The following is a 115,343-nucleotide window of genomic DNA, read 5'->3' as shown; positions in this document are numbered from 1 at the left end:
ACATAAATATTTTAATGATATAGCTTTTGATTTTGGAAATGATTTGAATCTAAAAAATTCATTCTTTGATATTTGCTATATCATGTTTAAAGATACGATTACTCTAAGAGAACATTTCAGATGCATGCCAGAAATAATTGGTTTTTCAAACTTGATTTCATATCGCAATAAGCCGCTTATTCCCTTAAGACAATATCCATCAAATCGATTAGAACCAATTAAATCAGTATATTTGCCACATGGAGTTCGCGAAGGTAGCGGACAAAACTCATTTAATGAGGTAGAGGCGGATACAATTGTAAATGAAATTGTAAAATGTATAGAAAACCCTCAATATGATAACAAAACGTTAGGTGTAATTTCTTTGCTAGGGGCCAATCAAGCAAAACTTATTCAAAATAAGTTGCTTCATAAAATAGGTGCAGAGGTAATGGTTGAACGCAAAATCATATGCGGAGATGCTTATAGTTTTCAAGGCGATGAAAGAGATGTTATTTTCCTCTCGATGGTTGCTGCTAAGGGTGCTACTAGAATAACTGCTTTAGTAGATGAGAAAGCTAGACAAAGATTTAATGTCGCAGTTAGTCGTGCCAAAGATCAATTATGGTTGATGCACTCTGTTTCAGTAAATGATATTAGTAATAAAGACTGCTTACGCTATCAATTATTATCTTATATTTCCAATCCGCTTAAAGAAGAAAATGAATCCAATCGAATGTTGTGTGAAAGCGAGTTTGAAAGAAGAGTATTTGATGAAATGACAAACCGTGGTTACCGAGTGATTCCTCAATATAAAGTGAATAGTTATAGAATTGATTTAGTGGTTATGGGAGATAAAACAAAATTAGCAGTAGAATGTGATGGCGACCATTGGCATACTTCTAAAGAGGATCAGGAAAGGGACTTCCAAAGGGAGAAAATTTTACAAAGGGCTGGCTGGACATTCTGGCGTGTCCTAGGTAGTACTTATTATAATAATCCTGACAATGCATTAGAATCCTTGTGGAGTATATTGGATGATATGGGTATTCAACCGGATTTAGATTGGAAAGATGAGTCTATTTCAGAACATGAAATATTGCGTAAGGAAGTTCTAAATGAAAATATATTAGGACCTTTAGAAGAATCGGGTGTAGAAATTTCGGAAGTCGTACAGCAATCAGACAAACTCTCTATGGTTGAAAAGTTTCTAGATGAACTAATTGATATAAAGGCAACTATGCATACTAACGAAATTATTTTTGAAAAGAATATTAATCCTAAGTATGAAAAAATTAAGAAATTGTTAAGAAATGAAGGTTTTGAGGTACTGCAAGATAGACCGATTTCAAATGTTCTTTATGTATCTGGAACAGAAATATTGAGAAAAGAATTAGAGTATCTATTGCCTACAGGAATATACTTTACGTACCATAAAGATGGACATGAAATTTCAGATGGTCTACCTGTCTGGAGTATATGGGTTGAAGAAAAGAAAGAGAAAATTGAAAGTGTTCAAATTCCGAAAGAAGAAAATAATGAAGACACAGTAAATATTAATGAGACTACAACTAGGACGCCATCCCGATTAATAAAAGAGTTGAAAAATGCGGGTTATAAAATTATTGATAATCGATATATTTCTGAGACGGTTTGGATTATTGGATCAGATGAGTTACTGACAATTATAGAGGATTTTAAACAAATAAACGTTGTATTCCGCTATCTTGAAAAAGGCCATAGTGTCACACATTATCAGCCAGCCTGGTTTGCAAAAGTTAAACCGGATTCCAAAAGGAAAGTTTAGAAGTTAGTAGAAAAGTTTTGAAGGTGGAATTTTTTATTCCACCTTACAGGTTGTCGACAAAAGGCATCGAGAGCTCGTCTCTCGATGCCTTTTGTCATTTCTTTTATCAAATTAGGCTCCGAAGTTCTGTAAAAGGGCTCCTCTTCGAGGGAAGATGCCCTCATCTAAGCTCCTTGCCAAGTCCATGTGGCAAGTTTCTTCAAGTTCATGGCAGCAAAAGTAAGCATCGCCTGCATGGACAATTTTTTAAGGCCTCTTAGCGTTGTCCATCGCATACCATGCTTCTCTTTCGCATCCGCAAAGACACGCTCAACCGTCTCTTTTCGTTTTGCATAAATGGATTTAATTTCATGATGATGACGAAGATGTTCGGCTTCTTCTAGATAATCTGCCCAAATATGTCGCTGAATCATTTTCGTATGATTTTTACTTTCCGTACATTGTGCTAGAAATGGGCAATCTGCACAAACCGCTGGATTCGATTTGTATTGGCGATAGCCTTCTTTCGTCGTCGTTGTATAGCGCAACATCTGGTCATTCGGGCAAATATAGCAATTATAGTGCTCATCATAGACATACTCATGTTTACGGAAGAAGCCATCTTTCGTTTTCGGTCTTGTATAAGGAAGAACAGGCAACATTTGATTTTCTAATAAAAAGTTCGTAATCGCAGGTGTTTTATAAGCCGCATCCGCAGCAACAGCCACAGGCTTTTTCACACGATGAATGACCTTTTCAACAAGCGGTTGCAGCATATGACTATCATGGATATTGCCCGGTGTCACAATCGTACCTAATACAAAGCCACGTTCATCTGTCGCTGCATGAAATGAATAGGCAAATTGTTTTGTCCGTTCGTCCTTCACATAGTAACCACTTTCAGGGTCCGTTGTGCTCTCTTTGATTTCTTTCCATTCTTCCTTTTCAAACTTCTCCGGTGGAAACGGCTTTTTCCCGTTCTTTTCACGGTCTATGTTTAACTCTTCTTGTAGCTTTTCTTCATAAGCACGTGTCTCTTTTCGAACCATCTTCTTATCAAATTTTCGTTTATTCGCACTTGCCTTAACATGCGTAGAATCAATAAAGATATGGTCAGCTGATAATAAACCCGCATCCACAATTTCTTTCAAGATGCGATAGAAAATCTGTTCAAATACATCTGTATCCTCAAAACGCCGTGTATAATTTTTGCCAAACGTTGAGAAGTGAGGCACTTCTGTATGAAAACCGAAGCCTAAAAACCAGCGATACGCTACATTCGTTTCAATTTCCTTAATCGTTTGACGCATCGAACGAATACCAAAAACGTATTGAATCATTGTCATTTTAAATAAGACAACAGGATCAATACTTGGTCTACCGAAAGGTGAATATAAGTTTTCAACTAATGGATATACAAACGAAAAGTCAATGGCTGCCTCTAATTTACGTACGAGATGATTTTCTGGGACAAGTTGTTCAATCGTCAACATTTCTAATTGATTACGTTCATTCATTTGGTTTTTAGTCATCATATCGGGACACCTCTTTGATTTAGATAAACTATATTAGAAAGAATAGATCAAGTTGATTGGAATGGAAGGGGCGACTTCTGCGGGAATAGCGGGACTGCCGATACACCGCAGGAGCGTAGCGACGAGGAGGATTGGCACCCGCCCGCGAAACGCGTCCCCTGGAATGGAAATCAACGGTTTTCATCATTTTAAATTTATTTTAAAACAAAAAAGACTGTAGGCAAACTCGAATTTCTTCGAGTTTGTCTACAGTCTGGAAGGTGGAATTTTTTATTCCACCTTATTTTTTTAATCTAGTTCTGGTAAATTATTTAGTATCTCTTTTAATTTCTGCAATTCAGAAAGAGAAAATGTTAAACCTTTTTTCATTTTCGTGTAATCTGCATTCCAAGGACGAATATCATATTTGGGTTCTCTATCATTCCAGCTTATTAAAGTAAGTTTCTTTTTAAAATTAGTTTCATTTTCAGAAATCACTCCTAGTGTGTCTATAATTTCAAATTTAATTTCAGACATATATATCCTCCAAAATATATTAATAATACTTAATTTAATCATATTCCTAAGCACTACTATAATACATTTTGGTAGTTTTCTGTATTCTTGATATTGTTTGTGTTAATAATTTGTCTTAGTTCTTGAATAGTTATATCACTTTCCCCCCCATGGTAAACCGCTTAAAACTGATAGAGATTATAGTATTTAACTGAATAACGGTTAGGTGGTTTCAAGTATGTAATCTTATATTTTAGAACTCAAACTAAAATACCCAATGTTAACTTTAAATAGCTAGTAAAATAAATCTGCTATATGATGGAAGTATGGATTATTTTTACATTAGAATTTAAATAGTGAGGAGTTAGTTATTATGGATAATCAAAAACATATGGAAACCGCTAATCATAGTATCTCCAATAGAACTAATAATTATTGCAAAGTTGGCTTTTGGTTTGGAGTTGCATCAGTATTTTTGGGGTGGATTGGAATTATTCCTTTAATTGGTATGACTATTTCGATTGTAGGTTTAGTTAAATTTAATAAATCTTCTGAAAAAGGACTATGGATGGGTATAACAGGTTTTATTTTAAATTTATTATATTCAGTAGCTAATGCTTATGCAAATGGGAATATTGGATAGAGGGAGATATTTATAAATGAATATTAATATTGTAGCGCGGATATTAATTATTGCGGTTGTTTACTTAGGGATTTTAAATCAGCCATATATATACTATGAGCTCTCAAGACCATTTGTTTCAGTAGTCTCAATTATTCTAGCAATTCAAGTTTTTAAGAATGGGAATAAGACTGGCTTTGAATATTTATATGGTGCTATTGCTTTTATATATAATCCGATTTTACCTTTTTATGCATCAAAGGAGACTTGGGTAATACTTAATTTACTCACTATAATTATTGTGGGTATTAGTCTCGCTCTAGATAAAGGTGTAAGTAAAGAGAAATTAAATCCGACTACATATCAAAACGAAGATAAAGATATGTCTCGACAAAAAAATTATTTGTCTGGGAGAGGGTGGGTTTATGTTGGTATTATTGCTTTATTAATATTGTTTATCTATTATGAGGCAATACAATCAGATGAGGTTTACCAACCGGATTATTATGATGAAAATTTGTATGAAGACGCTACAGATGCCAATGATAATGTAATCGTACACCCTAGGAATTCAGCGATAATGAGTGAGCAAGAAGCAAAACAAACTGAGGCAATTAATTCTATTATTAACGAGATAGAAGAAAGTACAGATAAAATAGATGACTATTCTGATATAAATAAAATTGAAGATAATTCAATTACAAGTAATGCCAATGAAATAAATATTGAAACAACCAAAGTTGATGGATATTTTACTGTTGGATCGACAAAAAGTGAGGTGAAGGAAATTATGGGTACCCCAACTACTATTAATGATACTTTGAATCAATGGCGTTATGAATACTCATCGGTAGATTTTGATAGTGAAGGAAAAGTTGTTGAATGGGATGATATTTCTAATGTGTTGAAAGTTAACTTCAACAAGACAACTGAAAGTAACTCTTTTACATTAGGTTCAACAAAACAAGAGGTAATTAATGCGATGGGTACCCCAACTACTGTTAATGATATTTTGAATCAATGGCGTTATGAATACTCATCGGTAGATTTTGATAGTGAAGGAAAAGTTGTTGAATGGGATGATATTTCTAATGTGTTGAAAGTTAACTTCAACAAGACAACTGAAAGTAACTCTTTTACATTAGGTTCAACAAAACAAGAGGTAATTAATGCGATGGGTACCCCAACTACTGTTAATGATATTTTGAATCAATGGCGTTATGAATACTCATCGGTAGATTTTGATAGTGAAGGAAAAGTTGTTGGTTGGAATGACATTTCAAAAATATTGTTGGTGGAATAAAGAAAGTATGTAAACAGACTGTTAGTTTAGGGGAAATAAATTCAGTGGTTTTTATTAAAGATTTTATTTAAGCGGGTGCTGCATAATCCAACATGCAGCACCCATTGTATCCTCTATTCACAACTACTCTACTCTATTAAATAATCCCTTCCTCAAATCCACCACGCTTTTCTTTCTTCGCAATCCGAATTTTTTCAAGGTCTTCAAAGGTGACTTCGTGAATAGTGAGAGCAGTATGGATTAGTTCCAAAATATCAGCTAGTTCCTCCAGGGCATCTTGGGCATTTGTTGTCTCTTGATATTCATGTACTTCTTCTTCGATTTTTTTCTTGATCTCTGTTAAATGTTCAGAAGTGTGTACAATACGTGTAGGGAATTTACTACCTGACTTTTCAATGATTTGTGGTATTTGGTCGCGTACGATTTTGTTGTAAACTGGTATTAGACATCCCCCTTTTTTAACTTACTAAAGAGAAAATAGGGTTTATTTAAAAGTACGTATTGGAGGATTTGAATAACTCTTCTGCAAAATCACCTTTGTGTATAAGGTTAATATCGGTCTCAGCAACCGACTCTATGATAATTGTTGAAGTTTTTCTTCACTGTATCAACAGTATACATAGAGAATGCATTTGTTGACTCATTTGATGCACTTAGTTGATTTAGTGGCTACGATGAAAAAGGGTATCTCTGAATCTTGTATCAAGCACCAGCTTTTATAATTACTGACTTTCCCTCAATTGTAAAAACAGATCCGAGAAATGATCCGTTGTTAAAGCATAATATTTATCATAGTTCTCAAAACTTAAAGGGAAATTGATATATGTACGATTCGATTCATCCTTATAAAACTGGATTTCTCTAAAGTAACCATCGTTATCTGTAAAAATTAATGATCCTATAAATGAAGTCGGATGTTCCGGACTTGGATTCTTTTCCGCATGCTGCCTCATCAAACTAGTAGTTAAGGATTTCCGAATATCATGTGTAAAATCGACGGTAATAATATTATCTTCCTCCTCGTCTAAAACTTCTAATATGGAAAACGAGAAATCATCGTTCTCAGCACTAAATCCACCTAATATAGATATTCTTGCCTCCTCAGTACTTTCACCAATTTCTCCATTAAAAAAAACAAACAATCCTATACAAATAATAACGACTAAAGCAATAATGCTAATTTTTTTCATAAGACCCCCCTTTATAAATAGCAGAATATAACAGCACTCCAGCCTGCCGTTATTTACTATAATGCCCCTTTAAAAAATCCAAAAATAAATTAACATGTCTTAGCTTCTCGACATACGGGTTATAAAATAAACTCGTCTCTCTATAAAAAATATCTTCTCCAAAATCGTTTAATGAAATTTTAAATAAATCTTCTCCTTCTATACTGATTCCGGGCAATACAGCAATGCCGAGATTATATTTCACCATCTCTTTGCACGTAGCAGCCTGATCGGTTTCAATACTAGGGCGAATAGGCTGCTGAAAATAAGTGCGCCACCATTTATCAATCATAAGGCTTAACGAAATATCGGTTTTATAAGTGATAAACGGTAAGTTCGGGATATCTTCTTTTTTAAAAGGCGTTTTCGAAACGACATATAATTCTTCTGTGCAAAGAGTATGTTTTTTTGCATTCAATGAATAATCCCCGCGAATAATTGCTAAGTGAATTTCCTCTGCATTCAGTGCTTCTTTAATTTCACTGCTCCAGCCAGTTTTTAGTTGTATATAAATATTCGGATGAAGCTCCTTAAAATCATTCAATATTTTCGGAAGTTGATATAACGAGAACAGACCAGAAGCGCCAATAGAAATCGTGCCCTGTGTATCTACGGTTAAATTCGCTAATTGATCAACTAGCAATCTTTCATTATGTAATATTTGTTTAGCATGCTCATATAAAATCCGGCCTTCCTCCGTAAAGTCGATTCCTTTTGAGCCGCGTACAATTAATTCTATTTTGTACTTTTTCTCGAGTTGTTTAATCCGATAAGTCAGTGCAGGTTGGGATGTATAGAGATTACTAGCCGTATGTGTAATATTTTTTGTTTTATATAAATCTATTAATAATTGGCAGTCATTTATATTCATGAAAATCTCCTTCGTTTTTACTTGAGATAAAAATTTTTTATCGGTAGCGCTCAAAACTATCTATTTTATTTATTTGAATATATCATATATTCTGAAAATGGGGATAGTAAACCGCTTACAAATTAATAAGAACGGGGGAGGTATATGATAGCTAGCTTAGGCTTTATAATGATTATTCTGTTTACCTATCTCATTATGAGCAATCGTTTGTCACCAATAGTAGCCTTAATAACAGTTCCTATTGTATTCGCTATAATTGCAGGATTTGCTTCAACTCTTGGCGATATGATGTTGGATGGGATGAAACAAGTATCATCAACTGCTGCATTATTATTATTCGCCATTTTATATTTTGGGGTAATGATTGATGCGGGATTATTTGATCCATTTATACGAAGGCTTTTAACGATTGTCAAAGGAGATCCAGTAAAAATTGCGATGGGAACAGCTGCATTAGCACTTGCAGTTGCATTAGATGGAGACGGTACAACAACGTACATGATTACAGTTTCTGCTTTACTGCCATTATATTTGAAAATTGGTATGAATCCATTGATATTGGCAACTATCGCTATGCTCTCTTTAAGTGTTATGAGTGCGATGACACCTTGGGGAGGTCCTGCAACAAGAGCCATTGTGGCAACCGGAGTAGACCCCACGGAATTTTTTGTTCCATTGATTCCATTAATGGTTGTTGGGGCAATATGGGTACTTATAGTAGCTTATTTTTTAGGGAAGAAGGAACGTAAACGTGTAGGGGTTCATGTGATTGCGATTGATCACATTATTAATACAGGTGAAGAAAGTGTAGGTAAGCCATCTCGAATTCGTTGGTGGTCGAACCTCGTATTAACAGCTGTAGTCATGGTAATTCTAGTAAAAGGCATATGGCCGCCATCTGTTATTTTCATTTTTGGGTTTGCTATTGCATTAATGATTAACTTCCCAAAAAATACTGTACAAAAAGAAATCATCATGAAGCATGCAGGAAATGCATTGATTGTAACAGCACTAGTTTTTGCTGCAGGCGTTTTTACTGGGGTTCTATCAGGAACAGGTATGGTAACCGCTATGTCAACAGCTCTCATTTCATTAATACCGGAATCTTTAGGTTCACAATTGCCTTTAATAGTAGGTATTACAAGCATAGCTTTCACTTTTATTATGTCTAATGATGCTTATTATTTCGGAGTGCTGCCTGTGTTGGCGGAAACGGCTATATCATTTGGGGTTGAACCGATTGAAATCGCGCGTGCCTCTGTGCTTGGTCAACCAGTACATCTTTTGAGTCCATTAGTGGCTTCGACATTTTTGCTAGTCGGGATGATTTCAAAGGAATTGGGAGAATATCAAAAATATGCATTTCTTTGGTGCTTTTTAACATCTGTTTTCCTCATTGTCGTTGCAGTCATTACAGGAGCGATTAGTGTTTAAGTTTAGGGGGGATTTTATGCGCACAATTTCCCCTATTGTTACAGTGATAATTGTAGCAATAGTTGGGGTCACCATTTTTCACTTAATCAACTTCCCAATGCCCTGGATGTTAGGCTCTTTATTTGGTGTATTGTTCACACAGTTGCTTTGGAAACTTCCGATGAAATGGCCAATCATCATGCGCAATATTGGTTTAGTTATAGTAGGAACTGCGATTGGCCAGCTTTTCACGTTTAATATTTTAGTTGCCATGAAAGATACACTGTTTTTTATGTTAGTTCTTAACATCGCTTTAAGTGTATTTTGCCTTGCGTTAGCATACTCATTGCAAAGGTGGGCAAATATACCATTAGCCACAGCTTTAACAGCGAGCATTCCTGGTGGTTTATCTCAATTAGTTGTTTTTGCAGAAGAACAGGAAGATATCGACGTAGCTGTTGTAACGTTCTTTCATGTCATACGCGTACTTTTTGTAGTCGGTTTAATTCCAATTATTGTTTCATTTACAGGTAAAGTGCCTGAAAAAATTGAAACAGGCTCAGCCAGCTTATTGCAAAGTCTCCTATTAATTTTACTGGGCTTTATGTTGTTACCGGTTGGGAAAAAGTTGAAATTACCCGTACCGCATTTTTTAACGCCTGTCATTATCGGGTTACTTTTAAGTTTAGTCAAAGTAGAAATATCCCCTATAGATGATAATTTATTGCATATCGCACAGCTTTGTATTGGGGCGTATATCGGGTTACTTTTACATCCGCAATCTTTACGTTTACCGATACGTGTATTGATAGGTGGTATAAGCAGCGCAGTTTTATTATTATTCGTAACTTTTTTAATTGCTGAAGGAATGGTGTTCTTATTTGATATGGATTTTGCTACAAGCTATTTAAGTACGGCCCCAGGTGGTATGGATCAAATGGGCCTGATTGCCACAGCCTTACAAGCCGATGCCACACAGGTCACCATTTTTCAATTATTTCGAATGCTATTTATCTATATTCTCATCTTACCGATTTTAAAATGGAAATTACTTAAGTGATAAAAATATTTTATGGTTATTACTAAAAATTAAATATTTCATTTATTTCAACAAGTTTTTTATAGTAAACCTAACAAATGAAAAGGGGATATGTCTGATGTCAAAATATGATGTAGTAGTTGTAGGTACAGGGAATGCGGCATTATGTGCTGCGATTTCTGCAAAGGAGCAGGGAAGCTCGGTGCTCGTACTAGAAAAAGGTCCGTTTGAAAAGCGCGGAGGAAATTCCTTCTTTACAGACGGTGCAATCCGTGTCGCCTATCAGGATTTAGAGTCCATTACAAAAGTAATTGATTTAGATCAGGAAACAATTAATAAAATCAATATGCCGATTTATGCAGCGCAGGATTTTTATGATGATATTATGCGCGTTTCAAAAAATCAAAGTAAACCAGAACTGATTCGTCAATTAGTGGATCAATCGCTCCCAACAATTGAATGGATGAAAAAACATGGTGTAGAGTTTGAATTAAACTATGCGAACCAATCGTTTGAAAAAGAAGGGGAAATTCATTTCTGGGGCGGACTGCCAATTAAAACGGTCGATAAAGGGATTGGCTTAATGAGAAGCTTATTTAAGCGCTGCGAAGAATTAAGCATTGATGTCTGGTATGAAAGCGCAGCAACAAATATTGTAACGGATAATAAAGCAGTTACAGCGATCGAAGTACAAACTAAAGATGGGCTTAAAACAATTGAATGCGAAAGTGTTGTTTTAGCTTGCGGTAGTATTGAAGCAAACAAAAAGAAACGTGCCGAAGCATTAGGCGAAGAGTGGAATGAGGCATTAGTCAGAGGAACTGAATTTAACACGGGCGATGGAATCGATATGGCGGTATCAATCGGTGCGCAAACATTTGGTCAAGTAAATGGCTGTCATGCAATTGGAACAGATGCCAATGCACCACGAGTTGGAGATTTCCAAAAACCAGGCGATATCTTTAAGAAACACTCCTATCCATATAGCGTGATGGTTAACGTAGAAGGAAACCGCTTTGTAGATGAAGGGGCAGATTTCCGGAACTACACATATGCAAAATACGGGAAAGAAATATTAAAACAACCAAATAATATTGCTTATCAAATTTATGATGCAAAAGTTCGTCCGATTTTACGTGCTGAGTATAACCTAGAGGAAGCGACAGTATTTGAAGCAGCTACACTGGAAGAGCTTGCAGATCAATTGGATATTAATAAAGAGCAATTCCTACAAACAATTAATAAGTATAACGAAGCTGTTCAGGAAGGAGAATTTAATCCATCTGACAAAGACGGTAAAAGTACAAAGGGGATTACACCACCGAAATCTAACTGGGCACAAACAATAAGTGAAGGACCTTTCTATGCTTATCCGGTTACATGCGGTATAACATTCTCATTCTGGGGATTAGCAACAACTCCAGAAGGTGAAGTATTAAATACATCAAATGAACCGATTGAAGGCTTATATGCAGCTGGAGAAATGATTGGTGGGATTTTCTATGAAAATTACCCAGGTGGATCAGGGTTAATGTCTGGCGCGGTATTTGGAAAATTAGCTGGTGCAGCAGCATCACACCATGCTCAGAAAGTAAAATAATAATCCGTAATGGGCATGTGCCTTGCAACGAATAATAAGAAGAAAGACTGTGCTTAAAGTCAATTTGACTATTAGCGCAGTCTTTTTATTTTTAATGGTAGTGCAAAGTTCTTACAACGTAGTTCGCAATGTTATCGTGGGGTGATTGCTCCAGTTGTTTCAATACATAAAATGTAGAAGGCATGTATTGTACGGATTCCTGATTTAGTAAAATCGACTTCATGGAAAGAATGAAGCTTAATTTCTCCTGCTCGGTAAGCTCATTCCATAGTTCTGTGTCCATCTGCTGGTTCCCCTCAAAAGGCATTGTATATAAGTTCCAGTCACTATAATGGCTTTCTGCATGCTCTGTATCATATAGTGTCGATAAATAAGCATCAACGTAGAAATCGGCTTTATATAAGTCCCTGTTATAAATAGCGCTGTTTAATTGTACGAGCATAGTCTGAGCATGTTGAAGCAGTTTATAATCCACTCCAGTAGCATTTGTTAAATCCTTCTGCAACTGTTGGATTTTTAACAATTCACTTTTAACATCGTACTCATTTTCATAATCATATATAGCTACATAATCCGATCGTAGGTACTGATTAATGGATTGTATAACGTCATGTTCATTATTTTCGTTCGTTGCTAGTGGTGTTGTATTAAAGCCTAAGAAAATCAGTGCTAATACAAAGGAAAAGGAAAGAACATATTTTGAAATTCGAGTAATATTCATTACTTTTAACTCCTTCTTTTATATATTGGACAACCTGTTGGTTATTAAGTAATATTTCCGGGAGATTTGTTATAGTAATATTTTACTCTCCTAGTAGGAAAAATACAAATTCAAATAATTCATTCCAGTATTATAATGTGGTTTTATGAATTAATGAGAAATTAAGGTACGGTTATATTGATTAATTCTGCGATGCTCCCATGTTAAAATAGTAAAAACACTAATCGAAAGGGGGCTAACCATGGTAACTCGCCTAAGGCAATCGTTAACGGCAAGGCTCATTATTACGATTAGCGGGATCATATTTGCGATTTGTGTGCTGTTTTTATTATTAATCAATCATCATTTAGATGAATCGATAGTCGAGGAGATGGGGGAAAAGGCGTTAACGAGTGCGTATTTAATTGCGGAACGACCGGATATCGTTTCCACATTTTCTAAAGAAGACCCCTCTTCCATTCTTCAGCCAATCGCAGAGGAAATCCGACAGCAAATCGGTGCCAGCTTTGTTGTGATTGGGAATGAACAAGGGATTCGGTATACTCATCCAGATCCCCAAAAGATTGGTCAGTCGATGGTTGGAGGGGACAATGATTCGGCGCTTATTAACAAAGAGCCTATTGTTTCGGTAACAACAGGTTCACTAGGAGAGTCCATCCGCGGGAAGGTACCGGTTATTGTTGACGGCAATGTTGTAGGGATTGTTTCAGTCGGATTTTTAACTAAGGATATTCAAAGAACAATTGATACCGCATTTTCTGGATGGCTTCAAATAACGCTTCTCGTTGCGGTTTTCGGGATAATTTGTGCAGTACTGTTATCGCTTTATGTAAAAGAACAGCTGCTCGGTATGCAGCCGGCACAAATTGCCAAGGTATATTCTGCCTATCATACAATTTTAGAGGAAACGACGGATGGTATTATTTTAACGACACTAAATAATGATGTCGTAATCTCAAATTCACGTGCGAAGGAACTCATTTCACCACTGGAAGAAGGTATCTCGTTACATACACTGCTTCCTGAAAGGCTTTTTCAAGATGAGGTGGTTCGTGCTCTGGAAATTCCTTTGCAGCAGCAGGATATGATTATTTCAAAGATGCCGTTAAAACATGATAAGCAGCTCGGCTATTTATATATTTTGCGTGCAAAGCTTGAGTATGAAACCGTGATTAATGAGTTGACACTTGTGAAGCAGCAAGCGAGGATGCAGCGGGCGAAAACGCATGAATTTGCCAATAAACTGCATGTAATCCTTGGCTTAATAAAGAATGACCATATTGAAGAGGCGATTCAATATATTAGGCAAGAGCAGCAGGATACAACAAAACAGCAGCAAGTACTTGCAGCCCAACCTTCTATCCTTATACAAGCATTATTAGAAGGGAAAATTTCAGAGGCTAAGGAGCGCGGAATTACGATAACTATTGAAACTCAAGACGTTTTAATCGATTATAGTGATGAAGAAGTGGATGCATTATTAACCGCGTTAGGCAATGTTCTTCAAAATGCTATGGATGCGTTACATACTACGAACATAGCCGATAAACAAATTAACCTTTTTATTCACCAATATAGCCATGAACTGATTATTGAGGTGCATGATAACGGACCTGGTATAGAGGAAGAAACAGCAGAGCATATTTTTACACTCGGCTATACGACAAAGGATGGCTACGATCGGGGCTACGGCTTGGCGATCAGTGAGCAGGCACTGCAAAAGGTAGGCGGCTCCTTATTAATAGAAGAAAGTGACCTAGGCGGGGCTTGCTTTTTAATCATTTTACAAAGGGAGTGATGTAATGGATATTTGGCTGCTAGAAGATGATTTTCGCATTGCGGCGATCCATGCCGACTACATAAGAGCGATACAGCCGGAAGCACAAGTAAAGCAATTTTTAAGTGGCGCATCTTTAATAGAATCGCTCACACAGACAGCACCTCCAACCGTTCTTTTAATGGATTTATATATTCCGGATGTCAAAGGCTATGATCTTGTTGCCTATGTACGGGCTCATTATCCGGAAATCAGCATCATCATGGTAACTGCAGCAGCAGAGCGTGAACATGTGGAAGCATTATTTGCATACGGGGTATTTGATTACATTGTGAAGCCGTTCGATGAAGCAAGACTCCAAAAAGCATTTCAGCAGCTTCACGTCACACGATCAGCATTTCAAAAGAAAACACACTTTACACAGCACGATTTGGATATGCTTTTTAACCGGAACAGCAACAGCAGCGCGTCGACCGAAAAAGCATTACCAAAAGGAATTGATACATTTACGCTCGAACAGGTCATTCACTTATTTAAAGAGCAAAAATACACAACGCTAACAGCTACCCAGTTAAGTGAAGTAATCGGGACAAGCCGATCCACTGCCCGACGCTATTTAGAATATTTAGTTGAAATGAATGTCCTTGAAACGAAGCTGCTTTACGGAACAGTCGGTCGTCCGGAACGCAATTATGTCCTTCGTGAAACTTATGAACAAAATTAGTTTTATTGTATTTATTAAATAAATGATCACATTATTCCTCCATGCACATAATTGTCATAAAATTATAAGAATTCTAAGCAATGGGGGTTGTTTAATGTTAAGTATTATTGGAATTATTACGATTTTAGTCATTGTCGCGCTATTAATTAGCGGGCGTGTATCACCAATTGTTGCAATGGTCATTCCGCCAGTAATTGCGATGTTTATTGCAGGCTATTCGTTTGATGATTTAGGAGTGTTTTTCGGGGATGGGATTGACTCCGTAATCAGTGTTGCGATTATGTTTATTTTTGCAATTATCTTTTTCGGGATCATGCAGGATGTCGGGTTATTTGAACCAATCATCAATAAAATGGTAGCGCTGTCAAAAGGAAATGTCGTGCTTGTTGCGATTGTAACGGTAATTGTTGCTGTCATTGCACAGCTAGATGGTTCAGGTGCTTCTACCTTTTTAATTTCAATTACGGCGCTATTGCCACTTTATGTTCGACTTGGCATGAATCCGTACTTACTTTTATTATTAGTCGCTGGTTCTGCCGCCATTATTAATATGATTCCGTGGGGTGGTCCATTAGGGCGTGTAGCTTCCGTTCTCGATACAGATGTAACAGAGCTTTGGCATCCGTTAATCAAGATTCAAGTAATCGGTGTTGTGTTAATGCTACTACTCGCTGTATTTATGGGCTTCCGTGAAAAACGCCTGATTGCAAAACGTGCGCAAACAGGACAAACGTTAAACTTTGATTTAAGTAACAGTATTCTTAACAATGAAGTAGATGAATCATTAAAACGTCCAAAGCTAATTTGGGCAAATGCTATTTTAGCTATTGTGGTCCTTGCTGTATTAATGTCAGGTCTATTACCAGCTGGATTAGCCTTCTTAATCGGTGTTGCAATCGCGTTACCACTAAATTACCGTACACCAAAAGAACAAATGGGACGCATTCAGGCACACGCATCGAACGCGTTGACAATGGCTTCAATCATCATTGCTGCCGGTCTGTTTTTAGGAATTTTAAATGGTACAGGCATGTTAACAGCGATTGCGAATAATGCTGTAAATATCTTGCCAAGCTTTTTAGCTCAATATTTACATATTATTATCGGTGTACTTGGCGTACCATTTGATTTGCTGTTAAGCACAGATGCCTATTACTTTGCCTTGTTCCCAGTCGTAGATCAAATTGGATTAACTTATGGCATCGATTCATTATCAACAGCCTATGCGATGATTATCGGTAACATCGTCGGTACATTCGTTTCTCCACTTGCACCAGCAGTATGGCTAGCACTTGGTCTATCAGGTCTGGAAATGGGCAAACACTTAAAATTCTCATTCTTCTGGATGTGGGGATTAAGTATTTCACTACTATTTATCGCCGTTTTATTAGGTGTGATACAGGTATAAGAATATTGATTATGAAGCTTCTTTTTAAAAGGAGCTTCATTTTTTTGGGCTTTGGAATTGCTCTCAACGAATTGTCAATGCAGGCAAAAACCTGACATGATGCAGAAGGTAATTCGACTCTTTTGTATGAATGATAAAAATTCTTTGCAACAAAATTAGATATATAGAGATTTTTTATAGTGCCAACCAATAATTCAATAAGAATTTTCTTAATTCAATAATTAATAACCAATATAAGGTATTTTAATACAGGAAAATATCTTAAACTATTAAATTTATGACATAACAAAGGAAAAAAGGAGGAAAAGGGTTGTAATGATAGTTTTTAAATAATAAACTTAATTTGGAACAATCGAAATATAAAGAAAAGGGGATAATTCATGAAAAAGAATCTATTAGCAAGTTTCTTACTCGTACCAGCATTGTTATTAGGAGCATGTAACAGCGGGGATGATACAGAAAAATCATCATCAACTGATTCAGACAAAGAGGTTTATAAAGTAGGTATTGATGTTACATACCCACCATTTGAGTTCGAAAAAGATGGTAAATATGTTGGGATTGATGTGGAATTAATCGAAGCAATTGCTGAAGACCAAGGTTTTGAAGTGGAATTAAAAGCAATGGACTTCAAAGGAATTATACCAGCATTACAAGCAGGTCAATTAGACGTAGCTATGGGTGGAATGAGTATCACGGAAGAACGTAAAAATGTCGTTGATTTCTCTGAGCCTTACTTCGATGCAGGTGTGTCTCTTATTGTAAGTGACGAAAATACTGATATTGAATCTGTAGAAGACCTAAAAGGGAAACGTGTAGCAGTTAAAAAAGGAACAGTTGGTGCAAACTATGCAACTTCTATTGCATCAGAGGTCGGCTTTGAAATGGTGCAGTTTGATGATAGCCCATCGATGTTCTTAGATGTACAAAACGGAAATTCTGTAGCACTATTTGAAGATTACCCAGTAATTTCATATGCAATCGCACAACAAAATCTACCTTTAAAAATTGTTGGTGACCGTCTGAATGACGATCAATATGGGATTGGTGTATTAAAAGGTAAAAATCAAGAAATTCTTGATAAAATTAATGAAGGTCTAGAAAACTTGAAAGAAAGCGGAGAGTACCAAGAAATTCTAGACAATTATTTAGCTGAATAAAACTATAAGCACGCATATAGCGTGCTTATTTTTAAGAGGAGGGAAATACATATGGAAGTGGCAATTGCTGCCTTACCTTACTTACTTGAAGGGTTAAAGATGACTCTTTATATTTTTGTTATTGCTATTGTATTAGGATTTGCTATTGGTCTTGTCGTGGCATTGTTCCGTTTAGCACCTTTAACAATTTTAAATATCATTGCAAAAGTCTTCGTTAATATCATCCGTTGTACACCAATCATTGTACAATTATTCTTCATCTACTTCGGTGTAACAAAGTTTATTCCGATGGATAATATTACAGCAGGGATCCTTGCGATTTCATTGAATGCCGGCGCTTATTTTTCTGAAATTATCCGTGCTGGAGTACAATCGATTGATAAAGGACAAACAGAAGCGGCTCGTTCACTTGGCCTTTCAGGATTTCAAACGATGAAAGACATTATTATGCCACAAGCACTTAGAAGAATGCTTCCTACCTTTACGAACCAAGCGATTATTAGTTTGAAAGATACATCGCTATTATCTGTTATTGGTATAGCCGACTTAACTCAAAAAGGGGACATACAGGCTTCAGCTACTTTTGCTGCGTTTGAAATTTGGTTAACTGTTGGAGCAATATACTTTGTGATTTTATATGCGTTAACATTGTTTAGTAATTATCTTGAAAGGAGAATGGCCCTGCGATGAGCATTATTACCGTAAATAACCTAAAAAAATCATTTGGGAAATTAGAAGTTTTGAAAGACATTTCCACAGAAATCCAAGAAAAAGAAGTTGTCTGTGTCATCGGGCCATCGGGTTCAGGAAAAAGTACCTTTTTACGTTGTTTGAATCGCCTTGAAGAAATATCAGGCGGAGAAGTCGTTGTAAATGGTCATGCCATTTCCGACAAAAATGCAAACTTAAATCAAATTAGACAAGAAGTAGGAATGGTTTTCCAACAGTTTAATTTATTTCCGCACAAAACCGTATTACAAAATATCACATATGCTCCGCTAAAATTAAAAGGGTTAACGAAAGACCAGGCTAATGAGCGGGGAATGGAACTGTTGAAAAAAGTTGGTTTAGTAGAGAAAGCAAATGCATATCCTGCTGAATTATCAGGTGGGCAACAACAGCGTGTGGCTATTGCACGTGCACTTGCCATGCAACCGAAAATCATGTTATTTGATGAACCAACGAGTGCACTAGATCCTGAAATGGTTGGGGATGTTCTGGATGTCATGAAAGACTTGGCAAAAGAAGGAATGACAATGATTGTCGTAACACATGAAATGGGCTTTGCGAAAGAAGTAGCGGACCGTGTTATTTTCATGGATGGTGGCTATATCGTTGAAGAAAACAATCCGATCGCGTTGTTTGAAACACCACAAGAAGAAAGAACAAAAGCTTTTTTAGGAAAAGTATTATAGACAGCATGACAGATGCCGGTTCGTACAAAAAGTACGAACCGGTTTTATTTTTGGAGCTTTAAGCGGTAGTACTTGATTAAACAATAATAAAAGTCAGGTCGATAAAATTTACATTATTTGTTAAAAATAGGGTAGAATAGGATGGGTATCTAATAACATAGGGTTAATTTTACGGGGGAATGGTATGTTAGTTATCGGTTTATTATTTTACATAATAATTAGTTTGTCTTTTGTGGCTTTCATTGTTTTTATAGCTTATTTAATACAACCGAAAGGGGCTGTTGGAGAACGGAGGGTTAGCAAATTGCTTGAAAGTTTAGGTGAGGAAGCTATGATATTCAATGACCTATATATACCGAAGAAGGATGGTGAAATGACACAGGTCGATCATGTTTTACTGTCGGCTTACGGTCTGTTTGTAATCGAAACTAAAAATTATAAGGGCTGGATTTTTGGCGGTGAGACCCAAAGGAACTGGACTCAAACAATTTATAAAAAGAGATCACGGTTTTATAATCCGGTGATGCAAAATAACACACATCTAAAAGCGTTACAGCACCATTTAAATATGGATGTGCCGGTACATTCAATTATAGTTTTTTCGGATGCTGCAACATTCAAATTTAAGGAGCCCTTTCAAAAAGCACATGTAATTCAAACAAAACATTTAAAACGGACAATTGAACAATATAAAACACAGGAAATTTCAGCGGAGCAACTGATACGAATTTCGAAGCTCCTAAATGCCCTAATTCCAAAAACGAAGCAGCAAAAGAATGAAATTAAAAAACAACACTTGGAGCATGTGAAGGAGATTGTTAATTCTAAAAAGAAAAAAGTGAATGCGGTGAAAACCGAGCCGATTACTATAGATCGAGTTGTTATGGAGCCAGCTAGTAGTACTTCAGTTGACACTTGTCCAAAATGCGGCAGTAATTTAGTATTGCGAAATGGTAAGTATGGATCATTTTATGGTTGTAATGGCTTTCCGAAGTGCAGGTATACGAGGAACCACGATTTCAACTTAAATAGGAGTCACCTCTAATTCGAGAATCATCAAATAATATACTATAAACAATTCTAGCGAGTGAAAAATAATTCGTCTTTCCGAATTTTTCATTTGCTAGTTTTTTAATGGATTATCAAGCCCCCTTCATAAAGGCATTCCTATATTAACTATCATTTTCTTAACAACTAATTTAATAATTTAACCATTTTCCGTAAATATTTAACAGAATATTAATAATAATATGATAACATATTGATAAGTTAGTTAGCTTTTGCTATTTAACTTAAATTGACATTCTAGGAGGAGAAAAATGGTTAATAATCGAAATGCACGTTCGCTGTTTTCTTGGGTACTTATTATTTTCATTTTAATTACGCCACTTCAATCTACTGTAACAACTGCAGCTACTGGGGACGGGTCATGGTCTTCGCCGTATTCTGTTTCTCAGGCAATTAGCAATCAAAACAGCTCCGCAAAAACAGTTCAAGGGTATGTAGTTGGACAACCAACTTCCCAAACGACAGTGCTTAAAAGTAATTTTCCAAATGACTATGCATTAGCTTTAGCGGATAGTGCAACAGAAACGAACACGGCAAAAATGATTTATGTACAAATCCCTTCATCTTTCCGTTCCTCGTATGGATTAAAAACAAATCCTTCGTTAATGGGGAAAAGTTTGAAAATCACAGGGACAATGTCAGCCTACTTCTCACATCCTGGATTAAAAGACGGTTCTGCCTTTACAGTGCAGGAGGGGGGAACTGCAAACCCTGGACCAACACCAACTCCTCCAACTAATAGCTATTATGATGCGGCTTACGGGAAAACCGGGGAAGCTTTAAAAACAGCTTTACACAATATTATTGATGATCATACAGAGATCTCTTATTCAAATGTTTGGACTGCCCTTCGAGAGACGGATGAAGATCCGAACAACTCGAATAATGTCATCCTCCTTTATACAGGCCGCTCACAAAGCAAACTGACAAATGGTGGAAATGTAAATGACTGGAACCGGGAGCATGTTTGGGCAAAATCGCATGGAGGCTTCGGCACTTCAATGGGAGCAGGGACAGATTTGCATCATTTGCGACCAACCGATGTCAGCGTCAACAGTTCGAGAAGTAATCTTGATTTTGATAACGGGGGCAATGAGCATTCAGAAGCAAGAGGAAATTATTATGACTCTGATTCATGGGAGCCGAGAGATAGCGTAAAGGGAGATGTTGCCCGTATGCTGTTTTATATGGCGGTTCGCTATGAAGGGGACAGCGGAGAACTTGATTTGGAATTAAATAATCGCGTAAACAATGGCTCAGCTCCTTATCATGGCAAACTTTCTGTATTGCTTCAATGGCATAAAGAGGATCCGGTAGATAATTTCGAACGTACAAGAAATGAAATTATCTATACAGACTACCAGCACAACCGCAATCCATTTATCGATCATCCCGAGTGGGCATCAGCAATTTGGGAATAATAAATTTATTATAAAGAATGTACTCTCCTGCTAAGGGGAGTATTTTTATTTAGGAAGACAATTTGTAGATAAGCACTGTCTTTTGCCTTAACAATTTCTACCGATTATAATGAAACGATAGATGGATATTAAAGGAGATTTTCAAATGAACACACGATATAAAATTACACGCCATGATGCAGAAGGCAATCCGACCCTCAAACTAGAGGAGTGCCAAAGCTTCTTTGCAGCAAAATCCGATTTCGAGTACAGAGATTTCTATAGTGTTACTCAGGATGGCGTAAATATGAAGATTAACGGTCACTTTTTCATGTGGCAAATTGAAGGAGTGGAAATACCGTTCCGATTTTTCGAAGGTGAAATTTATGTAGCGATTTCACATCCAGCCGTTATGGAAAAAACAATGGAAGTAGCGCGCGGAATGGAAGCAAATTATATTGAAGGATAATTTATCTAGGAAGTGTGAGATTAGTTTCTCCATTTCCTAGTTTTTTTATGGAATGGGATTCAAGCTAACGTAAGAGAGGATTTAATAAAACAAAAGCGAATTACTTTTAAAACTAAGTTTATCACTAGGAGTGAAGCATAATGGAGAAAGTAATATGGGTTAAAAGTAACATGCGAACAATCGGTGCAAAGGAAGACGATGGGTTGACTGAAGTAAATAAATACTTGGAAGACGGCTGGAAAGTAAAACATATATCTGCAAGCGCTATGGGAGATAGCATAATTTCAGGACAAGCGTATATAGTTATTGAAAAGGATGAATAATAGTCTTTCTAAAACCTTAGCTAAAAGGAAAATCCCGATAGCTAAGGTTAACTAAACCTCGCCGTAATCGTTTTGAAAATACCAATACCCGTAAGTTTCAATATCATTTTTTCATTACGTAAAAGATGCTTTTCAACAAAAATTGCTGAATTGTCTATTTTAAATTCCTTATAGTTATGTAAATCTTTCGGCTTCCCGAAATGAGTCATGCATTCCTGAACAGGGGGAGCACAGCATGCATTCACTTGAATCATTTTTATGGACACAGGCTTACCTTTTAATTGAATCCAGTTTTTCGTATTCTCATCGAGCTCTATGTGCATTATAATCCCTCGCTTTCATCCCTTTTAAAATAAATATACAGCATATTTTAAAATATCGTCATGAAAAAGTTCTAATATGTCCGGTTAAACTTCTAATAAAATCTGAAATGTTCTAATAAAAATTGGGTCTTCTAATAACTTTAACCGATCTTCTAAAATAAGTGCTCGATTTTCGAATATCTGTTTCAGAAGTTCAAATAAAGCATCGCGATGTTCTAAAATAACAATAAAACTTCTAATATCCGCTGGCCCCGCCAATCAAGACCACCCCCGAGAAACACACAAAAAAAACGAACTACACGAATAGTTCGTTACCTAAATCTAGATTTACAATGCCAAAATATTCTCAGCCAAAACTCGTTGAACCGCATAAATATTCGTCGCTTTATTGAACTTCTTTTCAATCGGAACACTATTACCTGAAATCCAAATTTTCAATTCTGCATCCAAATCGAATGTGCCCGCTGTTTCGATAGAAAAGTTAGTAATACTTTTATACGGAATCGATAAATACTCTGTTTTCTTACCAGTCATACCTTGTTTATCAACGAGTATCAATCTTTTATTCGTAAATATAAATGTATCTCTTATTACTTTAAAGGCATGCTTTACCGTTTCTCCACTCGTGATAATTTCATGCATATCCTTTTGAACATCTTCCGTCTTCAATTCACTTGCATTGCCCATCAAACCGTCAAAAATACCCAATATGCTCACCTCATCTTTCTATAGTTCATAATATTTTTCACAAAATTCTTCCAAGCTATACTCGTACATTTATGTAAACAAAAAAGAACACGAAAATCACCCCGTGTTCTCCCAAATAAACTTATTTCTTAGTTGTTGTCGTCTCCCACATATCCTTCAGCCAAGCATCAAATTGTGCACCTTTTTCGCCTTCATATGTGTTGTAAATATCGCTACGCATTTTTTCTAATTTTACCTTGAAATCCTCGTATGTGTGGTCAGCAGGCAAGCTTTTCTTAATACGCTTGAAAATTTTGCGAAGATCTTTAAATAAATCGCCTTTAGGTGTTTCAGCTGCTTCAACCTCTTGTCCCATTTTCTTTAAATGACGAGCTGCTGCATCGCGAACTTTTGTTACTAAATCCGATTTTGCTACATATTTAAGGATCTTAATTGTTTCGTCCGTTTTATATTTCGCTAATTCCTGGACCGCATTTAAACGTTCTTCCCAGTCGGCTGTTCTGTTGACAGCCTTCTTTAGCTCACTGAAATTTTCAGGTAATTGTTGTGCTGATTCTTGTTTTTGTTGATTCATTCTGTTATCTCCTTTATCAATGCCTTACTAGCAATGATCTACTTTACCCATTATAGCATGAAAGTGAAGTATTTACCTGTTGCAATGGATTGCCGGACGAGGTACTCTAATTTGACTTTCAAATAAAGCCTTTAATTGTTCTAATATCATGCGCAATTCTTCTAATAAAAATCCGGTTTTCTAATATAAGTTTTAGTTGTTCAAATAAGTGCCCGAGATGTGCTAATAAAGACGTCAATGTTCAAATATCCTGTGTAACTATTCTAATATCCACTCGAAATGTTCTAATAAAATCCTGTCCCAACAAAAAGAGAATACCTTCATTCACGAAATTCCAACTCATTTCAGTTACACTCTTAATAGAGATTTTCTAAAGGAGGAAAACAAATGTTTGAAAATAAAACAGTCGTTATCACAGGTGCAGCGCAAGGAATCGGACGCTCAATTGCGATTCATTTTGCACAAGCCGGGGCAAATGTCGTTATTGCGGATATTGCGCATGACTTAGGTGTCCAACTAGCAGGAGAACTCCAAAAAGAGGGCTATACTGCTATCTTTATAGAAACGGATGTACGCAGTGAAGAAAATGTTCGTCAAACGATGGAAATGGCAGAAAACCGTTTTGGCGGGCTTCATATTTTAATTAACAATGCCGGGAAAGGGAAATGGGTTTCACCACTCGAATTACCATTAGAAGATTGGGATGATATCATCCAAACAAATTTGCGCAGTGTCTTTTTATGTTCGCGTGAGGCGGCAAGATTAATGAAACGCGGAGGAGCCATTATTAATATGGCGTCAACCCGTGCAGCGATGTCCGAGCCAAATTCTGAAAGTTATGCAGCATCTAAAGGTGGGATTGTTGCACTAACACATGCATTGGCAAGTTCATTCAGTGAATTAAATATAACCGTAAACAGCATTTCTCCAGGGTGGATTGAAACAGGAGACTACGATGCACTCAGACCGTCTGACCATTCACAGCATCTTTCAAACCGCGTCGGCAAACCGGATGACATTGCGCGTGCTTGCCTTTATTTAGCAAACCCAGACAACAATTTTATAACAGGCACTGATTTAACGATTGATGGCGGGATGACGAAGAAAATGATTTATGAAGAATAATAGATAAGACAATTCATTGACAGCAATGCGCTTTCCTTCAAAAGGAACAGCGCATTTTTAGTGAAAGCGTTTCCTATTGGTTCTATTATCGTATTTTGACAGAACTCTCTGTATTTTCTGATTTAGTGGTGGTACATTAACAATGATAAATTTAGGGAGGGTTGCTGATATGAAAATTGTAATCGTACCATCAGGGTTTAAAGAATGTTTGGACGCAGAGGAAGTAGCTTCAGCAATGGAACGTGGGGTCAGGCGTTTCGATTCGACCGCTGATTTGGAAGTGATACCTATGATCGATGGCGGAGAAGGATTTGTGAAGACAATTGTCCGTTTAAAGCATGGGAAACTGATTTATAAAAAAGTAACTGGGCCTCTCGGTAAGAAGATAAAGAGCTATTTTGGTATTTATGAAGAGGATGGAAAACGGACTGCGGTAATTGAGATGGCGGCAGTAGCCGGTTTAAAGCTAGTCCCGCGTAATCAAAGAAACCCATTAAAAACGACTACATACGGTGTAGGGGAACTCATCGTTGCAGCGCTAGATATGGGAATTGACAATATTCTGATTGGCTGTGGGGATTCGGGTACGTCTGATGGGGGTGCAGGAATGGCACAAGCATTAGGAATTCAATTTTTAGATGAAAAACAGCAAATCGTCGAGATTAATGGCGCAGAAGATTTAATGGCTGTGGATACCATTGTGACAAAAAATAAAGATCGACGGTTAAAGGAAGTTTCAATTAACGTAGCATGTAACTGGAAAAATATTCTATGTGGGGAAAAGGGGGTTGCACATATATTTGGACCCCAAAAAGGAGCCACTCCAAAACAGGTGAAAAAGTTATCATACGCGTTGGACCATTATGCATCTTTAATCGAAGAAGCAACAGGGCTGGATGTACGTTCATTACCTGGCAGCGGGGCATCCGGAGGGTTAGGTGCTGGACTAATTGGGTTAGCGGGCGCTACATTACATCCGCGATTCGATATCATTATGAAGTATATCAAGATTGAAGAGAAAATTTCGACAGCGGATATTGTATTAACCGCAGAAGGCACCCTGGATTTCCAAACGCCGAACGGTAAAATTCCAGCGGAGGTTGCACGAATAGCGAAAAAAAATAATATCCCGGTCATTGCCATTACAGGAACAATCGGAAAAGGCGCAAATCTCAACTATCATGCGGGGATTGATGCATATAGTAGTATCATTCAAAAACCAACATCATTGGAAAATGCGATTAAAAAGGCTCCAAAATGGATTGAAGAAAGTATAGAGGCTATATTACGAAAAGTTTCGATTGGCATGGAAATTGCCAATAAAGAGCATAGGAAAGAAAGAGTCTACTAAAATGACAAATCCAATAGAGAAAACAAAGATCCAATTAATGCCGAAAAAGACACTGCTTATTATTGCTATCCACATCCTCATAATGATTGCAGTTATTTCCATTAATGATTTGAACTATAGTGCAAAAGTAGCTCTATTTGCATTCCTATCTGCAATGATCTTATGGGTTACAACCAAATTTTCAGCCGGCTGGGTGGCAATCTCACTTATAACGTTTATTATTTTAATGAATGCAGCAGAGCCGGATTTGTTATATAACTCCTTATCCGAGAAAGTCGTATGGCTGATGATTGGGGCTTTTATTATAGGGGAAGCCGTAAAAAAATCTGGATTAGCCGAGCGATTATCGCTTTTCATCCTAAGCAAGTCGAATCAAAAAGACAATGTCGTTCTTGGGCTAAGTTCTATATTATTCACTTCTGCTTTTTTTATTCCCTCTACATCAGGAAGAGCGGCTTTATCTATGCCGATTATTAAGCAAATTAGTCAGAAGTTTTCGCCAAAGGAGCAAAGTGTGCTGGCGATTATTGCACCTGTCATTATTTTAATGAGTACATCAGCTACATTAATCGGCGCAGGCTCCCATTTAATCGGAATCGGCTTTCTGGAAAGTACGGTGGGTGAATCCATTTCCTATATCCAATGGTTAATATGGGGTGTTCCGTTTGCATTGGTTGTGACGATTATATCCTTACTCGTTATTAAATGGCTGCTGTGGCCGCGTGATGGCGAAAGGAAAATAGAAAATGTCCAACATGAAGAAAAAATCATAACAAGAAAATTTCAAAATGATGAAAAAAAGACGATGATTCTTATTTTCTTTTTAATCATCGGGTGGATGACAGAAAGTCTTCATGGGCTGGATATTGAATTGATTACAGTGATCGGTGCCATTATCTTTATGATGCCGAACTTCGGAATTATTAGCTGGAAGCAAGGTATGAATGCTGTTTCATGGAATTTAGTCGTATTTGTAGCTGCAGCAACCGCGCTCGGCAAAGTATTGGTAGATACGGGGATCGTTAAATGGATGGAAAATGAAATGATTGGTGTGCTGCATTTATTTGTCGGTGCTCCGGATTGGCTGATTGTGCTGATGATCCTAGTTGTTACTGTAACCAGTCATTTGTATATTACTTCACATACGACACGTGCCATTGTTTTTATTCCAGGCTTAATCATATTCAGCGAATTAATCGGAGTGAACTCTTCAACCGTCGTTTTTTTAAGTTTAATCGGGATGAATTATTGTGTCACAGTACCGGTCAGCTCAAAAGCATTGCTGCTGTTTTATGAAGAAGGAGAAATTTCCTATGATGCGCGTAGTCTAGTAAAGCTTAGTGTGATATTAATGCCCCTTTATATACTTGTCATCATGCTATTTTATTTTTCATATTGGCAGTGGACAGGACTGCAATTATAAAACAATGTAGAATGCCATTTCCTTTTAGGGGGAGATGGTGTTTTTTGGTATAACGAGTTACCGGTCGCTTCCAAAGCCTCCATTGTATTAGCCGTAGTATTCTAGGTGCGCTTTCCTTCAAAAAAAGGAACAGCGTCTTTATATTGTTTACATAATGATTAAACCATCACACATCCTAAAAAGAGGAGGTGTGAAAAAATGAAGGAAAATGAAAAACAAAAGACAATACAGCAGATAGAAGAGGTGCTCGGCTTTTCACAACATGACAGTGAAGCATTACTTGTACAAGCAACGGAAGTACAAACAACAGATATCATTCCTATAGATACTGTAAAAGCACATGACGAAGTAGATAGTACACCAACAAGATTAAATAACCAGCATGCAGAAAATACTTCGGCAATTTTAGGGCGAAATGCACCGAGATAATCAGGTATAACGATATTATGCCAGTTCCCAAAGTTGCTAATACACAAATCAAAAAAAGCGACCGTCACAAATATTGTGGCGGTCATTTGACTATAAGAAATATAGAGCATTGATCACTGTGAAAATAAGCATAATCAGTGTAACCCCGCAAAAGATTTCTGCAAAATGGACGAACATGACCTTTTCAGTACTTAGCGCACTTTTCCGGAAACCAAACAGATCGCCATTATGAATAATATAAATAAAAGTACTGATTACCATTAAGGTAGACATTAAAAATGAAATCATTGGAAGTGAAGTAACATAGCGCACATTACCTCCTGTTTCCATATAAAACGGAACGTCCCACGCTTTGCTCCATACAAAGCTTATAATGACAAGGATGTAAATAATAAGTGAAATGTTAAACGGATGCCTACGATAATCAATTAAATCCAACAGTTTCTTTGTTTTCCCTTTAAATTGTAAATTAACTTCTTCAAGTCTATCTTCTTTCAATAAATAAACAAAACCCGCTAGTACGATGCCTAGAAATAAATACAGCTTAAGCAGCCCGAAAAGCAAATCCAAGCTATAAAACGCTGCAATTACTAATGGAATAAGTATTATACCTGTAAACCATTTATTCGATGTACCATTAGCATGAAGCCATTTATTTAAAGTATCCCGGTAATCCTTTTGAAATACCTGTTCACCGTCATGGTAAGTAGATAATTTACTTACTATAAAAGCACAAACGACAAGAGCTAACCCAATCCCGAATGCAATAATGGAAGCTTTCGGATAGATTGATACCTGATCATAATTAAGAATGATCCAATTCCCGCTAAAGGCGACAACTAAAATTCCTAAAAACATAATAAACGAAGATAAATTTCTCAATTTGTCACCTCCATGATCCTTAATACTTTTAATCTACGATAATATTACATAAATTGTTTCACATTATTTTATCACAATGCTTGAAACCCTTAATACATAAGGTTTTCGGGCATTTATATTTTTAGTTTTCGCTATCTGAATAATTTTGCCGGATGTGTAAATTTAAATACTGTAGGAAACAGTTAGCCCGATTCATGTTATTTCCTTTTAATGGTTTTTTGAAAACCCATTGTCCTTATAAATTTTTAAAAAAGGATAAATTTTCTTGTTAAAATTGCCATTAAATTTATTTTTAGGTCTTTACTAGTGAAAATAATAAGGTTCTTGACGGTGTTGGAAGTTATCGCTATCATTGCTAGTATATCAATTGATAATGATTATCATTATTGATTGATGGTTGATAATACAATCAATCATTTTTTACATATAGCTTCAAATGAGAAAGGAAGAGTTATGATTTGAATTTTCAAGAATTGAAAGGAAAAGTTGCACTTGTCACAGGGGGAGCCCAAGGAATTGGTAGAACCCTTGTCGAGAGTTTGGCTACACAAGGTGTAAAAGTGGCAGTTGTAGATTATAACGAGGAACAATTAAATCTCCAAGTTAACCGTTTAAAGGAACAAGGCTTTGACGTATTCGCTTTTCCTGCAAATGTAGGGGAAAGTAAGGCAATCGATGCAATTGTTGAACAAGTAGAAAATGAAATAGGGCCGATTGAAATGCTCGTAAATGTGGCAGGAGTACTGTCTAGCGGTCCTATTCAAACATTTAGTGACCAGGATTGGGCGAGAACATTTTCGATTAATACGACAGGCGTTTTTAATGTTTCAAGAGCGGTAAGTCGTTACATGATTCCAAGGAAAAAAGGGGCTATCGTAACAGTCGGCTCAAATGCTGCCAGTGTGCCGAGAATCTCGATGGCAGCCTATGCGGCATCAAAGGCAGCAACCGTTATGTTTACAAAGTGTCTAGGTTTAGAGCTTGCAGAACATGGCATTCGCTGTAATATTGTCTCTCCAGGCTCAACTGATACGGACATGCAGCGCTCTCTTTGGACGGATGATAATGGAGCTGAAATGATGATTAAAGGTATGCCTGACAGTTTTAAAGTAGGGATTCCGCTGAAAAAGATTGCACAGCCACAAAACATTGTCAGTGCTATTTTATTTTTCCTATCTGATCAATCTAGCCATATCACAATGAGTAATCTAGTCGTAGATGGAGGAGCAACTTTAGGGGCGAGTTAAGACTGCTCTTTGAATTCTGAATAGGTAAACAAAAAGGAGAGGTAATTATGGTAACGAAACAAAAAGCAGTATTGGAACAGGAACTTCTAGATGATTATCGAGTTGGTGACTTTTTTATCGAGACACCGAAACGAACGATTTTAGGCAAAGGCGTATTCCTACAAGTCCCTTCTGAAGAGGACTGTGAAAATCAACTTGTTAGTTTGCCTAAAAAAGTAGCCTCAACACTCAAAAAAGCAAAAGAGCAAGGGCACCCACATCCAATCGTGACGGGAGCAGTTCCGTTTGATTCCTATAAAAAGGCTTGTTTGCATATTCCTAACTCTGTTCATTTTGCACCTTCATATCAACATGAGGAAAGAGGACAGGTTAGTTCCACTCCAATTGCTGTCGATAAGCTAATCTCTGTTCCAGCCCCTGAACAATACATGGAAGGGGTAGCACAAGGGATTAAGAGAATCCGTAGCGGTGAGCTGGACAAAATCGTCATTTCACGTTCATTGGAACTAAGCTTAACGGAGTCTGTTAATATTCCACAGCTTTTACGGAATCTCGCCTATCAAAATAAACGTGGTTATACGTTTGCAACAAATATTGAGTTCGAGGAGCAAGTGAAAACACTAATCGGCGCTAGTCCAGAACTACTCGTTTTAAGACAGGGGATGCAGGCGATTGCGAATCCATTGGCAGGTTCAAGACCAAGAAGTAAAGATCCTATAGAAGATCAAAGACGCGCAGAAGAGTTACTTTCCTCTCCAAAGGACCTGCATGAGCATGCGGTAGTTGTGGAGACTGTAGCGAATGCCTTGCGTCCATTTCTAAAAAATATGGAAGTCCCAGAAAAGCCTTCATTGGTCACTACTGAAACAATGTGGCATCTGTCGACTGTCATTAAAGGAGAACTGCTAGACGCAGAAGTGTCATCGCTTGATTTAGCGGTCGCTCTACAACCGACACCAGCCGTTTGTGGTGCTCCTACAGAAAAGGCGAGACAGGCAATCTCGGAAATTGAACCGTTTGATCGTGGCTTCTTTACTGGTATGGTTGGCTGGTGTGATGCTGATGGAGACGGGGAATGGGTTGTAACAATTCGATGCGCAGAGGCAAATGGGCAGTCATTGCGATTATTTGCAGGTGCAGGCGTTGTCGGCGAGTCGAAGCCTGAAGAGGAATTAGCCGAAACAGGTGCCAAATTCCAAACGATGCTTCGCGCAATGGGTGTTAATACGGAGCAGTTTAAAGATATTTAATTGAACGAATCAACTAAAAACATATAAAAGGAGTGATTCGATGGCTATTCCAGCTATCTCATCATATGAAATGCCGAAAGAAAGTAATTTACCGAAAAACAAAGTACCATGGGAAGCGGATTCGAACAGATCTGTTCTATTAATTCATGACATGCAGCAATACTTTATTGATTACTACAAGCAAGATGCATCATTAATTCGTGAATTAGTCGCCAACATACAGGCAATTAGAAAAAGATGCGATGAGCTGGGCATTCCCGTTGTATATACGGCTCAATCTGGCAATCAAAAAGCCGAGGACCGTGCATTGCTGACGGACTTCTGGGGACCAGGCCTTAAAGACGACCCGAATATTACAAAAGTGATTGATGACTTAGCACCGACAGCAGATGATATCGTATTGAAAAAATGGCGCTACAGTGCATTTAAGAAAACGAATTTATTAGAGTTTATGAATGAACAAGGACGCGACCAGTTAATTATATGCGGTGTTTATGCTCATATTGGGTGTCTTATGACAGCTGGAGAGGCTTTCATGACAGACATACAGCCATTTTTCATTGCAGATGCGGTCGCTGATTTCACATTAGAGGAGCATGAAATGGCAATTAAATACGTAGCACAACGCTGTGGCGCGGTCTTTTCTACAGCTCAGATTATTGAGCAATTAAACAGTGAACCGTCTTCCAAAGAGGAGCTCGTACAAGTATCAAACAACTCCGCTTTGTAAGCTGAGGCGAATAGCCAGGTGGTGAAAAACAATTTGTTTTTCACTGCCTGGTTTTTAATTTCTAAACTTATTGGAAGAGGAGGTAAACGTTTATTTTATGAACGGAACGTTTTAATTAAAGGTAAGTTTTTTAAAAGAATAAATAGGGAAATGGTTATCAACAATGTTATTTATAGAAAAAGGAGATGAATGATATGACAAATTCAGTACCTAAGGAAGAGGGAATCGACCATAGCCTCAGTCTTCTAAGAGAAGGTTATTTGTATATATTGAATAGACGCCAAAGCTTCCATTCAGACGTTTTTGAAACACGATTACTCGGAAAAAAAGCAATCTGTATGGGCGGAAAGGAAGCAGCGGACGTTTTTTATGACAATAGCAAATTCAAAAGAGAAGGCGTTGCACCAAACCGTGTAGCAGAAACATTATTCGGTAAAGATGGTGTACAGTCACTGGACGGGGATGCTCATAAACACCGCAAAGAAATGTTTATGTCGATTATGTCCCGTGAGCGGCTTGAAATATTGAATAAAATTACCGCTAAACAGTGGGAAATGGCCTTGGAAAAGTGGCAGCAGATGGACGAGATTGTCCTTTATGAAGAGTCACTGGAAATCATGTGCCGTACTGCCTGTGAATGGGCAGGTGTACCAGTGGAAGAAAATGAAATGAAAAAGCTAGCTAACGATTTAAGAGCAATGTTCGAATCAGCAACGGCAATCGGTCCTGCGCACTGGGCAGGTAGACATGCACGTAATCAAGTTGAAAAATGGATGGGTGAAATTATTGATCAAGTACGCGGCGGCAAACTGCATCCAGAAGAAGGCACCGCATTATATACATTTGCCTGGCACCGCGATTTAGAAGGGAAACTGCTTGATACAAAAATTGCTTCAGTAGAAGTAATCAATATTTTACGACCGATTGTAGCGATTTCGGTCTATATTAACTTTTCGGCGTTGGCCGTCCACCATTATCCCGAAGAGAGTGAGAAGTTGAAAACAGGTGATGGGCAGATTGCACAAATGTTTGTTCAGGAAGTGCGCCGCTTTTATCCATTCTTCCCCTTTGCCGCTGCAGAAGTAAAAGAAGATTTTACTTGGAAAGATTATACGTTTGAAAAAGGGACATTAACCTTATTGGATCTTTATGGCACGAATCATGATATTAATATTTGGGGAAATCCTGAAGAGTTTCAACCGAGCCGTTTTGAAAACTGGGATGGCAGTCCGTTCAGCTTTATTCCACAAGGTGGCGGCGATTACAATTTGGGGCACCGCTGTGCAGGAGAATGGGTGACAATAGAAGTGATGAAAGTGAGTCTCGACTTTTTAGTCAATCATATGACGTATGATATTCCGGAGCAGGATTTAAGCTACAGTAAAGTAAGCATTCCAAGTCTCCCTAAAAGTAACTTCATCATTAAAAATGTCCAACGACTGTAAAATGAATAACAATAGCCTGTAACCGTTTAAAAATGGTTACAGGCTTATTTAATGAAACACTAAGCACTATTATTTAAAAAATGCTTCAATCTGTCCCCACTTATACGGCGTAACAGCGTCCAAGGAATCCTCGGTACACAGCGTAGCACTGTAATTAGGAGCAATAAAGAAAGGAATGACATGGGCCTGTTCGATTCCTAGGGGAAGGTGAATCAACCCATCTCGTTGAATGGTCGCTTCAGTCAATGAAGTGTGAAGACCAAACCCTTTGTACTTCCCGTAACTTTCCTTTGCAGTCCACAGCCCATAGAAAGCTTCCTGTTCATGAAGCGGATAAAGCTGTTTTTCTTCCTCGCTCCATAAAGACTGAAAGAGCGAAAAATCTCTTTTTACGTGTTGTTCAATATCTATGCCGACGGGAAAAGCACTAAAGGCACATGCAACATAATCCCCTGAATGCGAAATGTTGAAGTGAAAGTCTTGTCCTGTCTGGTATTTACCATTCGAATCTTTATATATGCAAAGTTCTTTTTGAAAGGTTGTTGTAAACTCCATTTTCGTCAGCAAATGGGCACAAACTGTTCTCAACTGATCTTCCACTTTCCTCATTCGCTCAACACGCTGAACCACTTCCGCTTCTAAAAAAGGAAGATAATATTGCCACTCAGCGGGCATATCGTCAATTTTACAATAGGCAATAGTTGTCATGCTTTCTCACCTTTTAGAATGGTTTCGTTTTCTTTGGTAAATAAAGAACATACTAAACCTGCCAAAAGCAGTCCAACCGTAGCGATAAGTGCATATTGATAAGAAAGCATTTCTGATAAGTAACGACCAGTCACTGTTAATGTAGTTGCGACAAGCGCAATTCCTGCAGCTGCGCCAACTCGATTGAGCATATTGTACAGTGTAGTTGCTTTACTCATCTGGCTTTTCGCTACATGATGAAATGCGGAAATTTGAGAGCCAATTACGCTATGCCCTAAACATACACCCATTGCGAACATCAAGCCGCGCAATAGCCAAGGGTTTGCTGAAGGACCAATGATGGCAATACAGCAGAAAATAATAACAGTACCAATCAGACCAAGACGTACTGTGAAAAGCATGCCAAAACGCTTAGCCATTCCAGGCAGTAATTTTGACGCTACCATCAATCCGAGTGCTTCGGTAAACGTAATAAGAGAGCTTTCTAACGGTGAAGCCGAGTAAGTATATTGATACATAAGAGGGAACAGGTAAAGCATTCCCATTAAGGCACCCATAGAACACATCGCAACAAGACTTGAAGAACGGAACTGTGGCTCTTCATAAAGGCGCACATCCAGAAGAGGTTCCTTTATTTGCTTTTCATATACATAAAAGCGTCTTAATAAAAATACACCGATGACTGCACACATTAAGACAGCTAAAGAAATACCTTCAGAAGCAATAAGACTAAGTGTCAGCATTAACATCGGCAAACCGATCGCGATTAGCACGTAGCCCTTCGTATCAAATGGCGCTTTATATAGCTCGAACTCGTTCACGGCATAAAACCCAATCAGTACGATTATGAGGCCAAACGGAATATTAATGAAAAACGCCCAGTTCCATGATAAATATTCGGAAAACAGTCCTCCCACGAGGGGGCCAATCGCCGGTGCAAAAGCGATTGGCAATACTAATGAGCGAGACAGGTTTTGTCTTTCTGGCGGAGAAAATGTCCGAAATAGTAAGGTCATGCTCACAGGTGTAATAATTCCTCCTGCCAGTCCTTGCAGAACACGCGCCAGAATAAGAGCCTGCAAGCTATCAGCCAACCCACATAGAAGAGAGGCGAATGTAAACAAACTAACAGAAAGGAGATACATTTTCTTTACGCCGAAACGATTGCTTAAATAGCCGGCAGCAGGCAACGCAATAGCAATGCTGACAAGGTAGCCGATATTAATGGCGTTCGTCGCAGCTGGAGCTACACTAAATTCATTGGCAATTGTCGGAAGTAGCACATTGACGATTGTTCCATCAATGGAAACCATGAACATCGCCACTACATAGAGGACGATAATAACTGCTCGTTGGGTTTTCATCCTAAAAGACTCCGCAGACTTTTAGGTCTCATATCTACCCATGTTTCTTCTATATATAGTTGACAAGATGCTTTTACAGCTGGTCCGAAAGCGATCTCCCATCCAGTAGGGAAAGGAATCGCTGCTGGCCATAAGGAGTACTGTTCTTCTGCATTTCGCAAAACATAGTATTCACGATCAGCTTGTTCAAAAGGGTTAGACATACATTTTTTTCTCCTTTACTAAGTGGTTGATTAAAGTTTGACCGATTTCATTCAATGGGATGGATTGACACATATCTTTATGGCGACAGGCAATATCAATCTGTGTAAGCTCTCCCTTGATATATGGTTTCCAGGACGCTACATCAACATCCGGTATCCAATCTGGTACGAGTGTAGATTTATAAAATAAAACATCCCCACTATAAATTTGAGGCTTATGTTCTTTGAGTAAGTTAATCGAGTTTTTATAAACTTCTTTTAAGCGTAAAATCGTCGTTTCATTCAATGTGGCAATTGCGCTGCCCTCTGCTTTCAAGGCATCCATCACATATTCCTGAGTAACCTCATCTTCCATATCAGGTTCATAGCCGGCTAGGGCAAGTAGCGCAACAAGAGCCTCCTGTTCCTCGGTCAATTCAACTGGAGGAACGAATGTAAATGGATAAGCATCCAAAATGCAAAGAAGCGATACACATTCTCCTTGGTGTTCCAGTTGTACAGCCATTTCCTGCACGACATTTCCACCTAATGACCAGCCGAGCAAACGATAAGGTCCTGTTGGTTGAATTTCCTTAATTGCCTCGATATAGCTCAATGCCATTTCAGTCAAAGAGCGAGGGAGTTCGCAGTCTTCTGCAATACCTTGTGCTTGAATGCCGTAAAGGGCAAATTCAGCAGACAGATTTTTTAAAAGTCCGGCATAGCACCAACTTAATCCGCCGGCAGGATGAATGGCAAAGATCGGTTGTTCCCCAGCACGTAGCGGCAGAACAACGTTTAAAGCTTGAGAATCCTTTCCATTTTGCAGAGCATGGGCCAGTCCAGATACGGTAGGTGCTTCAAATAGATGTCCGATTGCGAGCTCTTTACTGAAAGCCTCGCGAATGCGTCCAATAAGCTGAACGGCTAATAAGGAGTGGCCGCCAAGTTCAAAGAAGCTGTCGTCTGTTCCAACCTGTGGAAGATTCAGTACTTCACAGAATAGTTCACAGAGCAAAGTTTCCTGTGGCGTTTTTGGTAAAACAAGCTCCTGCAATGTGATGACTGGTGCAGGAAGCTGCTTCGTATCGAGCTTTCCATTCGCTGTTAGTGGCATCTGCTCCAAGAAAGTGTAGCTAGTCGGGACCATATATGCTGGTAACGATAAGGAAGCGAATTCCTTCAACATTTGTTCAGTAACAGCACGTCCTTGCTCCGGAACATAGTAGGCAGCCAAGCGTACATCACCAGGTCGATCTTCTCTAGCGATGACGGCTACTTGTGCAATTTGCGAATGTTTCAGAAGAACTTGTTCAATTTCACCAAGCTCGATGCGGAAACCACGTATTTTTACTTGATGATCGATACGTCCGATATAATCCAACTCGCCGTTTTTCGTCCATCGAGCTAAATCACCAGTCCGGTACATACGACTTCCCGGAGTGCCATAAGGGTTGGCGATAAAACGTTCGGCAGTAAGGGATGCTTGATTTAAATAACCTTGTGCCAAGCCTTCACCCGTAACATACATTTCACCAACAACACCCGGTGGGACAGGTTTTAGTTCTCCATCTAGTACATAAATATTCAAATCGGGAATTGCTGTACCGATCAAACTATTCGCCTGTGACTGGCTGAGCTTTTCGTTTAAGCTTAAGTAGCTGACATGGACGGTTGTTTCCGTGATGCCATACATATTCACAAGGGTAGGGGCATCTTCCGGATGTCGGTCATACCATTCCTGTAAACGTGTGAGATTAAGTGCCTCCCCACCAAAAACAATATAGCGAAGCGCCAGTTTTTCGGATAATTCGGGCCGGTCCTTATCTACTGCCATTAGCTGATAGAACGCGGATGGTGTTTGGTTCAGCACCGTAATTTTCTTCTCGGCAAGTAACGCCAAAAAGTCGAGTGGCGAGCGGCTTACATTGTATGGGATGACGACAAGCTCGCCACCGTATAATAGGGCACCCCAAATTTCCCATACCGAAAAGTCAAATGCATAGGAATGGAACAGTGACCAGCGATCTTCTTCATTGAAGTGGAACCATTCATTTGTTGCATCAAGTAAGCGGATGACATTTTGGTTAGGTATCACCACACCCTTTGGTCGACCCGTTGAACCGGATGTATAAATGACATAAGCCGGATTAATTGGGTGAAGGATACCTAAGCGCTCATGATGTTTAATATTTTCAGAAGGATATGATGCAAGAGGAAGCTCCTCCATTACGATGAATTCCATTACATTCATTGCTTCTGCTTTTAGCTTCAAATCAACGGAAGTGATTAAGCAGCTTGGAACAGAATCCTTCAATATATAGTCAATACGGTCCTTCGGATAAATAGGATCAATCGGTACATAGGCAGCACCGGTTTTTAACACTGCTAAAATACTGACAATCATATCGACCGAGCGCGGCATTAAAAGTGCTACAAATGTTTCAGATGTAACTCCCTTTTCGAGTAAAATATGCGCTAGCTGATTTGCTTTTCGATTCAGCTCCAGATAAGTGAGCTCCTCATTGTCGTCACTTACGGCAATGCGTTGTGGATGCATTTCTGCAATCGCTTCGAATTGTTCAGCTATCGTTTTTTGTTCGCTTTTATGACCTTTCGGGTTCCAGTCAAGCAGCACTTTCTTCTGTTCACCTTCCAACATCACATTCAGCTCAGACAGGGTTGGGTTGTTCATCACCTGTTCAAGTACGGAAACATAGCGTTGCATGAGAGCGGACACCGTTTCTTTTTCATATAAATCAGTTCGGTATTCTGCCAAGACCTCGATGCCGTTTGGTTTGTCGCCAATGAATTCCTCACGCATTTCAATGTTTAGATCGAATTTCGGTTGACCTACAGTATGTAGCTGAATATCGGCTTTTTGTTGCTCCAATACAAGAGACGGCTGAGGTGTATTTTGCAAAGCAAACATAATCTGGAATATCGGATGCTGTGAAGGGACACGTGTCGGCTTCAAGCGCTCTACAATATGGTCAAAAGGAACATACTGGTGCTCCATTGCTTCAATGCATGTTTGTTTCACTCGCTCCAGTAATGTTACAAAGTTATGGTCTCCGGAAGTATCGGTCCGCATGGCTACTGTATTTATGAACATACCGACATTAGCCATCAATTCTTCCTGATCACGGCCGGCCATTGGACTACCGAGAATCAGATCCTCGCCTGCACCAAGTTTCGTCATTAAAGCTAAAAATCCACTTTGAAGCACCATGTAAAGAGTAGCCTGTTTATTTTTAGCGAGCTGCTGCAATCGTTGATGAAGTGCGGCATCAATTGTAAAAGTTAATGTCTTGCTTTCTGGTTTAGACTGAAATTGACGCTTGCCATCCCGAACGAGCTCAATTTCATCTGGTGAGTGATTTAGTTTCTCCATCCAGTAAGATAAGTTGTCGTTTGTGTAAACACCTTCCGTTTGCTGCCAAACTGCAAAGTCGTGATATTGAATTTCTAACGGTTCGAGATCATTGTTGTCATAGGAAAGCTGCAAATCTTTTGTAAATGTCGCAAGTGACCAGCCATCCGCACTAATATGATGAAACACGACTACCAGAGTTTCCCTATTAATAAGCGTCACACGGAATCCAGGCTCCTGTTTTAAGTCGAAAGCATAGCGTGTGCAAGCTTTTATTTGGGCCTGCACTTCGTCTGGGTCAACTTCCTCAATGAGAACTTTAGGCGCTTCATCAACTAATTGCTGATAGGGTACACCATCCATGGCTGGGTAAATTGTCCGTAAAATCGCATGTTTTTCTACAACTTTACCAATAGCCTTAATCAGTTTTAAAACATCGATTGGCTGTTCAAATGTATAAACAATTGGAATATTATAAGATGCACTTGATTCGTCCAGTTGCTGGATAAACCAAAGACTGCGCTGTGCATGTGATAAAGGAATTACTTCCACCTGTTGTCTGTCAATGACAGCAAGTGATTTTTTCTTCGCCTGTTCCACAGCTTGAGCCAAATCTATTACAGTAGGGTGATTGAAAATAACGGAAATGGATAAATCGATTGCGAATGTTTTCCGTAATTGCAATAGCAGCTCGGTTGCTAATAGGGAATGTCCTCCTAGCTGGAAGAAGTCTTCGTCGATTCCTACTGAGTTGAGTTTTAAAATCCCCTTAAAAAAGTCGCATATCGTTATTTCAGTACGTGTTGTTGGTTCCATTTTTTCTATATGTGAAATAACAGGCTGCGGCAGCTTCAACCGATCAATTTTACCATTACTCGTTTGTGGGAATGTTTCCATGAAAACAAAGTGAGCAGGTACCATATAATCAGGCAATCTTTCTGCCAGCTGTTGTCTACATTGTTCTTCTGATTCATCACCCATTACATAGGCAACAATCCGTTTATCACCGGGCTGATCTTCACGTATCATGACAACAGCCTGTTCAATCGCAGTAATTTCTTCAAGCGCATTTTCGATTTCTCCCAACTCAATGCGGAAGCCTCGTATTTTCACTTGATGGTCGGCACGGCTAATATAATGAAGGTTGCCATCTGCCTGCCATACAACTAAATCACCAGTCCGGTACATTCGTTTCCCGGCAGCAAAAGGGTTAGCAACAAAACGCTCAGCCGTTAATGAAGGCCGGTTATGATAACATCGAGCCACCCCCTCACCAGCGATATACAATTCACCAATGACTCCAATCGGAACTGGCTGAAGCATAGCATCCAGTACATAAACCTCGGTCCGGTCGATAGCAGATCCTAATGAAGGAGCCTCTTGCGGACGTATTTCAGTACTAGTTGACCAGATTGTTGTTTCAGTAGGTCCATACATATTGTAGACAGTTGCTCCGGCTTCCAATAATGACTGGGCAAGACTTCTTGAGAGTGCTTCACCGCCAACAAGTACAGTGAGTCTGTTCAGTGCATCTTTTGCATACTGGACCATCATCTGCCAAACGGTAGGTGTTGCCTGCATAATTGAAATATTTTGCTGCTCGATTAGCGCTTGCATCAGAATTGGATCTTGCACTTGTTCTTTAGTTGCCAGATGAATTGAGGCCCCGTACAGCAACGGTAAGTAAAGTTCCAAAGCTGAAATATCGAAAGAAATCGTAGTAATCGCCAGTAAATTATCCTTTTCGGATAGTGAAAATTGATGTTGCATTGCCTGCAAAAAGTTCACTAAGCTTGGCATTTCTACAACGACACCTTTTGGATTACCTGTTGAACCGGACGTATAAATCATATAAGCAATCTGTCCGATGCAAGAAGTAATCGGTTCGTATATTTGCTTGGAAGGTTGTAATGGCACAATTGGTGTTCCTTCTGCAATAAAGGAAACCTCTCCGTTAACGAGAACAATTTTAGGGCAAGCATCCTCGATCATATAAAGCAGCCGTTCTTCGGGATAAGTAGGGTCCATTGGAATATAGGCAGCACCCAGCTTGAAGCAGGCAAGCATCGTTGCGACCATTTCAATCGACCGTTCCATGCAAATTCCTACAAAGTCTTCGAGTCCAATGTCATGCGCTTTCAATTGATGGGCAATTCGCCCGACAAGCAGGTCGAGTTCAGCGTACGTAATATGTGTATTATTTATTTTGATAGCGGTAGCACCAGGCATGTTCTGCATTTGCTTTTTAAACAATTCATAAACTGTGATGTTGTTCAGTTCACTGACAGGGCCTTGTTTATACTGGAACATTACGAACTCTTCATTCAACAGGACTGGCAATTGAAACATCGGAGCATCTACTGTTTCCAACAGCAAATCAAGAAATTGTAGGAAACGTGCTGAATGATGTTCCAGTTCTTCTTTGTCATAAAGGTCCGCGTTTGCTACAAGGTCGAACTGCATGCCCTGAGGTGTACTGTAAAAATTGAACGAAATATCCTCAACCGGACCTGTAACAACCTTCCTATTTTCGACTTTCACTTTCCCAAACAGATAGTTTTCATAAAACGGCATGAAATTAATTTCTGGACCATACAGCTGATCATCGGTTGTCAGCTGTAAATCACGGCGCATCTGCTCTTGACGGTAATATTGATGTGGTTTCATCTCATCCATTAAGCCCTTGACCATTTGACAAAGTTCTTCAAAAGTTTGCTCCGTATTGAAAGAAGCACGTAAAGGCAAAATATTAACTCGTGTACAAGGCACAGACATTGCCTTATGCCCAAAACGGTTCATCATCGGAATGCCAACAATGACATCCTTCGCCTGTGTCATACGTTTCGTATAGGCAATTACTGTGGCACTAATGACTTCCTGCATGTTTACGTGCAATTGCTTACTATATTGCTGCAAGTTCATCCACGTTGCTGAAGAAAGGGGGGCTTGATGTAAAATGACTTGACCCATTTTGCTACTCTTTTTTCTGCTAAGTGAGATGACCTCTGTTTCTTGCAACTTAGAAATCCAATAGGAAGCATCCTTCTTTGCCTGTTCGGAAGTTTTATATTGCAGGTCTTGCTCAACCATTTGAACATAATCACCAAAGTGCTTTGTATATGGCTTATTTTGAACTAAAGCCGAGTAACGCTCATTAATTTGCTGAAATATTAACCGGAAACTATAGGCATCACTTACAAGATGGTGGATGCGCAAGTAGAGAAAGTGCTCTTCGGAAGACGCAGAGAATAGTATGGCACGAACTAAATCGTCCTTTCCTAAGTTGCGTACTATTTCCACGTCTGCTTGCATGTGCAAAAATGCCTCTTCTGTTGAACATGATATCTTTTCTGCCTGAAACGTAATAGAAGAAGGGATTTTCTGATATAGTGAACCTTCTTCTTCCGAACATTTGATATGCAGCCCAACTGCGCTCCCAATAGTGGCATCTACAGCCTGTAAAAGTAAATCGGTATCGATTGAAGCAGGAATATGTAAATACTCCGCTGTATTGTATAAAGGACTTTCCGTTAGGTGATGGGCATACCATATCCCAGAAGCAGCTTCAGTTAAAGGGAAACGTAATTCGGTCATTTATTTCATCCTCCGTAATCAGCTTCGTATTCTTTAATAAGACTATGCCAGCCCTTGATTGTTGGATTGTCTGCTAGCTGGATAAATGTAAGGGGAAACCCTTTTTGGCGCAGCTCCTCAACGATTGTCATCATCGTAATAGAGTCAATGCCGACATCCAGTAAATAATCTTCATCTGAAATAGTATCTATAGGCTCTGTCACATAGGATGCGACAAAAGCGCGGAGCTGTTCAATTGTAAAATCAGTTTGATTTACCATAATATCAACCTTCTTTTCTTAATATTCAGTATTTTAAGTGTGTAACTGTTTTTCAAACGAAAGACGCAAATCTTTTTTCGAAACCTTACCAAGATGAGTCAACGGAAAGCTCTCCACAAATAGTATTTCATCCGGAATTTTGTACGTTGCCAAACCTCGTTCCCGCAGGAAAGACTTCAATTGGCGCTTCGTCACATCTGGATTTCTTAGAATAATAAAGGCACAACTTTTTTCGCCCATATAGTAATCAGGCATAGCAACGATTGCTGCGTCATGTACAGCCGGATGGGCAAGTAACATATTTTCAACTTCCTCTGCCGCTATTTTTTCACCACCGCGGTTAATTTGATCTTTAGCTCGACCCTCCACGATGAGATAACCATCTTCAGTTTGACGTACAATATCGCCAGTCCGGTAAAAACCATCTTTTGTGAAGGCTTTTTCATTATGCTCCGGAGCTTTATAGTATCCCTGAATAGTGTAGGGGCCACGTGTCAACAGATGTCCTGCCTCTCCAATCGGTAATTCTTGATCTTCATCGTCAACAACTTTTACTTCATCATACGGTGACATTGGTCGACCTTGTGTATGGATAACGATTTCATCCGGGTCGTCCAATCTTGTGTAGTTTACTAAACCTTCCGCCATCCCGAACACTTGCTGTAGCTGGCAATCAAATATAGGACGTACGCGTTTGGCCGCCTCAGCGCTGAATTTGGAGCCACCAACAAGCATTACTTCCAAGCTAGATAAATCCTCTTTGTGAATCGGTTTGACATCCAGCCAATGCAGCGCAAGCGAAGGAACAAGCTGAAGCATTGTCACGCGGTGCTTTTCAATAAGTGGGAATGCCACATCAGGACTTGGTGAATAACTTAATACGATCTTTCCACCTGCATACAGAACGCCTAAAATACCTGGAGAACTCATTGGATAGTTATGAGAAACCGGCAATACAACCAAAAGCACAGTATCTTCTGTCACGTGGCAATGCTCCACACTTAATTTAATCGTGTACATATATTCATCATGTGTACGCGGAATAAGTTTGGAAATCCCTGTGCTTCCGCCTGAAAGCTGCAAGAAAGCCACTTCGCTTCCTTTTACTGATGGAAAACTAATTGACTGTGTAGTAAATAGCGAATCAAAAGGCACAAATTCCTGTGCGTCACCAAGAACAATAATGTGTTCTAACGAAGAAACCTCCTGCTGTACTTGTCTTGCAAGACTACGGTAATCAAACCCACCAAAAGAATCCATAGCGATATAGGCTTTTGCTTCGGTAAATTCACAAAAATAGCGAATTTCGTTATAACGGTGAGAGGGCAGTGAAAAAACGGGTAATGCGCCAATTTTAAATAAGGCGAATACGATCTCGACATAGCCGACGACATTTGGGAGCTGTACAACAACCCGATCCTCCTTTTGAATCCCTAGTAAAAGAAGCCCATTAGCTAATTGATTGACCCGTTCATTTAGCTGCGAATATGTAAGTGTGCGCTCATGATCAATGACCACCACATTTTCAGCAAACTGACGAGCTCTATTTTCAAGCATTTGACCAATCGTTAAACCTTCCCAACAGCCTACCTCACGATAAAAAGCAGCTCTGTCAACTGGCCATGGAGTAAAACCATCCAACATGTAAGAAACCTCCTTGAAACAATGGTGTTTAATGAATAAACAATAATGATATTGATAATCATTATCAATTCATCGTAAGAGTTATGCTACGCTTTTAAATATTTATAGTCAATAAACGATGGACAATTTGATTCAATAAGACCAATCGATCTGGTCCTTTAGACTTTTATTATTATTTTATAAATTTAAAAACTGTATCTTAAAGGGGAGTAGGATCTCGAATTAGATAATCATTTTAGCCCTGATTAATCATGAGGCTTTAATAGGAAAATCCACTTTATGGTATAATGAATCCAATTTAAGGTGATTGTGGAAAAATGCTTCATAAGTCAGTTGCCTTCAAAGAATAAATTATAAAAAGAGAGAAGGAAACAGTATGAGAAAAAACACCTTAAGCTTAAGCATTGTTACTGCTTGTCTCCTTTTAGTAGGCTGTAGTAATGAAGCAGATGAACCTGTAAAAGATACTGTAATAGAAGCAATGGAAAATAAAGAATATGATAAAGCGTTAACTTTAATAGAGGAAAATTCAGATGGTACTCCAAACGATGAAGAGACAAAAGCTTTGTATGCACAGCTTCAGGAATTTAAAGAAGTAAAGGACGCGAGAGACAATGCAGATTGGGATGGTGTGTTGGAAAAGGCGCATCCAATGCTTGAAAATGCCTCATTGGAAAGCGGTTTGAATGCGGAGTTAGAAAAAATGATATTGGAAGCAGAGGTAGAAATTAATAATAGTATTAAAGAGAATGCCGAACAAAATTCCGCAAACTCAAAGGAAAAGTATTTAGCTAAAATAGCGGATGTAGAAAATGGGATAAAAGAATTGGACCCGGTATTTGAAAATGGTACCCAAATTGAGTTAACAGAAGCACAGGTAGAAGTATTCGAGCGATGGGATGCACTATTGAATGAAATCTATAAACAACTAGAAACACAACAACTTTCACCGAACGACATGAACAAACTAAGAGAAGAACAACGAAACTGGTTAACGCATCGTGATGAAAAAGCAGCAGAAGCAGCATCAAAGTTTGAAGGCGGTTCAATGAAAAATTTAGAATACGCTAGCGTACAAGCTCAGTTAACTAAAGAAAGATGTTATGAATTAGTTGAAAAGTATATGAAATAAAGCAAATGAGACTGTATGGTTATGATACCGTACAGTCTTTTTACGTGTGTAGTAAGAATTTCTAATATAGTGACCGAATCTTCTAATAAGCCCTAAAAATGTTCAAATAATCTACCCGAATGTTCTAATATCACATCGGAATTTTCAAATATCCCCCATAACTGTTCTAATAAAATCCCCTTCCGAACATGCTAAATAATTTAAGTAAATCGCTACTTTTATAGAAATGACAAGAATAAATTAGAATAGACATTAAAATACAAAAACCTAACGCACATCACAATAATAATGGAGGGGATTTATGGAATGGCAAGAACAGTGGGATGTTGTAGTCGTAGGGAGTGGAGCTGGAGGGTTAGTTGCAGCAATAACGGCTGCCTATAATGGACAAAAAGTATTGCTTGTAGAAAAATCGGACGTATTCGGAGGTTCGTCTGCCTTATCAGGTGGGGGACTGTGGATTCCGAACAACCATGTATCAAAAAAGGCGGGCTTACAGGATAGCGAGGAAGAGGCATTAACATATATGGAAGACGTAATTGAGGATAAGGGACCTGCTTCCACACGCGAACGGAAAGTTGCGTACATCAATAATGGCTCCAAAATGGTCAGTTTCTTAGAAGAACTAGGAATGGAGTGGGTTGCTGCACCACTTTATCCGGACTATTATCCAGAACGTCCAGGCGGTAAAATTGGTCGCTCCATTGAAGGAGACGTTTTTGATTTAAGAGAATTAGGTGAATATGAGTCGCTACTACGTAAAGGTATGGTGGAAATGCCCTTCCCACTTTACTCAGGTCGTGTTTACTCTGTACCGCGTACTTTTACGAGCATGAAGGATTTCACGAATGTATCGGGGATGCTGTTTAGCGGGATTAAATATAAGCTACAAGGTAAGCATGCAACATCAATCGGACAAGGGCTCGTGTCACGACTAATTAAAATGGCATTATTGCAGGGTGTAACGATTCGATTGTCAGCACCACTAAAGGATTTAATTATCGAGAATGATGAAATTATAGGTGTCGAAATAGAACAAGATGGCGAACCGTATTTCATTGAAACAAAGGCTGTTATTTTAGCAGGGGGCGGCTTTGAACGTAATGAAGAATTACGGCGTAAATATCATAATATCGGCGCTGAATGGTCATCGGCGAGTATAGGGAATCAAGGCGATATGCTACTCATTGCGCAAAAGCACAGTTTAGATACTGCTCTTTTAGACGAGGCATGGTGGGGACCGACTGCCATTAATGATGACGGTTCACCGAGCTTTTTAGTATATGAGCGTTCATTGCCACATACAATTATCGTTGATCAGGAAGGCAATCGGTACTTTAATGAAGCAGAGTCGTATGTTGATGCAGGAAGGGCAATGCTTGATAAGCAAGAACAAACAGGAAAGGCAATCCCATCGTGGATGATCATGGAAAGCCGCCACCGGAACCGCTATTTATTCGGTTCAATGATGCCGCGCATGGTACCGAAAAAATTACTGAACTCAGGCTGGCTAAAACGTGCGGACTCCATTGAGGATTTGGCAAAGCTTTGCGGTATAGATGTCGAGGGCTTACGTGCCACAATTGATCGTTTTAATACGTTTGTCGATAAAGGCAAAGATGAGGACTATAAGCGTGGCGACTCAGCGTACGATAACTATTACGGTGACCCAGCATATACTAATCCGAACCTCGGGCATATAATTAAGCCGCCTTTCTATGCAGTGAAAGTATACCCAGGCGACCTTGGTACAAAAGGCGGTATCGTGGCAGACGAACATGGCCAGGCTTTACGTGACGGTAAGCCAATCACAGGTCTTTACGCAACAGGCAATTGCTCTGCATCCGTTATGGGCAAAGTATATCCAGGTCCAGGCTCAACTCTCGGACCAACAACAGTTTTCGGCTATATTTCAGCGAACCATATTAAAAGTACGATTTTTGAACAGGCAGAAGTAGAAACTATATAAAATAAAAGCGAATTAACAAAGGGAACAGAGCAAAAGTTCCTGGCGTTAATTCGCTTTTTTCATAATGAGCTGCAAAATTTCATTTGCACAAATGGCATCGGCGTCTGCAGTATGATGCTTTAGAAGCGGGATATTGTAAGTGTCAGCTATTACATTTAAGTTATTTTTAGGACTGTTTAAATATTTACGTGCAAGTAACACTGTGCATGCAGCTTGATTGGTAGGGCGTATGCCATTGCGAAATAGCTCGAGCGCCAAAAAGCTATACCAATCAAAACCGATATGATGGCTAACAATCGGCAAATCGCCTAAAAAATTCTTAAAACTGTGAATAACAGGGGTGATTGTTTGTTCAATTTTCACACGTTCATTTGTTATTCCATGAATATGTGAATTTTTGATTGGCTTTTCCGGATTCACAAAGCGGTGAAAAAGATCAATAGTTTCTCCGTTGCGTACTTTTAATGCGGCAATTTCTACAATTTTATCCCCTCGTGCAGCAGAGCCACCCGTTGTTTCAATATCTACTACAACATACTCGGTCGCTTGCTCCAACATATGCACCATGTCCGCCACCTTTAAGCGTGGACTGTAACTTGCCATAAAGATTCTTAAATACTGGGCAGCAAGCTTCGTATTGTAATAATGACCATACAAAGAGCGAGCAATATAGCCATGCTTTTCTAATTCGTCAATAGCCTCTTTTGGATAGCTGGCAACTAATTCTTCCTGCTTGGCGAAGCTTACAATCGAGCAAGTAATAAAAATTCTTATGTGCACTCGTTCAATTTTCATCATCTTCCCCTCCAAAATGAAACTTTCGTTCTTTTATTGAATCATATTTTAATCTTATAATGCTAGAAATTTGGCTGGGACTGAGAGCAAAATGTTCTCCAATAATTATGGGAAGTAGCAGGTGAAAATGAAAAGAAATCCCCGGCGCATGTCTTAGTGAAAGTGGTTTAAAACAATACACAAAAACGCAAAAGCTTCTAAACTGCTTTTGCGTTTTTGATTGAACATATTAAATTTTAAAATGATTTACTTGTTCTTGAATACTCATTGCACCTTCACTTACTGATTTAGCTACAGCGTTGATTTCCTGCATTGTAGCTGTTTGTTCTTCTACAGCAGCAAGTACTACGCTCGTTTCATCTGCAGCACTGTTTGCAGCATGAGCCATTTCGGAAACTGATGCAGCCACTTCTTCAGTACTTGCTGAAATTTCCTCTGAGGATGCTGAAACTTCCTGTATTTGGGCAGTCATTTCTGTAATAGCGCCAACAATATTATTAAATGAAACTTGAGCATTTTGTAAATAAACCACACCTTGATCTACATTTTCTACTGTCGTACTTACACTTTCCTCTACTTCCTTCGTATCCTTTTGAATCGTAGATGTTAAGCCGGCAATTTTTGTAGCAGAGTTTTTCGACTGCTCTGCTAGTTTGCGTACTTCATCAGCCACAACAGCAAAACCTTTACCATGTTCACCTGCACGCGCAGCTTCAATGGCAGCGTTTAAAGCAAGTAGATTTGTTTGGTCTGTAATATCGGTAATTACTTTTGTAATGTTTTCGATTTCTGCAGACTGTTTGCTTAGCTGTATTATTTTTTCTTTTGTTTTATGAGACGACTGCTGGATAACAAACATTTGCTGTTCTGCAGTTTGTAATGTTTGTCTACCTTCGCCGGCAATTGTTTGCATATCATTAGCCTTTGAATTCAACACTTGTGCAGCTTCAGCGATTCGACTCACTCCATGAGCTGTTTCATCCATTGCAACAGCGCAATCATTTCCGGTAGTTGCAGATTGCCCAGCGCCTAGAGCAACTGTTTCTACACGTTGTGCAATCTCATTCGTAGCAGAAGCCACTTCATCGGTACTACTAGCCAGTTGTTCTGCAGCTGCAGTTGTACTTGATACATTCAGTGATACGTTGCTGATTAGGTTAGATAGGCTAGCCTTCATTGTATTAAAGGCAGTAGCAAGTTCATTAATTTCATCTTTTGTTTTAACTTGAATATCTTCCTCGCGTAAATCCCCACTTGCAATAACATTGGCAGCGTTTGTTAATTTACGTAAAGGACGCGTAATTCCTAGTGTAATAAAAATCGCCAACACAATTGAAATAACATTACCTAAAATGGAAATGGTAATGAGCAAATTTTTACTGACAGCTGCATTTGCAGTTGTTTCCGCATTCGTAGTATCCATTAGCTCTTTTTGAGCATTCACAATGTTAGTGATTGTTTGTTGAATATCATTGTTAGCAGGTACAGCAAATTCAAATAACATATTATTGGCTTTATCTTTTTCTTGATTGTCTATGTAACTAATTACTTTATTTACATAGCTTTCATATAAAGCCTGCTGTTCTTTTAATTTACTTAATTGCTCCTCCATTTGTGCTGTTTTAAATAATCCTTCAATTTCACGAATAGTATTTGTTGCAATTTCTTCTTGAGTATTGAGATTTTCTAAATCTTTTGGATCTTGGCGTAAAACGTAGGAACGGATATAGAGTCCCTGTAAAGATGTAGCATTTTGAATTTTCGATAACTCCATTACTTTTAACACCCTGTCTTCTATTACAAAAGAATAGTCCTCGTCAATTTCTTTCATTTTAAGAATAGAAAAAGTAGAGAGGAAAACTAGTATCAAAATAACGGTACTAAAAGTACCTATTAATTTCCTTTTAATTGTCATATTTTTATTACCCTCCATATTTTTATAGTTATATATGCATATATAACTTCGGTTAAAATGTTAGCAACTTAATACTATTCATTAAAATTTTTTTTATATAGTTTATTTTATGAATTCAGGTAAATTTGTAATTTATAAAAATAATGTTTTAACGTTTAATATTTATAGATTTAAGAAGATTTTTGCTGCTTTATATAGGGGTCACAAATGCTTTATCTGTATAGCAACGGTTTAAGATAGAAGAGAATGGGTATTTTCTATTAAATGTGGTTTTAGATGAGGTGAACATATGAAAGGGAAATATTTTTCAAACGTAGTATTTACTGTTTCAGCAATTTTTATTTTAGTATGTGTCATTTTTGGTATAGTGGCACCAAATTTATTTAGTGATGTAGCTACTTCTTTATTTAGTTTAACAACCGATTATTTTGGTTGGTTCTACTTATTATCTGTATTTATTATTGTAGTATTTCTTATCGTACTGGCAATCTCAAAATATGGGAAAATACGATTAGGTGGGAAAGATGCAAAACCTGAATTTAAGTTTTATTCATGGATTGCGATGCTATTCTCAGCAGGTTTAGGGATTGGCTTGGTGTTCTGGGGTGTGGCAGAGCCAATGAGTCATTTCTTCTCATCACCATTTAGTAATCAGGAGCCGCAGACGACAGACGCTGCTCGTCTTGCAATGGGATATTCCTTTTTCCACTGGGGAGTTAGTCAATGGTCTGTATTTGCAATTATGGGATTAGTTATGGCATTTATGCAATTTAACAAAAAAAAGGATCTATTAATGTCTACAGCATTAGAACCTGTCACAGGAACAAAACGAGGTATTAAAAATACGATTGATATTTTAGCGGTCATTGCAACTGTAATGGGTGTTGCTACTTCAATAGGTTTAGGAGTCCTCCAAACAAATGGTGGTTTAAACGCTGTATTTAATATACCTATATCGATTTGGGTACAAATGTCGATTATTGCCGTAATGTTTATAGGGTATATGGCTTCTTCTACTACAGGTTTACAAAAAGGGATTCGGATTTTAAGTAATGTTAACATGTATCTAGCTATGATCTTATTATTGTTTGTATTTATTGCAGGTCCAACTGTATTCATACTTGAAAGTTTTGTTTTAGGTCTTAGTGATTATATTACACATTTTGTAGAGTATAGCCTGCGTTTACAGCCGTATGTTGGCGGTACTTGGGTTAAGGACTGGACAATTTTCTATTGGGCATGGGCCATTGCCTGGTCGCCTTTTGTTGGTTCGTTTGTAGCCCGCGTATCAAGGGGACGAACAATCCGCGAATTTATCGTAGGGGTACTAATTATTCCTCCACTAATTTCTTGTTTATGGATTGCTGTATTTGGCGGTTCTGCTCTTTATTTCGATTTAAATAAAGGGACGAGTATCGCTGAGGCAGTGAATACAGATTTAACAGTAGCATTGTTCCAATTACTCGATCAACTTCCTTTAACAACGATTGCTTCTATTATAGGGATGGTTTTAATATTTACTTTCCTCATTACCTCTGCAGATTCAGCAACATTTATTATGGCGAGTATGACTTCTAACGGGGCATTAAACCCAACAAATGCGTTGAAAGTAATATGGGGTGTATTAATGGCTGCAATTGCAAGCGTACTGTTATTTACAGGCGGTCTAGAAGCGCTGCAAACCGCATCCTTAATTTCTGCACTTCCATTTACAGTCGTCATACTTTTACTCATCGTGTCCTTCGCTAAAATGGTACGGCACGAAGTAATTCCTATCAGTAAGCGGGAATTAACCCGTTATAAGCGCATAATGAAACAGATTGATGAAAGTGAAAACAAAGATAAAAAATAAATAGGACTGCACAACCTATAAAAACCGCGTATTATTTACCACGAATGAAATTCGATGGTTAATACGCGGTTTTTCTAATATACAGGAACAGGATTATTGTTTTGCATTCTGTAACCAATGATATTGTTTATTCCCAAATAATGTCCCTATATCAAATTGAGGCTGCTCATCAATATCGATTGTATAGTGCGGTAAATTAAGAAAATATTTACCCTTTTCATTTTCAATTCTAATAGGTATTTCATTTTCTATTAAAACCTTCTTTAGCCGGTAAATTGTTGTATATAGGTTTTGCTCTGCCTTCTTTAAATCTACATTTGGCCATAGCTTCTCTGTAAGCTGCCATTTCCCAATACCATTTTTACGACACATGAGCATAAGTGCGAAAAGCTCCTCTACCTTTACAGTAGGCCACTTCAGCCGAACTTCTATACCGTTATGGAATACTTTGAAATGTCCAAGAAGCTCAATTCTTAATTGTTCATCAAACACAGTGCTTGAGTAATATTTTCTTTTTTCCATTACTCTTTCTAGTGCTGTGCGAATGTCCTCTTCATCAGCGGGTTTTAGGAGATAATGAATAGCATTTAATTTAAAAGCTTCTATAGCATATTGATTGTAGGCCGTTACAAAAACGATCTCTATTTCGCTGTAAACATTGAGTAGCTTTGTCGCCAGTTCAATACCATTCATGCCAGGCAATTCAATATCCAGAAAGACAACATCCGGTTTTAAATTTGGGATTTCACAAAGAGCGGTAGTCGGTTTTTGAAATTGGTCAACTACATTGGCCAAGCCGGTTTGCTCTAGTTGTATTTTCAGGAAATCTGATACTAGTTTTTCATCGTCTACTATTACTGCTTTAAGCACTAATGACACTCTCCCTCTAACTATGAAGTGGTACTTCAAACGATACCTTTGTCCATGATCCTAGCTTACTTTCGATAATTAATTGAGTATCATAGTACTTGGCCAATCTTTTATTAATATTAGCAATGCCGATTCCTCGTTCTTTCTGCTTGGACGTATCTAGCAATTCTGGAATTTTATTTGAAGGAATACCGACCCCTGTATCATAAACCGTCACCACTAAGTGTGAATGTATTTTATTAATCGATACTCTAATTATACTAAAATCCTCTTTAGGACAAATGCCATGATTAATAGCATTTTCCACTAATGGCTGAATTGAAAGAGGGAGAATCGATTCTGCTAATGCATCCGGATCTACATTAAATTCAATCTGAAGCTTCTCGCCGAATCGTGCCTGTTCAATCGCTATATACGAATGTAACAGCTTTATTTCTTTCTCAACTGAAACATACATTTCCTGAGAATTAAATTCAAAAGATTGTCTTAAAAAGCTGCTGAAATGTGATAGTAACTGAGCTGCCTTTTTTCCGTCTGAATAGCAAAGGGACATTACACTCGTCAATGTATTGAAGAAAAAGTGCGGTTTAATTTGTGCTACTAAATAAGCTTGCTCTGTCACATCCAGTTCGTGAGTCAAGAGGTCATTTCTTTTGTATGAATGATTAACGCGTATCGTCAAATATATAGCGAGGGCAATTGCATAAAATAGTATATTTAAGAACCCGAGCTGCAATTTAGATGTGAAGCCAAAGCTATAGAGCAATAAATTAATATTATAAATATTAATATTCAACATACTGAACATAATAATTTTCTGTTGATAATCACGTGCAACATCTTTTTTAAAATAAAAATACAACATTTTTATCATCATATATAAATATACAAAGCAATTTAACACTATAAAAATCGGCAAAAAGGAATGATAGAAATTTAACGTTGTCAATAAAATAACGAGTACATAAAATGTGTAGACAAAAATTAATACATTTTTAAACAAAGGGTTAAGCAGTCTTTGATCAATTTGCGTAACAATGAGAATTAAGGAAATTGTCGCAAGAAATATGGAAGTATCTTTAATTTTAAATAGCGCTTCAAATGATAGGCTTGGTATAAGATAAAGAATTGTTCTTTCGCTTAAGCATAAATTTACTAGAGCAAAAAATATACATGACAACGCAAAGGCAAGAATAAAAAACTCTTTCCTCCTGTATCTTTCCACGAACAAATATAAAAATATATAAAGCATGCCGATTGTCAATAAGATTGCAAGGATCCCTAATTCGAATATCACATGTTTAAAGCTTTCACTAACTAAAACATCCTGTTCACCAAAATAGATGGAATTAGAGATGCCTGCACTGTTGTAGGAAAAATCGGTCACTTGAATAATAATCTCTAACTGTTCTTTATCTGGTTGGAAGAAAATTAATTTTGGTATATTTCCTTCTGTATAATTTGTTTGTTGTTTAGCTACAAATCCTTCTTCACTAACCAATTTACCGTTAATAAAAATTTTACTCGCACTGCGGATATTTTGTTTTTTTATGCCAAGCACTTGATCGGTAGGGACATTTTGAATAACAAGCCGATATGTACCGCTCCCTGACTTTTCAGCCTCAGTCGACCAAGTTCCAGGTACCTCTATATATTTAGGTTTTTTTGAAATACCTCTTTCAAATTGCTCTTGATCATATAACTGACTTTCATAAAACTCCCATGTTCCATCAAGCGGGATTAATTTCTCCTCATTAAATGATGTACTAACCAAATCCAATTGACCTTGTAATGCAAAAGCTGGCTGATTATTATACAAACTAAAAAGGGGCATTAGTAATAGTAAAGCAATACCAAATAGTACAAGCAGAGCTTTTGTGATTTTTATGTGAATACCTCCAATAGCATTTAAGTAAAAAGCTCTATCTCTAAATTAAACTTTGTAAGATTTTTGTAAGAAATTTCTGTTTGATACATTTATTACATTATTTCATAATAGGATTATAAAGTTTTATAGGTATTAAGTCTATATTTTAATTTGATTATGGAGATGGTTGTAGGTTAATTACCATGAATATAGCAATAAGTGGAAGGGCTCTCTAGTGAAATTTGTAATGTAAAGAAGCAAATCCCGCAATAATAATTAGGGCTTGCTTTATTAGGCATGCTAAATTTCTATTTTAAAAAAAATATCTATCAATATTTAAAATAATGAATTAAAATTAATATTAGTTATTTTTACCTGTTTGTTATTTGGGGAATAGGGAAAAAGAAATGATAAATTGGGAATTAAAGCATGATACATACGTGGAGATACGTTGTATACTATTATTATCAGATATTTCAGTAAAAAGGGGTTGACTAGAGGGAGATGGAATTTACTTATGAAACCAAACGCAATACGCTATTGCTTTGGATAATTACAGGGCTGCCTATGATGGTGGCTTTATATTTTTTCTTTCCTAGTCAACCAATCGACCTGGAAATTTTTGCGTACTTATTAATATTTGCCATTATTACTACTGCCATTCCATTTCAAGTAGGCGAAACGACAATTGTCCTGTCGCAATGGGTGACGTTAACTGCCTTTCTTCTTTATGGTATCGGTGCAGAAATGATCATTGTCCAATTTAGTCTTATACCGATTATTTATCAAATGAGAAATCGTCCGGATGTGGTTACTCGGGTTTTATTCATTTCCTGGATGTTTGTAGCATCATCGTTTATCGCTGCGGGAGTTGTCCATTTACTGGGGTTTGAAGTGGGGAACACAAATTTAATGCATTTGCTCATATATGGATCAATATTTGCACTTATCCATATGTTTGTAAATCACTTAATCTTATATGTACGTGATCGATTAATAGGGATTAAGGAGAAATTCTTTAGTGAGGATTCAAAATGGGATTACAGCAGTATACTTATTACCTTGCCGTTTTGCATAACATTGGTAATTTTGATCAATGAATTAGGCGTACCGGCAATCTTCCTGTTAGGGGTACCTTTTTTTGTCATTACTTTTGTTGTTAAGATGTACAATATTTCAGAGCGGGTGAATTATTCCCTAAGTAAAGCGAGTGAATTTGGTCATGAGCTTGCAGACAGGCTAAGTGCCCAGCAAATTATGGATTTATTTATTCATCGTGTAAGTCAGCTTTTCCCACATGATGCAATCTATATTGTTGATAATCTTAATGGTAAGTATGTTATCCTTCGTGCAAGAATTGATAAACAAGACAGGGAAATCCATACAGATTCCGATTCAATACAAAATTCATTTATTAATGAGTGCTTCCAATCCGAAGAAAAAAGTGTATACGGAAATACAAAAGAATGGATGGAACAGGCACCGGATTTTTTAACATATGATATGAACAGTGTCATGATTGTTCCAATTCATCGAAACCAGCGTACTGAAGGGGTAGTCATTTTAACAGCCCGCAAGAAAAACGCATTCGAAAAGTATCAAATGGATATTGTTCATTTGTTGTCGACGTATTTTGCCGTATCGCTGGAAAAGGCAAAGTATATAAGTGCGGCAGTGGAACGTAGTGAGACGTGTGCATTGACTGGTCTTTATAATTATCGTTACTTAGATAAGATGTTGGCTGTGGAGCAGGATCGTGTGGAGGCCAATCCGCATTTGCAATTCTCCCTATTGATGATGGATATAGATCATTTTAAAAGAATTAATGATACGTACGGTCATCATGCAGGAAACATCGTCCTAAAGGAATTTGCAAAGATATTGGAAAGCTTTGTTCCTGAGGGGGCAGTTTTGGCACGGTATGGAGGGGAAGAATTTGTTATGCTCATTCCTCATCTAAATAAATCTGAAACAGCCGAGCTAGGGGAACAAATACGTCAGAAAATCGAAATCACACCGTTTTTAATTGAGTCTGATTTAACCGAAACGAATCAGGAAGAGATTATTCATATTACAGTAAGCATTGGCGTATCAAATGCCCCAGAAGATACTGACGAAATGATAGGGCTATTAAGAAATGCTGACCGTGCTCTTTATATAGGAGCTAAGCAGGCAGGACGAAATAAAGTGGCCAAATATGTGAAATAATAAAAGCAGTTCAAATTTTACGATGAGTAAAGTTGAACTGCTTTATTTTTTTGTCTACTTCTAAGAAATTATATTCTAAATTGGTTCTTAATTATTGAGTATTCGAGCGATAATTCATACTTTTTTTATCTGAATAATGTATGATATTAATAGGATCATTAAAATTAATTTAAGATTATATTTTAAATATCGGAGGAATGAAAAATGGCAAAGATTTATGTAATTCATGAAAATGATGACTGGACACGTCATTTAGTTACACGACTAGAAGAGTTGAATTTACCATATGAAACGTGGCATTTAGATGAGGGGATTGTCAATTTATCGGAAGCACCTCCAGAAGGTGTGTTTTATAATCGTATGAGTGCATCCTCACATACACGTGATCACCGCTATGCACCGGAACTGACAGGTGCGGTATTAGATTGGCTTGAATTCCATGGTAGAACGGTTTTAAACGGCAGCAATGCGCTTCGTTTAGAGTTAAGTAAAGTAAAGCAATATACAGCATTAGAAAAGCATGGAGTAAAAACGCCTAAAACCATTGCTGCAGTTGGAAAAAAGCAAATTATAGAAGCAGCAAAAGCACTGAATATTGTGCCCTTTATTACGAAGCATAACCGTGCCGGAAAAGGGTTGGGTGTGCAGTTATTTTACTCAATCGCAGCATTGGAGGAGCATTTAGCGAAGCCCGATTATGAAGAGCCAGTAGATGGTATTGTTCTGATCCAGGAATATATCGAATCTCCGGAGTCATATATTACACGTGTTGAATTTATCGGAGGGCAATACTTCTATTCTGTACAGGTAGATACATCAGAAGGATTCGAGCTTTGCCCAGCCGATGCATGTCAAATCGGGGATCTGTTTTGCCCGGTAGGTGAGGAGCCAAAAGAGCAGCGGGCGAAGTTTGAAATAGTTGAAAATAATGAAACAAAGCTACTTGAAAATTATGAAGCATTTCTGAAAAATAGTGGGATTGACGTAGCGGGCATTGAATTTATCCGTAATGCAAATGGTGAAATATTTACCTATGATGTAAATACGAATACAAACTACAATTCCGATGCGGAAGCAAAAGAGGATAAATTTGCAATGCTGCAGCTTGCAAAATTCCTAGGGCAAGAGCTTGAAAAAGTGACGGCACAAACAACACTATCAAAGTAGACTAGCCAAAATAAAACGACCGATAAAGTAGAGAGTTTTCTACCTTTATCGGTCGTTTTTGAATTGCTATTTATGCTTTTTATGTTGCTTCATGCGCTTTACTAAAAAGCCACCTTTAAATGATTTTGGTTCATAAGAAATAATAAATGCTGTTGGTTCATGATGCTGTACGAGCATAAACAGTTCTTTTTCACGATTTCGTTTCGTTAAAATTTCATATTTATAACGTTGGCTGTCACGCCCTTCACCCACATAGGTTGTTAATGCAAACCCTTCGTCGCGAATTACTTTAATAAGTTCTTCGTTGCGGTTTTGTGTATTAATCGTTACGTAAATATAGCCAATCGCAAGCTTTTGCTCAATGCGCGTTCCGATAATAATCCCAAGACCAAACCCGACCGCATAAACGAGCATTGCAAGGAAGCCCTGATCACCACTGAATACAAGTGAAAGACCGAATACGTAAATAAGCATTTCCACAATACCGATAAGTGATGCGAGCATTGTAATATTTTTCACTAGGAAAATTGTGCGTAGTGTAAATAAAGGCACATAAAGTAGTTGTAGTAATAGTATAAGTAAAATTTCTTTCAATGAAATCGAATCCTTTTCTATAAAGAGTATGCTCATCATAATATGTGCCTTGTTCTAATGCAATAGATAGGCATAAATTAGGATTGATTTATTGGATAAAAAATTAGTAAAAAGGTGAAAAGCATTTGTTGCTAAGTGCAATGACAGAATCGAGGTAAGGTGAATTTATTGAAATGAAGTATTATTTAAGTTAGTGTTGTTAAAAGAGTTGGTAATTAACTTCCTGCCATAAAAAGTATGCTAAATAAGGGTGTAAATTTTTATTTACTAGTATACTTCGGTATAATTACATTGAGTGTATAGGAAGTATAATCAGAGAGAAGGTGTTGGAATGACTATTCTTATTGTAGATGACAATCGAGTGAATCAATTCGTTATTGAGAAGATTCTGAAAAGCGATGGTTATGAAAAATATGTTTCAGTACATTCTGCAAAAGAAATGTTTGACTACTTAGATCCATCCAATGCACCTAAATGCAACGAAATCAACGTCATTTTATTGGATGTTATGATGCCGGAAATGGATGGCATTGAAGCATGTCGTATTTTAAAACAAAATCCACAATGGAAAGATATACAAGTCATTTTTATAACTGCACTTGAGGATAAAGCGAAATTATCTGAAGCTTTAGATGTTGGGGGCATTGATTACATAACAAAGCCAATAAATCGAGTGGAATTGTTAGCTCGTATCCGTGTTGGGAAGCGTTTGAAATCAGAACTCGATTGGCATACAAATCAGGAAAAAGTAATTCAGAGGGAGCTTAATTTAGCAGCGCGTGTCCAACAAAGTTTGTTGAGTCCGCCTGTACAAAAGTCGAACATTGCAATTACGGCTTCCTATTTACCTTCTTCGAATTTAGCAGGAGACTTATATTATTGGGATAAGCTTGATGAAAACCGATATGCGGTAATGCTATTGGATATGATGGGGCATGGTGTATCTGCATCATTAGTTTGCATGTACATTTCTTCAGTTTTAAGGGAAGCGATTAAAAAACTTACAGAACCAGAGCTTGTAATTGCAGAGCTTAATCGCTATATGAACCTACTGCAAAATGAAAAAGAAAATTTACTATACTATTTTACAGGTGTGTATTTTATTGTTGATACGAAAGAAAAAACGTTGGAATATGTAAATGCCGGCCATCCAACCGGTTATGCGCTTATTGATGGGGAAAAGACAGTGCCAATTATACAGACAAGTTATGCTGTAGGTTTTGTAGAGGATATTAAAATCGAGAAGGAAATAATTCATTTTAATTCTTCCATTCAAATCGTACTCTTTACAGACGGCGTATTAGAAGCAATGGGTGATTGTGATATTGAGGCTGATAACGAGCTACGTAAAATTGCAAGTAGTGCATGGTCAACAGAAGTACCGCCAATTGATTACTTATTAGAAAAAGAATTACAGCATGATCAGCCGGATGATATGTGTGTACTGCTTCTACAGGCAAACGGTAATGAGATTTCCAGTAGCACTAAGAAGTTAGTACCAAATCAAATAGATGATGAAACGAATAGTGAAACAAAAAAATCAATTTTCTCTCAGTGAGAAAATTGATTTCAGGTTGTCGACAAAAGGCATCGAGAGCTCGTCTCTCGATGCCTTTTGTCATTTCTTTTATCAAATTAGGCTCCGAAGTTCTGTAAAAGGGCTCCTCTTCGAGGGAAGATGCCCTCATCTAAGCTCCTTGCCAAGTCCATGTGGCAAGTTTCTTCAAGTTCATGGCAGCAAAAGTAAGCATCGCCTGCATGGACAATTTTTTAAGGCCTCTTAGCGTTGTCCATCGCATACCATGCTTCTCTTTCGCATCCGCAAAGACACGCTCAACCGTCTCTTTTCGTTTTGCATAAATGGATTTAATTTCATGATGATGACGAAGATGTTCGGCTTCTTCTAGATAATCTGCCCAAATATGTCGCTGAATCATTTTCGTATGATTTTTACTTTCCGTACATTGTGCTAGAAATGGGCAATCTGCACAAACCGCTGGATTCGATTTGTATTGGCGATAGCCTTCTTTCGTCGTCGTTGTATAGCGCAACATCTGGTCATTCGGGCAAATATAGCAATTATAGTGCTCATCATAGACATACTCATGTTTACGGAAGAAGCCATCTTTCGTTTTCGGTCTTGTATAAGGAAGAACAGGCAACATTTGATTTTCTAATAAAAAGTTCGTAATCGCAGGTGTTTTATAAGCCGCATCCGCAGCAACAGCCACAGGCTTTTTCACACGATGAATGACCTTTTCAACAAGCGGTTGCAGCATATGACTATCATGGATATTGCCCGGTGTCACAATCGTACCTAATACAAAGCCACGTTCATCTGTCGCTGCATGAAATGAATAGGCAAATTGTTTTGTCCGTTCGTCCTTCACATAGTAACCACTTTCAGGGTCCGTTGTGCTCTCTTTGATTTCTTTCCATTCTTCCTTTTCAAACTTCTCCGGTGGAAACGGCTTTTTCCCGTTCTTTTCACGGTCTATGTTTAACTCTTCTTGTAGCTTTTCTTCATAAGCACGTGTCTCTTTTCGAACCATCTTCTTATCAAATTTTCGTTTATTCGCACTTGCCTTAACATGCGTAGAATCAATAAAGATATGGTCAGCTGATAATAAACCCGCATCCACAATTTCTTTCAAGATGCGATAGAAAATCTGTTCAAATACATCTGTATCCTCAAAACGCCGTGTATAATTTTTGCCAAACGTTGAGAAGTGAGGCACTTCTGTATGAAAACCGAAGCCTAAAAACCAGCGATACGCTACATTCGTTTCAATTTCCTTAATCGTTTGACGCATCGAACGAATACCAAAAACGTATTGAATCATTGTCATTTTAAATAAGACAACAGGATCAATACTTGGTCTACCGAAAGGTGAATATAAGTTTTCAACTAATGGATATACAAACGAAAAGTCAATGGCTGCCTCTAATTTACGTACGAGATGATTTTCTGGGACAAGTTGTTCAATCGTCAACATTTCTAATTGATTACGTTCATTCATTTGGTTTTTAGTCATCATATCGGGACACCTCTTTGATTTAGATAAACTATATTAGAAAGAATAGATCAAGTTGATTGGAATGGAAGGGGCGACTTCTGCGGGAATAGCGGGACTGCCGATACACCGCAGGAGCGTAGCGACGAGGAGGATTGGCACCCGCCCGCGAAACGCGTCCCCTGGAATGGAAATCAACGGTTTTCATCATTTAAATTTATTTTAAAACAAAAAAGACTGTAGGCAAACTCGAATTTCTTCGAGTTTGTCTACAGTCTGAAATCAATTTTCTCTCAGTGAGAAAATTGATTTTTTTATCGTTTTTATAATTTTTTTTGGTAAATACGTTCTGCTGAATTGATTGTACGGTATTTATGTGCCAGGGGTGTAAATTGTAATGTTTCTTTATCACCTAACCCTAAAAAGCCATTCGGTGCTAAGCTGTCATAAAATAAGCGGTGCACATCATGCTGTAGATCTGGTGAGAAATATATAAGCACATTGCGGCAAATAATAACATCGAATTCCTGAAATGAGTGATCTGTTACTAAATTATGCTGGGCGAACATAATATTTTCTCGTAAATACGGGTGGAACGAAGCAAAGCTATTATCTGTTTTGTAATATTGAGAAAAGCCTTCCGTTCCACCGGCTAAAATATAATTCTTTGTGTAAGCTTGCATTTTCTGAAGAGGGAAGGCACCCTGCTGCGCTTTTTTCAAAACACTTTCATTCATATCAGTCGCATACATCACTGTACGATCAAGCAGGCCCTCTTCCTGAAGTAAAATAGCCATTGAATATACTTCTTCACCCGTCGCACAGCCAGCATGCCAAACACGTATTTTTTCGAGCTTTTTTAATTGAGGAACGATATTTTCACGAAGTGCTCTAAAGAAAGAAGGGTCTCTGAACATCTCGGTTACATTAATTGAAAAATCATTCAGCAATATATTTAAAAGCTTTTCATCATAAATAATTGACTCTGTTAAACGGGATATAGTGGGAATATTATTTATTCGCATCCGATGCTCAATTCGACGTAATATAGATTGCTGATTATATTGCCGAAAATCGAAACCCGATAATGAGTACAGAGCCTCTAATAGTAAACTAACTTCTAACTTTTTCTTATCCATTTTTTAAACGTTCCCTACTTGTTAACCATACTGTTAATACAGAAAATAGTTGATCTAAATTTAAAGGTTTGCTTATATAATCTGATGCTCCGACTTCAAATGCACGGTCACGATCTTGTTTCATCGCTTTTGCAGTTAATGCAATAATCGGCAGCTCTGTTAACTGCAAATCATAGCGAATACGTTGCATCGTTTCGTAGCCATCCATTTCAGGCATCATAATATCCATTAGCACGGCATCAACGCGAGTAGCCGTTTGTAAAATATTCAAGCACTCCAAGCCGTTAGTAGCTTCCAGCACGTGAACACCTTTTTGTTCTAAAGCTTGGCGTAAAGCATAAATATTTCGATGATCATCATCGACTATTAAAATATGCTTTTGGTCAAATATCGTTTTTGGAGGCGTTACTGGAACTGGAAGGGCAGGAGAAGCATCTGTAAATGCAACTTCCTGTTCGGAAATCAGTGTAGTAACATTTCCTTCCGGCAGACTAGGTAAATAAACTGTAAATGTACTGCCTTCGCCTTCTTTACTTCGTAACGTAATCCATCCGCCTAAAAGCTTAACGACTTCCCGGCAGATCGATAAGCCTAGTCCTGTACCGCCATATTTGCGGACGGTTGCTCCATCGGCTTGCTGGAACGATTCAAAGACAAGCTGCTGCTTATCTTGAGGAATACCTATACCAGTATCCGTCACGTTAATCGTTAGCCATGTCTCACTAATTTGTTTCATTGCTGGTGTAACCTGTGCCATTTCCACCTTCACATCAACAGAACCTTGCTCGGTAAATTTCAATGCATTTGATAATAAATTATTCAAAATTTGGTGGAAGCGTTTCACATCAGTGTGGAAAATTTCTACCATGTTTTGAGCGACATCAACATTTAAATCAAGTTCTTTTTGTTTGGCAATTGGTGAGAACAAATTATGAACATGCTGTGGAATTTCGTGAACATCCATTTCTCTAAACCATAAATCCATTTTGCCTGCTTCCACTTTAGATAAATCTAAAATATCGTTAATAAGGTTTAATAAATCTTCACCTGAATCATGAATAACCTTGGCATATTCTAAATCATCGTCAGATAAACGATTATCATTATTTTCCGACAGCATCTCGGATAATATTAAAATACTATTAAGCGGAGTACGTAGCTCATGTGACATATTCGCTAAAAACTCAGATTTATAATTTGAGCTTTGACGCAACTGTTCAGCACTTTCTTGTAGCTCGATCTGTGCTTTTTCCAGTGCGTGCGTTTTTTGCTCTGCATCACGTGTACGTTCCTCAAGACGCTCATTAATTGTAGTAAGTTCTTCTGTTTGCATTTTCAATTCTTCAGATTGTGTTTGTAACTCTTCTGATTGAACTTGTAATTCTTCGGTCATTGCCTGTGACTCATTTAAAAGACGAATAACTTCCATCCGTCCGATAATACTGTTAATCGTCACGCCTAAATGCACGACTACTTCTTTAATTAAAGCGCGATGATGTTCATTATATTTCTTTAAAGATGCTAGTTCCAATACTGCGATAACGTCATTCCCGAAAAATACAGGAACAATAATTCCGTTTGAAATCGGTATATTTCCTAAAGCTGTTTCAAGGTAATGGAAGCTATTTTCTTTATTTTCATAGCTCAGTACACGTTTTTCCTTCACACTTTGACCGACGAACCCTTGTCCGACCATAAAGCTTTGACGTCCGACATCATCACCTGTCTCGGCAAAAGCCGCAATCTTGTTGAACTGGTTAGTATTGCGTACATCTTGAATATAAAAAGCACCATACACTGACTGTGTTCGGGTAGTTATAGAATTGAGTAATACTTCACCCAGTTCATCAAGCGAGTGTACGCCCTGATAGGCTGTTACAATTTCAGCTAAATTTCTTTGGAACCATTGACGGTTTTCCATTGTAGCTAGGAGCATATTCGTTGCATCAACTAGATCTCGCACTTCATCATTTGTTTTCGCAACAATGCGCTTACGGTTTTTGCCGTCTGTTTTGTTCATATCTTCAATCGCTTCAGTTACTTCATTGATTGATCCCGCAATATTTCGGGAAATCATTGTAAATACGATAATCGTAATTACTGCAATGAGAGAGAGAATCGCAAAAAGACCATATGTTAAATCGGTATTTCGTTCATTCAGTACTGATACCTGTTGCTGAATATTTTCAGTCTCGACAGTACGGAATGCGGTAAAATTCTGTTGCATTTCACTAATCGCTACACTGCTTAATTCTCCATTGAACAACGCGTTTATCTGATCACTGTCATCTCGTGTAATGGCAGTTAATAAGGGTTGTCCGATGTTGTTTATCCAATTATTAATACTATTATAAATAGGAGTAAGCTGGTTTTCGTCAGTAGAGTAATTATTTACGAGATTATTAAGTTCCTCATAACTTGCTTCCCAAGTAGCGACTTCATCCTTATACGTATCTAAATACTTTTCGTTGTTTGTAATTAAGTAACGATGTAACGATGACTCTAGGTTAAGAATTTTTCGCTCTAAATTATTCGACATTACACGCATTGAGGAATCATACTTAATAATAGCGTTTCGCTCTTCCTGTAAACTGGTTATTTGATTGTTTAACACAACTGCAGAAACAACTAAACATAAAATTAAAATAATATAACCACTAGTAATTTTAAAGCCAATCCCAATTTTCCGTTTTTTATTCATTTTAATCCTACCTTTAATTAAGATTTCTTTTAGTAAGTATACTATAACTTAGTAGGGTGTACGAAAATAGAGGATTATAACATTTTTTTGTTTTTTATATACTATTTACCTATTTAAAATGAGTCGAGCTTACCATATTGACCTCCACCACCACCAACTATCTTCATTTCCCCACTTTTTGCAATCATAAACCTTTTTGCGAGATTTTCTGGAATTATTTTTTTTATTTCTTCAAATGTGGCGTTATGGAGTATACTCATCTCTGTTCCAAATGCATTTAAAAGCTTTTCAATCGTTTTAGGACCAATGCCCGGAATGAAGTCGAGTGGGATTTGGTGAATGTAAGGCGGTCGTTGTATTTCTTCATACTCAGCATCAGATAATTCCTTGATTCTTTTGGCGACGCCTTTAATAAGCTGTTCTTTTCCGCATTGAGGGCAACGCAAAAAGTCGTCATTTAAAATTTGTTCCCCACAATTGACGCATACGGTTTCATAATATTTACCAAGCAGGGGGTTTAAACCATAATTTGCAGTAATCGTTCTGCCATCTTGTTGATGAAGCACTTTTTTCAGTTCTACAAAATTGGCATCCATCACTTTCATTCTCTGATATTCACGCGCCAGTTTTCCAAGAGAATGTGCATCTGAATTTGTCACAAAACTATAGCGGGCTAACTCTTTAATTCCGCTTACCATTGTCGTATCCGAACTTAACCCCAGTTCAATTGCATCAATTAAGTCAGGGTCGAACACTTCAGTTAAGCTTTTCTTCACACCTTTTCCAAATAGGCTTTTAAATGGAGTAAATACGTGAGCAGGAATAAATAAACCACCAAGTTCATGCACTTTTTGCTGTAGTACACGACCATCACAATACATACGCTGAGAGCTTAAATGAATATTTTTTTGAAGAGGGCGCATCCAGTCTGAAAACTGTTTCATCTTTATAATAGAAGGCATATAGCAAAGCACATGGATTGGTCCGTGGCAATTTGCATCATAAATTTCGATTTCTGACCCTAGAATGAGCGTCGTCTTTTTAAAACGTACACCACCATCCGGTAACTCAATGGCCTTTTGCTCATGAACAAGCTGCTCTATTTCGTCAAGAACTTCAGGTGATTGGCAATCGATAATACCAATCAAATCCAAACCCTTTCTCGATGTAGCGGTTTCTAAAATATTAGTAAGAGTTAAATTATTGCTACCCGTTATTTTTACTGCACGTCCGTTTTGTGTCCGTCCAATATGTATATGCAAATCTGCATAAATTTCCTTCCACATCTTGTCCACTTCCTTTATTCTTGTTTATTAAAAGAATACCCGTAATGGGAAGATTTATAGTAGGGAAGGGAAAAATCGTCTTGGCTTTCAGGAGATTTAAAGGATTTTTTTCATTTCCTTCCATTTTTTCATTGCAGTGTTCTCATCAAACGTGCTTAATACACGATAGTTTTCATCATCCAAAATTCGATAATGAGCGCTTAAATAATTTTGCTGAAGACGATGATTTTTAAATTCATCAATATTTTTCCACCAAATGTAGCCACCCATTGTTTTTTCTTTCGGAGTGATAATAACATCATGTGCCGTAAGCTCGATAACTTCCATCGGGTCACCGCCAATTTTATTTTGTAGTGTAGGGCTGTGGCGAAACAGTGCACAAATGGCAATCGTAGTTGTCCAATTCGCAAGTGTACGGTCTTTTTCAATTTGAACGAGTGTCTTTTTGGAAATACCTAAAATTTCTGCCATCTTATCTTGTGTAAAATTATTTTCTGTTCGGATAAGCTTTAAACTTTCCGAAGTAATTTGCATAATAAATTGTCTATCCATTTTATCACCTCATGTAAGAAAAGCAGCCTTAACAAAATCGCTAAGGCCACCTCCATTAATCTTATCCTTCTTTATCTTTTCCTAACAGTTTATTTGAAATAAAGAGCCCGATTGCTCCAATGGCAATGAATGAAATGGAGCGAATTAAGATGTCGAGTTCAGATAAATCAAAGAAAATCATTTTAATAATGCCGAAAAACAGCAAGCCTATTCCAACAAGCTTCAAGTTTCGGTAACTTCGTTTCGCTGCTAAATAGAGCGACAAGCTAGCGATAACGAAAATTGAAACCGTATTTAAAATAACAGCTGAGTTCCAATTGATGAGATCATGATAGTTCATGAAATGCGTTATATTAAACAGCCATATAATTGAAATAATCATACCGGCAATCGTCAATTGTTCTGTATAGCGGGCTATAAAAGCTTCATAGTTTTTATAAATAATGCCGCGCTTCCATAAATCTGCTACGATTGCCCATAAAACAGCAATATATAAAATACGGACAAGTATCGCGACTACAATCGCTCGTTCATCAACCCATGTATTCACTAGTAATATGAGCCACACAAATCCGTAAATTCCACCGGCAAGGAACGGAAGCAACCGGCCGATAAACGCTCGGTTCACCATAACAATTCCTGCAAAGCCAATCGCAACTACGCTAAACCATAAAAAATTAGTAAATTGCATCGGCATATACGCCCAGTCTAATTTCCAAATGTATAGTAGCCCCGCAGCATAAAGTAGGGGTGGAAATAGATCACGTAATCCTATAATCCATTCTTTATTTTCTACTGGCTCACGGTTAGATCGAAGCAGCATTGCATATAAACCTGCGAGCATAGCGATGACGAGTACCATTGTTACATGTTCCATCGAGAAAAACGGTTGAACGGAATAAAAAGTAAAAACATAAATAGCGAGTATAGAAAACGTAATGCCCTTTACCCATTTCATAAAGATGATGTCATGCTTCACAGCGAGTATTAACCCTGCAAATGAAACAAGTACGAATAAAAGGAACATAACTTCTTGTGAAATATTCAGTTGCGCAATAATGTTTAAAATTGTTAGGACAGATAGTGTTGCAAACATATCAATTAACAGTTTATCTGCACGTTTAAACGCAATGTATAACGAACCGGCTAAAGCTCCCAGCATCAAAATTAGTACAATTAAAAGCTCCATATCTTTATTAATTAGCAATCCATTAATTAGTGATAGGACAATAATGGTAAAGGTAAAGAGCATACTCGCATTGCGTTTGCTTTTGCTCGAATACAAACGTAAATAGCTTACTAAAAAGACACAGTATAACGTGAGAATTGCAAGTGCAAAGAACAAAATCTGTTCATTATGGAATATCGATACAATTGCCAATGCCAATATTGAAAAAGCCATACCAATATAAAGGGCTTTTCGCTGTTTATGTTTCCAAATAACAATCTGTACAGTAGTAAATAGCAATACTATGAAACTACCAATGATAAGCTCACTAAATTCCATATATTCAAGTAAATAAGGAAGCAGCAGCGATGTAAATACAACGAGCGCTGTTAATGCTTCATTGCCTTTTAAATAGCTAATGAATACGCCGTAAATAATGTAAATTAGTGCAAGGACGAGTGCAACGTAAAGGCTCAGTACATCATATATGATTGCTCCTGCAGCCGTAACTAAAATCCCGACGATGAATGCACCGCCGTAAAGAGATAAGGCTACAACCCGTGATCCCTTTTGCTTTTTCTCCATCCAATATGCACATACAGCAAGACCGACAGATAACATAAAGCCAGCAATTATTTTTACACTTTCTGATAAAAAGCCATAATCACTAACAAGCTTTAAGCCCCAAAGGACTCCGAGCACTAAAATAACCATGAAAATTCTAGGGAGTGCACGGGTAAATGTTTCTTCGAGAGATCGTTGTTCCTTTTTAGGCTCTGTCTCCTTAGGCGTTGTTTCTTTAGGTGGGACAGGTTGCTTAATGACAAGTGTATCTTTTGGTTGGGCCTTTACAGCAGGAACGGATGTTGTCATTTTATTTTGTGCGGGTACGACTTTCTCGAACTTCGTATGTTCCTTTAAATGCTGGACCTCAGCTTTTAATGTACGTAACTCCTGTTCAAGTGCACCGATCCGTTCTAACATTTCAGATTCTTTTTCCAAACATCTCACCTCTCTTAATATAATACTCAATTAGTGTAATTTTACACTTTAATTCAGCGTATGTAAATAATTTTCGAAAGATTCAACCTTTTGTATGAATTAAAAAATAAGAACGTAGCCCGATTTCTAGAAACTTTTATGTATCTTATTCGTAACAAAGTAGATGAACAAATATATAGGGAGGAATATTCGGTGTTTGGAGAAAAGCCTAAATGTACTATATGCGGTAAAGAAATTAAAGGTGAGGAGGTAGTTTATATTAAAATGCGCTATCCAAAGCGAAAAGGGATGACAGAAATAAAAGCTTATTTAAATAATGAAGGAAGTTTCATGTGTGAAGACTGCTTTCAACAGAAATCGAATTAAATATTAGGGAAACCCTACTATTGAGTTTCCCATTTTTTAAGATAAGGTTACTTATTTTTAATCTCCACTATGTTTTCGTGAATCTTAAATAATACAATCATTAACTCACAGTAAATCCGAATTATAACTGGCCCCAACACAGTGAATATAAGGCACATTAAAAACGAAATAATATCTCCGCTGAAAAGGGAAAATAAAGCAGATAGTAAACCACCGATAATTGTTAATCCGGCCAAAGCCCAAAAAACATACTTAATAATATCTCCTGCAATCATACGGTTGAAATTTAAAAAATCGTTCAATTTTCCAGTCCTTTCTAAAATAGTTTGCAATTCGGTATTAATAAATACTCAGCATTCCTTAAAACCAGGACGACAGCCAAATCCAATCTTTCGACACCAATCACCAGCCCATTAACAAAAATTCAGGAAATTGTTGCTAATTGTATATCCTATGCAAAAGGATTACGCACATATTATCGAATTTTGAAAGAAAATGGGTTGCAACTGTCATTGCCAACGGAACAACTAGTGACAAAAAAATATATATTAGTAGCGAACTGTATATTAGGGGCTGTAATAAGGAAGTATTAGTTATGTAATGTTAAAAACAATTTAGAACATATAATTATTATTCAAAAAAGTTATTTGGTAGTATTAAATTGAGTATAGATTTCATAGGGGGTTTTATGAGTAATTTAATTATTTTTTCATGCATATTTCTTATTCTATTAACAATTTTTATAAAGACTTTCCGTTCATTTACATCGCAGCTGTACTTGCGCAGTAAAATAAAAAAAGGTCTCCTTCAAAATAAAACAGAGATTCGGCTAGCTAAAGGTGATAAGCAACAATTGTCCGAAGTTTATAAACGCGTTTATAACATTGTTACCCATAGACCAAGTCGTTTGTTTACTTCAAAAAATAGAAGGAAATTCGAGCAAAGGGCAACAAGTGAACTGAATCGAATGGTAAAAAATCCTCTGACAAAACTATTCGCGAGTTTATTAACGTTTTCTAAAGGAATGCTCACATTTATTTTCCTGATAGCAACAACTTTTTTTGGTGTATTGGTAGTAGATGAAGTAAAAGCATCCTCGTTAACATTGCCGACAATTAATAAAGACGTTCAATTAAAATTGAATGTCGATTTGGAAGACAAAATTGATTCAATCGTTTCCAGTTTATTTAATGCAGAAAATAAACTGCAGAGCTTTAACTTTCAGCCATTGGCAAATGATGAGGTCATTCCTGTATATGATGTAAAAGATTATCCGCAGGTCATCACGAATGTGGAAGAATTAGGGCAAGCTATTGCACATCATATGTCCAAATTCGAAAATCAGTTTACCCTGCATTATGAGGGGGATGCATCTGATTTTGAGAACACGGTTGATGAAGTGTATAGGTGGCTACAGGTAAACGAGCCTTATTTATGGGCAGTCATGGGAGATTTCTCAACACGTGCAAGGTCCTTTGGCAATCAAATTGAATGGCAGGCTACGATAAATTATGATTTAACAGCTGAAGAAAATGCGATTGTATTAGGTATGATCGAGCAAATTGTTCAAACTATTCCTGACGATGCATCAGAAGCGGAAAAAGTGAAGTTTGTAAATGACTACTTAGTAGTGCATACAAAATATAATCTGAACAGTAAAGCCAATGCACATACACCATACTCCGTTTTAGTCAATGGGGAAGGCGTATGTGAAGGATACGCACTAGCAGCATTATTAATGTTTGAAGAGCTTGGTATTGAAGCAAAGTACGTTATCGGTGATGCGGGCGGTCCTCATGCCTGGAATCTAGTAAAAGTGGATGGACAGTGGTACCACTTGGATGTTACATGGAATGACCCGGTGCCTGATCAAGGTGATAAAGTTCATTATAACTATTTCTTAATTACTGATGAAAAAATGAAAAAAGACCATCAGTGGATTGAAGCAGATTATCCTAAAACAGCAGTAGAGAATTATCTTTAATATCTTTAATGGCTCATTATCATAAGTGAGGAAGTATAATGGCGGCTTATCCTTTGCTCTGCGTCACTCTGCTTTGGCATAAAGTTAATTTCTGCGCAAAAATGAAGAGATAAAACATAGCAATTTCGCTCTCCACCGCCTCGCGATAGCGCAAGCGGCTTGATTGGGTGTTGTTGACTTCACTTTATAACGAGGGCAAAATTTTGGGATTGGTGGGCCTCCCAAACGGCAATAAAGGCAGTGTTAAAGACACGTATCACGTGGCTTTAGCGCTGTCTTGCCGTAGCCCACCAATCAATCAAAAGCAACCCTATGTTATGGTGATAAACCACTTTATTTCCAAAAAAATAAAAAAAATGTTGACAAAAGAAATGTATTAACCGCATAATACACTTTAAGGAGTGTATGAAGTGCTTAATACATTTTTTTGTGTATACTGTATTAAAGGGTTAGTACAGGTGAGAACGCATTTTTTTAGATATAGTGTACTAGGTCATTAATACACGAAGGGAGCTGACAACAATGGATGTAAAATTTAATAATCGTGATCCTGTTTATGTGCAAGTGATTCGCCATTTTAAGGAACAAATTGCAAAAGGTTTCTTTGCGCCTGGACATGTGATTCCATCACGGCGGGAGCTGGCCAATCAGCTCAAGATTAATCCAAATACGGTGCAACGTGCCTATAAGGAAATGGAGGAGCAAAAATTGATTTATACAGAGGGAAATATGCCAAGTTGTATTACGAAGGACGAAGCAGTATTAAAAAGCGTTCGTGAAGAGCTGATTACTGAAGCGGTGCAGGTGTTCATAAGTTCTATTAAATCAATCAATGCACCACTTCCGGAAATTATGGAGCTCGTGCAAAAAAAGTATGAGGAGGCTGAGCAGCGTGATTGAAGTAAAAAATGTCTTTAAAAAATACAGGAAAAAACAAGTATTAAAAGATATGAGCTTCACAGCGGAAAAAGGGCAAATTACGTGTTTAATCGGTATAAATGGTGCTGGGAAAACAACAATCATGAAATCGATTATGGCGCTAACACCAATAGACCGCGGTGAAATATTAATCGATGGTAAAAAGATTAATAAGGATGCGTACGAAAAAATTACGTACATTCCGGATCGACTTACAATGCTGCCGAACTATACGATTGCAGAAAGCTTTGAGTTTATGGCGGACTTTTATAAAACATGGAATGAACAGCGTGCAACAGAACTACTTACTTTTTTCAAACTAGACCTTCAAGATAAACTTTCAGGCTTATCAAAGGGGAATGCGGCAAAGGTCAATCTACTGCTTGGCTTAGCATTAGATGTGGACTACATATTAATGGATGAGCCTTTTTCCGGTATCGATATCTTCTCACGTGAGCAAATTGCGAATGTCTTTACTAGTCACTTAATTGAAAATCGCGGTGTTATTATTACGACACATGAAATCAATGATATTGAGCACTTAATAGATAAAGCTGTGCTTATCGGCGATGGTAGAGTACTAAGAGAAATGAATGTAGAAGAGATCCGTGAAATAGAAGGTAAATCCGTAGTAGATGTGATGCGGGAGGTGTATGTAGGATGAACGAATATTTAAAGCTAGTCAATTTTGAGATAAAGCGATTTAGTAAACTCTTTCTAACACTCATAGTTATGGTAATTGTTGCTCAAGTTATAGGGGCATTTCTGACATCGTTTAGTTATATGAACAGAGTAGAAACAACGATGGCGCAGAAGCTACTAGGTGAAAGTCAATACGTACATGAGTATGGGGCGTATAATCTCCAAGAATTTTTATTTTCGGGGTATTTTATACTTTCAATTATGTTCGCAGCATCAATTTTAATCATATACGTATTTTTCATTTGGTATCGTGATTGGCTTGGAAAGTCGTCATTTATTTATCGATTATTAATGCTGCCAACTGCACGAAGAAACATTTATTTTGCCAAGCTGACTACGATTTTGCTGTTCGTACTTTGTTTAGTAGGAATACAAATTGCTTTATTAGAAGTGGTGCAACTGATTATTCATGGCATTATACCAGATCAGCTGCGTGCTGATTCAAGTAAAGCTTATATTTATTCATTCGATATATTATCGTTCTTATATCCAAAGACTCCTTTACTGTTTGCCCTTCTTTATGGACTTGGAGCAACAGTAGTAGCTGTCGTGTTTACAGCGATTTTATTTGAACGAAGCTACCATTTGAAAGGTATTTTCCTAGGAGTCATTTATCTGGTCGTTTCAATCATTGTTATGGCAATCCCAGTAATTATCCAGGATATTACAGGTTATTTATACTTGAACGAAATTATTGGACTGACTGCTGTAACGAGTATTTTAACACTTGGGGTGGCTCTTTATTTAGCAGACTATTTATTAAAACGAAAGATTAATGTGTAGGGGAGGGGAAGCAGATGAAAAAATACTGGCAGCTTCTTTTAATTGTCGGAGTTATTGTAGTCACGGTAAGTATCCATTATATCCAAGTCGCCAATGCTAAAAATTATCATATTACATTTGATAAAATTTCTGGGGACGAAAAATATGTAGACTCACTATTAATAGAAGGAAATATAGATGAGGGAATGACATATAATTCGGTTATTATTGGAAAAGATAAAACAACATTAGTAGACGATTTCAAATATCAAGAAGCACCACTTTTATTCCGCGATTTAATCGAGCAGAATAAAAACTTTATGCGTGGAAAAGGATTTAGTGCCACTAATTACTTTGAGGATGAAACGAAGCTTGTTTACGTAGAAGAGCCAAATGAAACCTGGAAATTAAATGAAGGCGACTCCTACAGCTACCGATTCGATTTATTGGATAAAGTAAAAAACGATCGGATTACATTTGACATACAATCCAAATTAAATAAGAAAGTTAACTGGCTTACGGTTCATAATATAACTGTTGTAAATAATGAGGTGAAGTTGTTAGTCAGACATTACCTTAACAATGGTGATGAAGAATTTTACATTGTTATCATTGATTTAGATAAACAACAGTTAGTAAGCGAGACTTCCATTGAGACTGTTACAAATGATGAAGCGATGTATACTAATCTTGAAATTTATAATCAGTATCATAATCTAGGTTATGAAAAATATCTTATCTATTCAACGACATTATATAATGCTGAGCATGAAGTACGTAATATCATTTCACGTCAGTTTAAAGTAGTAAATATGGAAACAAATGAAATAACGCCACTCGAATTACCGGACGGTTTAGAAATCGATATACAAAGTGGTACGGTAGATAATAACTATTTCGTTGCAGCTCGCATGACGGATACCGACACTTGGATTTACCGTTATAATATCGGACAACAAAGATGGCTTGAACCGATAACAGTTCCACACCCTGAAAAATTCGTGAATAAGGAAATGAATAATACGTATGGCTACAACGGTAAATTCTACGTATTAAACGAAATGGAAAAAGATTTCGTACTCCAAATATTCGATATTGAAAAGGGTACTACTTTATATGAAGGTATTCTTTCAAAGAAAGATGCCAAGCAAAAATATTATATATGGGCTAATCGATTCTTGGAACAAACGGAATAACTTACAAACGAATATAAGCAATGCAACTCTTAATATTTGGCTACCAACCTATAAATATTGAGCTCGCATGGAATACCCACTATTTATCTGTAAAGAGAATAGTGGGTTTTTCTTTTTATTTAAGTTTTGTAAAGTTTCGTAAATTTATTACTTGAAAAGAGGGATGTTTGCTACGATTATGATATTCAAAGGGTAATGGAAGGAGATAAAATGAAGTCACTGGATCCGAATAAAAAAGGGTTATTTAAAACGTTAATAGAGATTTTTTTCGTATCGACTAAATTGGGCTTTACCTCATTTGGAGGGCCAATTGCTCATTTAGGCTACTTTCATGAAGAGTATGTCCGGAAAAGAAAGTGGATGGACGACAAAAGTTATGCAGACTTAGTGGCATTGTGTCAATTTTTACCTGGCCCTGCTAGTAGTCAGGTAGGGATAGGGATTGGTGTGGTACGTGCTGGAGCAATAGGAGGCATTGTATCATTTATAGGTTTTACATTACCATCTGTAGTAGCACTTATTATATTTGCATTAGTCGTTCAAGGTTTGGATTTGAGTCAGGCAGGTTGGATTTATGGATTGAAGATCGTAGCAGTGGCAGTGGTAGCACACGCAATATTAGGAATGGCACAAAATTTAACACCGGATAGACAAAGAAAAACGATAGCCCTCTTTGCTGTAATAGTCACATTAATATGGCAAACCGCCTATTCGCAATTAGGAGTAATACTTTTAGGTGCGTTCATTGGATTTCTACTATACAAAAGAGAGAAAGCTGACGTGGAAGGAATGTCGCCCTTTCCATTAAGCAGGCGCTTTGCAATAGGCTGTTTAGTATTATTTTTCGGCTTACTTTTCCTCCTTCCTATTTTAAGAGAACTGACTTCCATTCAATGGATTGCCCTATTCGACAGCTTTTATCGTTCAGGTGCACTCGTGTTTGGAGGAGGTCATGTCGTGTTACCGTTACTTGAAAGGGAATTTGTACCGACTGGCTGGTTGAGTGAAGAGGCGTTTTTAGCAGGTTATGGGGCTACACAAGCTGTTCCAGGTCCACTATTCACATTCGCAGCATACATAGGTGCCGTAATGAATGGCTGGATTGGCGGCTTATTGGCAACTGTGGCCATATTTTTACCGGCTTTTTTATTAGTATTTGGAACATTGCCATTTTGGGATGGCTTACGACGCAATTCAAAAGTAAAAGGTGCACTTATGGGTGTGAACGCAGCTGTTGTAGGTATATTAATTTCAGCATTTTATACCCCTATATGGACGAGCTCAATTTTGACTCCAATGGACTTTGCATTTGCAGCCACTTTGTTCAGTATGCTCGCATTCTGGAAGTTATCTCCTATGGTCGTTGTAGTGACAGGGATAATCGGCGGTATGCTTATGACAATGGTATAAATCATCTTTTCTAAATGAAATATGTTACAGTAGACATACTAACCGTAAACATAGCGGATTTGGAGGATTATATGACAAATACAGTAGATGAACTAATGGAGTCCCTTGTGGCTGCAACCGTTAATAACGAAGTGAAGTGGAGCAAAGGAACTGACGAACTTGAATCAGTTTTAGAGGAAGTGTATGGCAACACGGATAAGCTTTATTTCTTTTTTGATGAAGAAGAAGGCTCGAATATCGTCATTGCTACTTATAAGTACTACGAAGGCGAAGTAGAAGCGGACGAGTTTTTAAAAGACGGCATAAGCCTTTTTGTGATTGATGCAGATGATTCGGAAATTTTAAATGAAGTAACGGATGAAGATGCAGATGATGCACAACTATTTACAACATTGATCGAAGCAATTCAAGAAGAGAAATAGAAAAGAATATGTACACGGGGGCATTCATATTTGAGGTATGAATGCCCCAAGTTACATAGGCTTAATTATACAAGTTCAAACTTTATACCTTCTGGATATATACCAATATAATTGCCTTCTTTGTTTTCATAGGCGATTTCCGCCCCTTCAATTACTTGGTTTTTTGATAATTCTTCCAATACAGTATTTAATGCCAGATCCAAATCTATAACAAGACAAAAAGTAGTCCCAGCACCATCTCCAACTTCTGAGCCATAAAGCTTTCCATTTCCAGTCAAATATAAAACTTCGTCCAGTAAGTCTTCTACCCATAAAGTTTTTTTCTCTGCTGCTTCAAATTGTGACTCATCCTCATAACGGTATTGAACAACCATTTTTGTATAGGACTCTTCTTTTACATATTCATAACCTTGATTTATCTTTTCTTTTGCCAATTTCTTCATCGTTCCTTTAGAGCTTTCAAAAAATCCTAACGAAACCGTTTCTTTTGTGCCAGGAACCCCTAATTTGCCGGATATTATATGTAGCTGTTTCTTCTCGTTCCATATTTGCCAATGAAATGTGTCACTGCCTGTTGTATTAATTAAACGAAGTACCATGCTAAAAACCCCCTAAAAATTTTGTAGAACCAATACCTTATTTCTATTCAACTACTAATTAATGATGCACTATCGAAGAGAAAAAATTAATTTTCAATCAAATTATCTAGTGCAGAACTATCCGAAAACCTTACCCGATTTTTAAGAAGTAAAAACCTTTAATGTAAAAAAAAATATTTTGCGTGTAGGCGATAAGGAACGCCGTTTATAGTGTAGACTTAAATAGGGAAAAGTTGCTAAATATTAAAGGTATTACTAAAATAGAAGTAAGAAGAGTCTATTAGAAAAAAGGTTGTTATAAAAAAATAATAATATAAACAGTGGTGTTTCTTGAATTCCGGAATACCGCTGTTTTATTTCTATTTACCTGAACACAGCAATATTCTAAAGAAAAATGAAAGAATAGGAATAGTCTATGAAAAAAACACAAAATCCCTCAATAGAGCGCTATGTTCAATCAGAGGAAGAACAACAAAAGCTTTATAAAAGAACGTTGTGGGTTGTTATTTTGTCGCAAACATTTGGCGGAGCAGGACTGGCTGCCGGAATTACGGTCGGGGCGTTAATCGCTCGGCAAATGCTTGGTTCCGAGAGCTTTACAGGTTTGCCGACTGCATTATTCACACTTGGCTCTGCATTATCCGCATTTTTAGTCGGCCGTTTTTCACAGCGTTTTGGGCGAAGATACGGGCTGTCATTCGGATTTATCACAGGGGGAATTGGAGCGCTCGGGGTCATAGCTGCTACGACGATGGAAAATATCCTTCTGCTATTTTTGGCTTTGTTCATTTATGGAGCAGGTACCTCAACGAACTTACAGGCACGCTATGCCGGAACAGATTTGGCTAAGCCAAAACAGCGTGCAACAGCAATTAGTATGGCAATGGTCGCGACGACAATTGGAGCGGTTGCAGGTCCCAATTTAGTTACGCCCACCGGTCATCTTGCTGAGGCAATTGGTTTACCAACTTTAACTGGACCATTTTTACTGGCAGCTGTTGCTTATTTAATGGCTGGCTTTATATTTTTCTTCTTATTGAAACCGGATCCTTTACTTGTGGCAGTTGCTATTGCAGAAAAACAAAACGAAGAGCAAGTTTCTACAGGTGGGGTAAATCAACAATCTACAGTTGATCGTTTAGGAGTTGGAGTCGGTGCGATTGTCCTTGTGATGTCGCATGTTGTGATGGTTGCAATTATGACGATGACACCGATTCATATGGAGCGGGCAGGAAGTGGACTGTCACTTATTGGACTGGTGATTAGTATGCATGTGGCCGCGATGTATTTACCTTCTCTTGTAACGGGGATTTTGGTCGATAAAGTGGGGCGGTCATGGATGGTTGTTGCCTCGGGTGTCACATTATCATTTGCTGGCTTTATAGCAGCGTATTCGCCAGGGGATAGGATGTGGTCGGTAGCACTTGCACTCATTTTACTTGGTCTTGGCTGGAACTTTGGACTCATTAGTGGAACAGCTATGATTATTGATGCTACAACGATTCAAAACCGTGCGAAAATCCAAGGCTCAGTTGATGTTTCAGTTGCACTTGCCGGCTCTGCAGGTGGCCTGCTTTCAGGTATTATCGTGGCCAACTCAAGCTATGCATTCCTCAGCTTTATCGGTGCGTACATGGCAATATTATTTATTCCGCTTATGATTTGGGTACGTTATAGGAAGAAATAAGGGTGTAAAAGAATTTACTAAAATAAAAAAAGTTCTAATAAATTGACCGCACTTGTATCAAGTGCGGTCAAAATTTGCTGAGCTCAGTGCTTACTATAGAAAGTTAGAGGTGACTTATGAAAAAAATATTGTTAGCGCTATTGTTTGTGCTCATTGTTGGGTGCTCCCAAAAAGAGCTGACATTGGATGATGAATTGCTATTTGAATTACAGGATGTAAATGATGAGGAGTTCCAGTTGTTAAGAGCAAAAACGAGTAATTTTACAGAAGAAGAAATAAAACAAAATTATGCAACGATTGTATTTGATTATCGCGTACGGAATGGCAAAAAATTTGATAATCTAACCGTTCAGTATAAAAACGGTTTCGGTAATTTAATGGAGCAAGTTAAATATGAGGACGGACTCAAATTTATGAATGGTGATGGGAGAACAACCAATTATAGAAATGGAAGTTTTGAACGTAATACAGACCGCTTAGTTTTTTACGTAAAGGATTTTACAGATGAGCAATTACAGGCTATTTTTAATGAATTTATGTTAGAGGTTAGCTGGGAAAATGATGATGGACAATGGGAAAACAAAACTATTCCAGTCGGTGAGACCTTTTTGGATAAGAGAGGAAGTAAATGATGACACAATATACAGCGTTAGTATCGGATGAGGAATTACATGAGGTTGATTTTAGAGGATTTTGCTTAACAACAGTGCGGGAAATGAAAAAGCTGTATCCATTAAGTGAAGGATTCCCGGAACAACCATGGCATTCATTTGATGATGATGTGGAAATTTTAAATACACCGGATGAAAAGGCAATGGAGAAGCTACGTATATCTAAATGGTTGAACCCGCCATATGATTTAGAAGATTATAGTGATAAAGCTTTTATTTATTCCGTTGAAGGTAGATGGAATGATTTATTTCTAGAGTCTCTGCAAAAATATATAAAAGAGCATATCACGCCAGATCAAAACGTCGATTTAATCCGCTTTTGGGCAGGACATGCTGAAGATTACCAACTATTGAATGAGTCTACGCTAGAGATTGATGAGATAGAACAATCAGATTTGGCACTAATCGGTAAGCAACTATATATTCGTGTGAAACTTGTATAATTGATTCGAACTTTCTTTAAATAATAAACCGTATTGGATGTTTGCAAAACGTCTTCCCCCGTCAACAAGTTTTATAAATGTCAAAGAAATCAAATTGATGAATCAGCAAAAGAAGACGGTGTATCCCTTCAGGAAATTTATTATGACAGAACTGAAAGTCAGAAATTATTTGGTGAAAAACTATTCGAGTTTATTTTCACCACTAAGAGTTAAAACTTCATTACCCAAATCTTAAAAAGCCTATCATTCCTAAATCAATTGAATGCTTTCTACATTCATTAATAGGGGGATGGTAGGCAATTTTTTTAAAAATTTTTTTATACTTGACGACTCTACAATAATGTAAACTCCTTAACTGCTAACGGTATTTCACCAAATGGTCTCTGGTCAAATTGCTCTTCAATATAAATTTCTGCAAGCACGCGCTCACGTTCTCCTGTAACTTTGCCATGTTGTACTGATATGACGGCCTCATATAGACGAGCTAGCTGTTGCATAAGTGGTTTAGCTTCAAGTGTTTGTTTTGCTTGATTAAGCGTGACGAATGTTTCGAAACGTTTTTCGAGTGCAGATGCAAGCTGTTGTAAATATGGATGGTCCGTTTGCTGTAATTCCTTCAGCAGAGCAGAATGGGCATTTTTTTGGACGAGACGGATTAGCTCATGTGCTAAAATATTTGCTGTGCCTTCCCACACCGTTAATACTTGGGCATCGCGAAGTAAGCGAGGGAGCACAAAGTCCTCAATATAACCGTTGCCACCATGGAGCTCAATTGCTTCATGAGTAAATTCAATTGCCCACTCTGCTGTTTCCTTTTTCACCAACGCTATTAAAAGTCGGACGATTTGTTGTTCATCCTCTGATGCTTTGGAATTTACCACCTTATCATAACGAGATATTAAATCGAATAACGCTACTAAAGAGGCGTGCCACTTTGCGTGTAATGCCCCTAAAGAATGTTTCACCATTGGAAATTCAGCAACCGTCTGACCAAAGGCAATACGTCCGTTTGTATAGTGAATCGCTTCATCCAATGCGCGTTTCATAATGCCAACAGAAGCGGCTGCATTACAAATTCTAGATAGATTAAGCGCCTCCAGCATGTAGTAGATACCTTTAGATGCGTCTCCCACAACATATGCTTTTGCCCCGTTAAATTCAACTTCCCCGGAAGGTACTGCCTTTACGCCAAGTTTATCTTTTAAGCGTCGAATAGTAATCTGATTGAGCTTGCCTTCTTCATCATGCCAAGGAACGGCAAATAAAGTTAACCCTTTAGAACCGGCTTGTGTATTGTTCGTTTGACGTGCAAGTACCATTGCAACGCCGCACATACCGGCATTCGAAGCAAAATATTTTTCTCCATGTAAACGCCATTCACCTTGTTCAAACCGTGCTTCAACAATATTTGCACCGACATCTGACCCGCCTTGACGTTCCGTTAAAAATGTTGCCCCTTCGAATAATTCCGTATCACCTGTCGCACAAATGTGAGGCATAAACTTTTGTTTTAATTCATCGGAAGCATAATGTTCAAATAAATAAGCGGTTGCCATTGATAATGTTACAGGGCAATAAAAGCCGGGTTCTGTTTGCGATAGTAAATACCCCTGTGCGAAGCTATATACATAATTACCTCTATGTCCTAATTCAGGAATATCTTTATGAACATAGCCGACAATGCCAGTCGCGTATGTTTCTGCAACAGTTTGCTTGTAACCTTCATTAACAATGACTTCGCTTACTTCATCACCGTATGCATTATATCGGCGTAACTTAGGCTCGCCTTCTCGATCTGTCACTTTTGCACGTGCATCGATTGGTCCTGCACAAAGCGCTCCGAATGCTGTGAGCTGCTCATTTGCATACTTATAAAATTTAGGAGCGAGCTTTTGCTGTAACAGTTGCTGCAATGTTTTGTCTGCTTTATAAAAGTTATTATTTTTCTCTAGTTTATTTGCTAAAACTTGTACTGGCATTTGCTTCACCTCGTAGCTGTTGCTTTAATATTTTTCCGGATGCATTGCGAGGAAGTGCTTCCACTTGCTCAAAAATTTTCGGTACTTTATATGAAGATAGTTTCCCGCTAAGGAACTCTTTAATATCTTGTTCAGAAACAGGGGCTTTTGCAGAATATACAGTTTTCACCGTTTCACCCCATTCTGGATGGGGAACACCAAATACCGCTACTTCAAAAATATCCACATGCTGAAGCATTTGATCTTCAATTTCTTTCGGATAAATATTAACGCCGCCGGAAATAATAACATCCTTTTTACGGTCGACAATGTAAATATAGCCTTCCTCATCTATACAAGCTAAGTCACCTGAACGCACCCAGCCATCAACGAGTATATTTTCCGTTTCCTCTGGATTTTTATAGTATTCTTTCATATTACCTTCACCGTATAAAATAATTTCGCCAATTTCACCTGGTGTAACATCTTCATTTATTTGATTGATTACACGTAGCTCTGTTCCAAATGGTGCACGCTTCCCAATGCTGCCGGCTTTTTGTGGATGATCAGCTGCATGTAAGATTGAACCACTTGGACCTGCTTCTGTTAAACCATAAACACATACTAAATTATCCGTATTAAACTGCTTTTGAATATATAGGACTTCTTTTTCAGATAGTGGTGCACCGCCATATACCCACCATTCCATTGATGAAAGGTCTGCACTTTCAATGCGAGGTGAGCTCGCCGTTAACAGATAAGCAACAGGTGCGCCGAAGAAATGTGTCGTTTTGTATGTTTGCACGGTGTCTATCAATAAATCTGGTGTAAAGGTTGGTGTTAATACAGCAGTTGCACCTACTAATATAGAAGTTACTAAAAATAGATTTAATGGTGCAGAATGTGTTAACGGCATCATAATGAGTAAACGGCTTTCAGGCTTTACTTCCATTTCAATAGCAATCATATGTGATACAGCAAGCACATTACGATTTGTCAGCAGGACCCCTTTTGGATTGCCTGTTGTTCCTGATGTATACAGTAAAGTAGATTCATCATCTTCAAGTAAATCGCACACAACAGCTTCATAATTCCCAGACTGTTGAAATTGCTCAAAGCTTTGCCAATGAAGTGATGAACCGCCTGTTTTAACTTTTAAGCCATTAAATGAAATTGTGGAAGCTTGTTCAAAAATAAGCTCATGTGCAAAGATTGCCTTTGCATCGCTATGGTTCAATACATATTCGATTTCCCGCGCAACAAATTTGGCATTAATCGGTACAACAACTCCACCAACACGTTGAATTGCAAAGTAAAGAACGACGAACTCTTTTAAATTGGGCATGAAAATCCCGACTTTATCGCCCTTTTCTATACCATTTGAACGTAAGGCTTTAGCCGTATTGTTCACTTGTTCGTCCAATTGTTTATACGTAGTTTCCTGTCCTAAACTTATTACAGCCACCTTATTTGGATATTTTCTTGCATGACGAGCTAATAAATTTGAAATATTCATGATTGTTCCTCCAATAATTGAGTTAGTTTTTCACGAAAAATAGCTTCCGTCTTTTCAATATCTTGACGGATTTCATACAACTCTTGAATCTTTTCATCTATTTCTTTTAACTTTTGCTGCCCGTATTCAATTGTCCGTTCCAGCTGTTTCACTCCAGTACGATCAAGATTAAAAAGTAAAATCATTTCCTTAATTTCTTCCATGGAAAAACCGTACTTTTTTCCTCTAACGATGAGCTTAATTTTTGCCTCCTCCCGTTTAGAATAATGGCGCATCCCGTTATCACGTCGTGTTGGTTTCAAAATACCCAGTTCTTCATAGTAGCGTAAAGTTCTCGTTGTAAGTGCATATTCTTTGGCAATTACTTTAATCGACTTCACGGAAGACACCCCCATTGGCAAAAGTATATCATTTACGTTAACGTCAATTTAAAGAGAAATAAAGCGCGAAGGAGAAAATATAGTCATTTTATTTTGATTTCTAAAAGAAAGTTTAAAACCCCCTTAAAAACAAGTACAATATTAATAGACGAAATAAACTGAAAATGAGGGGTCGAGATGGAGTTTAGGCAATTAGAATATTTTATGATGCTTTGTAAAGAACTTCATTTTACGAGGGCGGCAGAGAAGCTTCATATTTCACAGCCAACGCTAAGCCATCAAATAAAAGTTTTGGAGAATGAAGTGGGGGCTTTGTTGTTTGACCGTATTGGAAAGAAGATATCTCTTACGGAGGCAGGGGAAATATTATTTAACCAAAGCGCATTCATTTTTAATTCAATTGATAATGCAAAACTTCAGATTAATGAACTGGAATTGCTGGAGCGAGGGACATTAAAGATTGGTGCATTGCCTGGAGAGCTAACGAATATTGTATCGGAAAGCTTAATTCAATACTCATTTGAATATCCTCAAATAAAATTATCTGTACTTAGTTCGGACGATTTATATTCACTGCTAAGGGACAATCAAATTGACTTCGCTTTTTCATTTTCTCAAAACTATCTCCCTTCAGCAGAAGACCAATTTATCGAAATTCCATTGTACATTGAAGAATTTTTGTTCGTTGCAGATCGCGAACATCCATTAATGGCCGAAGAGGAGCTGAGCCTCTCACAATTAATGGATGTACCATTAATATTATTCTCAAATTTGCATCTGTGTCGAAAAATTTTGGATGGCATTATAAAACAAGAGCATATCTCATTAAATACTGTTTTTGAGACTTCCAGTATTAATACGATTTTTAATTTTGTAAGTAGGGGGATGGGCGGTACAATCATTGCAAAGTCACTCTTTCAAATGCAAGACAACGAAAAATTAATGGCACGTCCGATTACTAATGAAGGATTAAAGCGGGAAGCAGCTATTATATACCGGAAAGATAAATTTATGAATAAGGCTGTTCGTTATTATATTCCAATTATAATCGATTACTTAGAACAACTGCACATTCCATTATCTGAGCAAACGAAAGACCAACTTTATACCGTGTCCGCAGGGAAATAAAAACGATTTTGCTACTGTAAGCGAAATCGTTTTTATTATTTATATATAATTATTAAGCAGGAAATAGACTTTAAGTATTAATTTCTGTTGACAATGATTATCATTTACATGTATTATTTTCCTTATCGATAATGATAATTGTTATCAATTGAAAATTAAGGGGCGTTATGAAAATGATTACAAAAAAGTTTAATTCTTTTTTGACAATGCTACTTGTAGCTATCGGGTTACTAGTAGTTGCAGGTTGTGCAGATAAAGAAACGGGCACAGAAGAAAATAAAACAGAAGAAACAAATTCTCAAGCTACAAATTCAGAAAATTCCGCAACTGAGTATCCAATTGTGATTAAACATGCACTAGGCGAAACGGTGATTGAAGAAAAGCCGGAGCGTGTAGCAACGGTTGCATGGGCAAACCATGATGTGGCACTTGCTCTAGGTGTAGTACCAGTAGGTTTCTCAGCAGCTAACTACGGTGTTCAAGATGAAAGCGGTATGCTTCCATGGACAGTAGAAAAGTTAAAAGCGCTTGGTGAAGAGAACCCGAACATTTACCAAGATACAGATGGCCTGGATTTTGAAGCAATTTCAGATTCAAATCCGGATGTTATTTTAGCAGCATACTCAGGACTTACAAAAGAAGAGTACGATACGTTAAGCGAGATTGCTCCAGTCGTTGCATACCCGGCAACTCCTTGGGTTATTACATGGCGTGACCAAATCCTATACAACGCAAAAGGTATGGGTATGGAAGAAGAAGGAAAGCAATTAATCACGGACACAGAAAAATTAATTCAAGATAAAGCAAACGAGTTCCCTGAAATTAAAGGGAAAAAAGCGGCATTCGGTATGTTTAACGCGACAGATTTATCAAAGTTCTATATTTATACACCAGCTGATCCACGCGGAGAATTACTGGAAGAGTTAGGTATGGAATTTCCAGAAAGCATTAAAGCCCAAGTTCAGGATGAAAGCAACTTCTACATTGAGTTAAGTGCAGAAAATGCGGATGCTTTAAATGATGCTGAAATTCTAATTGCATATGGCGATGCCTTCACATTAAAAGCACTTCAGGGAGATCCGATTTTAGGGAAAGTTCCTGCAATTAAAAATGGTGCGGTGTTAATTATTCCTGACAATACTCCACTTGCTGCAGCAGGAAACCCGAATCCATTATCCATTCAATACACAATTGATGAATACGTATCACTAATTTCGGAAGTTGCAAAAAAGTTGAAGTAATATGAAAAGTTCATCCGTTATAGAAAAGAAACAATTTATGATGCCGCGTAATTTTATAAAAGTTTTAGTGCTTTTAATTATTTTACTCGGCCTATGCATACTCGCGTCATTAGTATTTGGTTCTCGGATGATTAGTTGGACAGATCTTCTGAATGGATTATTCCATTCAGAAGTTCAGTCACATGAAGCTAATGTAGTAAGACAGCGTATTGTCAGAACCATTTTTTGTTTATTATGTGGTGCTGCATTAGGTGTTTCTGGTGCACTTATGCAATCGGTTACACGAAACCCGATTGCGGATCCGAGTATTTTAGGGGTAAACACAGGGGCATCCCTTTTTGTCGTTTGTGGCATCGCCTTTTTAAACATTAGCTCAGCAAATCAATATATTTGGCTTGCAATAGCGGGAGCGTTTATTACCGCTATTTTTGTATTTGGAATCGGTTCAATGGGCAGAGGTGGCGCAACACCATTAAAGCTTGTATTAGCAGGTGCAGCAACGAGCGCAATTTTGTCCTCATTAGTTGTTGCAATTATGATTCCACGGACGAATGTTATGGATCAGTTTCGGTTTTGGCAAGTCGGAAGTGTCGGTTCCGGCAGCTGGGATACAATCACATTATTTATTCCATTTATTGTAGTAGGAATATTCATTGCACTGTTTACAGCGCCTGCACTCAATGCATTGGCATTAGGTGATGACGTGGCCACAGGGTTGGGTGTACGTACAGTTACAGTAAGAATAGTAGCGGCATTAGGTGGCGTATTATTATGTGGGGCTGCTACGGCTTTGGCAGGTCCAATCGGCTTTATTGGTTTATTAGCTACACATATCGTACGTCTCGTGATCGGTCCTGATTTACGTTATATTATTCCGATGTCGGCTTTGTCAGGGGCAATTATTTTAACGATATCCGATGTGGTCGGCAGGCTTCTTGGCAGTCCGAGTGAACTCGAAGTTGGAATTGTGACTGCCTTTATAGGGGCGCCAATTTTAATATTAATTACGATGAAAGCGAAAATGCGTGCAATATGATGAATGAAACGATGAATATGATTAAGACATTAAGACTAAAAAGAAAACGTCGCTTTATGATGATGACTTCTATACTGGCTATTATATCGTTAGTACTTTGCGGTTTAATGCTCATGCTAGGCAATACCATTTATCCAGTCCAGGATGTCGTAAAGGTATTATTAGGTGAACAGGTGAAAGGGGCTTCTTTTGCGGTAAATACGATTCGTTTCCCGCGAATGGTGGCAGGCTTATTTGCAGGCTTTGCATTTGGTGTAGGGGGCTATATTTTCCAAACGATGCTGCGTAACCCGCTAGCAAACCCAAATGTGATTGGGATTACAACAGGTTCAAGTGCCGCAGCTGTTTTTTGTATCATTGTACTGAGTACAAGCAACACCGTTGTATCCATTGCAGCTGTAATAGGAGGGCTTGCAACAGCTATCTTTATCTATCTGCTGGCAAAGGGTTCTTCCTTTTCGATTGGTCGACTTATTCTAATCGGTATCGGTATTCAGGCGATGCTTACGGCCTTTATCAATTATTTAATGTTAATCGGAAATACACATGATATTCCGGCAGCTATGAGGTGGCTGAGCGGGAGTTTAAATGGAGCCAAATTGATTAATTTATATCCATTAATTTTAATAGTGTGTATTTGTACACCGATTTTAATGTATTTTGCAAAACGCTTGGAAATGCTCGAGCTAGGCGAACAGGCAGCTACGTCTTTAGGGGTCAATACGAACAAAACGAGACTTATCCTTATTATTACATCTGTTCTCATGATTGCATTAGCTACTGCTGCTACTGGTCCGATTGCATTTGTTTCCTTTTTAGCAGGCCCGATTGCAAAGAAAATTGTAGGTGTTGGATTTTCAGCACTCATTCCGGCTGGTTTAATTGGTGTTATTTTAGTATTGGCAGCAGATCTTATTGGTCAGTTTGCTTTTGAAACACGTTATCCGGTTGGAGTCATAACAGGGATTCTCGGTGCACCGTACTTAATCTATTTATTAATCCGTATTAATCGAAAGGGAGATTTATGATGAAAACAATGCATTCATTCCAAACGCAAAATCTTGTTGCCGGCTATGACAACAAAACGATTTTACACGGTATAAGTCTAGCGATTCCAAGCAACAAAATCAGCATAATTATCGGTGCGAATGGTTGTGGGAAATCAACACTTTTAAAAACGATGGCGCGATTAATAAAGCCGATTTCCGGTCAAGTTATGCTGGATGAGCAATCGATAAACAAAATCCCTCCTAAGCAGCTTGCACGTGTTTTAGGTCTGTTGCCACAGTCACCGGTCGTACCTGAAGGAATTACGGTAGCTGATTTAGTAGGGCGGGGGCGATTCCCGCATCATAGTTTCTTAAAGGGTTGGTCAACTGCAGACTATGAAGCAGTGGCGGAAGCGATGGAAATAATGAATATTACCGAATTTGCCGATAGTCATATTGATGAGCTTTCTGGTGGTCAAAGACAACGTGTATGGATCGCCATGGCACTTGCACAGCAAACTGATATTTTGTTTTTAGATGAACCGACAACGTATTTAGACATTACGTATCAAGTAGAAATTTTGGATTTGCTGACAGATTTGAATCGTAAGCGTGGCACTACGATTGTAATGGTCCTGCATGATATTAATTTATCAGCACGTTATGCAGACCATATTTTTGCATTACATGAAGGTAAGCTCATTTCAGAAGGAATCCCTTCTCAAGTTATTACAAGTGAATTAATAAAAAGTATTTTCGACTTGAATTGTATCGTTACACAAGATCCAGTTTCGAATTCCCCATCCGTTGTACCAATCGGGAGACATCATGCGAAATCCGAAATGCTCGTTTAACTTTTTACACAATCCGGAAGCAACTAAGCCAAGGCGAAATGATTAGTAATTTAAGCTAACTTTTTAGAAATGAAAAAGAATGGAGTGTTTCGAATGAACGATATTTATGATGTAACGATTATCGGTGGAGGACCAAGTGGATTATATAGTGCGTTCTATGCAGGATTAAGGGAATTAAAAACGAAGATCATCGAATTTCAACCGACGTTAGGTGGAAAGCTGCATGTATATCCGGAAAAGATTATTTGGGACATTGGCGGCTTACCTGCGACACCTGCTCAAAAAGTAATTGAAAATTTAATCGAACAAGGACTAACATTTAAGCCGACTGTATGCCTTAATACGAAAGTCGAATTCATAACAAAAAAGGACAATCTATTTGTTATTGAAACGAATACAGGGGAAAAGCATTATACGAAGAAAGTGATTGTAGCAGTAGGTGGCGGCATCATAAGTCCAATCAAATTGCATATTGAAGGAGCAGAGAAATATGAGGTGTCGAATTTACATTATACGATTCGAGGCATTCAAAGCTTTAAAGATAAGTCGCTCCTAATTTCAGGCGGTGGCAACTCCGCAATAGACTGGGCAAAGGATTTAATCGGTATTGCAAAGCAGATGATGGTCATTTACCGAGGAGATAAGTTGTCAGCCCATGAAGCGCAAATTCGTTATTTGCAGGAAAATGGTGTCCCGATTATTACGAATACACAAATTAAAACGCTCGTAGCAAATGACGCCAAGACAAAAATTGAAGAAGTTGTTTTGGAAAACGTTAAAACAAATGAACTTTCTAAAATCGTAGTAGATGACGTACTTGTTAATCACGGCTATGATCGTGACCATTCTTTTTCATTTGATACAAGCTTGGCTCCAGAAAAAGATACTGACTATAATTATTATTATGTGACGGATGGTAAAGGACTGACATCCGTTGACGGAATTTATGCGGTCGGTGATATTTCTAAATATGAGAATAAAGTGTATTTAATAACAGGTGCTTTCCAGGATGCGGTCAATGCGATTAATTCTATAAAAGTCAGTTTAGAACCGACTGCAGATCAATATGCAAAGGTTTCCTCACATAATGAAATGTTCGAAAAGCGCAATCGTGAAGTAATGAAGGGGATTTTGATAAAGGGTTAATCTGCAATAAAATAAAGAGATATTTGACGTAAAAGTTACTAATAGCTTTTGCGTTTTTTTATTACTGAAAAAGTGCAACGAATACCCTATAATGAAGGTGAAAGTGATTTAGTAATATTAGGAAATTAAAAAAGGGGTGCTAACTATGGTTTTACAAAGAATCTATAATTACAAGTGGCTTCTCATTGCCCTTGTTATTTTAACAGGAAATTTAATCGTATATCAGCTTTCATTCATTGATACTCTTCCAATTGATCAAATAAATGGGATGGTTATAGGTTCTCTAATAGATTGTGCGATAATTGCACCAGCCCTTCTTCTATTGCAAAAAGGAAAATGGTCTATTAAAAATTTTATAGCCTTTGTTGCAATGGGTATTATATTTGCAAGACTTGTTATTCCAACAGCATTTATAGAGCCTTTTCGTTATATGATGTGGTCAGCGATTGCAGTTGAAGTAGCATTGATTATTTTGGAGCTCACTATTTTAGTTGTTTTTATAAAATACTTACCGAGTATTATCCGTGCAGTCAAATTAGAGCGAGAGCAACTTATTTTTGCATTTCCTCAAATTGTAGCGGAGAAAGTTAAAGACAACTTACTTATAAAAATACTTTGCTCGGAGATTCTTGTGTTTTATTACGCATTTTGTAGTTGGAAGAAAAAACAGCCAAATGGATTTACAGTATACAAAAATACGATGTATATCGCTTTTTTAATCATGATTTTTCATGCGGCTTTATTTGAAGCAATCGCATTTCATTGGTTTTTTCATGATCGAGTGCCATTTTTAGCTTGGGGACATACCATTCTATCAGTCTATGGACTTTTATTTTTACTGGCTGATTTTCGTGCATTAGCTCTAAATCCAGTAAGAATTGCAGATGGTAAACTATATATTTCCAATGGATTAATGAAACGAGCAAAAATTGACTTAACGAATATTGCGCAACTTCATGCAACTGTTCAAGATGAAAATATATTTCATTTTAAAGTATTAGGAAATACAGATGAACTGCCTGCCTTTGTCATTGAGGCGAAGGAATTGCAAATAATTCATGGAATTGGAGGCTATGAAAAAACGGCGAAATATATTGGAGTTTATGCCGATGACCCGACTAACTTGCGCATGGAAATTGAATCCGCGATGAAGTAGTGTAAAAAATGTACGTCGGGGGTATATACAAGGGAAAGTAATTATACGAGGTGAAAAGATGAATATACGAATTCTAGGTTATAAAGACGCAACGAAATACAAAGAACTACGATTACAGGCTATAAATGATTCCCCGACATCATTTTGCTCATCGTACGCACAGGAAGAAATCTATACCCTGCAGGAAACCGAACATAATATTCGCCCGCAGACAGATCAATTTACACTTGGGGCATTTGAAGGTGACCAACTAATCGGCATGGTTACATTTAAACGCGAAACAAATGCAAACCTGAATCATAAAGGGCGTTTAATGGAAATGTATGTTACCCCTGAAATGAGGAAAAAGGGGATTGGTAGGGCAATGTTGGAAGAGCTGTTGCGTTTGTTAAAAGAAAATGAAGGACTTGAGCAACTTTATGTGACAGTCGAGGCAACAAACGTACAGGTGCTTGAACTTTGTAAATCTCTTGACTTCAATCAGTATGCGATTGAAAAGCGCGCAATGAAAATGGATGGGAAATACTTTGATGAATTGTGGATGGTAAAAAATCTATAACAGTAAAAAACGTAAAAGCAACTTTGATTGCTTTTACGTTTTTTCTATTATATCGCACTTCCAGCAGAGCCTTTTGATAACCGTTCTGAAATAATTAATACAATGAGGATTAAAATAATCTGCAGAACGCCATATGCACAAGCAGTTCCGAACTTAAAGGCGTAGAGCTTTTGGAAAATTGCAACTGAGAGCGGAATGGTAGATGTATTATAAATTAAAATTGATGCAACAAATTCCCCGATACTTTGTACAAAAGCTAGCAAAGTACCAGCAAGAACACCAGATAAAGTTAGGGGAATGACAATTCTTCTAAAAGTATACAACCACGTTGCACCTAAACTACGTGACGCCTCCTCAACAGATTGATCCAACTGCATAAGGGAAGCAGAAGTGGATCTAAACACAAGCGGCAAATGCCGGATAAAGTACGCGAGTGGTAAAATCCAGAATGATCCGATTAACACTTGATTGAATGTAAACACACTTTCAGTAGAGAATGCTGCGATTAAGTTAACTGCTACCACGGTACCAGGTAATGCCCATGGAATCGTGATTAAAATATCGAGCATTGTTTTTCCTTTGAAATTTAGTCTGACCATTGCATATGCTGCCGCCACCCCGAAAATAATATTGCCGATTGTCGCGATAAAGCCCATTTGAAGCGAGTTCCAGATTGGTCGCCATGTACGTTCATCCGTAAATAGCGCTTTATAATGATCAAGCGTATATTCGGTCGGTAAAATTTGAATCGTCCAAGCACCATCTTTTGAAAATGAAATTAAAATAAGGACTAAAATAGGCAAAATTAAAATGAGAGTCCCTATGAAAGATAAAACAACAGCGATATACTTTAAAGGCTTTGAACTTACTTCAGATCGGTGCACACTTACGCCTTTACTTAAATTTTGGTAATTTCGTCGGTTTTGATACCAGCGCATAATAAGTAGGAATGTAATAGAAACGAATGATAAAATCGTTGACTGTGTCGCGGCCATATCTAAGTTTCCGTTCGTTCGCGATAAATAAATTTGCATAGTCATTGTCCGCTCCACCCCGAACATGAGCGGGGCAGTATAGGAAGCCATAGACACCATAAATACGAGTAGTGACGATGCGATTAAAGAAGGTGTAAGCATCGGTAAAATAACTTTCCTCCATACACGGATACGACTCGCACCTAAACTTGTAGCTGCTTCCTCTAATGAAGGATCGAGTCCTTTAATTGCAGCAGAAGCGGTTAAGTAAAAGTACGTATACATTGTAAAGGTATGAACCACAATCACACCCCAAATTCCTTTCAGTGCAAAAGGAACGTCTTCCAATTGGAACATTTGCTGAAATAAGCGCGGAAAGATTCCACTTTCTCCATACAAAAATGTAAAAGATAAAACACCTACCAAAGGTGGCAATGCCATTGGGACAAGTACTAAAATAGATAGTACTCTACGGCCAGGAAAATCATAGCGCTCCAGTAAAAATGCCATCATAACCCCAACCACTGCACAACAGATTACACTAATTATCGATATATAAAAGCTGTTCCAAAGTGCTTCTAAATTCGCTGTGCTTTCCAAACTGAAAAACTTCTGATAATTTGCAAGAGTATTCTCGCCTGCAAAACTTTGCACGAATGTTGTATAAAATGGATAAATAACATAAGCAAATAAAATTAAAAAGAGGGGAGAAATGAGAATATAAACAAAATAGCGTGATTGTGTTAGACGAGACCACCAATTTGCTTCAAAATTATCAACAGATTTTTTGCTCATAGTGTGCCTCCCCCCTATTCTCCAAGAAAATAAATATTCTGTTTTGGAATATGCAGTTCTATCGTATCACCAGCTTGCATAAGTGCTCTCTCACGACTAATAATCATTGCTTTTAGGGTAATGTCATTCCATCTTAAAAAGTAGTTAACACTAACACCGGTAAATTCATTTAGCTCGATTACACTTGTGATCGTATTATCACCAGGACCACTTTCAAAAGCTTCGGGACGTATAGACACATAAATTTCATCGCCGGTATTTATTTGTAAACCTGCTGCCAAGTTTTCAGTCAAGCCTTTTAAAGTTAGTCCAGTATCATTTTCAACAGTAATAATATCTCCTTCGATAGATTTGACGTTCATTGTAAGTAAATTTGTTTCCCCTATAAAAGTAGCAACAAAGCGATTGTTTGGTCGATGGTAAATTTCCTGTGGGGTACCGATCTGTTTGACGATGCCATTTTCCATTACCATAATTCGATCCGACATTGCCATTGCTTCGGTTTGATCATGGGTTACATAAATAGTCGTCACGCCAAGCTCTGATTGGATCCGTTTAATTTCGATGCGTGTTTCTTCTCTTAACTTTGCATCCAAGTTAGATAGCGGCTCATCGAGTAAAAGTATATCCGGTTCAATGACAAGAGCTCTGGCCAGCGCAACACGTTGCTGCTGGCCACCGGAAAGTTCGTTAATTTTGCGGGAACCTAATGGACCTAAATGGACAAGCCCTCGAATACGGTCTACCTTTTCCTTGATTGTCTTTTTATCATATTTTCGAATTTCCAGACCAAATGCGATATTTTCATCGACCGTCATATGTGGGAAGAGTGCATAGTTTTGAAATACCATACCGATATTGCGCTTATTTGGTTGTAAAGTTGTGACATCTTGATTGTCAAAGTAGATTTTTCCTTTGGATGGATAATAGAATCCGGCAATCATCCTCAATGTAGTCGTCTTACCACAACCACTTGGACCTAAAAAAGTAAAAAACTCACCTGACTTTATATCCAATTCTAAATCGTGAACACTCAATACATCACCGAATTTTTTTGATACATCATTAATACGAACAGCTTTCATCACATCGAACTCCCTTCACACAGTAGTAGCTAGAAAAGAAAGACCTCTTGTGCAGAGGTCTTTCGAGTAAAAATTATTTGCCTTTGCCTTTAATATTTGAATCCCAATGTTCCATCCATTCCGCTTCTTTATCTGCCATCACTTGCCAGTCAATATCCATTGATTTTAAATCCAGATCTTTGTACCAGTCCGGCATTGCATCAGGATCGATATCCGTACGAGTCGGAATTTGATAATATTCTTCAGAAAGCTCAATCATTGTATTTTGGTCAAATAGGAATTCCATAAAGAGTTTTGCATTTTCTTCATTCTTTGCATTGTTCACAATACCAACTGCATCGACTAAAATAGGTGCACCGCTCTTAGGATAAATAAAGTCAAATGTGTAATCAGTCGTATGTTTCTTAAGTAAAATATCCTGTAAGTTCCATAAAGAGATGGAACCTTCCTGACGAGCTAATTTTAAATATAATGCGTTTGGATCCTGTGTATATTCCTTCGTATTAGCATCTAATTTCTTCAACCAGTCATAACCTTTTGAAGGATCATCTGCACCTTGTCGATAAATCATGGATGAGTAGATTGTACGCATTGTACCAGATGCAAGGACGCCGCGAATTAAAATCTCGTCTTTCCATTTCGGATCAAGTAATTCGTCCCAATCCTGTGGACCTTCTTCAGGGGATATAACATCACTATTAATCATAATAACTTCAGGTAACAGCATTTCACCTACCCACCGGTTTTGTTCATCTTTATGAAGCGGATCGATATTATCGATAAATGAAGGGTCCCATTCTAAAAGTAAATCTTCACCTGCGGCAACCATCATAGCTGCCTGTGTTCCGCCCCACCAGAAGTCACCTTGTGGGTTTGCTTTTTCACCTCGAACACGCTCCAAAATTTGCTGTGCGCCCATCGTCATGTATTCCACGTCAATGTTCGGGTAGCGCTCATTGAATTTTTCAATAATACCTTGTACCATGTTTTCGTCGCGCCCTGTATAAATAACGAGCTTCCCTGATGCATTTTCTTCAGTTGTACCCTCTGTCGTGCCACTATCGCTTTGTGTAGAGCCATTTGTTGACTCATCAGCATCATTACACGCAGTTAAAACTAATAAAAGAGTTGCGAGAATAAGAGTTAGCCAAGTAAATCTTTTCACTTATATTCCTCCTTAAATATAGTTTTATTTCTATAAATCAGAATAAATTAACTATTCTGTCTTTATTCTAACTTCTATATTTTTAACATTCAATTAAATATATCCATTTATATTAAATATTTACAGTTTACTGTAATAAAAATTAAATTTTAATAGATTTTATTAATTTACAAACTTTTACAACTATTTTTCATACAAAGTAATTTTGTTTATTTACACGTATTAAGGGAATTATAAATGTATAGCACGACAGCGTTAAATAAATAGCAAAACCTAAAGTACGTTAGTATGTGCATCTCATCTTATAATTGATGAAATTATAATACTGAAGGAGTGAAATCATGAAAAGCAATAAAGATATTGCATTACAAATTCTAAATGAGAACAGTATCGGTGTCATGGCAACGAATAATAACGGTGTGCCGAATTCGCGCTATATGACTTTTTACTATGTAGAATCAAAACTTTATACGGTAGCTGAAAAAAATTCGACAGTAGCACGTGAAATTACAGAGTATGGTGGCACACATATTTTATTAGGATATGAAAGTGAAGGAATTCTCGAAACCTTTTTGGAAATTGAAGGTAATGCTGCTACGACATTAAATGATGCTGTAAAGCAACAATTACTTGAAAAATACCCTTCACATGCAGATGGAGATTTTGTGCTAATTCAAATTACGCCTACACGAATGAGAATTATGAATAAAAACGGTAAAAATCAAGAAGAAGTTCATTTAATCTAAGGGGGGCCAAGTAATGGATACATTAAAAGAAAAAATTCTTTCAATTATTAATGACAACAATATCGGTACAATGGCAACATTAAACGGACGTCAACCTTATGTTCGCTATATGACGTTTACGAATGAAGAATTTGTACTATATGCTACAACAACAGAGGATTCACAAAAAGTAATGGATTTAAATGAAAATCCATATACGCATATTTTATTGGGCTATACGAAAGAAGATATGGATGCGCCATATGTAGAAATCACGGCTAAACTGAGTGAAATTAAAGATGATACACTTAAGTTGAAAATCACAAACTTTTTCAAAGATATTTTCACATCAGATGAAGGTGAAATGGTTACGATTCAGTTGGATCCGATTTCAATTAAATTGATGAATGACGGAGAGCCACAGGAACTAAACTTTTAATGAAAGTATCTTGCACTAATTAAATATGTATTGAAGAAGCAATGACATTAAATTGTCGTTGCTTTTTTTCATGTTTCAATTAGTTTATTTACTAAAAGAAAAGCTGATTTATACAAAGTATGAAAACAACAATAATTTGTAAATATTTCAGGGAATTATTATGACATTTGTATGATAAGATTTTTAAGAATTAAATATATTATATGGGGGATTTATTATGAAACTGGGTACTAAATTAAATTTAGCTTTTTACTCAATTATTGCGATAATGATTATTACCGCTGTTATTGTATTCATCAACTTAAACATGATTGATGAAAAACAAACAGAGGCATTAGATAATCGTGTAGAGCAAATTCGTTTAGTTGATGACATTCGGGCAAACCTTGCTTTTCAAGGATTATATGGACGAGCACTTATCTTGGAAAATTCCAATAAGAACCAGGAAAATTTGCTTACATATGCAGGTAAATTAGATGAAAATATTAAACAGCTCGAAGATTTAGCTACAACAAATACAATGAAATCTTATATAGAGGAAATCACAGTATTTAATAATCAATTTAACGAAAGTGTCGAAAAACTACTAGCTACGCTTGAGACTGGCAATATCCAAGCGAGTACAAATATCGTAAATAATGATTTGCAAAATGCGAACGTGGGGATTTTAAATGTAGCGAATGATATGATTACATTCCAGAAATCACAGTTGGATGAAATTAAGAACGAAACCGAACAAACAATGACAACTTCAAAAATAGTTTCAATGGTTTCCGTTCTGATAAGTCTTATAGTCGGCTTCCTTATGGTTTTATTTGTAAAAAAATCTATCGTAAAACCTTTGGCGACTTTAATGAACGCAGCAGAACATATTTCAGAAGGGGACTTAACACATCCTACAATAAAAATTCAATCAAAAGATGAAATTGGGCAACTAGGCACAATTTTTAATAAGATGAAGCTAAACCTGCAAATCTTAATCCAATCTGTTCAAAATAATTCACAACAATTAACTGCTGCTGCTGAGGAGCTCTCAGCAAGTGCGGAAGAAATTACTGCAACGACAGAAGATGTGACACAGCAAATTGAGATTACTGCAGATGCGGCACAAAATTCAGCAGTTGCTTCAAATGAAAGTGCTCGTGCAATGGAAGAAACTGCCCACGGTGTTCAGCGCATCGCGGAAGCTTCTCAAGTACTTCACAATTCATCGTTGGATGCAAGTTCGACTGCTACAAAAGGTGCTCAAATTATTGAAAGTGCTCAAGAGCAGATGGCGACAATCAATCACTCAACTTCTACTGTGAACGAACTTGTACAAAAGCTATCGGCACAAACGGTCGAAATTGAAAATATGACAAAGGTTATTACGGACATTACAGATCAGACAAATCTATTATCCTTGAATGCAGCAATTGAGGCGGCACGTGCGGGAGAGCATGGGAAAGGTTTTGCAGTGGTAGCTGATGAAGTTCGCAAACTTGCAGAAAGCTCGAAGCAATCGGCAAATTCCATTGTTGGGTTAACAATGGAAATTCAGCGTGATACTTTCAATGTAGAGCAAGCTGTTTCAAGCGCACTTAACTCAGTAAATGACGGCGTAAAAATCATTGGTAACGCAGGTGAATCATTCAATGAAATTGTTGGTGCAGTTGATTTAATGACAACACAAATCGAAGAGATTTCGGCAACAGCAGAGCAACTTTCAGCAAGTTCTGAGGAAGTGACAGCTTCTGTAAATGAAATTGCAAGTGGAGCAGGTAGTGCTTCTCAAAGTATGATTTCCGTTGCCGCAGCGATGGAAGAACAATCGGCAACGATGCAGGAAGTAAGCGGTATAGCTGTTTCTTTAGTAGATAGTGCAGCTGAATTACAAAATGAAATCGGGAAATTTAAAGTATAAAATATTCCCTGGAGTAAGTAAAAACAAAAAAAGCTCTTATGAAGCAGGACTTTCACTGCATCATAAGAGCTTTTATTTAATCTTTTAAAAACACTGGAATGTAAGGATAGAATTGCGATTTACAGTGCTGAATATCCAACCGAATCGTCCCCAACGGAAGCCTAAAATTATATTAGAAGTAACGAAAGTTGGGAAAAACCAGAAGCTATCACCATTTCTTTGCCAAATAAACGTATTCCTGTAAATACACCGTCTTATGCCGCTCGAACCTTGCTGCGATTGAGTTGCAGACAATTGCATTTGTGGTGTAAAAGCAGGAGGTGGACCCGTAGGCATAGGCGTGTTTCCTCCTGGTTGAGGTGGGCCGCCTGGGAATGGCGTATTACCCTCGCCTGGTGGTGGAGGAGGACCAATCGGGAATGGACTATTACCACCTGGCTGAGGTGGACCTCCAGGACGAGGAGGATTCATCGGGAATGGACTTGATGGATTAAACGGTGGCGGAAAAAATGGGCTGAATGGTTGTTGATTGGGGCTATTGTCAAATGGGTTAAATGGATTTTGAGTCAAAAATTTACCTTCCTTCTTAAAGTATTCATTGCTAATCTATGTGAGAAAATGCACTACTTTCTAGGGTATAGCCTATATAATTGTTATAATTTTACATGTTGGCATTGGAAATTTGATTAATGCGCGGAATTTTAATAAAATCACGAAGAATAGGTTTCAAAGAAGGGAATTAAAAAATGAAAAAATATATGCTCGCACTATTTTTATTATTGCTAGCCGGCTGCAGTGATGGAGAAGGGAAACAACATACTAAATTTACAGAACAGCAGGCGGTACCATTCGAATTAGTTCATTATGAAGAGAAAATTGCTCCTATTTATGAATCACTCGTTCCTTATATTGCATATGCCAATACGCCGTCACAATTTGAAGCACTTCAAGGACGATTTAATGTAGAAAATTTTTCAATTGATATGGACAAATATATGGCTGTATTTATCGTTACTTATTCAGATGGCTGTGGTACTTCCGTCGATGGTGTATATAATCAGGATGATTTTTTATCTGTTCAACTAATCGATGCTAAAGGTGAGTCATGCGATGTAGAGGGAGTTCCTCACACATTTGTTTTACAAGTGGAAAAAAATGATTATAAAAAAGTACAGTTGTTTAATGGTGAAATAATCAAATCTTCAGTAGATGTAGAATAGAAAATAAAAAGGAATTTTCGGCTTTGTAAAAAAAGGTTGAAAATTCCTTTCCTTTTTAGAGGAGATAATTTGCTATCACAAAAAAAAGAATATATAATCTTCTTAAACTATAACGTGATGGTTTTGATTGCTAGTTTAATCATACTCATCATATTCTTTCTTATATTGAGCATGCTATTGCTCAATTTGGGTACATAAAAATAGAAGAATAAAAAATTATAGCAATTCATTTTGGAGGTGAATCCCTCATCTAGAGGGAAGTAATTGGACGTAAACACCATATTAAACATCATTTTATTAATTATCTTTTTAGGTTTAACAGCTTTTTTCGTTGCAGCAGAATTTGCTGTCGTGAAAATCCGTAAGTCGCGTATTGATCAATTGATTTTAGAAGGTAATAAAAAGGCAGTCATAGCAAAAAAAGTAGCAGGTGACCTTGATTATTATTTATCTGCTTGCCAGCTTGGTATTACTATTACAGCAATCGGCTTAGGTGCTTTTACAAAGCCGTACGTAAAGGAATTAATGTATCCTATATTTAATTGGTTAAATGTTTCGGATATTGTAGCTTCTGCTGCATCTTATGTGATTGCATTGGCGATTGTAAGTTATCTACATGTAGTAATCGGTGAAATGGCGCCAAAAACATTGGCAATTCAGTTCTCGGAGAAAGTGACATTAATGCTTGCGGGACCACTTTATTGGTTCGGTAAAGTGATGTATCCATTTATACAGGCTTTAAATGGAACGTCGCGCCTGCTTTTACGTGCAGTTGGTGTCAAATCAGCAAGTGAAGATCAGGCATATTCGGAAGAAGAGCTTAAAATTATAATGGCACAAAGCTTTCAAGGCGGCCAAATTGATCAGCAAGAGCTGAAATATTTGGAAAATGTGTTTGCATTTGATGAGCGTGATGCAAAGGATATTATGGTACCACGTACAGATTTAATAACAATCGATAAAGATATGAGTGCGGAGGAAATCGTTCAAATATTAGATGAACATAACTACACACGTTATCCTGTCGTTGAAAATAATGATAAAGACCGTATTATCGGTGTCGTCAATGCCAATAAGCTTCTCAGTCATATCGTTTCTAACCGAGAAGTTCAGTTGGATCAATTTGTAAGAAAAGTTCCGTTTGTTTTAGGTGTAACAAGCATTCAGGATGCTTTATTGAAAATGCAAATGGCAAAAGTACATATGACAGTTGTCATTGATGAATATGGTGGCACATCCGGTGTACTGACTATGGAAGACGTATTGGAAGAGCTAGTAGGCGAAATCCGTGATGAGTTTGATGAAGATGAAGTAGATGAAATCCGTAAATCCGGTGAAAATGAATATACGATAAGCGGACGCGTATTACTAGTTGAACTGGAAGATCGTTTCGGCTTTGAATTTGAAGACAGTGAAGAAATCGATACGATTGGTGGTTGGATCCAACATACGAGCATTGACTCGGTTAAAAATGGAGAAGAGCTCCAAATTGGTGATGAAATCAAATTCGATGACCATAGCTGGACTATTTCGGATATGGATAATCTTCAAATTAAAGAAGTCGTCTTAAAACAATATAAATTTCAACAGTAAAGAACACATACTTATTTGTCTTGGAGGTGAATCCCTCAATTTTCGGGGGAATTAATTGGACAGTATTATAATAATAAATTTAATTTTAGTTGCGATTTTTATTTTATTAACCGCCTTTTTCGTAGGTGCTGAATTCTCAATTTTAAAAGTGCGTATGTCACGTATTGATCAGCTAATTGCAGAAGGTAATAAAAAGGCGATTACAGCCAAAAAAGTTACACAGGATTTGGACTATTATTTATCCGCCTGTCAGCTTGGTATAACAATTACAGCTTTAATACTCGGTGCATTAGGTGAACCAACAGTTGAGAAAATGCTTCAGCCGGTTTTTGACCAGTTCAACATTCCGGCAGCGATTGCGACTGCACTTTCTTATGCAATTGCCTTATCGGTTGTAACATTCCTACACGTAGTACTAGGTGAATTAATGCCAAAAACGCTGGCGATTCAATATGCAGAAAAGATGACGTTAATATTGGCGCCACCACTTTATTGGTTTGGTAAAATAACAGCTCCATTTATAAAAGTACTAAATGGTTCTGCTCAGGGATTATTGGAAATATTCGGTGTGAAACCAGCTGGTCATGATACGGTATACTCAGAAGAAGAGTTGAAAATGATTGTGACACAAAGTTATGAAGGCGGAGAAATCAATAAAACCGAGCTTGCCTATTTAGAAAATATTTTCGCCTTTGATTCCCGTAAATTGCGTGAAGTTATGATTCCGCGCAGTGAAATTGTAACACTGGAAAAAAACTTTACGCTGGAGCAAATGCTAGCTGTTATCGAGGAATTTGAATTTACGCGTTATCCGGTTATTGACCGAAGTAAAAATACATCGGCTTTTATCGGCTTTGTGAATTCGAAAGAAATGCTGACGGATATTGCTGCAGGACGTATTAATGATATGACTTCATATATTCGTGAAATCCCACGCTATAAAGAAACAATTGCGATAAAAGATGTATTTTTGAAAATGCAGCAAACACGCAATCATATGGCGATTGTTACCGATGGAAAAGGAGTTACAATTGGGCTTGTTACGATGGAAGATATATTATCAGAAATCGTTGGAGAGATTGAAGACGAAGATGATGGTAATATAGTCTATACAAACTAAATCCCGCAACCTTAAAAACGATCATTTTGCCACTGAGCATAGTGATCGTTTTTTACATTACGGCTTTTAATATGCCATCTTTACAAACCGTTCCATCAGCCTTTTTAAACTAAACCTTTTATAATGAAAGAAAGGAGTAGATAAACATGCAATGTGGTGCAAAATGTTTTTTAGTGGAAGTGGAACATAATGGCGAAAGAAAGCGAATCCCTGTTACAGCCAGATCTGCGATAAACGCTAGAAAAACGATCCGCCTTAAATATGAAGAAGCTGTAAAAATTATTTCCGTAAGGGAAGAAAAGTAATGCTACTAAAAAATCGATGGCCCTCTTTTAAAAAGGGGCATCGATTTTGAGTTAAAGCCGATTTTTTTTTTCTAGTTTAATTTGCTTCACTAAATGAATGATGAGCATTAAAATACCTATTGCACAGAAAACGATGCTAATGATAAATAAGATGAGCCAGGCTTCCATACTCCAGTTTGTCGTAAAAAATATCGATCCTACTAATAACAGGACCCCTAAAAATAATATAAGGTATCCACCTTTAGACAATGACATGCCAAAAACCTCCTTCCACTACTACATCATAAAAATAACATAAATCTCGTAAAGTTATCTAATTAAAATGATAGAAATTATTTTAAGTAATGATCTAATTCTACTGTGCTAACTTGTATTTTTGAATATGATACAATTTATAAATTAAAGAAGTAGGGGGAGTAACGCAATGATCGTACAACAACTGAATCAATTTATCCAAAAGTGGATCCCCGTATTAACCCCCCTAAGCTTAATAATCGGCGTTTTTTTAGAAAATATTGGTGCGCATTTATTATTTATAGTACCCATTTTATTTGCATTAATGACGTTAATTAGCAGTTTAAGTTTGAAGTTTCGGGATATTAAAGTATTTAGACAATATCCGAAAACGATTTTATTTATGATTGGATTTTTACATATAATAATGCCTTTGTGGGCTTTCCTTTTAGCAGAACTAATTTTTGATGATCGATTATTAACGATAGGTTTTTTAATATCTGTAGCAGTACCAACAGGTGTGACGAGTGTGATTTGGGTGACGATCAGTAAAGGGAATTTGCCGCTTTGTTTAGCAATTATTTTAATCGATACTTTAATCGCACCACTTTTAATGCCACTAGTTTTATTCTTTGTGGTAGGTGAGACAATACAGCTTAATATGCTGTCACTAGTTTTTGATTTAATCTGGATGATTGTTTTACCATCATTATTAGGAATTTTTATAAATGAATGGACAAAAGGGGTATTACTCGAAAAATACGGCAGCCCTTTATCGCTCATTTCAAAGCTCTGTTTATTTGCGATTATTATGGTGAATAGCAGTGCAATTGCTCCTTATGTTAAGAATATAAATTTAGAGTTGGCGAAAGTAATAGGGATTGTGTTGTTATTGGCGGTATCCGGATATGTTTTTTCGCTCATACTCAGTCGGCTATTCTGGAAGTCTAAAGAGGATCAAGTTGCGATAGTTTTTAATGGAGGAATGAGGAACATCGCAGTAGGAGTAGTCCTAGCAACGACATACTTTCCATCAAAAGTTGCCATGCCGGTCGTGTTTGGCATGTTATTTCAACAAATACTCGCATCTATTTTCTATAAAATAATTCGAAAATAGCGGATAAAAATATCCTTATGTATATAATGTTCTTGAAATTTAGTTATTTAATAATTTTATTCGAGTTTTTTAAAGGGAAAAGCAAGTTATAGTAGTAATTTGCTGTAATTTAAGAACTTTTATCGATGTACTTCCAGAAAATACAGTTGTGTTAATTAGGGGGACAATGTATTATTGAAATATATTAAATTAACATAATAAGTGTTTTAGAAGGAGAATCTTTAGAGGATGTTTTTACTCATCACAGATAATCCTACACTCGCTTCAACATCACGAAGTAAGTTAACAACTTAGAATAGCGGAGGGAATTATGAAAAGAATGTTAGGTAAATGGAACAGCATTAACTTAGTTAGCCGTATTATCGTAGGGATAATCGTTGGGGTTGTACTAGCATTGACAATTCCAGAGGCTGTAAGTGGAATTACTATTTTAGGGACTTTATTTATTTTAGCTTTAAAAGCAGTTGCACCAATTTTAGTGTTTATCTTAGTTATTAATGCAATTGCTTCACATGTCGGTGGCAAATCAACAAATATGAAGACAGTACTTGCTTTATATGGGGTTGCTACATTAGCTGCCGGATTTGTCGCGGTTGTTGTAAGTTTTATTTTCCCGACGACATTAACATTAAAAACAGTAGCACAGGATGTAGCACCGCCAAGCGGGATTATGGAAGTGTTCGAAAAATTATTATTTAATATCGTATCAAACCCAGTTAGTGCGATTATGGAAGCAAACTACCTTGGTATCCTGGCGTGGGCTGTTATTTTAGGGGTCGCGTTGAAAGCGGCGAATGACTCAACAAAAGGTGTTATTGCTAATTTTTCGGAGGCGATTACAAAAGTCGTACAATGGATTATTAGTTTAGCTCCATTAGGGATTATGGGGATTGTGTTTGAAGCGGTCTATACGACTGGTCTTTCAGCTTTAAGCGAGTATTTCCGTTTAATTATCATATTGGTTGGAACAATGTTTTTCGTCGCACTTGTTGTGAATCCACTCATTGTATTTGCAGTGGCAAGAAGAAATCCATACCCATTAGTATTAACATCATTAAAAGAAAGTGGAATCACTGCCTTTTTCACACGTAGTTCGGCAGCGAATATTCCGGTTAATATGGCATTGGCAGAAAAACTGAATTTGGACAAAGATACTTATGCCGTATCCATACCTTTAGGCGCAACGATCAATATGGGCGGAGCAGCCATTACGATTTCAGTTTTAACGATGGCAACAGCTCATACGTTAGGAATTGAAGTAGATCTTTTCACTGCAGTCATTTTAATGGTAATGGCAGCTCTTTCTGCATCAGGTGCATCGGGTGTAGCCGGGGGATCTTTATTATTAATACCTTTAGCTTGTAGTTTACTTGGCATTTCAGATGATATTGCGATGCAAGTAGTAGCAATAGGATTTATTATTGGGGTTATTCAGGATTCGTGTGAAACAGCTCTTAATTCTTCAACAGATATCGTATTTACAGCAGCTGCTGAATATGCGAAGGAACGTAAACAAAATTAACAAAAATAAAACTATGCTGAACGGTAAAAATTGCCGTCCAGTATAGTTTTTTGTTTTAGAAGGTTAATCTCCGCCACCGCCACCACCGTCACTCACGCCATCAGAAGAGCTTGATTCAACTGCAGAGAAAATAATATCAGAGTAATACGATTCATTCGACGGTATGTCACCGATTGCTTCATTCGAAGTATAGATTTGTGTAGTGATAAGTAAGGTGTTGCATTGATTTCGATTTAGTTTCAATGTGCGGCATATTTCATTGTGGATATCATAAAGTGCCGGAAACTGATGTACTTCAAATTTTGCTAGCGCCAGCAGGGCAATTGTTGCATAGTGGCAGGATTTCAGTTTTGTTTCCGTATTTTTTATAAATAAAGTTAACTCCTTCAGCCTTGAAAATGTAAACTCGTCAAATGTACCTGTTCCAATCGTTAAAATAAGAGCGGCATTTTTAGTGGCGTCTTTCCGTTCATAACCGATAGACACGAGTTCCTTATAGTAGTGCTCAATAGTATTAGCCAAAATCCCTGTATCTTCTGGTCGCCTAGCCAGTATTGCGCATGTGGCAGGTTTTATTGGAGAATATTTCAGGCTTGGTTGTTTCATTAAATCAGCTAACAGTTTCTGGATACGGTCCATATCATCTTCTGACGTTAAATAGGCAGACGTTATATAGCTATGTTCGCCACGTGAAAACTGCTTCGTCAAACTTTTATAAAGATTGAGTGCTTCACCGATTTTTTCGGGCTGTTTTGCAAAGTGGACATAATATGTATTAATAACCTGTTGATTGACCCGTGCCGTGTGATACCATTTCGTATGATTCTTAATTTCCTGCCGAATCGCTTCATAATCTTCATAATGAAAAATGACATTACGCACTGTAAGCTTCAGTGCTAAATCAATATAAAAAGATTTGGCATCCGAGCCAAAGTATAAATTAATTTTATCGATGTTAGTAAAAAACAATTGTAATTGAGCATTCAAAGCGATCACCTCTTACTTAATACGTACGTTTTAAAAGAAGAGAAGTTTCAAAATCTGGAACATTGTTTGACAAAATTCGTTTGTAAAATACAGCATAAATCGAAAGAGTATTGTATGATAAATATGTGAAAAATCAAATGAAAGACCGTGAACAAATTGAGAGGAAGTAAGTTATGACCCAACAACGTTTTTTACCGATTATTGTAGGAACTGATATTAATGCATATAACATGGCAATCTCGTTCCATGAAGAATATAAAATACGTCCAGTTTTAGTAGGGAAGGGTGTATTGCCCTTTACCAATTTAAGTAACATACCACGTGCGATTGAGTATGATAAAAAGTTGGGCGATCCGACACAATTTGCGAAAATTTTAATTAGTGTTGCAAAAAAATATGAAAAAGAAGCAGAAAAGTTAATTTTAGTCGGTACGAATGATTTATATGTCCGCTTAATTATTGAAAATCGGGCTATTTTACAGGATTATTTTGTATTCAACTACATCAACGAAGATTTAATGAATGACTTGCAAATTAAGTCCAACTTCTACAAGCTGTGTGAGCAGTTTGGTATCGATATTCCAACAACAGTATTTTATGATTGCCAGAAGGACGGGGCTTTTGAGCAGGAAATGATGTATCCTGTTATCATCAAACCGAGCAATGGGATTGAATATAGCCGCCATCCGTTTGAAGGACAGGCAAAAGTATTTAAAGTGGAAAATAAAGAAGAAGTACAAAATGTAATCGACATGATTAAAAATAGTGGTTATAACGATGAGCTTATTATTCAGGATTATATTCCTGGTGATGATACCGCAATGTGGGATTCTGTTATTTATGTAAATACGAAAGGCGAAACACAGCTAGTGTCCTTTGCTCAAGTTGTTCTGCAGGAGCATACAAAAACTGCAATTGGAAATTATACTGCATTAATTTCCCGTTTCAATGAAGAAGTGATGACAAAACTGCGCGGATTTTTAGAAGCAGTGGATTATCGTGGGTACGGTAACTTTGATTTGAAATACGATGAGCGCGATGGAAAGTTTAAGGTGTTTGAAGTTAACATTCGTCAAGGTCGATCAAGTTACTATATTAATGCAATGGGTCATAATATGGCCCGCTATTTTGTAGAAGATTTAATTTACGATATACCAAAGCCATGCAGCTATTTAAAAGGGGACGTGCTGTTTTCAGTTGTGCCTAAAATCGTTTTGAAAAATTTCGTCAATGATGAAGAAGTGAAAAAGGATATCGAGCGCCTAATTCAGGAAAAGAAACTAGTCAATCCACTATTCTACAAGCAGGACAAGCATTTAAAACGTAAATTTTACATGTTTATACGTCAAGTGAACTATTATAAAAAGTACAAAGAAAACGTCTGGTAAAGTCGAAGCCTATCAATGAGATACTCTTGTTGATGGGCTTTTTTTGTCGGGAAATACTATAAATAATGTTATAGTAAAAGAAAAATGAAAAGAGTGAATATTCATGACAATACATACATTTACATTAAATATAGATTGGCCGGGGGGGCGTAATTCGGTAGGAGAGCTTTCGGCAGAACGTTTACAAACGAAAATATCGATTCCACCTGAAATGAATGGACCTGGTATTGGTACAAATCCGGACGAAATGTTACTTGGAGCAGCGGCTACGTGCTATTTGATTACGCTTGCGGCTATGCTTGAAAGAAGTCAAATAGAGGCTGAACTTACGTTGGAGTCAAAGGGATTTGTTGATGTGACAAACGGCGTCTTTACTTATAAGTCAATTCATCATTATGTATCTATAATACTGAAAAACAAAGAAGATGATCGTGGGCGGCGTATTGCAGAACGCTATGCATATAAAGCGGAGGAAACATGTATGATTAGTAAGGCGTTAAAAGGGAATGTAGATATAGAAGTACATTTAACTTTGAAATAAAGGGGCGATTATGATGGATATCGTTTCAGCAGTCATCCAACTTTTAGTTGCAGCGGTAATTATTTTTTTCATTAGCGGTCGATTAATTGGTTCGCACGTTAGCTTAACCAAAAGAATTATGTCGGTAATAATTAGTGTTGCTTTTACAACCTTCGTATTTTGGTATACATACCTACGTGGTTCAGACTACTATGACCAGGGTATTGTTTCCAATGTTGTTAATATCGCGACACTATTATGGTTAGGAAGTATGCTCCTTATTTCCATGCTCTTTTATTTGCTTTTTGAGCTCTTTGATCCGATTGAATTAAATGAAAAAGGGACACCTGTTGGGAGGCGCTCGTATTTTAGAACGTTCATTACGTATTGGAAACGACAAAAACGTTTGCGCCAAGTTGTTAGTATTGCTGTGAAAAATGGGGTTACACGAACGATGAAATATGCCCGTGCCCGTGAAGATGAACGTGAGCTGGCAAAGGCATTACGCGAGACTCTTGAACAATGCGGTGGAGTATTTATAAAGTTTGGACAAGTTCTGTCAACCCGCAAAGAGCTATTGTCCCCAGTTTTCATTGATGAACTTGAAAAGCTACAGCAAACCGTAAAGCCTCTCTCTGAGCAGCAAGTGGACCAAATAATAAAGGAAAACTTCAATGCAGATACAACTAAAATATTTTCCTATTTCAGCAAAACGCCTTTAGCATCTGCTTCAATTGGTCAAGTACATAAAGCAATTCTAAAGGAAACAAATGAGCCGGTCGTTGTAAAATTTTTGCGTCCTGATGTAAAAAACATTATGCATGAAGATTTGTCCATTTTAATGGAGTTTGCAAGCTGGATAACGTCTAAATCACAGTGGGCTGAAAGTCTTGGTTTTTATGATTTAGCAAAAAGCTTTAGCTTGGCATTGAGTGAAGAAACCGATTTTAACATTGAAGCCCGCAATATGGAGCAAGTCGCAAAAATTGTAGAGCGCGGAAGCATCGATGTAAAAATCCCGAAAGTATACCCTGAATGTAGTAACTCAAATGTAGTAGTGATGGAGCATGTTAAAGGGAAGTCGGTAACCGTCGCGCATAATATATTTGCTGATTTACAAATTGACCGACATGAATTTGCCCAAACATTACTCAAAATATTTTTGGAACAGGCACTTATTTCAGGAGTTTTCCATGCAGACCCACATCCAGGTAATATTTATGTGGAGGAAACGAGTGGACGTGTAGCGATTCTGGACTATGGGGCAGTGGGACGATTAGCGGCACATCAGCAGGAAGGTTTGAAGTACTTCCTCGTTGGCATACATCAAAATGATGCGGCTATTGTAGTTGATGGTATTAGTCAACTAGTTGAAAATGCTGATAAGATAAAACATCAAGAGATGGAGCAGGCAATTAGTCAAATTCTATTGAAAATTAATTATGTATCGAATGTACCGACAGACGAGTTAATGTATTCCATTTTCTCGGTCGTTCGCGAGTTCGGCCTACATTTTTACCCTTCTGTTAACGTGGCATTACGTGCAATTATAACTTTAGATGGCACCCTTTCAATTATTTGCCCAGGTTTTAAAATATTTAGTGAAGTTAAAGACTTCTCGAATGATTATTTAAAAATGAATTTATTGAAGCCATTTAAGAAGCCGCTTGAAACAAAACAGTACCTTGAAGAAGAACTGGCATTGTTAATACCTAATTTACGAAAAGTTCCGCGCCGCATTGATCAGTTGTTTAAAAAGGTCGAGAGTGGCAAAATCATATTACATCACGATATTTTTTCTGATAAAGCCAATTCAATGTTTGTCACACAGTTATTTTCCAGATTTGTATTACTCCTTGTCGGAATTACGTTCGGTATTATTTCTGTTGCACTTCTCGCAATCTCGCAATTTATTCATAATGCATATGCGATTTATTTGAACACTGCTGCATATTTAGGATTATTTTTATGTGCGATTTTACTCGTACGTTTATCAATTCAGGCAATCCGAGATATGAAGCGAACAAATAAAATGTAGGGACCCCTAGTGGGTCTCTTTTTTTGCGGAAAAAGTAGCAGCACTGGGCAATTTTTTAATCTAACTAATGATTCACTTTAACGCTTTACTATAATGAAATACTAATTCATTAGACAATCAACCTGATAGTATGGAAGTATATTTTTAGCGAAAATATGTATTAAAGCTTATAAATATTGATTTTTGTATGAAAAAATGTAATTTATTTTATAAATAAGTAGAAATAAACTGTTATTTGTACAATAATAAATTAAGAGTAATAGGATAATGAAGAAGGAAGTGGGCAAATGATTCAACTGAATGGCCAGAATTTATCGATGGGGCAATTAGCAAAGATTTTATATAGCGGGGAAAAAGTTGAAATTGCAGAAGAAGCGAAAGCACGTGTTGTAAAAAGCCGAGAAGCGGTGGAACGAATTGTACAACAAGATAAGACTGTGTACGGAATCAACACAGGATTTGGTAAGTTCAGTGATGTTAAAATTAAAGAGCAAGAGGTAAGTAGGTTGCAAATTAATTTAATTCGCTCACATGCATGCGGATTTGGGGAGCCTTTTTCGGAGAAGGTTGCTAAAGCGATGATGATACTGCGCTTAAATGCTTTATTGAAAGGGTTATCAGGTATCCGATTAGAAGTACTAGAACGTATATTATGGATGATTAATGAAGATATAATACCGGTAATTCCTCAACAAGGTTCGCTAGGAGCTTCGGGAGACTTAGCGCCGCTTTCCCATTTAGTATTGGCTATAATTGGAGAAGGTGATGTGTTTGTAGAAGGCACCCCACAACCATCAGATGGAGTGTTTGAACGGCAGGGATTACCGAAAATTGAGTTACAGGCAAAAGAAGGGCTTGCTTTAATTAACGGTACACAGGCAATGACAGCTCAAGGAGTAGTCAATTATATAGAGGCAGAAAAGTTGGCTTATGCTAGTGAATGGATTGCGGCGATGACGATGGAAAGCCTGTATGGAATTATTGATGCGTTTCATCCAGCAGTACACGAAGCTCGGGGCATGAAAGAACAAATGGATGTTGCAGCTCGTATGCGTGAATGGTTGCAAGACAGCAAGCTTATTACACATCAAGGTGAAAAGCGTGTGCAGGATCCTTATTCATTGCGGTGTATTCCACAAATTCATGGTGCAAGCTGGCAGGTGTTAAATTATGTAAAAGAAAAGTTGGAAATCGAAATGAACGCAGCAACAGACAATCCGCTCATTTTTGAGGATGGAGACGTTGTTATTTCGGGTGGTAATTTCCATGGGCAGCCGATTGCATTTGCGATGGACTTTTTAAAAATTGGTATGGCCGAATTGGCGAATGTATCGGAACGTCGGATTGAACGATTAGTAAATCCTCAATTAAACGAAGGGTTACCACCTTTCTTAAGTGCGAATCCAGGGCTAGAATCCGGAGCAATGATTTTACAGTATAGTGCGGCCAGTCTAGTTTCTGAAAATAAAACACTGGCACATCCAGCTTCTGTTGATTCTATTCCTTCATCAGCAAATCAGGAAGATCATGTATCGATGGGCACAACCGGATCCCGCCATGCACGTATGATTATTGCCAATGTACGCAATGTGCTGGCAATTGAAGCTTTTTGTGCAGCACAAGCAGTTGAATATCGCGGAGTGGATAAGATGTCACCGAAACTATTGGAAAAGTGGAACGAGATACGGGAAATTGCACCTGCTATGACAGAAGACCGCATTTTTAGTCGTGATATTAACCGTATTATAGAATATTTAAAACCTAATATGTAAGTTATTGTGAACGATTAACATTCTGAAGTTTGTTATAATATATTTCTACTAGCAAAAGAGGAGATTACTATGACAAAATCACATTTACTAATTATTGATGGGATGGCGCTATTGTTCCGATCGTTTTTTGCGTCGGCTGCTATGAATCAATTTATACGACTGGATGACGGCACACCTTCTAATGGGGTGCAAGGATTTGTACGTCATGTATTAACAGCGCAAAATATAATGAAACCTACTCATTTAGCTGTATGTTGGGATATGGGTGCACATACGTTCCGCAATGACTTATATGAAGGATATAAAGCAAATCGCCCGGCCCCACCTGAAGAAATGCTGCCCCAATTTGATATGGCAAAAGAAGTATCGGCTATGATTGGCTGGCAAAACTTTGGTACGCATGGTCTGGAAGCAGATGATTTAATTGGCTCTATGATTGAAAAATGGAAGGACGAAGCACAAATTACCGTAATCAGCGGCGATAAAGATTTACTGCAATTATTAAATCCTTCTACAACAATTGCCTTTACGAAAAAAGGCTATACTGAGTACGATGTGTATACGGAAAACCGCTTTATCGAGGAATACGGTATTATGCCAAAACAATTTGCTGAAGTAAAAGCATTTATGGGGGATTCAAGTGATGGATACCCAGGTGTAAAAGGTATAGGTCCAAAAACAGCACTTCAGCTCATACAAAACCATGGCTCTATTGAAGGAGTGTTAGCTGCATTACCGACATTAAAGCCAGGACAGCGTATTAAAATAAGTGAGAATGAACAGATGTTAAGGCTTTCTCATCAGCTAGCTACAATTGATTGTTCAGCAACGATTGAATGTGATTTGGAAGCATTACGTTTGACTGACTATATGCCGGACTTGTTCGAACTGATTGAGCAAAGAGGCTATCGTCTAATCGCCAAGCATGCACGTGCAATTTATAGATAAAGATGAAAAAGGGCTGTGCCGAGCGTCAATTTGACGTTCAGCACAGCTCTTTCTTTTAATCTGAAGTAATACGTTCACCTTTAACTTTTACAAGCTCTACATCCAATTTACGGATTGTAGATTCATCAAGAGGGATTTTTCCATCTTTCTCGTATTCCTTCCAAGCCTTCACATTTTTACGATACAATAC

Annotated in this window: 102 protein-coding genes and 1 pseudogene (2 of these 103 cut by a window edge); 63 read left to right on the top strand and 40 right to left on the bottom strand. The window is 37.5% G+C overall.

Features of this window, described 5'->3' with window-relative positions; translation table 11 throughout:
- Positions 1 to 1,786 carry the 3' end of an AAA domain-containing protein gene (locus MKY13_RS15810; RefSeq protein ID WP_339213780.1) on the top strand. Its footprint begins 3,320 nt before the window's first position, so 1,786 of the gene's 5,106 nt are visible here — the last part of the coding sequence; its start codon lies beyond the left edge, outside the window; the stop codon is at positions 1,784 to 1,786.
- Positions 1,787 to 1,950: 164 nt separating this feature from the next.
- On the opposite strand, the gene MKY13_RS15805 is transcribed toward MKY13_RS15810, so the two are convergent.
- The gene (locus MKY13_RS15805; protein ID WP_191701905.1) at positions 1,951 to 3,300 is read right to left on the bottom strand and encodes an IS1182 family transposase; all 1,350 of its coding nucleotides are present in this window, start codon (positions 3,298 to 3,300) and stop codon (positions 1,951 to 1,953) included.
- Between the two features lie 288 nt (positions 3,301 to 3,588).
- Positions 3,589 to 3,816, bottom strand: a complete 228-nt coding sequence (locus tag MKY13_RS15800; RefSeq protein ID WP_339213778.1) for a PC4/YdbC family ssDNA-binding protein — start codon at positions 3,814 to 3,816, stop codon at positions 3,589 to 3,591.
- 352 nt (positions 3,817 to 4,168) lie between these two features.
- Here MKY13_RS15800 and MKY13_RS15795 point away from each other — a divergent pair, with 352 nt between their 5' ends.
- Both MKY13_RS15795 and MKY13_RS15790 read left to right on the top strand, forming a co-directional pair.
- Positions 4,169 to 4,438, top strand: coding sequence for a hypothetical protein (locus MKY13_RS15795; RefSeq protein ID WP_339213776.1), 270 nt, complete (start codon positions 4,169 to 4,171; stop codon positions 4,436 to 4,438).
- Between the two features lie 16 nt (positions 4,439 to 4,454).
- Complete coding sequence (locus MKY13_RS15790; protein WP_339213774.1) at positions 4,455 to 5,720, top strand: DUF6804 family protein; 1,266 nt, start codon at positions 4,455 to 4,457, stop codon at positions 5,718 to 5,720.
- A 136-nt stretch (positions 5,721 to 5,856) separates the two neighbouring features.
- Here the strand turns inward: MKY13_RS15790 and MKY13_RS15785 are convergent, their stop codons facing one another.
- The 3 genes from MKY13_RS15785 to MKY13_RS15775 form a co-directional block, all read right to left on the bottom strand.
- Positions 5,857 to 6,117 carry a nucleoside triphosphate pyrophosphohydrolase gene (locus MKY13_RS15785; RefSeq protein ID WP_339216956.1) on the bottom strand — a complete coding sequence of 87 codons (261 nt, stop codon included), beginning with the start codon at positions 6,115 to 6,117 and terminating at the stop codon, positions 5,857 to 5,859.
- 325 nt (positions 6,118 to 6,442) lie between these two features.
- Complete coding sequence (locus tag MKY13_RS15780) at positions 6,443 to 6,910, bottom strand: hypothetical protein (protein ID WP_339213771.1); 468 nt, start codon at positions 6,908 to 6,910, stop codon at positions 6,443 to 6,445.
- A 49-nt stretch (positions 6,911 to 6,959) separates the two neighbouring features.
- Positions 6,960 to 7,820 carry a LysR family transcriptional regulator gene (locus MKY13_RS15775; protein ID WP_339213769.1) on the bottom strand — a complete coding sequence of 287 codons (861 nt, stop codon included), beginning with the start codon at positions 7,818 to 7,820 and terminating at the stop codon, positions 6,960 to 6,962.
- A 144-nt stretch (positions 7,821 to 7,964) separates the two neighbouring features.
- On the opposite strand from MKY13_RS15775, the gene MKY13_RS15770 reads away from it, so the two are divergent.
- The 3 genes from MKY13_RS15770 (at position 7,965) to tcuA (ending at position 11,872) form a co-directional block, all read left to right on the top strand.
- On the top strand, positions 7,965 to 9,254 hold the full coding sequence (locus MKY13_RS15770) for a citrate:proton symporter (RefSeq protein ID WP_336045660.1): 1,290 nt from the start codon (positions 7,965 to 7,967) through the stop codon (positions 9,252 to 9,254).
- A 16-nt stretch (positions 9,255 to 9,270) separates the two neighbouring features.
- Positions 9,271 to 10,293, top strand: a complete 1,023-nt coding sequence (locus MKY13_RS15765) for an AbrB family transcriptional regulator (RefSeq protein WP_339213765.1) — start codon at positions 9,271 to 9,273, stop codon at positions 10,291 to 10,293.
- Between the two features lie 97 nt (positions 10,294 to 10,390).
- Positions 10,391 to 11,872: an FAD-dependent tricarballylate dehydrogenase TcuA gene (gene tcuA, locus MKY13_RS15760; protein WP_339213764.1), complete on the top strand. Its 1,482-nt coding sequence runs from the start codon at positions 10,391 to 10,393 to the stop codon at positions 11,870 to 11,872.
- 91 nt (positions 11,873 to 11,963) lie between these two features.
- Here tcuA and MKY13_RS15755 read toward each other — a convergent pair whose 3' ends face one another.
- A complete protein-coding gene (locus MKY13_RS15755; RefSeq protein ID WP_339213762.1) occupies positions 11,964 to 12,593 on the bottom strand; it encodes a D-alanine--D-alanine ligase in 630 nt (209 codons plus the stop codon).
- Positions 12,594 to 12,834: 241 nt separating this feature from the next.
- On the opposite strand from MKY13_RS15755, the gene MKY13_RS15750 reads away from it, so the two are divergent.
- The 10 genes from MKY13_RS15750 to MKY13_RS15705 all read left to right on the top strand — a co-directional run bounded on the left by MKY13_RS15750 (position 12,835) and on the right by MKY13_RS15705 (position 22,337).
- Positions 12,835 to 14,391, top strand: coding sequence for a sensor histidine kinase (locus tag MKY13_RS15750; protein ID WP_339213760.1), 1,557 nt, complete (start codon positions 12,835 to 12,837; stop codon positions 14,389 to 14,391).
- Between the two features lie 4 nt (positions 14,392 to 14,395).
- The gene (locus tag MKY13_RS15745) at positions 14,396 to 15,094 is read left to right on the top strand and encodes a response regulator (RefSeq protein ID WP_339213758.1); all 699 of its coding nucleotides are present in this window, start codon (positions 14,396 to 14,398) and stop codon (positions 15,092 to 15,094) included.
- 94 nt (positions 15,095 to 15,188) lie between these two features.
- Positions 15,189 to 16,502 carry a citrate:proton symporter gene (locus tag MKY13_RS15740; RefSeq protein ID WP_339213756.1) on the top strand — a complete coding sequence of 438 codons (1,314 nt, stop codon included), beginning with the start codon at positions 15,189 to 15,191 and terminating at the stop codon, positions 16,500 to 16,502.
- A gap of 380 nt (positions 16,503 to 16,882) precedes the next feature.
- Positions 16,883 to 17,662, top strand: a complete 780-nt coding sequence (locus tag MKY13_RS15735) for a transporter substrate-binding domain-containing protein (RefSeq protein ID WP_339213754.1) — start codon at positions 16,883 to 16,885, stop codon at positions 17,660 to 17,662.
- Positions 17,663 to 17,713: 51 nt separating this feature from the next.
- A complete protein-coding gene (locus tag MKY13_RS15730; protein WP_191699734.1) occupies positions 17,714 to 18,352 on the top strand; it encodes an amino acid ABC transporter permease in 639 nt (212 codons plus the stop codon).
- A complete protein-coding gene (locus MKY13_RS15725; RefSeq protein ID WP_339213751.1) occupies positions 18,349 to 19,077 on the top strand; it encodes an amino acid ABC transporter ATP-binding protein in 729 nt (242 codons plus the stop codon). The genes MKY13_RS15730 and MKY13_RS15725 overlap by 4 nt, the downstream gene beginning before the upstream one ends.
- A 184-nt stretch (positions 19,078 to 19,261) precedes the next feature.
- The gene (locus MKY13_RS15720) at positions 19,262 to 20,122 is read left to right on the top strand and encodes an NERD domain-containing protein (protein ID WP_339213749.1); all 861 of its coding nucleotides are present in this window, start codon (positions 19,262 to 19,264) and stop codon (positions 20,120 to 20,122) included.
- Positions 20,123 to 20,396: 274 nt separating this feature from the next.
- Entirely contained in the window at positions 20,397 to 21,566 is a 1,170-nt protein-coding gene (locus MKY13_RS15715; RefSeq protein WP_339213747.1) for an endonuclease, read from the top strand.
- A gap of 145 nt (positions 21,567 to 21,711) precedes the next feature.
- Entirely contained in the window at positions 21,712 to 22,014 is a 303-nt protein-coding gene (locus tag MKY13_RS15710) for an excinuclease (protein WP_339213745.1), read from the top strand.
- Positions 22,015 to 22,154: 140 nt separating this feature from the next.
- Positions 22,155 to 22,337, top strand: a complete 183-nt coding sequence (locus MKY13_RS15705) for a hypothetical protein (RefSeq protein ID WP_339213743.1) — start codon at positions 22,155 to 22,157, stop codon at positions 22,335 to 22,337.
- Positions 22,338 to 22,384: 47 nt separating this feature from the next.
- Here the strand turns inward: MKY13_RS15705 and MKY13_RS15700 are convergent, their stop codons facing one another.
- From MKY13_RS15700 to MKY13_RS15685, 4 genes are all read right to left on the bottom strand, one after another.
- The gene (locus MKY13_RS15700) at positions 22,385 to 22,660 is read right to left on the bottom strand and encodes a CC/Se motif family (seleno)protein (RefSeq protein WP_339213741.1); all 276 of its coding nucleotides are present in this window, start codon (positions 22,658 to 22,660) and stop codon (positions 22,385 to 22,387) included.
- 84 nt (positions 22,661 to 22,744) lie between these two features.
- Entirely contained in the window at positions 22,745 to 22,918 is a 174-nt protein-coding gene (locus tag MKY13_RS15695) for a hypothetical protein (protein ID WP_339213739.1), read from the bottom strand.
- A gap of 69 nt (positions 22,919 to 22,987) precedes the next feature.
- Complete coding sequence (locus tag MKY13_RS15690; protein WP_191703741.1) at positions 22,988 to 23,368, bottom strand: PH domain-containing protein; 381 nt, start codon at positions 23,366 to 23,368, stop codon at positions 22,988 to 22,990.
- A gap of 121 nt (positions 23,369 to 23,489) precedes the next feature.
- Positions 23,490 to 23,942: a HEAT repeat domain-containing protein gene (locus MKY13_RS15685; RefSeq protein ID WP_339213737.1), complete on the bottom strand. Its 453-nt coding sequence runs from the start codon at positions 23,940 to 23,942 to the stop codon at positions 23,490 to 23,492.
- A gap of 387 nt (positions 23,943 to 24,329) precedes the next feature.
- On the opposite strand from MKY13_RS15685, the gene MKY13_RS15680 reads away from it, so the two are divergent.
- The 4 genes from MKY13_RS15680 to MKY13_RS15665 all read left to right on the top strand — a co-directional run bounded on the left by MKY13_RS15680 (position 24,330) and on the right by MKY13_RS15665 (position 28,270).
- Positions 24,330 to 25,067 carry an SDR family oxidoreductase gene (locus MKY13_RS15680; RefSeq protein WP_339213735.1) on the top strand — a complete coding sequence of 246 codons (738 nt, stop codon included), beginning with the start codon at positions 24,330 to 24,332 and terminating at the stop codon, positions 25,065 to 25,067.
- A gap of 169 nt (positions 25,068 to 25,236) precedes the next feature.
- Positions 25,237 to 26,418 carry a glycerate kinase gene (locus MKY13_RS15675; protein WP_339213733.1) on the top strand — a complete coding sequence of 394 codons (1,182 nt, stop codon included), beginning with the start codon at positions 25,237 to 25,239 and terminating at the stop codon, positions 26,416 to 26,418.
- A gap of 1 nt (position 26,419) precedes the next feature.
- Positions 26,420 to 27,841 (top strand): SLC13 family permease, encoded by a 1,422-nt coding sequence (locus MKY13_RS15670; RefSeq protein ID WP_339213731.1) that lies wholly within the window; start codon positions 26,420 to 26,422, stop codon positions 27,839 to 27,841.
- A gap of 198 nt (positions 27,842 to 28,039) precedes the next feature.
- The gene (locus tag MKY13_RS15665; protein WP_339213729.1) at positions 28,040 to 28,270 is read left to right on the top strand and encodes a cAMP-binding protein; all 231 of its coding nucleotides are present in this window, start codon (positions 28,040 to 28,042) and stop codon (positions 28,268 to 28,270) included.
- Positions 28,271 to 28,360: 90 nt separating this feature from the next.
- Here MKY13_RS15665 and MKY13_RS15660 read toward each other — a convergent pair whose 3' ends face one another.
- Entirely contained in the window at positions 28,361 to 29,152 is a 792-nt protein-coding gene (locus tag MKY13_RS15660; RefSeq protein ID WP_191699744.1) for a nucleotidyltransferase, read from the bottom strand.
- Positions 29,153 to 29,610: 458 nt separating this feature from the next.
- On the opposite strand from MKY13_RS15660, the gene MKY13_RS15655 reads away from it, so the two are divergent.
- The 4 genes and pseudogenes from MKY13_RS15655 to MKY13_RS15640 all read left to right on the top strand — a co-directional run bounded on the left by MKY13_RS15655 (position 29,611) and on the right by MKY13_RS15640 (position 33,824).
- Positions 29,611 to 30,399, top strand: a complete 789-nt coding sequence (locus MKY13_RS15655) for a 2,3-dihydro-2,3-dihydroxybenzoate dehydrogenase (RefSeq protein ID WP_191699745.1) — start codon at positions 29,611 to 29,613, stop codon at positions 30,397 to 30,399.
- A gap of 47 nt (positions 30,400 to 30,446) precedes the next feature.
- Positions 30,447 to 31,649 carry an isochorismate synthase DhbC gene (gene dhbC, locus MKY13_RS15650; protein ID WP_191699746.1) on the top strand — a complete coding sequence of 401 codons (1,203 nt, stop codon included), beginning with the start codon at positions 30,447 to 30,449 and terminating at the stop codon, positions 31,647 to 31,649.
- A gap of 40 nt (positions 31,650 to 31,689) precedes the next feature.
- Positions 31,690 to 32,310, top strand: a pseudogene (locus tag MKY13_RS15645) (isochorismatase family protein); the annotation flags it as partial.
- A gap of 263 nt (positions 32,311 to 32,573) precedes the next feature.
- Positions 32,574 to 33,824, top strand: a complete 1,251-nt coding sequence (locus MKY13_RS15640) for a cytochrome P450 (protein ID WP_191699748.1) — start codon at positions 32,574 to 32,576, stop codon at positions 33,822 to 33,824.
- A gap of 69 nt (positions 33,825 to 33,893) precedes the next feature.
- Here the strand turns inward: MKY13_RS15640 and MKY13_RS15635 are convergent, their stop codons facing one another.
- Genes MKY13_RS15635 through MKY13_RS15610 form a run of 6 tightly spaced genes read right to left on the bottom strand, consistent with a single transcriptional unit; the run spans position 33,894 to position 44,949 of the window.
- Positions 33,894 to 34,532 carry a 4'-phosphopantetheinyl transferase superfamily protein gene (locus MKY13_RS15635; protein ID WP_191699749.1) on the bottom strand — a complete coding sequence of 213 codons (639 nt, stop codon included), beginning with the start codon at positions 34,530 to 34,532 and terminating at the stop codon, positions 33,894 to 33,896.
- Entirely contained in the window at positions 34,529 to 35,896 is a 1,368-nt protein-coding gene (locus MKY13_RS15630) for a DHA2 family efflux MFS transporter permease subunit (protein ID WP_339213725.1), read from the bottom strand. The genes MKY13_RS15635 and MKY13_RS15630 overlap by 4 nt, the downstream gene beginning before the upstream one ends.
- Positions 35,893 to 36,099, bottom strand: a complete 207-nt coding sequence (locus tag MKY13_RS15625; protein ID WP_191699751.1) for an MbtH family protein — start codon at positions 36,097 to 36,099, stop codon at positions 35,893 to 35,895. The genes MKY13_RS15630 and MKY13_RS15625 overlap by 4 nt, the downstream gene beginning before the upstream one ends.
- Positions 36,092 to 43,045 carry an amino acid adenylation domain-containing protein gene (locus tag MKY13_RS15620; RefSeq protein WP_339213722.1) on the bottom strand — a complete coding sequence of 2,318 codons (6,954 nt, stop codon included), beginning with the start codon at positions 43,043 to 43,045 and terminating at the stop codon, positions 36,092 to 36,094. The genes MKY13_RS15625 and MKY13_RS15620 overlap by 8 nt, the downstream gene beginning before the upstream one ends.
- 5 nt (positions 43,046 to 43,050) lie before the next feature.
- Positions 43,051 to 43,305, bottom strand: a complete 255-nt coding sequence (locus MKY13_RS15615) for a phosphopantetheine-binding protein (protein ID WP_339213720.1) — start codon at positions 43,303 to 43,305, stop codon at positions 43,051 to 43,053.
- Between the two features lie 33 nt (positions 43,306 to 43,338).
- Positions 43,339 to 44,949: a (2,3-dihydroxybenzoyl)adenylate synthase gene (locus MKY13_RS15610; RefSeq protein ID WP_339213718.1), complete on the bottom strand. Its 1,611-nt coding sequence runs from the start codon at positions 44,947 to 44,949 to the stop codon at positions 43,339 to 43,341.
- Between the two features lie 376 nt (positions 44,950 to 45,325).
- On the opposite strand from MKY13_RS15610, the gene MKY13_RS15605 reads away from it, so the two are divergent.
- Together MKY13_RS15605 and MKY13_RS15600 are read left to right on the top strand one after the other, a co-directional pair.
- Positions 45,326 to 46,081 (top strand): lysozyme inhibitor LprI family protein, encoded by a 756-nt coding sequence (locus MKY13_RS15605; protein ID WP_339213716.1) that lies wholly within the window; start codon positions 45,326 to 45,328, stop codon positions 46,079 to 46,081.
- 301 nt (positions 46,082 to 46,382) lie between these two features.
- Entirely contained in the window at positions 46,383 to 48,050 is a 1,668-nt protein-coding gene (locus tag MKY13_RS15600; protein ID WP_339213714.1) for an FAD-dependent oxidoreductase, read from the top strand.
- Between the two features lie 45 nt (positions 48,051 to 48,095).
- Here the strand turns inward: MKY13_RS15600 and MKY13_RS15595 are convergent, their stop codons facing one another.
- Positions 48,096 to 48,848 (bottom strand): 3'-5' exonuclease, encoded by a 753-nt coding sequence (locus MKY13_RS15595; protein WP_339213712.1) that lies wholly within the window; start codon positions 48,846 to 48,848, stop codon positions 48,096 to 48,098.
- A 226-nt stretch (positions 48,849 to 49,074) separates the two neighbouring features.
- Positions 49,075 to 50,760 carry a methyl-accepting chemotaxis protein gene (locus MKY13_RS15590; RefSeq protein ID WP_339213710.1) on the bottom strand — a complete coding sequence of 562 codons (1,686 nt, stop codon included), beginning with the start codon at positions 50,758 to 50,760 and terminating at the stop codon, positions 49,075 to 49,077.
- A gap of 289 nt (positions 50,761 to 51,049) precedes the next feature.
- Between MKY13_RS15590 and MKY13_RS15585 the strand changes: the two genes are divergently transcribed.
- A complete protein-coding gene (locus MKY13_RS15585) occupies positions 51,050 to 52,612 on the top strand; it encodes a BCCT family transporter (protein WP_191699759.1) in 1,563 nt (520 codons plus the stop codon).
- 93 nt (positions 52,613 to 52,705) lie between these two features.
- On the opposite strand, the gene MKY13_RS15580 is transcribed toward MKY13_RS15585, so the two are convergent.
- Complete coding sequence (locus MKY13_RS15580) at positions 52,706 to 53,482, bottom strand: response regulator (protein WP_339213708.1); 777 nt, start codon at positions 53,480 to 53,482, stop codon at positions 52,706 to 52,708.
- A 16-nt stretch (positions 53,483 to 53,498) separates the two neighbouring features.
- Positions 53,499 to 55,301, bottom strand: coding sequence for a histidine kinase (locus MKY13_RS15575; protein WP_339213706.1), 1,803 nt, complete (start codon positions 55,299 to 55,301; stop codon positions 53,499 to 53,501).
- Positions 55,302 to 55,853: 552 nt separating this feature from the next.
- Here MKY13_RS15575 and MKY13_RS15570 point away from each other — a divergent pair.
- Entirely contained in the window at positions 55,854 to 57,557 is a 1,704-nt protein-coding gene (locus MKY13_RS15570; RefSeq protein ID WP_191699762.1) for a sensor domain-containing diguanylate cyclase, read from the top strand.
- A 204-nt stretch (positions 57,558 to 57,761) separates the two neighbouring features.
- Entirely contained in the window at positions 57,762 to 58,724 is a 963-nt protein-coding gene (locus MKY13_RS15565; RefSeq protein WP_339213704.1) for an alpha-L-glutamate ligase, read from the top strand.
- 66 nt (positions 58,725 to 58,790) lie between these two features.
- Here MKY13_RS15565 and MKY13_RS15560 read toward each other — a convergent pair whose 3' ends face one another.
- Positions 58,791 to 59,318: a DUF2179 domain-containing protein gene (locus MKY13_RS15560; RefSeq protein WP_191699764.1), complete on the bottom strand. Its 528-nt coding sequence runs from the start codon at positions 59,316 to 59,318 to the stop codon at positions 58,791 to 58,793.
- Between the two features lie 331 nt (positions 59,319 to 59,649).
- Between MKY13_RS15560 and MKY13_RS15555 the strand changes: the two genes are divergently transcribed.
- Positions 59,650 to 60,876: a fused response regulator/phosphatase gene (locus MKY13_RS15555; protein ID WP_191699765.1), complete on the top strand. Its 1,227-nt coding sequence runs from the start codon at positions 59,650 to 59,652 to the stop codon at positions 60,874 to 60,876.
- Positions 60,877 to 61,006: 130 nt separating this feature from the next.
- Here the strand turns inward: MKY13_RS15555 and MKY13_RS15550 are convergent, their stop codons facing one another.
- From MKY13_RS15550 to MKY13_RS15525, 6 genes are all read right to left on the bottom strand, one after another.
- Positions 61,007 to 62,356, bottom strand: a complete 1,350-nt coding sequence (locus MKY13_RS15550) for an IS1182 family transposase (RefSeq protein ID WP_191701905.1) — start codon at positions 62,354 to 62,356, stop codon at positions 61,007 to 61,009.
- Positions 62,357 to 62,655: 299 nt separating this feature from the next.
- Positions 62,656 to 63,471, bottom strand: coding sequence for a protein-glutamate O-methyltransferase CheR (locus MKY13_RS15545; RefSeq protein ID WP_191699766.1), 816 nt, complete (start codon positions 63,469 to 63,471; stop codon positions 62,656 to 62,658).
- Positions 63,464 to 66,172, bottom strand: a complete 2,709-nt coding sequence (locus MKY13_RS15540; RefSeq protein ID WP_339213699.1) for an ATP-binding protein — start codon at positions 66,170 to 66,172, stop codon at positions 63,464 to 63,466. Before MKY13_RS15540 ends, MKY13_RS15545 begins: the two co-directional genes overlap by 8 nt.
- A gap of 113 nt (positions 66,173 to 66,285) precedes the next feature.
- Positions 66,286 to 67,458, bottom strand: coding sequence for an endonuclease Q family protein (locus tag MKY13_RS15535; RefSeq protein WP_339213697.1), 1,173 nt, complete (start codon positions 67,456 to 67,458; stop codon positions 66,286 to 66,288).
- A 96-nt stretch (positions 67,459 to 67,554) separates the two neighbouring features.
- Positions 67,555 to 68,010, bottom strand: a complete 456-nt coding sequence (locus tag MKY13_RS15530) for a helix-turn-helix domain-containing protein (RefSeq protein ID WP_339213695.1) — start codon at positions 68,008 to 68,010, stop codon at positions 67,555 to 67,557.
- Positions 68,011 to 68,071: 61 nt separating this feature from the next.
- Positions 68,072 to 70,180 carry a DUF2339 domain-containing protein gene (locus MKY13_RS15525; RefSeq protein ID WP_339213693.1) on the bottom strand — a complete coding sequence of 703 codons (2,109 nt, stop codon included), beginning with the start codon at positions 70,178 to 70,180 and terminating at the stop codon, positions 68,072 to 68,074.
- 192 nt (positions 70,181 to 70,372) lie between these two features.
- On the opposite strand from MKY13_RS15525, the gene MKY13_RS15520 reads away from it, so the two are divergent.
- On the top strand, positions 70,373 to 70,546 hold the full coding sequence (locus tag MKY13_RS15520) for a Fe3+ hydroxamate ABC transporter substrate-binding protein (protein ID WP_191699771.1): 174 nt from the start codon (positions 70,373 to 70,375) through the stop codon (positions 70,544 to 70,546).
- Between the two features lie 47 nt (positions 70,547 to 70,593).
- Here the strand turns inward: MKY13_RS15520 and MKY13_RS15515 are convergent, their stop codons facing one another.
- Complete coding sequence (locus MKY13_RS15515) at positions 70,594 to 70,878, bottom strand: DUF4282 domain-containing protein (RefSeq protein ID WP_225231200.1); 285 nt, start codon at positions 70,876 to 70,878, stop codon at positions 70,594 to 70,596.
- A 356-nt stretch (positions 70,879 to 71,234) separates the two neighbouring features.
- Between MKY13_RS15515 and MKY13_RS15510 the strand changes: the two genes are divergently transcribed.
- From MKY13_RS15510 to MKY13_RS15480, 7 genes are all read left to right on the top strand, one after another.
- Positions 71,235 to 72,530 carry a transglutaminase domain-containing protein gene (locus MKY13_RS15510; protein WP_339213691.1) on the top strand — a complete coding sequence of 432 codons (1,296 nt, stop codon included), beginning with the start codon at positions 71,235 to 71,237 and terminating at the stop codon, positions 72,528 to 72,530.
- Positions 72,531 to 73,052: 522 nt separating this feature from the next.
- Positions 73,053 to 73,430 (top strand): GntR family transcriptional regulator, encoded by a 378-nt coding sequence (locus tag MKY13_RS15505; protein ID WP_191699774.1) that lies wholly within the window; start codon positions 73,053 to 73,055, stop codon positions 73,428 to 73,430.
- Entirely contained in the window at positions 73,423 to 74,112 is a 690-nt protein-coding gene (locus tag MKY13_RS15500) for an ABC transporter ATP-binding protein (protein WP_191699775.1), read from the top strand. The genes MKY13_RS15505 and MKY13_RS15500 overlap by 8 nt, the downstream gene beginning before the upstream one ends.
- Positions 74,109 to 74,933, top strand: a complete 825-nt coding sequence (locus MKY13_RS15495) for a hypothetical protein (RefSeq protein WP_339213689.1) — start codon at positions 74,109 to 74,111, stop codon at positions 74,931 to 74,933. The genes MKY13_RS15500 and MKY13_RS15495 overlap by 4 nt, the downstream gene beginning before the upstream one ends.
- Before the next feature lie 14 nt (positions 74,934 to 74,947).
- Positions 74,948 to 76,108 carry a hypothetical protein gene (locus MKY13_RS15490; RefSeq protein ID WP_339213687.1) on the top strand — a complete coding sequence of 387 codons (1,161 nt, stop codon included), beginning with the start codon at positions 74,948 to 74,950 and terminating at the stop codon, positions 76,106 to 76,108.
- A 195-nt stretch (positions 76,109 to 76,303) separates the two neighbouring features.
- Positions 76,304 to 77,518, top strand: a complete 1,215-nt coding sequence (locus MKY13_RS15485) for a chromate transporter (protein ID WP_339213685.1) — start codon at positions 76,304 to 76,306, stop codon at positions 77,516 to 77,518.
- 71 nt (positions 77,519 to 77,589) lie between these two features.
- Positions 77,590 to 77,940, top strand: coding sequence for a hypothetical protein (locus MKY13_RS15480; RefSeq protein WP_339213683.1), 351 nt, complete (start codon positions 77,590 to 77,592; stop codon positions 77,938 to 77,940).
- Between the two features lie 65 nt (positions 77,941 to 78,005).
- Here the strand turns inward: MKY13_RS15480 and MKY13_RS15475 are convergent, their stop codons facing one another.
- Positions 78,006 to 78,539: a hypothetical protein gene (locus tag MKY13_RS15475; RefSeq protein WP_191699779.1), complete on the bottom strand. Its 534-nt coding sequence runs from the start codon at positions 78,537 to 78,539 to the stop codon at positions 78,006 to 78,008.
- A 415-nt stretch (positions 78,540 to 78,954) separates the two neighbouring features.
- Here MKY13_RS15475 and MKY13_RS15470 point away from each other — a divergent pair, with 415 nt between their 5' ends.
- The 3 genes from MKY13_RS15470 (at position 78,955) to MKY13_RS15460 (ending at position 81,340) form a co-directional block, all read left to right on the top strand.
- Positions 78,955 to 80,226: an MFS transporter gene (locus tag MKY13_RS15470; protein WP_339213682.1), complete on the top strand. Its 1,272-nt coding sequence runs from the start codon at positions 78,955 to 78,957 to the stop codon at positions 80,224 to 80,226.
- Between the two features lie 116 nt (positions 80,227 to 80,342).
- The gene (locus MKY13_RS15465; RefSeq protein WP_339213680.1) at positions 80,343 to 80,858 is read left to right on the top strand and encodes a hypothetical protein; all 516 of its coding nucleotides are present in this window, start codon (positions 80,343 to 80,345) and stop codon (positions 80,856 to 80,858) included.
- Positions 80,855 to 81,340 carry a hypothetical protein gene (locus tag MKY13_RS15460; protein WP_339213678.1) on the top strand — a complete coding sequence of 162 codons (486 nt, stop codon included), beginning with the start codon at positions 80,855 to 80,857 and terminating at the stop codon, positions 81,338 to 81,340. The genes MKY13_RS15465 and MKY13_RS15460 overlap by 4 nt, the downstream gene beginning before the upstream one ends.
- Positions 81,341 to 81,672: 332 nt before the next feature.
- Here the strand turns inward: MKY13_RS15460 and MKY13_RS15455 are convergent, their stop codons facing one another.
- From MKY13_RS15455 to MKY13_RS15445, 3 genes are read right to left on the bottom strand one after another with little or no spacing between them, the layout of a single operon-like run.
- Positions 81,673 to 83,319: an acyl-CoA dehydrogenase family protein gene (locus MKY13_RS15455; protein ID WP_339213676.1), complete on the bottom strand. Its 1,647-nt coding sequence runs from the start codon at positions 83,317 to 83,319 to the stop codon at positions 81,673 to 81,675.
- On the bottom strand, positions 83,294 to 84,814 hold the full coding sequence (locus MKY13_RS15450) for an AMP-binding protein (RefSeq protein WP_339213674.1): 1,521 nt from the start codon (positions 84,812 to 84,814) through the stop codon (positions 83,294 to 83,296). The genes MKY13_RS15455 and MKY13_RS15450 overlap by 26 nt, the downstream gene beginning before the upstream one ends.
- Positions 84,811 to 85,194, bottom strand: coding sequence for a MerR family transcriptional regulator (locus MKY13_RS15445; protein ID WP_191699785.1), 384 nt, complete (start codon positions 85,192 to 85,194; stop codon positions 84,811 to 84,813). The genes MKY13_RS15450 and MKY13_RS15445 overlap by 4 nt, the downstream gene beginning before the upstream one ends.
- A gap of 177 nt (positions 85,195 to 85,371) precedes the next feature.
- Between MKY13_RS15445 and MKY13_RS15440 the strand changes: the two genes are divergently transcribed.
- From MKY13_RS15440 to MKY13_RS15405, 8 genes are all read left to right on the top strand, one after another.
- Entirely contained in the window at positions 85,372 to 86,322 is a 951-nt protein-coding gene (locus MKY13_RS15440) for a LysR family transcriptional regulator (protein ID WP_191699786.1), read from the top strand.
- Between the two features lie 173 nt (positions 86,323 to 86,495).
- The gene (locus MKY13_RS15435) at positions 86,496 to 87,563 is read left to right on the top strand and encodes an iron-siderophore ABC transporter substrate-binding protein (protein ID WP_191699787.1); all 1,068 of its coding nucleotides are present in this window, start codon (positions 86,496 to 86,498) and stop codon (positions 87,561 to 87,563) included.
- A gap of 1 nt (position 87,564) precedes the next feature.
- Positions 87,565 to 88,599 carry an iron ABC transporter permease gene (locus MKY13_RS15430; protein WP_191699788.1) on the top strand — a complete coding sequence of 345 codons (1,035 nt, stop codon included), beginning with the start codon at positions 87,565 to 87,567 and terminating at the stop codon, positions 88,597 to 88,599.
- Positions 88,596 to 89,627: an iron chelate uptake ABC transporter family permease subunit gene (locus tag MKY13_RS15425; RefSeq protein WP_339213670.1), complete on the top strand. Its 1,032-nt coding sequence runs from the start codon at positions 88,596 to 88,598 to the stop codon at positions 89,625 to 89,627. The genes MKY13_RS15430 and MKY13_RS15425 overlap by 4 nt, the downstream gene beginning before the upstream one ends.
- Positions 89,627 to 90,442, top strand: coding sequence for an ABC transporter ATP-binding protein (locus MKY13_RS15420; RefSeq protein ID WP_191699790.1), 816 nt, complete (start codon positions 89,627 to 89,629; stop codon positions 90,440 to 90,442). The genes MKY13_RS15425 and MKY13_RS15420 overlap by 1 nt, the downstream gene beginning before the upstream one ends.
- A 93-nt stretch (positions 90,443 to 90,535) precedes the next feature.
- Positions 90,536 to 91,588: an NAD(P)/FAD-dependent oxidoreductase gene (locus MKY13_RS15415; RefSeq protein WP_339213668.1), complete on the top strand. Its 1,053-nt coding sequence runs from the start codon at positions 90,536 to 90,538 to the stop codon at positions 91,586 to 91,588.
- 145 nt (positions 91,589 to 91,733) lie between these two features.
- A complete protein-coding gene (locus MKY13_RS15410) occupies positions 91,734 to 92,744 on the top strand; it encodes a hypothetical protein (protein WP_339213666.1) in 1,011 nt (336 codons plus the stop codon).
- A 58-nt stretch (positions 92,745 to 92,802) separates the two neighbouring features.
- Positions 92,803 to 93,303: a GNAT family N-acetyltransferase gene (locus MKY13_RS15405; protein WP_191699793.1), complete on the top strand. Its 501-nt coding sequence runs from the start codon at positions 92,803 to 92,805 to the stop codon at positions 93,301 to 93,303.
- A gap of 47 nt (positions 93,304 to 93,350) precedes the next feature.
- Here MKY13_RS15405 and MKY13_RS15400 read toward each other — a convergent pair whose 3' ends face one another.
- The 3 genes from MKY13_RS15400 to MKY13_RS15390 form a co-directional block, all read right to left on the bottom strand.
- Positions 93,351 to 95,072 carry an iron ABC transporter permease gene (locus tag MKY13_RS15400; protein WP_191699794.1) on the bottom strand — a complete coding sequence of 574 codons (1,722 nt, stop codon included), beginning with the start codon at positions 95,070 to 95,072 and terminating at the stop codon, positions 93,351 to 93,353.
- Between the two features lie 14 nt (positions 95,073 to 95,086).
- Positions 95,087 to 96,157, bottom strand: coding sequence for an ABC transporter ATP-binding protein (locus MKY13_RS15395; RefSeq protein ID WP_191699795.1), 1,071 nt, complete (start codon positions 96,155 to 96,157; stop codon positions 95,087 to 95,089).
- Positions 96,158 to 96,230: 73 nt separating this feature from the next.
- The gene (locus tag MKY13_RS15390) at positions 96,231 to 97,322 is read right to left on the bottom strand and encodes an extracellular solute-binding protein (RefSeq protein WP_191699796.1); all 1,092 of its coding nucleotides are present in this window, start codon (positions 97,320 to 97,322) and stop codon (positions 96,231 to 96,233) included.
- A 341-nt stretch (positions 97,323 to 97,663) separates the two neighbouring features.
- Between MKY13_RS15390 and MKY13_RS15385 the strand changes: the two genes are divergently transcribed.
- From MKY13_RS15385 to MKY13_RS15375, 3 genes are all read left to right on the top strand, one after another.
- Positions 97,664 to 98,068 carry a pyridoxamine 5'-phosphate oxidase family protein gene (locus tag MKY13_RS15385; RefSeq protein WP_191699797.1) on the top strand — a complete coding sequence of 135 codons (405 nt, stop codon included), beginning with the start codon at positions 97,664 to 97,666 and terminating at the stop codon, positions 98,066 to 98,068.
- Positions 98,069 to 98,081: 13 nt separating this feature from the next.
- Entirely contained in the window at positions 98,082 to 98,486 is a 405-nt protein-coding gene (locus tag MKY13_RS15380; RefSeq protein WP_191699798.1) for a pyridoxamine 5'-phosphate oxidase family protein, read from the top strand.
- Between the two features lie 217 nt (positions 98,487 to 98,703).
- Positions 98,704 to 100,389 carry a methyl-accepting chemotaxis protein gene (locus MKY13_RS15375; protein ID WP_339213660.1) on the top strand — a complete coding sequence of 562 codons (1,686 nt, stop codon included), beginning with the start codon at positions 98,704 to 98,706 and terminating at the stop codon, positions 100,387 to 100,389.
- An 84-nt stretch (positions 100,390 to 100,473) separates the two neighbouring features.
- Here MKY13_RS15375 and MKY13_RS15370 read toward each other — a convergent pair whose 3' ends face one another.
- Positions 100,474 to 100,959 carry a hypothetical protein gene (locus MKY13_RS15370; protein WP_339213658.1) on the bottom strand — a complete coding sequence of 162 codons (486 nt, stop codon included), beginning with the start codon at positions 100,957 to 100,959 and terminating at the stop codon, positions 100,474 to 100,476.
- 176 nt (positions 100,960 to 101,135) lie between these two features.
- On the opposite strand from MKY13_RS15370, the gene MKY13_RS15365 reads away from it, so the two are divergent.
- The 4 genes from MKY13_RS15365 (at position 101,136) to MKY13_RS15350 (ending at position 104,627) form a co-directional block, all read left to right on the top strand.
- The gene (locus MKY13_RS15365; RefSeq protein ID WP_191699801.1) at positions 101,136 to 101,609 is read left to right on the top strand and encodes a Fe-S oxidoreductase; all 474 of its coding nucleotides are present in this window, start codon (positions 101,136 to 101,138) and stop codon (positions 101,607 to 101,609) included.
- Positions 101,610 to 101,873: 264 nt separating this feature from the next.
- A complete protein-coding gene (locus MKY13_RS15360; protein ID WP_339213655.1) occupies positions 101,874 to 103,202 on the top strand; it encodes a hemolysin family protein in 1,329 nt (442 codons plus the stop codon).
- A 55-nt stretch (positions 103,203 to 103,257) separates the two neighbouring features.
- Positions 103,258 to 104,322 (top strand): hemolysin family protein, encoded by a 1,065-nt coding sequence (locus tag MKY13_RS15355; protein WP_339213653.1) that lies wholly within the window; start codon positions 103,258 to 103,260, stop codon positions 104,320 to 104,322.
- 146 nt (positions 104,323 to 104,468) lie between these two features.
- Positions 104,469 to 104,627 carry a hypothetical protein gene (locus tag MKY13_RS15350; protein WP_339213651.1) on the top strand — a complete coding sequence of 53 codons (159 nt, stop codon included), beginning with the start codon at positions 104,469 to 104,471 and terminating at the stop codon, positions 104,625 to 104,627.
- A gap of 51 nt (positions 104,628 to 104,678) precedes the next feature.
- On the opposite strand, the gene MKY13_RS15345 is transcribed toward MKY13_RS15350, so the two are convergent.
- On the bottom strand, positions 104,679 to 104,882 hold the full coding sequence (locus MKY13_RS15345; protein ID WP_339213649.1) for a hypothetical protein: 204 nt from the start codon (positions 104,880 to 104,882) through the stop codon (positions 104,679 to 104,681).
- Positions 104,883 to 105,051: 169 nt separating this feature from the next.
- On the opposite strand from MKY13_RS15345, the gene MKY13_RS15340 reads away from it, so the two are divergent.
- Together MKY13_RS15340 and sstT are read left to right on the top strand one after the other, a co-directional pair.
- Positions 105,052 to 105,978 carry a bile acid:sodium symporter family protein gene (locus MKY13_RS15340; protein WP_225231204.1) on the top strand — a complete coding sequence of 309 codons (927 nt, stop codon included), beginning with the start codon at positions 105,052 to 105,054 and terminating at the stop codon, positions 105,976 to 105,978.
- 310 nt (positions 105,979 to 106,288) lie between these two features.
- On the top strand, positions 106,289 to 107,500 hold the full coding sequence (sstT, locus tag MKY13_RS15335; protein ID WP_191699806.1) for a serine/threonine transporter SstT: 1,212 nt from the start codon (positions 106,289 to 106,291) through the stop codon (positions 107,498 to 107,500).
- A gap of 63 nt (positions 107,501 to 107,563) precedes the next feature.
- Here the strand turns inward: sstT and MKY13_RS15330 are convergent, their stop codons facing one another.
- A complete protein-coding gene (locus tag MKY13_RS15330; protein WP_191699807.1) occupies positions 107,564 to 108,487 on the bottom strand; it encodes a DUF4003 family protein in 924 nt (307 codons plus the stop codon).
- Between the two features lie 173 nt (positions 108,488 to 108,660).
- On the opposite strand from MKY13_RS15330, the gene MKY13_RS15325 reads away from it, so the two are divergent.
- The 5 genes from MKY13_RS15325 to MKY13_RS15305 all read left to right on the top strand — a co-directional run bounded on the left by MKY13_RS15325 (position 108,661) and on the right by MKY13_RS15305 (position 115,153).
- Positions 108,661 to 109,875 carry a carboxylate--amine ligase gene (locus MKY13_RS15325; protein WP_191699808.1) on the top strand — a complete coding sequence of 405 codons (1,215 nt, stop codon included), beginning with the start codon at positions 108,661 to 108,663 and terminating at the stop codon, positions 109,873 to 109,875.
- A 103-nt stretch (positions 109,876 to 109,978) separates the two neighbouring features.
- Positions 109,979 to 110,416, top strand: coding sequence for an SACOL1771 family peroxiredoxin (locus MKY13_RS15320; RefSeq protein WP_191699809.1), 438 nt, complete (start codon positions 109,979 to 109,981; stop codon positions 110,414 to 110,416).
- Between the two features lie 13 nt (positions 110,417 to 110,429).
- Positions 110,430 to 112,433: an AarF/UbiB family protein gene (locus MKY13_RS15315; protein ID WP_191699894.1), complete on the top strand. Its 2,004-nt coding sequence runs from the start codon at positions 110,430 to 110,432 to the stop codon at positions 112,431 to 112,433.
- A gap of 287 nt (positions 112,434 to 112,720) precedes the next feature.
- Complete coding sequence (gene hutH, locus MKY13_RS15310) at positions 112,721 to 114,205, top strand: histidine ammonia-lyase (RefSeq protein ID WP_339213645.1); 1,485 nt, start codon at positions 112,721 to 112,723, stop codon at positions 114,203 to 114,205.
- A 69-nt stretch (positions 114,206 to 114,274) separates the two neighbouring features.
- Positions 114,275 to 115,153, top strand: coding sequence for a 5'-3' exonuclease (locus tag MKY13_RS15305; protein WP_339213643.1), 879 nt, complete (start codon positions 114,275 to 114,277; stop codon positions 115,151 to 115,153).
- Between the two features lie 55 nt (positions 115,154 to 115,208).
- Here the strand turns inward: MKY13_RS15305 and MKY13_RS15300 are convergent, their stop codons facing one another.
- Positions 115,209 to 115,343: the 3' end of a Ger(x)C family spore germination protein gene (locus MKY13_RS15300; RefSeq protein WP_339213641.1), read on the bottom strand. Its footprint extends 999 nt past the window's final position; 135 of the gene's 1,134 nt are visible here — the last part of the coding sequence; its start codon lies beyond the right edge, outside the window; it ends in the stop codon at positions 115,209 to 115,211.

Source organism: Solibacillus sp. FSL W8-0372 (assembly GCF_037969735.1).
Lineage (GTDB): Bacteria > Bacillota > Bacilli > Bacillales_A > Planococcaceae > Solibacillus > Solibacillus faecavium.
Note: the sequence above shows the minus strand (reverse complement) of the source record. Positions and strands in the feature narration are given on the sequence as shown.

Coding starts and splice junctions, on each gene's coding strand:
- MKY13_RS15805 (WP_191701905.1), bottom strand. CDS start 3,300: ATGATGACTAAAAACCAAATGAATGAACGTAATCAATTAGAAATGTTG.
- MKY13_RS15800 (WP_339213778.1), bottom strand. CDS start 3,816: ATGTCTGAAATTAAATTTGAAATTATAGACACACTAGGAGTGATTTCT.
- MKY13_RS15795 (WP_339213776.1), top strand. CDS start 4,169: ATGGATAATCAAAAACATATGGAAACCGCTAATCATAGTATCTCCAAT.
- MKY13_RS15790 (WP_339213774.1), top strand. CDS start 4,455: ATGAATATTAATATTGTAGCGCGGATATTAATTATTGCGGTTGTTTAC.
- MKY13_RS15780 (WP_339213771.1), bottom strand. CDS start 6,910: ATGAAAAAAATTAGCATTATTGCTTTAGTCGTTATTATTTGTATAGGA.
- MKY13_RS15775 (WP_339213769.1), bottom strand. CDS start 7,820: ATGAATATAAATGACTGCCAATTATTAATAGATTTATATAAAACAAAA.
- MKY13_RS15770 (WP_336045660.1), top strand. CDS start 7,965: ATGATAGCTAGCTTAGGCTTTATAATGATTATTCTGTTTACCTATCTC.
- MKY13_RS15765 (WP_339213765.1), top strand. CDS start 9,271: ATGCGCACAATTTCCCCTATTGTTACAGTGATAATTGTAGCAATAGTT.
- tcuA (WP_339213764.1), top strand. CDS start 10,391: ATGTCAAAATATGATGTAGTAGTTGTAGGTACAGGGAATGCGGCATTA.
- MKY13_RS15755 (WP_339213762.1), bottom strand. CDS start 12,593: ATGAATATTACTCGAATTTCAAAATATGTTCTTTCCTTTTCCTTTGTA.
- MKY13_RS15750 (WP_339213760.1), top strand. CDS start 12,835: ATGGTAACTCGCCTAAGGCAATCGTTAACGGCAAGGCTCATTATTACG.
- MKY13_RS15745 (WP_339213758.1), top strand. CDS start 14,396: ATGGATATTTGGCTGCTAGAAGATGATTTTCGCATTGCGGCGATCCAT.
- MKY13_RS15740 (WP_339213756.1), top strand. CDS start 15,189: ATGTTAAGTATTATTGGAATTATTACGATTTTAGTCATTGTCGCGCTA.
- MKY13_RS15735 (WP_339213754.1), top strand. CDS start 16,883: ATGAAAAAGAATCTATTAGCAAGTTTCTTACTCGTACCAGCATTGTTA.
- MKY13_RS15730 (WP_191699734.1), top strand. CDS start 17,714: ATGGAAGTGGCAATTGCTGCCTTACCTTACTTACTTGAAGGGTTAAAG.
- MKY13_RS15725 (WP_339213751.1), top strand. CDS start 18,349: ATGAGCATTATTACCGTAAATAACCTAAAAAAATCATTTGGGAAATTA.
- MKY13_RS15720 (WP_339213749.1), top strand. CDS start 19,262: ATGTTAGTTATCGGTTTATTATTTTACATAATAATTAGTTTGTCTTTT.
- MKY13_RS15715 (WP_339213747.1), top strand. CDS start 20,397: ATGGTTAATAATCGAAATGCACGTTCGCTGTTTTCTTGGGTACTTATT.
- MKY13_RS15710 (WP_339213745.1), top strand. CDS start 21,712: ATGAACACACGATATAAAATTACACGCCATGATGCAGAAGGCAATCCG.
- MKY13_RS15705 (WP_339213743.1), top strand. CDS start 22,155: ATGGAGAAAGTAATATGGGTTAAAAGTAACATGCGAACAATCGGTGCA.
- MKY13_RS15700 (WP_339213741.1), bottom strand. CDS start 22,660: ATGCACATAGAGCTCGATGAGAATACGAAAAACTGGATTCAATTAAAA.
- MKY13_RS15685 (WP_339213737.1), bottom strand. CDS start 23,942: ATGAATCAACAAAAACAAGAATCAGCACAACAATTACCTGAAAATTTC.
- MKY13_RS15680 (WP_339213735.1), top strand. CDS start 24,330: ATGTTTGAAAATAAAACAGTCGTTATCACAGGTGCAGCGCAAGGAATC.
- MKY13_RS15675 (WP_339213733.1), top strand. CDS start 25,237: ATGAAAATTGTAATCGTACCATCAGGGTTTAAAGAATGTTTGGACGCA.
- MKY13_RS15670 (WP_339213731.1), top strand. CDS start 26,420: ATGACAAATCCAATAGAGAAAACAAAGATCCAATTAATGCCGAAAAAG.
- MKY13_RS15665 (WP_339213729.1), top strand. CDS start 28,040: ATGAAGGAAAATGAAAAACAAAAGACAATACAGCAGATAGAAGAGGTG.
- dhbC (WP_191699746.1), top strand. CDS start 30,447: ATGGTAACGAAACAAAAAGCAGTATTGGAACAGGAACTTCTAGATGAT.
- MKY13_RS15640 (WP_191699748.1), top strand. CDS start 32,574: ATGACAAATTCAGTACCTAAGGAAGAGGGAATCGACCATAGCCTCAGT.
- MKY13_RS15635 (WP_191699749.1), bottom strand. CDS start 34,532: ATGACAACTATTGCCTATTGTAAAATTGACGATATGCCCGCTGAGTGG.
- MKY13_RS15630 (WP_339213725.1), bottom strand. CDS start 35,896: ATGAAAACCCAACGAGCAGTTATTATCGTCCTCTATGTAGTGGCGATG.
- MKY13_RS15625 (WP_191699751.1), bottom strand. CDS start 36,099: ATGTCTAACCCTTTTGAACAAGCTGATCGTGAATACTATGTTTTGCGA.
- MKY13_RS15620 (WP_339213722.1), bottom strand. CDS start 43,045: ATGACCGAATTACGTTTCCCTTTAACTGAAGCTGCTTCTGGGATATGG.
- MKY13_RS15615 (WP_339213720.1), bottom strand. CDS start 43,305: ATGGTAAATCAAACTGATTTTACAATTGAACAGCTCCGCGCTTTTGTC.
- MKY13_RS15610 (WP_339213718.1), bottom strand. CDS start 44,949: ATGTTGGATGGTTTTACTCCATGGCCAGTTGACAGAGCTGCTTTTTAT.
- MKY13_RS15605 (WP_339213716.1), top strand. CDS start 45,326: ATGAGAAAAAACACCTTAAGCTTAAGCATTGTTACTGCTTGTCTCCTT.
- MKY13_RS15600 (WP_339213714.1), top strand. CDS start 46,383: ATGGAATGGCAAGAACAGTGGGATGTTGTAGTCGTAGGGAGTGGAGCT.
- MKY13_RS15595 (WP_339213712.1), bottom strand. CDS start 48,848: ATGATGAAAATTGAACGAGTGCACATAAGAATTTTTATTACTTGCTCG.
- MKY13_RS15590 (WP_339213710.1), bottom strand. CDS start 50,760: ATGACAATTAAAAGGAAATTAATAGGTACTTTTAGTACCGTTATTTTG.
- MKY13_RS15585 (WP_191699759.1), top strand. CDS start 51,050: ATGAAAGGGAAATATTTTTCAAACGTAGTATTTACTGTTTCAGCAATT.
- MKY13_RS15570 (WP_191699762.1), top strand. CDS start 55,854: ATGGAATTTACTTATGAAACCAAACGCAATACGCTATTGCTTTGGATA.
- MKY13_RS15565 (WP_339213704.1), top strand. CDS start 57,762: ATGGCAAAGATTTATGTAATTCATGAAAATGATGACTGGACACGTCAT.
- MKY13_RS15555 (WP_191699765.1), top strand. CDS start 59,650: ATGACTATTCTTATTGTAGATGACAATCGAGTGAATCAATTCGTTATT.
- MKY13_RS15550 (WP_191701905.1), bottom strand. CDS start 62,356: ATGATGACTAAAAACCAAATGAATGAACGTAATCAATTAGAAATGTTG.
- MKY13_RS15545 (WP_191699766.1), bottom strand. CDS start 63,471: ATGGATAAGAAAAAGTTAGAAGTTAGTTTACTATTAGAGGCTCTGTAC.
- MKY13_RS15540 (WP_339213699.1), bottom strand. CDS start 66,172: ATGAATAAAAAACGGAAAATTGGGATTGGCTTTAAAATTACTAGTGGT.
- MKY13_RS15535 (WP_339213697.1), bottom strand. CDS start 67,458: ATGTGGAAGGAAATTTATGCAGATTTGCATATACATATTGGACGGACA.
- MKY13_RS15530 (WP_339213695.1), bottom strand. CDS start 68,010: ATGGATAGACAATTTATTATGCAAATTACTTCGGAAAGTTTAAAGCTT.
- MKY13_RS15510 (WP_339213691.1), top strand. CDS start 71,235: ATGAGTAATTTAATTATTTTTTCATGCATATTTCTTATTCTATTAACA.
- MKY13_RS15505 (WP_191699774.1), top strand. CDS start 73,053: ATGGATGTAAAATTTAATAATCGTGATCCTGTTTATGTGCAAGTGATT.
- MKY13_RS15495 (WP_339213689.1), top strand. CDS start 74,109: ATGAACGAATATTTAAAGCTAGTCAATTTTGAGATAAAGCGATTTAGT.
- MKY13_RS15490 (WP_339213687.1), top strand. CDS start 74,948: ATGAAAAAATACTGGCAGCTTCTTTTAATTGTCGGAGTTATTGTAGTC.
- MKY13_RS15485 (WP_339213685.1), top strand. CDS start 76,304: ATGGAAGGAGATAAAATGAAGTCACTGGATCCGAATAAAAAAGGGTTA.
- MKY13_RS15480 (WP_339213683.1), top strand. CDS start 77,590: ATGACAAATACAGTAGATGAACTAATGGAGTCCCTTGTGGCTGCAACC.
- MKY13_RS15475 (WP_191699779.1), bottom strand. CDS start 78,539: ATGGTACTTCGTTTAATTAATACAACAGGCAGTGACACATTTCATTGG.
- MKY13_RS15470 (WP_339213682.1), top strand. CDS start 78,955: ATGAAAAAAACACAAAATCCCTCAATAGAGCGCTATGTTCAATCAGAG.
- MKY13_RS15465 (WP_339213680.1), top strand. CDS start 80,343: ATGAAAAAAATATTGTTAGCGCTATTGTTTGTGCTCATTGTTGGGTGC.
- MKY13_RS15460 (WP_339213678.1), top strand. CDS start 80,855: ATGATGACACAATATACAGCGTTAGTATCGGATGAGGAATTACATGAG.
- MKY13_RS15455 (WP_339213676.1), bottom strand. CDS start 83,319: ATGCCAGTACAAGTTTTAGCAAATAAACTAGAGAAAAATAATAACTTT.
- MKY13_RS15450 (WP_339213674.1), bottom strand. CDS start 84,814: ATGAATATTTCAAATTTATTAGCTCGTCATGCAAGAAAATATCCAAAT.
- MKY13_RS15440 (WP_191699786.1), top strand. CDS start 85,372: ATGGAGTTTAGGCAATTAGAATATTTTATGATGCTTTGTAAAGAACTT.
- MKY13_RS15435 (WP_191699787.1), top strand. CDS start 86,496: ATGATTACAAAAAAGTTTAATTCTTTTTTGACAATGCTACTTGTAGCT.
- MKY13_RS15430 (WP_191699788.1), top strand. CDS start 87,565: ATGAAAAGTTCATCCGTTATAGAAAAGAAACAATTTATGATGCCGCGT.
- MKY13_RS15425 (WP_339213670.1), top strand. CDS start 88,596: ATGATGAATGAAACGATGAATATGATTAAGACATTAAGACTAAAAAGA.
- MKY13_RS15420 (WP_191699790.1), top strand. CDS start 89,627: ATGAAAACAATGCATTCATTCCAAACGCAAAATCTTGTTGCCGGCTAT.
- MKY13_RS15415 (WP_339213668.1), top strand. CDS start 90,536: ATGAACGATATTTATGATGTAACGATTATCGGTGGAGGACCAAGTGGA.
- MKY13_RS15410 (WP_339213666.1), top strand. CDS start 91,734: ATGGTTTTACAAAGAATCTATAATTACAAGTGGCTTCTCATTGCCCTT.
- MKY13_RS15405 (WP_191699793.1), top strand. CDS start 92,803: ATGAATATACGAATTCTAGGTTATAAAGACGCAACGAAATACAAAGAA.
- MKY13_RS15400 (WP_191699794.1), bottom strand. CDS start 95,072: ATGAGCAAAAAATCTGTTGATAATTTTGAAGCAAATTGGTGGTCTCGT.
- MKY13_RS15395 (WP_191699795.1), bottom strand. CDS start 96,157: ATGAAAGCTGTTCGTATTAATGATGTATCAAAAAAATTCGGTGATGTA.
- MKY13_RS15385 (WP_191699797.1), top strand. CDS start 97,664: ATGAAAAGCAATAAAGATATTGCATTACAAATTCTAAATGAGAACAGT.
- MKY13_RS15380 (WP_191699798.1), top strand. CDS start 98,082: ATGGATACATTAAAAGAAAAAATTCTTTCAATTATTAATGACAACAAT.
- MKY13_RS15375 (WP_339213660.1), top strand. CDS start 98,704: ATGAAACTGGGTACTAAATTAAATTTAGCTTTTTACTCAATTATTGCG.
- MKY13_RS15365 (WP_191699801.1), top strand. CDS start 101,136: ATGAAAAAATATATGCTCGCACTATTTTTATTATTGCTAGCCGGCTGC.
- MKY13_RS15350 (WP_339213651.1), top strand. CDS start 104,469: ATGCAATGTGGTGCAAAATGTTTTTTAGTGGAAGTGGAACATAATGGC.
- MKY13_RS15345 (WP_339213649.1), bottom strand. CDS start 104,882: ATGTCATTGTCTAAAGGTGGATACCTTATATTATTTTTAGGGGTCCTG.
- MKY13_RS15340 (WP_225231204.1), top strand. CDS start 105,052: ATGATCGTACAACAACTGAATCAATTTATCCAAAAGTGGATCCCCGTA.
- sstT (WP_191699806.1), top strand. CDS start 106,289: ATGAAAAGAATGTTAGGTAAATGGAACAGCATTAACTTAGTTAGCCGT.
- MKY13_RS15325 (WP_191699808.1), top strand. CDS start 108,661: ATGACCCAACAACGTTTTTTACCGATTATTGTAGGAACTGATATTAAT.
- MKY13_RS15320 (WP_191699809.1), top strand. CDS start 109,979: ATGACAATACATACATTTACATTAAATATAGATTGGCCGGGGGGGCGT.
- MKY13_RS15315 (WP_191699894.1), top strand. CDS start 110,430: ATGGATATCGTTTCAGCAGTCATCCAACTTTTAGTTGCAGCGGTAATT.
- hutH (WP_339213645.1), top strand. CDS start 112,721: ATGATTCAACTGAATGGCCAGAATTTATCGATGGGGCAATTAGCAAAG.
- MKY13_RS15305 (WP_339213643.1), top strand. CDS start 114,275: ATGACAAAATCACATTTACTAATTATTGATGGGATGGCGCTATTGTTC.